The organism is Streptococcus sp. 343_SSPC, from assembly GCF_001072385.1.
GTDB lineage: Bacteria > Bacillota > Bacilli > Lactobacillales > Streptococcaceae > Streptococcus.
This window is the reverse complement of the sequence record NZ_JVKU01000010.1, coordinates 1-97,500: the sequence shown is the minus strand read 5'-3', so window position 1 is coordinate 97,500 and position 97,500 is coordinate 1. Positions and strand designations below refer to the sequence as shown.

The window sequence follows — 97,500 nt, the reverse complement described above, 5'->3', positions numbered from 1 at the left end:
TACGGGTAGAGTATGTTTAACGCTAGAAGCTTTTCTTGGCAGTGTGACATCACTAACTTCGCTACTAAACTTCGCTCCCCATCACAGCTCAATGTTATTGAACTAAGCATTTAACTCAATTCACACCTCACTGCTTAGACGTGCACTTCCAATCGCACGCTTTAGTTAGCCTACTGCGTCCCTCCATCACTACATACTCTAGTACAGGAATATCAACCTGTTGTCCATCGGATACACCTTTCGGTCTCTCCTTAGGTCCCGACTAACCCAGGGCGGACGAGCCTTCCCCTGGAAACCTTAGTCTTACGGTGGACAGGATTCTCACCTGTCTTTCGCTACTCATACCGGCATTCTCACTTCTATGCGTTCCAGCACTCCTCACGGTATACCTTCTTCACACATAGAACGCTCTCCTACCATACCATTAAAGGTATCCACAGCTTCGGTAAATTGTTTTAGCCCCGGTACATTTTCGGCGCAGGGTCACTCGACTAGTGAGCTATTACGCACTCTTTGAATGAATAGCTGCTTCTAAGCTAACATCCTAGTTGTCTGTGCAACCCCACATCCTTTTCCACTTAACAATTATTTTGGGACCTTAGCTGGTGGTCTGGGCTGTTTCCCTTTCGACTACGGATCTTAGCACTCGCAGTCTGACTGCCGACCATAATTCATTGGCATTCGGAGTTTATCTGAGATTGGTAATCCGGGATGGACCCCTCACCCAAACAGTGCTCTACCTCCAAGAATCTTAATGTCGACGCTAGCCCTAAAGCTATTTCGGAGAGAACCAGCTATCTCCAAGTTCGTTTGGAATTTCTCCGCTACCCACAAGTCATCCAAGCACTTTTCAACGTGCCCTGGTTCGGTCCTCCAGTGCGTTTTACCGCACCTTCAACCTGCTCATGGGTAGGTCACATGGTTTCGGGTCTACGACATAATACTAAGACGCCCTATTCAGACTCGGTTTCCCTACGGCTCCGTCTCTTCAACTTAACCTCGCATCATATCGTAACTCGCCGGTTCATTCTACAAAAGGCACGCTCTCACCCATTAACGGGCTCGAACTTGTTGTAGGCACACGGTTTCAGGTTCTATTTCACTCCCCTCCCGGGGTGCTTTTCACCTTTCCCTCACGGTACTGGTTCACTATCGGTCACTAGGGAGTATTTAGGGTTGGGAGATGGTCCTCCCAGATTCCGACGAGATTCCACGTGTCTCGCCGTACTCAGGATACTGCTAGGTATAAAGACTATTTAAAATACGAGGCTGTTACTCTCTTTGGCCTACCTTCCCAGGTAGTTCTTCTATAATCTTTAAGTCCACATTGCAGTCCTACAACCCCGAAGAGTAAACTCTTCGGTTTGCCCTCCTGCCGTTTCGCTCGCCGCTACTAAGGCAATCGCTTTTGCTTTCTCTTCCTGCAGCTACTTAGATGTTTCAGTTCACTGCGTCTTCCTCCTCATATCCTTAACAGATATGGGTAACAGGTATTACCTGCTGGGTTCCCCCATTCGGACACCCCCGGATCTAAGCTTACTTACAGCTCCCCGAGGCATTTCGTCGTTTGTCACGTCCTTCTTCGGCTCCTAGTGCCAAGGCATCCACCGTGCGCCCTTATTAACTTAACCTTATTAACCTAATTTCTTAAAAAATTAGAAAACTCATTAAATATTCACAGCGTTTTCGGTTTATTTTCTTGTTACTATTTGATATAGATATTCAATTTTCAATGTTCATCCTTGGTGATCTCTCACCAATGGAGCCTAGCGGGATCGAACCGCTGACCTCCTGCGTGCAAAGCAGGCGCTCTCCCAGCTGAGCTAAGGCCCCACAAGACCTCTCAAAACTAAACAAGACGAACGTGCAGGTTTCCTTATCCTTAGAAAGGAGGTGATCCAGCCGCACCTTCCGATACGGCTACCTTGTTACGACTTCACCCCAATCATCTATCCCACCTTAGGCGGCTGGCTCCTAAAAGGTTACCTCACCGACTTCGGGTGTTACAAACTCTCGTGGTGTGACGGGCGGTGTGTACAAGGCCCGGGAACGTATTCACCGCGGCGTGCTGATCCGCGATTACTAGCGATTCCGACTTCATGTAGGCGAGTTGCAGCCTACAATCCGAACTGAGACTGGCTTTAAGAGATTAGCTTGCCGTCACCGACTTGCGACTCGTTGTACCAGCCATTGTAGCACGTGTGTAGCCCAGGTCATAAGGGGCATGATGATTTGACGTCATCCCCACCTTCCTCCGGTTTATTACCGGCAGTCTCGCTAGAGTGCCCAACTGAATGATGGCAACTAACAATAGGGGTTGCGCTCGTTGCGGGACTTAACCCAACATCTCACGACACGAGCTGACGACAACCATGCACCACCTGTCACCTCTGTCCCGAAGGAAAGCTCTATCTCTAGAGCGGTCAGAGGGATGTCAAGACCTGGTAAGGTTCTTCGCGTTGCTTCGAATTAAACCACATGCTCCACCGCTTGTGCGGGCCCCCGTCAATTCCTTTGAGTTTCAACCTTGCGGTCGTACTCCCCAGGCGGAGTGCTTAATGCGTTAGCTGCGGCACTGAGTCCCGGAAAGGACCCAACACCTAGCACTCATCGTTTACGGCGTGGACTACCAGGGTATCTAATCCTGTTTGCTCCCCACGCTTTCGAGCCTCAGCGTCAGTTACAAGCCAGAGAGCCGCTTTCGCCACCGGTGTTCCTCCATATATCTACGCATTTCACCGCTACACATGGAATTCCACTCTCCCCTCTTGCACTCAAGTTAAACAGTTTCCAAAGCGTACTATGGTTAAGCCACAGCCTTTAACTTCAGACTTATCTAACCGCCTGCGCTCGCTTTACGCCCAATAAATCCGGATAACGCTCGGGACCTACGTATTACCGCGGCTGCTGGCACGTAGTTAGCCGTCCCTTTCTGGTAAGATACCGTCACAGTGTGAACTTTCCACTCTCACACTCGTTCTTCTCTTACAACAGAGCTTTACGATCCGAAAACCTTCTTCACTCACGCGGCGTTGCTCGGTCAGACTTCCGTCCATTGCCGAAGATTCCCTACTGCTGCCTCCCGTAGGAGTCTGGGCCGTGTCTCAGTCCCAGTGTGGCCGATCACCCTCTCAGGTCGGCTATGTATCGTCGCCTTGGTGAGCCGTTACCTCACCAACTAGCTAATACAACGCAGGTCCATCTGGTAGTGGAGCAATTGCCCCTTTCAAGCAGATATCATGCAATATCTACTGTTATGCGGTATTAGCTATCGTTTCCAATAGTTATCCCCCGCTACCAGGCAGGTTACCTACGCGTTACTCACCCGTTCGCAACTCATCCGGAAAGAGCAAGCTCCTTCCTTCAGCGTTCTACTTGCATGTATTAGGCACGCCGCCAGCGTTCATCCTGAGCCAGGATCAAACTCTCATTAAAATAATTGTTTGTCTAAACTCATTCTGTCACTGACAGATTTATTGTTTTTTCATTGTTCAGTTACTACAACTTCAGTTGTAGCGCCCTGCACATTGGTTCGTCTTGTTCAGTTTTCAAAGGTCTTTGTCGCTCTTGCGCGACAACTATATTAGTATATCACGACCATATAGTCTTGTCAATATCTTTTTTCTATTTTTTTAAATTTTTTATTGTTTTTTTGATTTTAGAAACTTTATCTTCTTATAATATAAGAAAGCTCCTGTATGTTCTACAGGAGCTTTCTTATTGTATTAGCTTATTTTTCTTTGACTTCAAGAAGTCCTACATCTCCATCTTCGCGACGGTAGATGACGTTTGTTGTGTTATCTTCCACATCTTTGTAGATGAAGAAGTCATGTCCCAATAGTTCCATTTGTAGGATGGCTTCATCTAGTTCCATTGGTTCAATGTCAATCGTTTTTGTGCGGACAACTTTTTCAAGAGCAACACTTTCCTCAACCAGAGCGTCTGTAAAGATTTTGCTGGTTGCAGATTTGCTACGATTTTTCTTTTCAATTTTTGTTTTATTCTTTCGAATTTGACGTTCAATCTTATCAACTACCAAGTCGATTGATCCATACATATCTTGAGAAACATCTTCTGCACGAAGTGTAATGGAACCAAGTGGAATCGTGACCTCAACTTTTGCAGTTTTTTCACGATAAACTTTTAGATTTACGCGGGCATCCAATTCTTGCTCTGCTTGAAAATATTTTTCAATTTTTTCGAGTTTAGAAACGACGTAGTCGTGAATGGCTTCTGTTACTTCTAGGTTTTCACCACGGATACTATATTTAATCATATAAGTACCTTCTTTCTAAACGTTTTTCTTTTTATATCTTTATTATAACGCTTTCATTTTGTTTTTGCAAATATATTTTTGATTATTCTATCTTGCTATTGAAAAAGATCTTATTTCTTTCACCCCATTTACAATTAACATTTCTTTGGCTCTTTCGATGGTTGCTCCTGTTGTATAGATATCATCTACTATCACTATATTCTCTGGCCAGCTTTGATTTTCTAGCTCTATGCGTTCAAAGGCTTGTTCTGCTTTCAATCTTTCCTTTTTATTTTTTTGTGATTGAGCCTTTGTATCCTTTTTTCTCAATAGGTCTTGATAGGAGATTCCCGCAGATTCTAAAATGGCTGTTACTTGATTAAAGCCCCTCTTCTCTTTTCTCTCATCGCTTAAAGGTATGGGAACTATGGTATAACCTTTATATCTTTTTAGTTCTGCCTTCATTTCTTCAGCAAAGAGACAAGCTAATAATTGGTCACCTTGAAACTTGTACCTTTGAAAATATTCCTTCATTTCTTCACTATAATAGTAAAGCGCTCTATGGTTTACCTTCTTTCCTTTTCGTTTCCACTCTTGGCAATCTTCACAAAAAGTCTCTGTGCTTTTTTTACAACAAGTCTTGCAACTAGCTTCACTAATTGGGTCAAACTTGTTTTTACAGTTGTCACACATTGTTGGATTATCCTTTTTCATTAGGATCAGGCTCTTTAAGGATTCTTGATTGGAAATCTCTTCATCACATAGCAAACAATTACTCAAAAACCTGCCTCCCGATTCATTTCTTTTATTTCTTTAATAGCTTGCGTCATCTCTTTGCTACTACCTTCTGCCAAGTATAGTAATTCCCCTGTGGGTCTTTCCATACTTCTTCCCACACGACCTGCGATTTGAACCAGAGCGCTCTTGGTAAACAATCGATGGTTGGCCTCAATCACAAACACGTCTACTTTAGGGAAGGTGACCCCCCGTTCGAGAATGGTCGTTGACACAAGTATAGTGATTTCTTGATTGCGAAATTTTTCTACCAGTTCCAACCTATTATCCGTTTTTGAGGTTACCAGTTCGATGATCTCATTCTTGAAGGCCCTTCTTAATAGACTGAGGATTTTTTCTCCTAATTCGATTTCTGATACAAATAGGATCAGGGGAAAGGAGGTTTTCCGTTGTTCTTTTATTAGCTTGAGCAACTTCGTTGGCACTTGTTTCTTTTCTATTTTTTTACGTAGATCTTTTAACCATACTTTTTTAGGGACCACAAGGGGATTACCATGAAAGCGTCTAGGTAGACTAACGCGTTTTATCTCCTGTTTTTTGACCTTTTTATCCAATTCTTCTGTGGAGGTAGCTGTCAAATAGATGAGCTTCCCATTCTTGGTTACGGCATTTGAAACGGCATGATAGAGAACGGGGTTGTCAACAAAAGGAAAGGCATCGACTTCATCGATTATGAGGAGATCGAAAGCTTGATAAAATTTGAGTAGTTGATGAGTAGTGGATATGACAAGAGGCGTTCGGAAATAAGGGTCTGAATCACCGTGCAACAAGGAGATGGGACAGGAAAAGTCCAGCGTCATCCGTTTATACAATTCAATACACACGTCAATCCTTGGTGTAGCAATGCACACACATGTCCCTTTTTTAATCGTTTCCGCCACCACTTGGTACATCATTTCCGTTTTACCTGCTCCTGTTACTGCGTGTACCATCATCGGCTTGCTTTCTGTTAAGGATTGAACCAACTCCTGGGAAACCCGACTTTGAAAAGGAGTTAAGGTTCCCTGCCATCTTAAGACTTCTTCTTGCGGAAAGGCTTGTTGGGGAAAGTAGTAGAGTGCTTGGTCACTCCTAACTCTTCCTAATTGAATGCAGGCTCTACAATAGTAGCTTCCTATCTGTAGTTTCCATCTAGTCTTATCAATCTGGGTTCCGCACCGATTACAAGTCAACGCCGTCTTTTCCTGCACTATAGCTGGTAGTTGCTGAGCCTGCTCAAGCAGGTCATCCTCCAGTTGGTCTTGGGTGAACAAGCGTCCATAACAATCTTCAAGTTTCATACTTATATATTCGTAAAAGCTCGCAGTTTTAAGAGTTTTTTTGTAAAATAAATGTATGGAATACAAGACTTTTAAAGAGGACGGTCTCGTCCAAGAAGAAATTAAAAAATCCCGCTTTCTTTGCCATGTTAAACGAGTTTATACTGAAGAGGAAGCACGCGACTTTATAGCCGCTATCAAAAAGGAACATTATAAGGCAACTCACAATTGTTCTGCTTTTGTCATTGGAGAGCAATTTGAAATTAAACGGACCAGTGACGATGGCGAACCGAGTGGGACTGCTGGCGTGCCCATGCTTGGTGTTTTAGAGAATCACGAACTGACCAATGTCTGCTGTGTCGTCACTCGTTATTTTGGAGGCATCAAGCTAGGAGCCGGTGGACTCATTCGCGCTTATGCTGGCAGTGTCGCACAAGCTGTAAAAGAAATCGGTCTCGTTGAAATAAAAGAGCAGGTTGGTCTAGGGATTAGCTTAACTTACCCCCAATACCAAGAGTTTGCGAACTTTTTATCCGCTCACCAATTAACAGAATTCCAGACAGACTTCACCGATGCTGTCTTTAGTCTGATCTATGTAGATAAAGAGCAAAAAGAGGATGTGATTGCGGAACTGATTGATTTTTACCATGGAAAAGTTGAGATTAGTGATCAGGGGTTAAAGGAAGTGGAAGTTCCTATCCCGTTATAAAAAAAGGCTATCACCTTGATAGCTTTTTTATATTTTACAAACCTTCTTACTGGCGGTATACTGGATACACTAACAAAGGAGTGTATATCGTATGCCAATCTATCAAAATATTACAGAATTAATCGGAAAAACACCTATTGTAAAATTGAATCACCTAGTACCTGAAGGGGCTGCTGAGGTCTATGTTAAATTAGAAGCCTTCAACCCTGGTTCATCTGTCAAAGACCGGATTGCTCTTAGCATGATTGAAAAAGCAGAACGAGATGGACTTCTTCAACCTGGTTCTACTATCGTTGAAGCAACCAGCGGAAATACAGGAATCGGTTTATCATGGGTCGGAGCTGCCAAAGGGTATAAAGTGGTTATCGTCATGCCTGAAACCATGAGTGTTGAACGTCGAAAAATCATTCAAGCTTATGGAGCAGAACTTGTCTTAACTCCAGGTAGTGAAGGAATGAAAGGAGCTATCGCTAAAGCAGAAGAAATCGCTGCAGAACGAAACGGTTTCCTTCCCCTCCAATTTAACAATAGCGCCAACCCAGAAGTCCATGAAGCAACAACAGGACAAGAAATTTTAGAAGCTTTCGGACCAAATGGATTGGATGCTTATGTCAGTGGTGTTGGAACTGGTGGAACTATTTCAGGTGTTTCTCATGCCTTGAAAAAAGTCAACCCAGCTGTCCAAGTCTATGCAGTTGAAGCAGATGAATCAGCGATTCTTTCTGGTGAAAAACCTGGACCACACAAAATCCAAGGATTGTCAGCAGGTTTCATTCCAGAAACGTTGGATACCAATTCTTATGATGGCGTAATCCGCGTCACTTCTGAACAAGCTTTAGAATTAGGTCGCTACATTGGTGGAAAAGAAGGATTCTTAGTTGGGATTTCATCTGCTGCCGCTATCTATGCAGCAATTGAAGTCGCTAAAGAGCTTGGAGCTGGTAAAAAAGTCTTGGCTTTGGCACCGGATAATGGGGAACGTTACCTTTCAACTACCCTTTACGATTTTGATCAAGAATAAAAAAGAGGCTACGATGTAGCCTCTTTTCTTTCTATCTGCAGAAACAAATTCTTATTTTCCCTGACTGGTGTCACTCAAAAATTCTTTACTTTCTTTAATCCAAATAGGTAATTGTTTGGCTAAAGGAGTAAAACCGATCTTATGGCGATCATTTGAAAAACGATGATGGCGAAAATGCTTTCTGTTCCCAGCTTCTAAGGCTCGAAGGGACAAGCTAGCCTTCCCAGAGTATTCATCTATATCAATAACCTGGGTACAAACTTGATCCCCAATTTTTAAGATATCATGAATGTTGTCGATATATCCACTGCGGATTTCAGAAATATGAATCAAACCGGTTACCCCTGTCTCTAATTCAACAAAGGCTCCATAAGGTTGCAAGCCTGTCACAACACCCTTGAGTTTATCCCCGATTCTCATGCCTCTCCCTCAATGTCAATCGATTCCATGACCACGTCTTCTTTAGGTTTGTCCATGGCACCTGTCTCAACAGCCGCAATTGTATCCAATACTTGATAAGAAGCTTCATCCATCAATTGCCCGAATACTGTGTGACGACGGTCCAAATGAGGAGTTCCTCCTTCTTCTGCATAAATCTCTGCAATGGCTTCAGGCCAACCACCACGGGCAATTTCCTTTTTAGAATAAGGAAGGTGTTGGTTTTGAACAATGAAGAATTGACTACCGTTGGTATTTGGACCAGCATTGGCCATGGATAGCGCACCACGGATATTGTACAACTCTTCTGAGAATTCATCTTCAAAAGACTCTCCATAGATGGATTCTCCACCCATACCTGTTCCAGTTGGGTCCCCACCTTGGATCATGAAATCTTTAATGATGCGGTGGAAAATCACTCCATTGTAGTAGCCATCTTTTGCAAGTGCAATAAAATTTGCTACTGTTTTCGGTGCTTGATCAGGGAAGAGACGAATCTTCATATCTCCATAGTTGGTATGAATCGTCGCAATTGGTCCTGTTTCTTGATCCATTTTTGTTTGTGGTAAGTGCAATTCTTTTTCAACCATTTTTAACTCCTCTAAGGCATGTAAGATGCCATCTTCTTCTAAATTTTTTGTGACATAATCTGCTTTAGCTTTTAATGCATCCTGGGCGTTTCCCATGGCAATCGCTAAACCAGCATAGTCAAATAGTTCTAAGTCGTTCAATCCATCCCCAAATGTTAAGACATTTTCTGGTTTGAATCCCAATTTTTCGACTACTTTTGAGACACCATGAGCTTTTGATTGCTGATCTAAGACAACATCTGATGAGATTGGGTGCCAGCGAACCAAACGCAATTTTTGCTCCAAATTTTCAGGTAGGTCATCAACTGTTTTACCAGTCTCGAAAGTCCACATCTGATAAATGGGATGTTTGGCAGCAAAATCAGGATCTACTGGTAGCTTTGGATAAATGGGGTCAATAGCCCGACTTATCTCTTCTGTCCGAGTCGAAAGAGCTGCTTGATGACTTCCAACCAAACCATAATGAATCCCTACCTGCTTAGCCCAAGCAATAAAGTCTTGAACAAGTGGATTTGGTACCCTTTCTTCATAAATGACATGCTCCTTACGATCAATCACGTAGGAACCATTCAGAGTGACGTAAAAGTCAGGTTGGAGAGCCTTGATTTCTTCTGGCACTCCAAAAATCCCTCTTCCACTAGCAATAGCTGTGTAAATTCCTTTTTCTCGTAATTGAGAGAATACTCGGGTGACCGAAGCCGGAACATAGCCGGTCTCAACGTTTCGTAAGGTATCGTCAATATCAAAAAATACTATTTTAATCTTTTTTGCTTTGTAGCGTGTTTTTGCATCCATGTGGGTCTCCATTCAGTATGCTGTCTATTATAGCATGTTTTTGACTAAAAATCTTCCTGAGAAACCAAGTGATGCTGGAAGGCATAGACCACTGCCTGAGTACGGTCGCTCACTTCTAATTTTGACAAAATATTCGACACATGGGTCTTGACCGTTTTTAATGAAATGAATAACTCATCGGCAATCCGTTGATTTTCATATCCCTTGGTTAGCAAAGCCAAGATATCTCGTTCACGCGCGGTCAAGTCATCATGGAGTTCCACGTGGTTCTTCCGATACTCTACTTTTTGGCTGACCTCTGTCTCAATTGCTAACTCTCCCTGTTCCACCTTGCGAATAGCCCGTAAAATTTCCTCTGCACTGGACGTTTTGAGCATGTAGCCCTTGGCACCCGCATCCAAGACAGGATAGATTTTTTCATTGTCCAAATAGGATGTTAGGATCAATATTTTTGCATCTGGCCACTCCTTTAGGATTGCAAGTGTCGCTTCAATCCCGGTCATATGGGGCATGACAATATCCATAATGATGACATCTGGTCGCTCTTGTAAGGCTAACTCTACACCTGCTTGACCATCACTGGCTTCTAGGACTTGATCAATCCCATCTTGCATACTTAAATAGCTTTTCAAGCCTAATCGGACCATTTCATGATCATCTACTAGTAATAATTTCATCATCTTCTCCTTCTACTAACGGCACTTTAATATCAATAGCCACTCCCTTTTTGGGACTGGTCAAAATCTTAATTCTTCCTGCCATGTCATCTACTCGATCCTGAATATTCTTCATACCGTAACTTAGTTCACCCAAAGATTCTGGATCAAACCCCACTCCATCATCTGCTAATTTGAGATGGAGAGATTGTTCTGTTTGCAACAGATAAACATCCAAGCGCTTCGCATGGGCATGTTTTAGTGTATTGCTCACTACTTCTTGTACAATTCGAAAAATATGCTCTTCAATAGTTTTTGGTAACTTTTGAACATCGTGTTCAAAATAAACTTCTAAATTACTCTTTTCTTGTAGTTCTCTAAAAATCACCTGAAGACCTTCTACCAAGTTTCGACCTTCTAATTCTGTCGGCCGCAGGTGTAATAAGAGAATCCGCAAATCATTTTGAGCGGTGTTTAGAATTTCTGTGACCCCCTTCAACTGTTGCCCTACTTTAGGGAGTTGAAGAACTTGATCCTGACTGGCTACACCAGACAAAATCATATTAGCTGCAAATAATTCTTGGCTCACCGTATCATGGAGATCTCGGGCAATTCGCCGCCGCTCTCTTTCCACAATCTCTTCTTCATTTTGCATGACCCGATTTTCTGTTCGTTGCAAATTTTCTGTCAGGCGTTTGAGCTTACGATCCAAGCGTTGAAACTCTTCATTAATCTCTTTGTTTTCTCCGAGTTTTAGCTTCTTGCCTTCGAGCAAGTTTCTCAGGTTTTTTTGGACGGTGTTCATGATTGTAAATTGAATCAATTTAATCAATAGAATCATCAAAATAGTCAGAGCAACCGTCAAGCCAAAACCAATAAACAGAAAAGCACGTAGTTTGGATAAATCTTCCAATAGATAAGTCCACTGAAAGTCGAAAAGACCAAAGATTGAATGGATAATAACAGCTAGAATTAAGAGCGTATAAAGGAAGATTAAAAGATAGTCTGTTCGTTTCATCCTCTGACGACCTCCACATCTCCTACAATCCCCGCAATAACAAGCTTCACTGTTCGATGGGAACTTCGATAATTTGGTGTCTCCATGCTAACTGTCTCATTTCTCAATTTCCTAGGTTTTTGAGAGAAGAGGCGCAATTCTCCATATAAGGTATTCACCTGCAAACTCAGCTCCACATCCACCGGCAAAATAATTTTCGTATTGCCAAACATCTTTCTCAAGATGATGACATTGTCATGATTCACAACAATCACTTCGTCTAAATGGATCGTATCCCGCCCCACTAAACGAGTAATCGTTAAATCACGAAAATGGCAGTTTACCTTTGAAAAATGATGCAGATCCCCAATCCAAGGTGTTTTCTCTTGTCGGATTTCTACATCTTCCTCATAATCTATCTTCACTTCTTCGTTTTCACGGTAAAAATAGGGATAAGCCACCAGCATGGCATAGACGACGGCAAACAAAAGCGCAGCAATGACATAAGGATTTAACATGACAATAAAAAACAGCAGAATGCTGGATGCCACTAAAAGAAAGTTACTCCGCTGTTTTCCGATGTAATAATACAATAGAAGCAAGCACAGAACCACGATTAGGACGATACGAGATATATTTCCCGCCAAAATAGTGATTGCAGCCATGGTGAGTAACAAAGCTTCAACAAACACAAACAATTGAATCTTCCACATAATTGAACCTCTCCATTCTATTTTATCAAAATTCCAAGGGATTCGCTTCAGACTCTAGAAGGATTCATCCAACTCTCTCTGTACTAAAAAAACCAGACTAATCGGTCTGGTTTTATAGAGTCATCACGTTACGACTCTGGTTCTGTAGAGGCTGAAGGCTCCGTATTGGAATGGGATTCCACTGTTGTAGAGCTTGAGCTTTCTGATGAACTGCTTGAAGCTTTCGTACTACTTGATGGTTCCGTCTTCGGTTCGTATACGGTTAAGACAATGCGAGTCTTTTTAATATCGATGCTCGATTGAGCTTCTGGAGTCTGACTCACAATTTGACCTGGTAATACTTCTACTCCATCCGGCAGATGCGATGTAGTCTTCCGTTCAATATTTGCTTCCTTCACCCCGTAGATCTGAACGAGATTAGAGACAGCAAATTCATAATTAGAACCAACATAACTTGGTAACTCGATCGAATTAATTTCCTTAGATACTTTCAGAACAACCTTGGTATTAGAAGTCAAATCATATTTTCGACCAGCGGTAGGAGATTGCTCAAGCACAATTCCTGGCTCCACTTCATCGGTCTCGACTTCTTCAATCGAAATCAGCTTGCTAGACAGCTTATAGTTATTTTTCAGGTCATTTTCAGCATCTTCTCTAGACATTTTTATATAGTTCGGCATGTCAAAGGTGCTTGGTCCTTTCGAGACAACCAAATCAACCTTGCTGTTTTCTTTTTTCTGAGCTCCTGCATTTGGATTGGTACGGATTACATAACCCTCCAGCACCGAATCACTGTATTCTTCTTTTTCGTCTCCCACTTGAAGATCCTGATCTTCAATGATAGCACGCGCTTCTGCTACTGTTTTTCCAGATACATCCGGCACTGTTTTGTTGGCTGGACTCATATAAAGAAGAAAGGCAAAGGCAGCTAGTACCAAAGCTAGGGCGACAAACAAGACCTTGTAGCGCGTCCGCAAACGACGACGTGGCTTATTTTTTGGAGAAACTGGAGCTGTTCGATCCTCTGAAGCCACTGGTCGGTCCTCATGAACTGTAGGACGAGCCTCTGATGTTGGAAGTGGAGCCGGTTTTGGAACCACATTCACCTTTGGTAGGGTCTTAGTATCCGCTTTTGAAGCGTCATCAAAGACTAATTTTTTCTCGTTACGGCGTTCATAAGATAGACAACTTGACAAGTCGACATACATTTCAGCTACCGACTTATAGCGATCGGATAGTTTCTTTGCTGTGGCCTTAATCACCACATTTTCCAAAGCCTGCGGAACATTTTTGTTCTCTTCAATGATGGACGGAAGTGGTTTTTGGAAATGTTGGAGCGCAATGGTCACTGCACTATCCCCATCATAAGGGATATGACCCGTCAGCATTTCGTAGAAAATGATCCCCATTGCATAGATATCACTTTGAATAGAAGCTTTCGATCCTCTGGCTTGCTCTGGTGATAAATAATGAACCGAACCCAACATAGAGTTGGTCTGGGTGAGACTGGTCTCTGCAAAGGCTACTGCAATCCCAAAGTCAGAAACCTTGGCATTTCCGTCCGATGTTAGAAGGACATTTTGAGGTTTCAAATCACGGTGAATAATGCCTTGCGTGTGCGCCAAGCGCATAGCAAGGAGGATTTGCCCCATCAAGCGAACAGCTTCTTCATTTGAGAGAGGGGCATTTTCTTTGATATAACGTTTCAAGTCCAAACCAGCGACATATTCCATCGCCAAGTATTGCTGGCCATCCTCTTCACCGATATCCGTGATCCGAACGATATTTGGATGATCCAAATCTGCCATCGCTTTGGCCTCTCGTTGAAAGCGTGCAACTGCAATTGGATCTGTTTGGTAATTGGTCCTCAGTACTTTAACTGCAACTTCTTCACCATCTAAGATTAAATCCCGAGCGAGGTAGACATCTGCCATCCCTCCACGCCCGATTTGACGGATTATCTTATATCGCCCGGCAAAAATTTTGCCGATTTGAATCATGCCACATCCTCCTCAGCAAAGTGAATCAGTACAACTGTAATATTGTCCAAACCGCCAGCATTATTCGCAAAGCGAACCAAGGTTTTTGCCTTTTCTTCAACCGATAAATCGCTGACAACGATATCACGGATTTCATCGCCAGAGATCATATTGGTTAATCCATCACTATTAATAACAATGAAATCTCCCGCTTCAACCGTAACCATACCAAAATCCGGTTGCAATTCATCTTTTTGTCCAATGGATTGGGTGATGATATTGCGTTGGGGATGATGAGCTGCCTCTTCTTCCGTAATCTGTCCGGCTTTGAGCAAGGCGTTTACTAAAGAATGGTCACTGGTTAATTGATGGTATTCCCCATTACGCACGAGTCCAATTCGGGAATCCCCTACATGCGCAAATAAGACTTGGTCATCAATAACGGCAACAGCTTCGAGAGTTGTTCCCATTCCTTTATGTTCTTCATCTTGACCAATGCGATGGATCTGCTGGTTTTCTTTTTCCAGATACTCCGCAAACCACTCTCTGACTTCGTTAATGGTGCTGATTTCAGTCGCTACCCAAGCAGCGCCGAGATCGGTAACAGCCATCTCGCTAGCAATATTACCAGCACGATGCCCCCCCATCCCGTCAGCTAGAAAAACCATGGATTTTCCCGCTTTATTTTTATATTGATTTGCATAGTCTTGGTTATTTGTCCGTCTTTGACCTACATCGGTTAAGATAGAAATTTCCATACTGTCCGTATCCTCCTGAGATTACGATATTCTTCGAAAACGACTAATAAAGAAACCGTCGCTTCCATACAATTCTGGTGTAATTAAAATACAGCCATCTTTCAGAATATCTTTTCGTTCATGATCTAATGGCACGAGTTCAAAATTTGGATGGGTTTTTAAAAACTGGTCAACCACATCAAAATTCTCTTCTCCTATAATTGTGCATGTACTGTAGACTATTATACCATCTTTCCGCACACTTTGACAAACTCCATCCAATATTTCCAATTGAATCGCCTGTAGAGACGCAAAGTCAGCATTATCTTTATTGTACTTGATATCTGGCTTACGGCGGATCAAACCAATCCCAGAGCAAGGTGCGTCTACCAAGATTTTATCAAAGGCATCCGCTCCAAAAGCTTCAAAGACCTGGCTGGCATCCAGTTTTTTTGTCTGAATTTTATCTGCAACTCCCAGACGTTCCGCGTTTTCCTGAATTAATTGGAGCTTATGATCGTACAAGTCCAAGGCTGTGATCTTCCCATCGACTAGATAAGAAGCTAGATGGGTGGTCTTGCCCCCAGGTGCTGCACAGGCATCTAATACCTGGTCTGATGGTTGGACCTCTAAAGCCGGAGCGACCAATTGACTGGTCTCATCTTGAATGGTTAATTTCCCTTGTTTGAAGTAATCAGAGCCCGCAAAATAGCCATTCTCCTTTACGAGGGCAGTTGAAGCCAATAAAGAATCCGAAGCCTGCAATTGCTCCTTGATGTCTTTTTTTTGATCCAGATCGACAACACGAACACTAGCCTTGTTGCGAACATAGAGACTCTCAAAAATCGCAATGGCCCGCTGTTCACCATACTCGTCCATCAACTTTTTCACCAACCAAACCGGAAGAGAATAGCGGATTGAAAGTCGTTTGTTGATTCGTTTAATCTGGTCAATTGATGGAAGCTCCTCTCGTAGCATTTTCCGTAAGAGAGCATTGACATATTTTTCACTCCCCTTCTTCCGTTGCTTGGCAAGCTCTACTGCTTCATGGACAACAGCATGGGGAGGAATCTTCTCCAGATAGACGAACTGATAGAGGCTCATCAATAAAAGATGATAGATCCAGGGATCTACCTGGTCCCGATCAGCGACAAAGTGCGATAGATACCATTCCAAGGTTAGTTTGCGTGAAACCGTCCCATAGACGATTTCGGTTACTAGACTTTTATCCACATCTGACAAGGTCGCCTTGCCCAAGGATTTTTTGAGGGCGATATTTGAAAAAGCACCGTCCTGGAAAATCTCTCCTAGGGTAGATAGGGCCACCCCTCGTGCAGTCTGCATCTTATTTACCAAATTGATCACCTACTTGCAGTTGTCGCCCCAAACCATTTAAGAAATCTCCGACAGCCATCTTGGGTTTACCAGCTGGCTGAACAAGGGTCAAGGCTAAGGCTCCCTCACCCGTCGCAACGACGATTTCATTTTTATGGAGAGCTAAAATTTCCCCTGGTTCTCCTTGACCTTCACACGGTTTTGCTTGGTATATCTTAAAGCGTTCACCCTTCCATAGGGTATGGGCAACTGGCCAAGGATACATGCCTCGAACTTGGTTAAAGAGTTCACGGTTGGTCCGTGTCCAATCCAGGCGTTCTTCTTCTGGCTTGATATTTGGAGAGAAGGTGACTTGTTGGGTATCCTGCGGTTGTGGCTTAAGCTCTCCCGCAAGGTAAGCTGGCAGAGTTTCTAAAAGAAGATCCCGGCCAACAAGAGCCAATTTCTCAAATAGGGTTCCCACATTGTCCTCCTCTAAAATAGGGATGGCGCGAGAAGAAATCATATCTCCAGCATCCATCTCTTTGACCATTTCCATGATGGTCACACCAGCTTCTTTATCCCCATTCATGATGGCATAATGAATAGGCGCTCCACCACGGTATTTTGGAAGAAGAGAAGCGTGCACGTTGACAGAAAACTTCATTGCCTCTAACAAACGACTCGGCAAGAATTGTCCAAAGGCTGCTGTGACAATCCCGTCTGCTCCCAAAGCCAATAAGTCTTCTAGTTCTTGGCTTCCAGATAGTTTCTCCGGCTGGTAGATTGGCAAGCCTGCTTCTAAAGCCGCTTCTTTTACTGGTGTCATTCGGATTTCTTTTTTCCGGCCAACTGCCCGATCTGGTTGGGTCACAACGGCTAGAATCTCATAGCGTTCATCAGAAATCAAGCCTTTTAAGACTGTAGCTGAGAAATCAGGCGTTCCCATAAATAGTATTTTTGTCATTTTTTCTCCTTCTACATAAAACTTTGCGGTTCATTGTCAATGCTGACTCGAAGATCTTGATTTTCCCGCTCTTGAGTATAGTCCAAAATCTGATTTAAAACCTGTGGTAAGTGGTCTTCAAACCGGTACTTCAACAGAATCTGGTAATGGAATAAATTATGCGTGCGAGCAATCGGTTTTGGCGTTGGTCCCAAGATTTGGACCTGATCGGACAGACCTGCTTTCAACAGATCCATCACCTGATAAGCTTTTTTAACCACGACCTCTTCTTGTTTGTGAGAGAGGGTCAAACCTACCGTGTAATAATAAGGTGGATAACCCAACTGATGACGCACCTTCATTTCATAGGCATAAAACCCTTCATAATCTTGACGTTTCGCATATTCAATGGCATAATGATGAGGATTATAGGTCTGGATCAGAACCTGTCCTTCTTTATCCGCACGACCAGCCCGCCCTGCCACCTGGGTTAACAGTTGGAAAGTCCGCTCTGACGAGCGAAAATCAGGCAAATTTAGAGCTGTATCAGCATTGAGGACACCGACTAGCGTTACATTAGGGAAATCCAAACCTTTGGCGATCATCTGGGTCCCCAGTAAAATATCGGCTTGTCCTTGGCCAAACTGGTCCAACAAGGTCTCGTGACTCCCTTTTTTCCGAGTAGTATCAACGTCCATCCGCAGAATACGAGCCTCGGGGAAAATTTCTTGTAGCTCATCGTAGGCCTTCTGGGTCCCCGTCCCGTAATAACGAATCGATCGACTTTGGCAATTAGGGCAGACTGTTGGGATGGCCTTGTGGTAATTACAATAATGGCAATCCATCGTCTTGGTATCCATGTGAAGGGTCAAGGAGATATCACAATTCGGACAGGTATCTACATGACCGCACTCCCGACACATAACAAAGCTGGAATAACCCCGGCGATTGAGCATAAGGACGACTTGCTCTTTTCGTTGCAGACGTTCTGCTATCGCTTCTAGCAACTTAGGTGTATAGGTTCCGGATTCTTGCTGGCCAATATAATCCCTGAAATCAATCACTTCCACCTCTGGAATACGGGCAAGAGGATTGGCTCGTTGGGTCAATTGAAGAAATTCATAGACTCCTTTTCCTGCACGGGCTCGTGTTTCTAGACTAGGTGTCGCCGACCCCAAGACCAAAACAGCCTGGTGAAACTGAGCTCGTAGCAAGGCCACTTCACGCGCATGGTAGCGAGGATTGCTATCTTGTTTATAGGTAGCCTCATGTTCTTCATCGATAATGATAGCCCCTAGGTTCTTCAGAGGTGCAAAGATAGCAGACCGCGCTCCTACGACCACTTGAGCTTCTCCACGTTCAACACGTCTCCACTCATCGTATTTTTCACCATTGGATAGACCTGAATGAAGGATGGCCACCCGATCCCCAAAGCGAGAAATGAAGCGATCCGTCACTTGAGGCGTCAAGGAAATTTCAGGAACCAACATAATAGCTGTTTTCCCCTTATCCAGCACCTCTTGGATGATTTGGAGGTAAACTTCCGTCTTTCCACTTCCTGTCACCCCTTCTAGCAAGAAGGGTTTGGAAGGTTGCCCAATTTTGCTGGTTACCGCTTGAACGGCTCGTTCTTGTTCAGCATTTAAAACCAAGGCCTCTGTCGACTCTTTGTCTTTAAAGTAGGCAGCCGCACGATTGACTTCTTTTTCAAAAATAAGCAAGGCACCCTGATCGATGAAATAGTTCACCACTGGACGAGAGAATTCCGCCAATAAATCACTCAAAGGTGCTTCTTCTTCCTGACCTTGGACAAAGTCTCGCAAGGCCAAGCGCTTTTTAGCATTCTTAGCGATTTCCAAATTTTCAAGTAGGGGTTGATTTACTCGATACCATTTTTCTGTTTTGATATGTTTACGATCCACTGCTTGGTATTCTACTTCCAACTCTCCTTTACGAGTCAGTCGCATCATTCGTGCTTGTGCATCAATATCCAAAGAAGAAAAGGCCAAGCTGGTCGCTGTTCCAAAAATGTCTTCTCGATCCTCTGGCGATAACAATTCTGTCGGATGGAGAATTTTGTCATAGGAAGAATTTAAAACACTCGGTAGCATGGCTTTCAAGAGGGTGATCTTGTAGGCAAAAACCGTCTTTCGCAACTGATCTGCCAGCCAAAATTGCTCCTCTCCTAGAACTGGTTGGTAGTCTAAGACCTCCACGATATTTTTCAATTCTTGATCTTTAACTGCTAGAGTGGTCTCTTCAAGGCCAACCACAATCCCTTGAATGAGCCGATTTCCCTTTCCAAAGGGAACATGCACCCGCATTCCTTTTTCCAAGAAAGGAGAAAACTCTTCTGGTACCTGGTAGCTATAGGGCTTGTCTGTTTGCATCAAGGGAACATCAACGATGACTTGTGCTAGCATGCTTCCACCTCCTTCCTGTCCTAGCGCTAAATAGCAAAAAATAAGATTGAGCGAACCCAACCTTAAATTTTTTCACCATCTTCTTTTTCTTTCGCGATTTGTTCTTTAATTTTACGCTCTTCTTCTTCTTTACGCAAGCGTTCTGCTTCGATTCGACGACGAACCGCTTCACGCTTAGCTTCTGGATCTGGGTGAATCACCACATTTCCTGATTCAATCTCTTCCAAGGCACGCAAGGTAGATTTTACTGATTGAAATTCTTGAGTAGGAGTTGCACCACTCTCTAACTCATGAGCTCGTTTGGCTTCAAGAATAACCAAAGAGTATTTTGACGGTACTTTATCCAACAATGTGTCAATAGATGGTTTTAACATCATAATCTTTTTACCTAATTCCTATTCTAATTATCGTACCACTTGAGTGGCTTTGGGAAGCATTTCTTGGTAGTGACCAATGACCCGATCAACACGGAAATGTTCTGCCTCAATCACACGTTTAACACGTTCTGCAGCCAAAGGTACTTGATCGTTGACAATGGCATAGTCATACTCCCGCATGAGGGCAATTTCTTCTTTTGCTTTTTCAATCCGCTGGGCAATGACTTCCGCACTATCTGTGCCGCGTCCAACCAAACGGTCTTGCAATTCATCCAAATCTGGAGGAGTTAAGAAAATGAAGACGGCATCTGGTACCTTTTTCTTGACCTGCAAAGCCCCTTGCACCTCGATTTCAAGGAAAACATCAATCCCTTTATCGAGGGTTTCGTTCACATAGGTCAAGGGAGTCCCATAGTAATTGCCAACATATTCAGCATATTCGAGCATTTGACCTTGACGAATCAATTCCTCAAATTCTTCACGTGTCCGGAAGAAATAATCTACTCCGTCCACTTCACCTGGACGTTGTGCACGTGTTGTCATCGATACTGAGTATTGAAACTGATTATCTGAGCTTTCAAAAATCTCACGTCTAACCGTTCCTTTCCCAACACCTGAGGGCCCTGAGAAAACGATTAATAATCCTCGATCCGCCATTTTGTCTCCTTCGCTGTCTTTCTATCTAGTGTAACAAAAATAGAAAGATTTTTCAACAGATTTTTCCTAGAGGCAAGGCCCTAATCACTTCTCTGCCAATGAACCATTTCATCTGTGCTATCCCATTTTTAACACGACTCAAAAAAATAGCCAACCAAGGTTGTTCCACCTTCGCTGACTATCTTTTTATATATGGCTTTTAACAAGCTCTATTTTGCATAATCAATGGCACGTAATTCACGAATAACGGTTACCTTGATGTTACCAGGGTACTCCAAGTTGGACTCAATCTTCTCACGGATATCATGAGCCAAGATGGTCAACTTATCATCCTTGACTTCTTCAGGGCTGACCATAATTCGAATTTCACGACCTGCTTGCAAGGCAAAGCTGGTCTTAACTCCCTCAAAGCCATTTGCAATTTCCTCAAGATCTTGCAGGCGTTTGATGTAGCTTTCAAGAGACTCGCTCCGGGCACCTGGACGCGCTGCACTCAAGGCATCAGCTGCTGCAACAATGACTGCGATGACACTTTCTGGTTCAACATCACCATGGTGACTAGCAATCGTATTGACAACAACTGGATGCTCTTTGTATTTACGAGCTAATTCAGTACCAATTTCTACGTGGCTACCTTCTACCTCACGGTCGATGGCTTTACCAATATCATGAAGGAAACCAGCTCGACGAGCCAAGGTAGCATTTTCACCAAGCTCACTAGCAATAATACCAGATAACTTAGCAACCTCAATGGAGTGACGCAAGACGTTCTGTCCATAAGAAGTTCTGAATTGCAAGCGTCCCATAATCTTCATCAAATCAGGATGTAGATTTGGTGCGCCAATTTCATAGGCTGCTGCTTCACCATATTCACGAATCCGTTGGTCAATTTCCAAACGGTTCTTCTCTACCAACTCTTCAATCCGAGCTGGATGGATGCGACCATCTTTCAAGAGACTTTCCATGGTCATTCGTGCGATTTCCCGACGAATCGGATCAAATGCAGACAGGGTGACTACTTCTGGAGTGTCATCAATAATCACATCCACACCTGTCAAGCTTTCGAAGGTTCGGATATTTCGACCTTCGCGACCAATAATCCGGCCCTTCATTCCATCATCTGGTAAATGAACCGTTGAGTTGGTCTGTTCTGCCACAAAATCCCCGGCCATCCGTTGCATGGCTTGAACCAGGATATCTTTTGCAACTTTATCTGAACGTTCTTTCACTTCCACTTCTGCTTCTCGAATTCGAGTCGCAATCTCTTTGGAAAGTCGTTCTTCTGTTTGCGTTAAGATAATATCACGTGCTTCCGATTGAGTCAGAGAAGCAATTTTTTCTAATTCTTCTTCCTTCTTCTTTTCTAGCTCATGTAATTGTTCTTCACGCGCATCAATGTGTTTAGTTCTATCTGAAAGACTTTGCTCTTTTTGTTCAAGAGCTTGCTCTTTGCTCGTAAGATTGTCATCTTTGCGATCAAGATTATTCGAACGTTCCGCTAAGCGAGTTTCTAATTGTTTTAATTCTTGACGCTCTGATTTAAACTCAGCATCGACTTCTTCTCGATATTTTCTGGCTTCTTCCTTTGCCTCCAAAAGTGCTTCTTTTTTAAGTGAACTAGACTCGTGCTTAGCTTCTTTCAAAATCAAATCAGCTTCGCGCTCTGCCTGTCCACGTAAATTCGTTGCTTCTTGTTCAGCATTTAAAAGAGTAAGTTCTGCAGCCTCTTTCGATGCTTTCATCTTGACTGAGATCCCTACATATCCAATGACTAAACCAATGATTGCGGCAAAAACAATTGCAATTCCAAATTCCATGTTTTTACCCCTAATCTAATGAATAGTTGAATTAAAAAATTCTTTATTATTTTATCATATTTTTACAAAATTAACAAACAAATTTTCAAGCGAAAACTAATCTATTTCTGCTATTATTCTAATGCTTCTTTCCCTTGATTCTAACGGGAAAACACCCTAAAAACAAGCTTCTGAATCTTATTTCAACGGCTACTTGCCTCTCTCTTCTCTTATGTTTTCATCCACTGACAATTGTGCTATAATCAAGAAAAAAGAAATTGAGGAAGATACATGACGAAAGAAGTTATTGTGGAAAGTTTTGAATTAGACCACACTGCTGTAAAAGCCCCTTACGTCCGCCTAATCGGAGAGGAAACTGGACCAAAAGGAGATGTCATCTCAAACTACGATATCCGCTTGGTTCAACCAAATGAAGACTCTATCCCGACTGCTGGTTTACATACAATTGAGCATCTATTAGCTATGTTGATCCGTAAACGCATTGATGGTATGATCGATTGTTCCCCATTTGGGTGTCGTACTGGATTTCATATGATTATGTGGGGACAGCACGATCCAAAAACCATTGCACAAGTCATTAAATCCTCCCTAGAGGAAATTGCTGAAGCGACTAGCTGGGAGGACGTCCCAGGAACGACGATTGAATCTTGCGGAAACTATAAAGATCACAGCCTCTTTTCTGCCAAAGAGTGGTGCAAATTGATACTTGAACAAGGTATTTCTGACGATCCATTCACACGCCATATCGTATAAAAAACAAAAGACTTCTCTTTCATAGAGAAGTCTTTTTTAATTCTTAATAATCCAATGCATCGGAATGGCCTTTTCCGTTACCGACAAAGTAGCCTGTTTTAGCATTGATACTAAACAAATAAGTTCCATCTGGCTTAAAGAGGTTGTAATAACCATTGCCGTTGATGATATTCACGCGTTCCAAGATGTATTGATCTCCAACGATATGACCACGTTCCCGAGCAATCTTCAGAACTTTCTCCAAAATACCAGGGTTAAAGGTCCATGCAGGATTGTTTACATCGTCAAGCGCTGCTTGGTTGTATGGCACCCGGCTCAAGTTTCGTTGAAGTGGCACACCAGTACTTTGAAGACCAAAGCCAGAATAGCCTGGGTTCACTCCGCCTGTCGTGTTGCCTTCAGTAGCTGGGGCTGGGGTAGGAGCAGGACTGGTTACCGTTCCTGAAGAAACTGCATTTCCACCTGTAGCACTGCCACCACCATCTGTCACGGGTGCTGGAGTCGCAACTTGTTGCGAGCGTCCTTGAGAAGCTGCATCCTTCAATAATTGGTTCAATTGTGTATTAGATGTTGACACATCTGAAAAGACTGCATCACTCTTTACCTGCGCCTTGGTATCGATGGCCCCATCCTTAATAACTGGGCTGGTAAACTGAGAGTTTACTGTTTGAATAGCAGAAACCTGCTTCACCAATTCATCGTATTTACTTTTGGCTGCATCGTATTCCTTGGTGTCTTTCAATTTATCTAAACTGGCTTTTAGTTTTTCCAAATTACCAAAAGAATCATTTTTCAACTTCGTCTGCGTGTCATCTGTAAAGAAAGCTGCATACTGATCGTTAAAATCCTTCAGCAAAGCCTCTGTATTCGTGCTCGTTGAGGAAGAAGAACTAGAGGACTTCTTGCTAGATGAGCTAGTAGAAGAGACGACTGTCGTTTCCCCTTTAGACTGGTTACGGATCCATTGATAAGACAACCAACTAGCCGTAGCAACTGCTGTCAGAGCTAAAACTGAAAACAAAATTGGTTTGACCCGGCTTTTTTTCGGTTCTTCAGGAATCTCAATTTCTTCATCCACATATGGTTCTGTTGGCTCTGGACCAAACTTAATTTTTGCAGGGCGTTCCCCAGGAATTGGATCTGGAATGCGAGTTGATGCACCCTCTTTTTGATCTGCTTCAGCCGGTGTTGCTTCTTTCACTGGCTCTTCGTTTGGAATTGCCTCCACTTCTTCCACAGTGGTTGCAGCCTCTGCCTCAGCCAACATTTCCTTTTGCATGACGATGGTATCAAACTTATGAGCTTCGATTTCCTCACGGTGCTGTTTGATGTATTTATCGAGGACATTGTCTGTTTCTTTGACCCCTGCTTCGATTTCTTCAGCTTTGCGGTTCGCTTGGCCAATCGTCATCTCTTTGGCGTCCTTAAAATCAAGAACTGACTCTGCCTCTTGGCCCAACTGCTGTTTATCTTCTTTTGTCATATGTTTCCTTTCTCACTAGTCGCTTGTCGACGTACTCGTTCCCCAAAGAACTGATACAAGTCAACCTTTAAGGTTCCGTTATATAATTTTCGTTTTTTATCTGCTTGTCGCCCAAATTTCTTCTCAAAATTTTCATCGCTGGTCAGGATAAATTTGCTCCAAGTCTTCAAGGGTTCAAAGACCTCTCCCATTTCAGCGTACAATTTTGTAACTCCTGCATCATCGGATAAGCGTTCACCATACGGTGGATTGGAGATAATGACCCCATTGATCTTCTCCGAGCGCAAATCTTGCACCCGCATTTGCTTAAAGGTGATATCGCTCGCAACTCCAGCTTTTTGAGCATTTTCTTTGGCAATCTCAACCATCCGCGCATCGATATCGGTTCCCATGATGTCTAGGACAAGGTCCCGATTGATTTTTTTACTAGCCTCTGTGCGAACTTCTTGAATCAGTCGATCATCCACCCAATTCCACTCTTCAAATGAGAAGGTCCGTCTCAAGCCTGGCGCTATCTGGCGAGCCATCATCGCTGCTTCGATACAGAAGGTCCCTGATCCACAAGTCGGATCAACCAAAGGCTTATCTGGATACCAATTGGAAAGTTGAAGAATGGCTGCCGCCATATTTTCCTTAATGGGTGCGCCCCCTTTTTCCGTCCGATAACCACGTTTGAAAAGGCTGCTACCAGTGGTATCAATTAGAATAGTCGCTTGGTCCTTCAAAATGGAAACTTCAATTTTAAATTCTGGTCCATTTTCAATCAATGGAACGCCTTCCGGGCGGGCATAGTGTTTTTGCAACTTTTTAACAACAGCCTTTTTTGAAATCGCTTGTACACTCGGTTCGTTATGCAGTTTGGATTTGACACATTTTGCTTTGGAGATGGGGAAACGTGCTCCTAAAGGGAGGTATTGGTCCCAATCCAAGGCAAAAACTCCTTGAAAGAGTTCTTCAAAGGTACGGGCAGGAAAGGATCCTACGACGATCTTGATTCGGTCTGCAGCCCGCAACCAAAGATTGGTTTCGATGATTGCACGAACATCGCCTTTGAAACGGACTCGTCCATTTTCCACTTGGCAATCGTAGCCGAGCTCTCGTAATTCACGCCCAACCACTGCTTCTAATCCAGCAGCAACTGTCGCAATTAATTCAAATTGTTTTTTCATTTGTTCCTCATTGTTTAAAAAAGGAGGTTGAGATTTCTCTCCCCCTCACCACCTATATGCAATTTTCTATAAGCCATGTTTTGTTCCAGAAATGACTAGGTACCATTTCCTTCGATAATCATCTGTCTACTGTTTCCAGTCAGAATGCTATGTTCGTTTCCATGCATCCCATGCCCCGACCAAAGTTTGGGTTGCTAGCTTGAGGGGTTTACCGCGTTCCACTTTTTAGGTTTCCCTAAAAACTACGTCACTGTGGCACTTTCAGAGCTAATAGAACTTATCCTAAGACTTAGCCCGTTCGCTCGCCGTAACTTGAAGATCAAGTCCCTAGGCTTATGGATTCACCTAGCACAAACACTACAGGCATCACAGCCTGTGCTAGCATGGACTTTCCTCATGAGAGAAAGCTCTCACGCGATTATCCAAAAATTGCACGATTCATCTTTTATGTCTTAAAAATCACGATCTACGACTTGTTTCCCGAAGACTTCTTTTTCAAGACGATTTAAGCGTTTCAAAATATCGAAGTTTGTCGTAGTAGTGACCTGAGGAAACTCATGCTTTGGAGCAGATTCAGGAACTGATGGACTCGGAGTTGCTTGACTCGTTTTCTTCGCTAATTCTTCACGGAGCCGAGCATTTTCTTCTTTCAATTCCTTCACTAAGGCAGCATAGGTTTCATAGTCTTTGATGACATCATCCAAAAACTCATTTACCTCAACTTTACTAAATCCACGAACTTCTTTTTTGAAATCTTGATCAAAAATATCTTTCGCAGTAAAAATAATACTTGCCATCATTCTCTCCGTTCTAGTTAATCATAATCATTATATAAAAAATGAGGAGCAAAAATCAAGGTAAATCACTTATTTTTCGTAAATTTTTTCCGCTACTTCATTTAAGTCATCAAAGTTTAATCTTTTGACATGATACTGATCCATTTCTAGCATCATTTTGTAAAGATATTTGAGATTTGTTTCGTGTTCTGGATCGTAAAATAAATAAGCACCATCTGTATTTTCTAACAAAAAAGTATTGTATTCTTTAAATTGGCCTGGCTGGCTATAAGAGGGATAGGCATACTTGACAAAATCAACCTGCTTAAAGCGACTAAGGAGTTCTTGATTGGCCTCATTCCAGTTCTCCCCTTGGTTTTCAAACATAAAAATCGTGGCCAACTGTATCTCGTATTCTTTTTTTAATTCCTGGGCAACCTCCAAGGCCCAGGCTTCAAAACCTAGATTACCCGTAAAAATCAGCCACTTGACGCCCTCTTCCAAAAAACGGACTAAATCCCTGCGAATCGCCTCTTTAATAGTGGGAAGTCTAGGGTCCTTTGCTGTCAGAATTCCCAATTCAAATGCCTTGTATCCTGTAATCAGTAAACTATTCATTATTTCCCCTCCCTTCTTCATTTTGTGATATAATAGAGTGATGTAATTGTACCAATAAGGAGAATTATGGTCAACTATCCTCACAAACTTAGCAAGAAATCTTCTTCGCCTATCCAGAGGAAGCAAAGTGTAAACTTTGCCAATCGGGGGATGACATTTGAAAAAATGATTAATGAGAGCAATCAGTACTACCTTTCTAGAGGGCTAGCGGTGATTCATAAAAAGCCGACACCCATCCAGATTGTAAAGGTGGACTATCCTCATCGCAGTCGGGCAAAGATTGTGGAAGCTTATTTTCGCCAGGCGTCTACCACAGACTATTCTGGTGTTTATAAAGGACACTACATTGATTTTGAAGCAAAAGAGACCCAGCAGAAACAATCCATGCCGATGAAGAACTTTCATCAGCACCAGATTGATCACATGGCTGCGGTCGTCCAACAGGGAGGAATTTGTTTTGTGCTCTTGCATTTTGCAAAGCTCAATGAGACTTATCTACTGCCCGCTCCTTCCTTAATAGACTTTTACAACATCGATCACGGCAGTAAATCTATGCCATTGACCTATATACAGGAAAATGGTTATCGTATCGAGACAGATTGCCTTCCAAGCATCCCTTATCTCGATATTATCGAACAGAATCTACTAGGCGGTAATTAAATGAACAAACAAACAGTTATCCAGTGGTTAAAATACGCAGCGATTGCGGCTATTTCCTTATTTTTCCTTTTACTTATTCTGGGTGGATTGGTATTTGGATACTATGCCTCAAAAGCACCGACTCTTTCTGAGAAAGACCTCATCGCAACGACTTCCAGTAAAATCTATGACAATCAAAACAATCTGATTGCCGACTTGGGTGCTGAAAAACGAATCAACGTAAAAACAAATGAAATCCCAACCGACTTGGTCAATGCGATTGTGGCGATTGAAGACCACCGTTTTTTCAACCACAGAGGGGTCGACTTTATTCGTATTGGAGGAGCCTTCTTCAGTAACCTCCGAGGAGGGCGCCAAGGGGGATCTACTCTTACACAGCAATTGATCAAGCTCACTTACTTCTCTACTTCTTCGTCCGACCAAACCCTATCTCGGAAAATCCAAGAAGCTTGGCTTGCGACACAATTAGAACAAAAAGCCACTAAACAAGAGATTTTGACCTACTACATCAACAAAGTCTACATGTCTAACGGAAACTACGGAATGCAAACAGCTGCTCGTAGCTACTATGCAAAAGACTTGAAGGACCTTTCTCTGCCACAAGTGGCCCTATTAGCCGGGATGCCTCAAGCCCCCAACCAATACGACCCTTATACCAATCCGGAAGCTGCACTCCAACGCCGTAATCTTGTTCTCAAAGAAATGTTGGACATGAAGTCCATTACAAACGAACAGTACGAAAGTGCCGTCAATACACCTGTTACAGATGGCTTACAAAGTCTGACAGGCTCAAGCAACTATCCTGCTTATATGGATAACTACCTTAAAGAAGTCATCCAACAAGTCGAAGAAGAGACAGGCTACAATGTCTTGACAACTGGTATGGATGTCTACACCAACGTCGATACCGCAGCTCAAAAACGTCTGTGGGATATTTACAACTCTGACGAATATGTCAATTATCCAGATAATGAGTTGCAAGTTGCTTCTACTATCATCGACGTGACAAACGGAAAAGTCATTGCTCAGTTGGGATCCCGTCATCAATCATCTAATGTATCCTTCGGTACCAACCAAGCTGTCGAAACAAACCGAGATTGGGGTTCTACAATGAAACCTATCTCAGACTATGCTCCCGCGATTGAACATGAAGAATATAGCTCCACTGGAGTAACCATTCCTGATACACCTTACAACTTCCCTGGTACAAATACGCAGATTTATAACTGGGATAGACAATACTATGGCAATATCAGCATGGTCTATGCTCTCCAACAATCCCGTAACGTTCCTGCGGTCCGGGCCCTTGAAAAAGTTGGTTTGAAGAAGGCTCAGAAATTCTTAAGCAGCATCGGAATCGATTATCCAGAAATGGTATATGCAAATGCCATCTCAAGTAATACCAGCGACTCTAGCAACAAATACGGGGCTAGTAGTGAGAAAATGGCCGCTGCTTATGCAACCTTCGCAAATGGCGGTACCTATTACAAGCCACAATATGTGAATCGGGTTGTCTTTAGCGATGGTACAACGAAGAACTTTGATACCTCTGGAACGCGAGTGATGAAAGAAGCCACAGCTTACATGATGACAGATATGTTGAAATCAGTTATCACAGCTGGTACAGGATACAATGCAAATATCTCTGGTCTTTATCACGCTGGTAAAACAGGTACCTCTAACTATGCCGACAACGAATTAAAAAAACTGACCAAAGACTACAATTACTCAAGCATTGTGACACCTGATGAATTGTTTGTGGGTTACACCACGCAATATTCTATGGCTGTATGGACAGGATATACCAATCGCTTGACTCCAGTCCTTGATGATGGAATCAAAGTCGCGACGGATGTCTACAAACAAATGATGCTGTATTTGTATGAGCAATACGGATCAGGTAGCGAAGACTGGACCCAACCAAGTGGCGTATACCGTAGCGGTTCCTACCTCTATCTCAATAATGGTAAGAACAACTACAATTACTACTATTATGAGCCAAGCTATACAGTTGAAGAAACGAGCGAATCAACAGAAGAAAGCTCAAGTTCATCTAGCTCAGAAGAGAATTCTGAACACACAGAATCATCTTCTAAAGAGAATGAGCATAATCACTAATTAGACCACACTATATTAATAAAACACGATTGTTCTAAACAATCGTGTTTTTTATATATATTATTTAGAAGCCAAGGCCCCCATCGGATCCCAAGGAGCTAGGACAATCGGTTCTGCCTCATAAGCAGCCAATTCTTCCGTTGTCAACAGTTCCTTGCGGATGACGATTTGGTAGGTGTATTCGTCCATCCAGGCGTCAGAAGCTACAAAGTAGCCATCTGTTCCGACTTTATCTCCCCAAGAATTCTCAACCTTCCATTTGAGAGAGCGTCCAGCTTCGTCCAGATCCACACCAGTCAAGACCATGGCATGGGTCATGAGACTTTCCGCATAATCCAAACGCCCTGCCTTATCTTGAGTCAGCTGGATATCCATTCCCGCTTCAAAATCGTAGACATCTGTCGCAAGGATTCCAGCTTTCCGGTTGCTAACTTGGCCGACATCCGATCCAAACCAAACAGTTTCCCCAGCTTTCATTTGGGCAATGGCCAATTCTTTCAAGCGCTCCATCGGAACGTTGAGGTAGCGGACTTCCCGGCTACCGACCACATTCCCCAGCATCTCAACTGTGTAGGACTGGCCATAAGGCTTGTCTGCCGTTGGCGCATTGATAACAGAAACGTAGTCCTCCAACTGAAGATCCACATATTTTTTGTAAAAACTTTGAGGTGTCAAGCCAGACTCTGTGTGGAAGTGATTGTCCTTATCGCGATAAGAGAAACTAAATGTACGAGGGGGCAAGCCCAGTGACATAGCTAAGAAATTAAAGATTTCTTGGAGGAGCTCTTCTTTCTTGCTTTGAACCGTTGCTTGATTTGCTCCAGTCGCAAGCAATTCGCGCAGGATCTGCGCATCTTGACGCAACAATTTGTTTAAGTAAGTATTGAGCTCCCGGCTATTGCTAGATGAGATAGATTCTGGATAGACAGACTTGGGTACGACCCCATATTTTTCAAAAAGGGAAACGACCATATCCCATTGACCACCATCTTGTTGAGGGGTTTGAAGGAGGAAGGCCACCTTGCGGCTGGTCAAGTCCTGGTCCGCTGTCGCAATGATTTGTTCCAAGAACCAGTTGGATTTTTCGTACTTGTCCCAGAAGAAGGTATGAGCTTGAGACAACTCAAAATCCTCTAATTGGAAGCTGGCAATCATTTTATGACGGAAGGTATTCAGAGCCGCAAACATCCAGCAACGACCAGAAGCTTTCTGGTCCGTCACCTTATCCTTGGTCAAATCGAGAGAAAAGACGGGCGTATTTTCAACTGCACTTTTGCGTGTCTCTAAAGCCGCATGAATCCCATTGTGGGTGATGGCATTTTCGAGAGCCGCAAATTTCACATTTGCTTGGTAATTCGCATAGAGTTGATCTGTAAACTCTTTTGTTAATTCTGACATAAGATTCTCCTTTGTAAAGCTACTTACCATTATAGACCATTGACCAAAATCTTCAAGTAAAAATTGTTTTAAAGCTCAGAAGAATGGATAGTGTAGATTATTTGATCTCCGACATAGCCTTTTCTAGCGACAGCATTTGGGAGAGTAGCTAGATATTGCATCCCAGCTTTTTCCATAACCCTTCCCGAAGCAGGGTTCAAACTGACATACTTGGCTTGAACTTCCTTGAATTTCACCTCTACCAACAAAAAGTGTAAAACAGCCTGGAGGGCTTCTGTCATCAGACCTTGACCCCAGAAGTTCTTCCCTAGAATATAGCCGACTTCACACAGTTCTTTTTGTGGATCCTGAGAAACGACACTGATATCACCTATCACTTGTGCGGGATCATCTTTCTTGCAAATCGCCCATTTGTAGGTGTTTTCCTCTTGGTAATGAAGGAGCCATCTCTCAATTGAAGCTCGAGTCAGTTGAGGATTTGGATGGGAATCCCAAGTCACATATTTAAGATTATCTGTATCAGACGCCCAATTTTCAAACATTGCCTTTGCATCCTCTACAACAAAGCGTCTTAGTAATAAACGCTTGGTCCCCAATTCAATAGTACCCAATTTTCTCATCCTCTTTCCTCCTATCCTGTTTTAAAAAAGTTGGCTCAACCGACTTTTCTTTCCTATCAACGCCAGAAGATATCAAACTTTGAATTCATCTCACAGCTATTTTTCCGCAACCAAATCATAGGGGAAATACGGAAGTCCTTCTAATTCCTTGTAATCCAATCCCTTGAGCTTGCAAATAGCACCTGATTCAAAAGACCAATAGCCATAATAATTATCAATATTCTCTTTATGCAGGTCATACCAACCTTCCTCTCTACATCCTTGATACCATTTTTTAGTCAAGTATTCTTTTAGGAGAGACACAGCTTTTTCAGAATTTTCTTGCTCAATAATCTTTCGGGTAAAGCCATAAGGTCTTGGGAAATTATAGTTTATTCGAATCTTCCACTCTGGATGACGAGATTTTATGAGGTAATCAATCAAATAATCCTCTGGATCGTCTTTTTTGACCAAATCTACCAATTTATCAAAAGTCGTTTCATCAACCTCTAACATAATACCAATGGAAAGAGCCCAGAGCATTGCATCATATCCTGAATTACTATACCAAATAGGGAGAAGGCTATCGACATATTTAAGGTACTCTTCTTTGAATCTCTCAATAGAATATCCTGCAGTGTAGGTGGCTATCATATTTTCTTTTTGGCAAACAGAGTTATCAAGCTGTATTGATCTGATAACTTTTTCTATCGGGCGCTTGTATGGATTGACACCTTGCTTTAATTTTTCCAATTCTTCAGTCCACTCATCTATGGATGATTTATTAATTTGAATTAGTTCATTAATTTTTTCTTCAATAAAAATAGTATCTCTTTTCATCATATATCCTCTTATAGCCAAATGCCACCTGGTTTACTCTATTAACGAATCATGCATCCCCTTCAAATTGTCACTTCTTCTGGGACAGAATTTAGAATCATGGCTTCTGTAGCTATCTTCGCAGACACCTCTTTGATCAAATGGTTATTCTCCGCCTCTTAACCAATTTTCCTGCTGAGCTTTTTCGGCAAAATCATGCGCCTTATCGATATCTAGGCTTGACTCCGTAGAACCTTCATTAGACCCACCATTTTCCTGGTCATCTCGACTACCCTCCTCTTCTTTCTCAACCCCTGAAGAGGATTCGTATTCTTCAGGCTCTTCTGTTCGATGCTCTAAAACTGATTCAACATCTCTGCTATCTTCGATAAGATTTGATTCCGTATCCATTTTTAAGATAGGATGGTAAAAGAAATGAAATCCAACAACTACAAGAGCCAGAGCTAAAAGGGCGATCATATTCCGTTTCCCAGCTTCTTCCTGAGGAATTTCTACTCCCTTTGTTGGTAAAGTCTTCCACTCAGGGTGTTCAAGCTCCGCCTCTTTTTTCGCATTGTAAACAGGTAAAATAAGAAACTGATTCATCAGAGAAAGAGCACCAATGCTAATCAGTACATAGACCATATAGCGAGAATGGTTGACTACCATCTGGATATAAAACACAGTAGCTATTAAAGCAATCAGTATATTCAGCATAAATCGAATCTTCAATTCTTTTTTTAGTTGAAGATATTTTTCTTTTGACATCCCTTTACCTCATTTCTTCAAAAAGACTGGCTTAACAACAACTCTAGGTCTTCTAGTGATGCTAATAGCAAATTAACTCCAGTCTCATATTTTTATAGGAGCATCCTCTTAGACTCACTCCTTTTATTCCATTCCTAAACAACAAAAATCATTACTCTTATCATACAGGATTTATTCCTCGATATCAAACTATCTACTAACTAGCGTTATTCTAATCCTCTCTCATAGCTAGACAATCCCTCTGCTAGCTTTTGAAATAAGAGTAAAGAAAAAAGAGAAGACCCACTCGATCTTCTCTAGGCTTGTTTTTTGACCTGTCTGGTCACTTTATCTGTCGACTTTTCTTACCTATCAACGCCAGAAGGTGTCAAATACCGTAATCGGTAGATGACGTTTGTGTTGGCCTTTGTGCCACCAGTTTTCAATGGTTGCTTGGGATTCCGGGCTAACTGATTTCCCTTCTAGGTAGTCATCAATTTCTGCATAGGTCACCCCAAGAGCTACTTCGTCAGCGATACCTGGCTTTTCCTCTTCCAAATCCGCAATCGGTACCTTCTCATACAAGGCTGGATCAGCTCCCAGTGCCTGAAGCAACTGCTTGCCTTGGCGCTTGTTAAGGCGGTAGAGAGGCAGAATATCGGCTCCGCCATCTCCAAACTTGGTAAAGAATCCAGTGATGTTTTCGGCTGCATGGTCTGTCCCAATGACGGCTCCACTATAGGCACCTGCCAAGGCATACTGAGCAATCATCCGGCTCCGTGCCTTGATATTGCCCTTGTTAAAGTCTGAGACATCCGTTCCTGTCGCTTCGACAGCACGCTCCATAGCATCGACCGATTCCTTGATGTTCACGACCAGGCTGACGTCTGGCTGGATGAAGGCCAAGGCCTTTTGGGCATCTGCTTCATCCGCTTGGACACCGTAGGGCAAGCGGACTGCAACAAACTGATAACTGGCATCTCCAGTCTCTGCCCGCATTTCCTCCATGGCTAATTGAGCCAGGCGACCCGCTAGGGTCGAGTCCTGACCTCCTGAAATTCCTAAGACAAAGGTCTTTAGAAAAGGATGTTTTTGCAGGTAATCCTTCAAAAAATCAATCGACCGGCGAATCTCTTCTTGAGGATCAATGACTGGCTTGACCCCTAATTGGGCAATAATGTCTTCTTGTAGGCTCATTCTTCTTCACCTCCCAAGGCTTTCTGACGCATCTGATCGATGAGGTCCATCTTATCTTGCCATACATCCTTGGCCAAGTCCACTGGGTAATGTTGTGGATTGAGGACACGTTTGTATTCGTCCCAGAGCTTGTCAAATTCCTTCCGAGCATAGGCTTGGATATCCATCAAGGTTGGCAATTCGTAGACTTGTTCACCATCTTTGAAAATATCGACCAAGAGCGGGATGGCATCAAAATCACGAACTGTCTTCTTGATATAGGTATAGGTCGGATGGAACATTTTGATTTCTGTCAGTTCATTGACATCCACTCCATCGTAAGTGATGTAATCCCCTTCTGATTTACCTTTTTCCCGACTGGTAATGCGCCAAACTTGCTTCTTCCCTGGGGTTGAAACTTTTTCAGCATTGTTAGACAGCTTGATGGTATTTCGCATTTGACTATTTTCGTCTTCGATAGCAACAATCTTATAGACTGCTCCGAGGGCTGGTTGGTCATAGGCTGTGATCAACTTGGTTCCGACACCCCAGACATCAATCTTAGCCTTTTGCATCTTCAAGTTGAGGATGGTGTTTTCATCCAAATCATTTGAAGCATAGATCTTCGCTTCTGTGAAACCAGCTTCATCCAACTGTTGGCGAACCTTTTTCGAGATGTAGGCAATATCTCCAGAGTCAATCCGCACTCCTAGGAAGTTGATACGATCGCCCATCTCACGCGCCACCTGAATCGCAGCTGGAACTCCGATGCGTAACGTATCATAGGTATCCACTAGGAAGACACAGTTGCGATGGGTCTCTGCATAGGCCTTGAAGGCTTTATAATCATCGCCATAGACCTGCACCAAGGCATGGGCATGGGTCCCAAGGACAGGGATGTCAAATAGTTTTCCTGCACGTACGTTACTGGTCCCGCTAGCGCCTCCAATAACGGCTGCACGGGTTCCCCAGATAGCCGCATCCATTTCTTGTGCTCTACGAGTTCCGAACTCCATCAAAGGTTCATCTTCGATCACAGACTTGATCCGAGCGGCTTTTGTGGCAATCAAGGTTTGGAAATTGACAATATTGAGGAGGGCCGTTTCAACCAACTGACACTGGGCAAGCGGTCCTTCTACTTGGACAATCGGCTCATTGGCAAAGACCAGGTCCCCTTCTTTGGCAGAACGAACGGTCAATTCCATTTTGAAATTTTTCAAGTAATCCAGGAAGGCTCCTTCGTAGCCTAAGGATTCTAAGTAGGCAATATCCGACTCTGAAAAACGTAGATTCTTCAAATAGTTGACAATGCGCTCAAGACCTGCAAAGACGGCATAGCCATTTTTAAAAGGTTGCTGGCGGAAATAGGCTTCGAAGACCGCCTTTTTATTGTGGATGCCTTGCTCAAAGTAAACCTGCATCATATTGATTTGATACAAATCAGTATGGAGAGTTAAACTATCATCTGGGTACATGTTTGATCCCTCTTCTTTTTTTACGTCATGGCACCAGTCACGCTCTGTCAACTGGCACAGTCCAAAATAATTTTAAACACATTATAGCACATTTTAAGCAGGACCACATGAGTTTAATCCGGGTTAAGCCTCATTTTTTATCGTAAAAAAGAAGGGATCTTCGCCTCTTTCCATCAGACGAACATCCCTTTCTTCTCTCTTATTCTTCGTGTTCAGTAATATATTTATAAGCTTCTTGACCGGCGACAGCGCCATCCCCAACAGCTGTGGTGACCTGACGAAGATCTTTTTGGCGGACATCTCCAACCGCAAAGACACCCGGCACGGAGGTCTTCATGTGATCATCAGTGATCACCCAACCTTGATCGTCTAGAATACCGAGGTCTTTGGCAAAGTCACTGACAGGATCCAAGCCCACATAGATAAAGACACCCCTAGCTGTTTGCTCGCGAACCTCACCTGTTTGAACATCTTTTAAGACCAGACTGGTCACACGGTTTTCCCCTTTGATCTCTTCGACCACTGTATTCCAAGCAAAGTGAATCTTTTCATTGGCAAAAGCTCGGTCTTGAAGAACTTTTTGGGCACGTAGGGCATCGCGGCGATGAACAATGGTAACAGACTTAGCAAACTGAGTCAGGAAGATTGCCTCTTCAACCGCAGAGTCTCCTCCACCAACAACCATGAGGTCTTCATCACGGAAGAAGGCACCATCACAGACAGCGCAATAAGAAACCCCACGACTATTTAATTCTTCTTCACCCGGAACTCCCAATAAGCGATGGTTAGAACCAGTCGCAATAATAACGGTCTTGGCTTGCAAGAGGCCATCATCTGTCGTAATTTCCTTGTAGCTTCCTTGATCCACAATGTTTTCAGCTCTACCGAACAAGTGTTCCACACCTAGGGCTTCTAGTGGCTCGAACATCTTTTCAGCCAATTCAGGTCCACTGATATTGGCATAGCCTGGGTAATTCTCGATATCGGATGTATTATTCATCTGTCCGCCAGGAATTCCAGCTTCTAACAAGGCAACTTTTAGATTGCTGCGGGCTGCATACAGGGCTGCAGTCATACCCGCAGGTCCTGCACCGATAATCAGTGTATCATACATAAGCTTCTCCTTTAGTTGTAACTATCTTGATTCTAACTCCAATTGAACCATTTTGCAATTATCTTGCTCGAAGAATAAACAGAACTCCAATGACTGCAAAGGTAAGAACTGGAATTGTCATAATATCAATTAATAAAATATCATAGAGGTGTAACTGGCGTTCCTTAGCTGTTTTATCCGTCTTACGAGCTGCTCGCAAGCCTATCCAAATAGCTGAAGCAACCAACACCCCAATTGAAGTGATGATTAGGCTCTCGATATAGAGAGATAGCAATTGCTTTAACATAAGATCTCCTTAGTATCCAAGATTGGAATGAGGGGACGAGATGCCGATTCGTTTCGTTCACCATTGGATAAACTTGAAACACCTTATTATGTGGAAAAAATGGACTACTAATAATCATTTTCTCCTGAGGCACCTACTCAAAGAAAAATCCGAGTCTGAAACATCGCGTTCCAGACTCGACCTCTTATATATTATATCAAACAAATGTTCGTTTGTAACTAGCAAAGAATTCTTTTGTCCGCTCTTCTTTAGGAGCTTTCATAATCTCTTCTGGTGTCCCAGATTCAATAATTTTCCCCTTGTCGAGGAACAAGACCTTATCTGCCACCTGGGAAACAAAGCTCATATCATGACTGACTAGAATCATGGTTTGACCTGCCTGAGCTGCTGCTGCAATGGCTTTTTCTACCTCTCCGACCAATTCCGGATCGAGGGCTGAAGTTGGCTCATCCAATAAGAGGACTTCTGGCTTCATGGCTAGGGCCCGCGCCAAGGCTACCCGTTGCTTCTGCCCTCCTGACAAATGACGAGGGTAATGGGTTTCGCGGTCCGACAGACCGACTTTTGCGAGTTCTTCTTTGGCAATCTTGGTCGCTTCCTGGTCGGATAAGCCTTTGACGACGATTAGTCCTTCCTTGACATTGTCCAAAGCAGTCTTGCGGCTGAAAAGATTAAACTGTTGAAAGACCATAGCTAGCTTTCTTCGAAGGGTCAGGATCTCGTCCTTACTGATGGTTTCAAAGTCCACCTTCTCCCCATTGATATCAATGCTGCCACTATCCGGAGCTTCCAGATAGTTCAAGCTTCTCAAGAAGGTTGATTTCCCAGCTCCAGAAGAACCGATCAAGGCAACAACTTCCCCTTTTTGAACTTCCAAATCGAGATGGTCTAGGACCACTTGACCGGAAAAAGATTTTGATAATTGTGAAATCCGAATCATGCTGCTCGTTCCTCCTCTTGCAAGGTTTGGGTAACAACTTTTGGATCTTTGATAGCGAGTACCTGTTCGATCCAACGTCCCAATTGTTCAATCAAAATATTAATGGCCCAATAGATCAATGAAACAGAGATAAAGCGCTCGAAGTAGCGACTATCATTCCCCGACATAATCTTGGCTTGGGCAAAGATTTCCAACACTCCAGCATAAAAGGCCAGAGAAGTCCCCTTGGTCAAACCAATCAAAGAGTTGATCAAGGTCGGAGTCGCAACCACGGCTGCATTTGGAATAATAATCCGACGATAAACTTGAGCATTGGTCATCCCGAGACTCTTCGCTGCTTCGATTTCACCCGCATCAACAGATAGAATCGCTGCCCGAATGGTCTCACTGGCATAGGCTGCCTCATTGAAGGCAAAGGCCACAATGACAAATAAATGGGCTGGCACATCGTTGATATTAAAGGTTGTTCCATATTGTTGGTTAATGGCCTTCAATAGGAGCGGGATTCCATAGTAGGTCAGCATCAACTGGACCAAAATTGGTGTCCCTCTTAAAAAACTCACAAACAAGGCTTGAATCGGGTAGAGGATTTTTACCCGATTGATTTTGACAATGGCAAATAATAGAGCTAGCAATAAACCAAAAAAGGCTCCTGCCAAGGTTAACAAAATCGTATTTGGAAGCTCTTTTAAAATTCCTGGAATAGCTTCAAAAACGACGCGTAGGTTAAAGATTTCTCCTTCTGGTATCCATTTTAAAAACTCTTCGTACCAGCCAGATGCCAGATAAGTAGTTGTAAACATCTTCGTTACTTCCTCCCTCGATAATGAATCATTCTATCATATTTACAGTTAAAATGCTGAGTTTTGCTACTGATCGTTCGTAAATCATGCTTCAGGTCTGATGTGATAACAAGCAAGCATCTCCCCTAAGAGCAAAAAAATAGACTATCTATAGATAGTCTATCACAAAATAAATCAGCGACCAAATAGTTAATTTTTATGGAAATCTTTAAATTTCTTTATCACTAAAAGGTTTGGCGTTTTGCCTTTCTTTCTGCCCGACCACGAGCACGATTCTCAGCTCGCTTGGCTTTGCGACGTTTCTCGTCCACAGCCCATTTGATTTTTTTCTTGTAGCCTGGTTTGATTTTTTTCTTCTTCTTCTTGACCAAGCCGATCATCTCAATGTCGAGTTTTTCTTGGCGTTTTTCACGATTAGCCCGGCGATCCCGGTCGTAGGTATCTTCGATAGCTCCAGCCTTCAAGACCTTAGGAACAAACTGGATGCCCAATTTTTCAAGCTCCCGAATGTCTGAGTCATCACTCGGTTGATAGAGGGTGATGGCTGTACCAGGAAGGCCATTCCGACCAGTCCGGCCAACGCGGTGAACAAAGAAGGATAAGTCTTGTGGAATAGCATCGTTGATGACATGACTGACCCCTTCAATATCAATCCCACGCGCTGCCAAGTCCGTCGCCACGATATATTCAAAATCCAGGTTTTTGACTTGGTTCATGATTCGCTTGCGCTCCCGTGGAGGAACCCCTCCATGGATTTTAGCGACCTTGAGCCCCTTCTCTACTAGAAAAGCATGCAGATCGTCCGCTCTGTCCTTGGTATTTACAAAGATCATAGCCAGATAAGGTTGAAGAGCCTGCGTCAGTTGATAAATCTGCTCGTTTTTGTCGCGCCCCTTTGTCGATACCAACCAGTTATCAATGGTGTCCGAGATTACCGTTTTGGTTTTGATCTGCTCCATGACAGGGTTAGACAAATATTTCTTCAAGAAGGGTTGTAACTTTTGTGGAATCGTTGCTGAGAAGACTAAAAACTGAAGCTTCTTGGGAAGACTGGATGCAATCTTGTCTACCGTCGTCAAAAAGCCCATATCGAGAGTCATATCCGCCTCATCAACCACAAAGGTGTGAGCCTTATGAATAGCCAAGTCTCCAGAAGCGACCAAATCATAGATCCGTCCAGGTGTCCCAATGACAATATGGGGTTGGGCTACTTGGAGCTTATCGATCTGGCGAGCCTTATCAGTTCCTCCAACGTAGTTGGCAATCCGAATTTCTTTTTCACAGTGGCTAGCAATCTGACGAGCCGCTTGGTAAATCTGTGTGGCCAATTCCCGACTAGGCGCAGTAATGACCACTTCGACATGGCTACTTTCCTCATTTAAGGTTTGAAAAATTGGCAAGAGGAAAGTATGGGTCTTCCCTGATCCTGTTTTAGATTCACCGACCAGATCACGGCCTGCTAAAACAATCGGTATCAGCTTTTCTTGAACTTCTGTTGCTTCGATAAAATTAATTTCTTTTAAGGCCTCTTGGATATAGTCCTTAAACTTAAAATCTGTAAATTTCATTCTCTTATCCTTTCATCATCTCCACTATTATATCAAAAAACTCCTCTTCCCGCTCTTCTTTTGGACACCAATTCTTAGCCAGCGAAAAAGGCTGAGATAGCAATCCCAACCTTTTATGATTCATGGCTTATGAATTGGTCAAATAGTAGATCAAGAGGGTCAAGGCGCTCATTCCTGCACCAACACTCCAGAGAAAGGCATCGACCTTCCACTCAGACCATTTAGGTCCATTACCAGACAGACCACCCAACTCTAAATGGTGATGGAAAGGCGTCATGCGGAAGATCCGCCGTCCTTCCCCTGTCCGTTTCTTTGTCCATTTGAAATAGGACACTTGGAGCATGACAGAGCTAGTCTCAAAGACGTAGACAATCCCAATCAAGAGCAAGGTCCACTCTACGTGGAGAGCCATGGATAGAGTCGCAAGCATCCCACCTAGGGCTAGGCTTCCAACATCTCCCATGAAAATCTTGGCCGGCTTGTGGTTGTAGACGAAGAAACCTAATAGAGCTCCAATCATACTGATGGTCACAAAAAGGATATCGATTCGTCTTTGCCAAACAGCGATAATGGAATAAGCGATCAAGCTGATGGTTACCGAAATACTTGCCAAGCCATCAATCCCGTCCGTTAAGTTGACTGCATTTGAAAAACCAACCAACCAGAACAAGGCAAAGACAATATAGAAATGTCCCAAATAGACATCCCAACCAAAGACATTGAGAAGACTACCAGCTCCATGGCGTTCAGAAAAGAGATAGAAAATAATCCCTCCCACCAATTGCAGGGCTAATTTTTGCTTGGGATTTAGCCCTTCATTGATCTTACGAAAGACCTTCAAGAAGTCATCCAAGAAACCGACGATTCCATACAAGACCAAAATAAAGAGGATCAATTGAACAGGACGCGTAAAGTTCCCGGTTAAAAAGCTAAAGACAAGGGTGACAAAGACTGAAGTGATCAAGAAGACCACTCCCCCCATAGTAGGAGTACCTGCTTTGGCTTTGTGTTGCTTCACATCTTCGTGCATTTGTTGGCCCGAAATATGGGCCCGTTGATAGAAACGGATAAAGGCAGGAATGCCAATAACCGTTAGAATAAATGATACTACTAGGGTAGCAAGTAACATATCAATCTCCTAATGTAATTGTTATTTTCTTCGTCTTCTTTAAAGCAGTTTCTACTTTGACGTTTTGTTTGCTCACACGAGAACCTTCCCCTTTATAGGTGATCTCAATGCCCGTCCATTCCGCAAATTTATCAACATTTTCCTTGGTCCAGCCATACATATCCGGAACTGAATCCAAGTCATCTGTTAGTAATAACACTTGCTCATTTGCTTTTAATTTCGTTCCTGCTGATACAGACATCTTTTTAATATTTTTTCCAGTACCTAGGACGACCGGCTGGATCAGATTGCGACGCAGTTCATCTGCGAAGCCACCTGGGCTGATGGTCTGCTTCAAGTTCAATTCTTTCGACAAGGATTCTGCCGACGGCATCTTATAGGTGTCCTCTTTCGCGACCCCATCCAAGGCTTTGGTTTCAGTTACTAGATTCAACTCATCCTTCAAAGCAACCGCATCTTCCAAGACTGGATTGACCAGTTCTTGCCAGCTCTTTGGACTAAAGCTGACTTCAGGCTGTTGAACTGTCACATACATAATAAAATCTGGGTCTTCAGCAGGTGTCATGACAACAATCGAGTTGATATTATCATTTTCACCTTCCAAGTAGCCATTAGCTGTCGCAATTTGGGCTGTCCCTGATTTAACAGCAACATTTTGTCCAGCTACTTGGATAATGGGACCATCCGATGAATAGAGGGTACCAAATTGAGGATCAGTCCCTACCGTAATCATGTAATTACGGGTCTGTTGGGCAGCCGAAGCGGATACTGGATTGCCGACAATCTCTCTTTGTGATTTACGAGCAGTTTCATGCTTGCCGTCGTAGATCGCACTGATAAATTTAGGCTCCAACATTTCCCCATCATTTGCAATGGCAGAAAATGCACGTAACATCTGCGTTTGGGTCACCGAAATCCCTTGACCGAAGGAAGACATGGCTTGAGTGACATAGTTATCACCTGGTAGGCCTCCAAAACTTTCGTCCCCCATTCCAAAACGTGTAGGAAGTCCGAACTTAAAGAGTGTGAGGTAATTCATCCAGACATTATTGCCCATCTTCTGTTCAAGCTTGGTCATCCCAATGTTACTTGAATAGGCAAAACCTTGGGCAATATTCATATAGCGACCTTCTGACAAGCCCATATTGATTTCCCAGTCTTTGATGATCGCATCTTTCACCTGTAACTCGTTATTGTAATATACCTCGTTATAGGCTGGGAAAGTCCCATGATCAATCGCCGCTGCCAAGGTCATGACCTTCATAGTCGAACCTGGTTCGTATTGATCCTGGTAAAGAATCGTGTTCCAGGTTCTCAGATTCTTAATATCCAAGCCTTCTTTGGTATCTGCATTATAGGTTGGACGTTGCGTCGTTGCAAGGATTTCCCCCGTTTTGGCACTGATCAGGGTCGCACTGACATATTTACCTTTTACCTTTTCTTGGAAAACATCCATTCGCGTTTCGAGATAGGTTTGAAGTTCCGCAGAAAGGGTTGTGTATACATCCTTCCCATCTTCTGTCTTCACGGCAACCTTATCTGATCCTGGCACAATATTTCCGTTGCGATCCTTTTCATAGGTCACCACTCCATCCTGACCACCCAGGATCCGATCCAAGGATTTTTCTATTCCCGTTGTTCCCTGCAGGGTTTTATTGCCTTCTTTATCTTCTATCAATTGAGCTTGACCGATAAATTGAGAGGCAAAGGTCCCATTTTTATAACTCCGGTTTGGACTCATCGTAAAATCAACACCTTTAATGTTGGCAGCTTCTAGTTCACTCCGGATAGCATCCATATTGCTATAGCTGATATCATTCCCCGCTGCACCAAAAGAAACTTGGTTGAGCTTCTTCTGAGACAGTTGTTGGACGACATAGTCTTTTTCCATGCCCAAATAACGATTAAAAACGTCCGCTACTTGGTTGTATTGACTTTCTTCAACGTATAAAACTTCACCTTTTGCCGATTTATAGGTTTTGTCGATGATCGCATAAACATTATAAGTCGTCGCATCCTCAGCAATAACAGCTCCATTTCGGTCATAAATTGTTCCTCGTTTGGCTGGAACAATCTCTGTTTTCTGATGGACTTGATGGGATAACTCAGATAAATTTTTTCCGAATTTGCTATCTGTGCCTATGATAACTGCAAAATTAATGAGAAATATGAAGAAAACAAGAATGGAAAGCAAACTTAAATTCTTAGCTACTTGCCGACGATTTTGGTCTGGAAGTTTCCTTTTTTTAAGGGAATAACGAATGATTTTCTTTTTTAATTTACTCATCGCTACTTGAACTCACCACTTTTCGATTTTCTTTTTGGAGGGTCATCCCCTGAGAACTAGCTAACTTAGACAAGCGTTCATATCGAGTCAACTCATTGACTTCTTGCCGGATATCTTCTAGTTCAGTCTCTTTTGTTTTTAGTTCCGTATTGAGGTTTGTCAAATCGCTTTGCACTTGTAGAATCCGCGTCTGCATAAAAATAATACTGACAGCGAGAATAATCCCTGTTAGGACAATCGAGCCATAAAAAGCTTTTTCTACTCTGGTAAAGCGACGAATACGATCTTGCAACTGACTGCCCCGAGATCGTAATGGTTGATCTGCCATGTTTATTTCCTCTTACTTATGAATTTTTCGAGCAACCCGCAATTTTGCAGAATGAGCTCGGTTGTTCTTCTCTAACTCTTCTTGGCTTGGAAGAATCGGTTTTCGAGAGACTAATTCCATTTTTGGTTTTAAGTCCTCTGGGATGAAAGGCAAGCCCTTCGGTACTTCTACTGTAGAAGCTTCTTTAAACAATTGTTTGGTCAAACGATCTTCCAAGGAATGAAAGGTAATGACTGAAATACGACCACCAACTGCCAACAAATCCATGGCCTGCTGGATTGATTCATCCGCCGCTCCCAATTCATCGTTGACTTCAATTCGAATCGCCTGGAAAATTTGTTTGGCTGGATGCCCCTTTTTCTTTAGTTCCTTAGCCGGTTTTGCCGATTTGATGATTTCAGCCAATTCTGTCGTCGTTTCAATCGGTTTTACCGCACGCGCTTGTTCGATCTTTCTAGCAATTTGCTTGGAAAACTTATCTTCCCCATACTTGAAAAAGATTCGGACTAGATCGTGGTAATCATAGTTGTTGACCACGTCATAAGCCGTCAAAGAGGCTTCTTGATTCATCCGCATGTCCAAGGGAGCATCTTTTTTATAAGAAAAACCGCGAGACCGCTCATCTAACTGGGGACTAGAAACTCCTAAATCATAACAGATTCCATCAATCTCATTGACTCCCAATTCTTGGAGACGCGCTTGAAGATTCCGGAAATTGTCTTTGATGAAGGTTACCATGCCCTTTTCAACATAAGGAGCTAATCGTTTCTCCGCATTATCAATCGCATGCTGATCCTGGTCAAAAGCATATAAATGCCCTTTTTCACTTAATTGACTTAATAAATATTCGCTATGGCCAGCTCCACCTAGAGTGGCATCCACATAGATTCCATCTGGCTTTACATCCAGCATATCAATCGTTTCATGGAGCAAGACCGTTACATGATGAAATTCTTTACTCATATCCTATCTATTTTACCACAAATCTGACCAGGATGCACTTGAGATTCTCTTCTCTATCTGCTCATCATTTTCGGATAAAAAGTTCCCATTCTTCAAAAGCTCATCCTATCAACCAATAGACCGAGAGAAGCAAATTGTGATACAATAACTCTATGAAAGATAAGAAATACCTCCTCCTTGGCCTGCTAGTGGCCGATCTAATTGCAGTCTACTTTTTCCTACGCACCCCTGTCCCTTGGATTTTTTGGACAGCAGCCTTCGTTCTTGCCATCTCTATTTGGATATTTAAAAATCAATGGAAAAACTACAAAAATAGAGATAAGGATTCAGAGTAGCCCATATAGAACAAGAAAACTCGATCAGTTCAACTTCTGATCGAGTTTTCTATTATCTATTTATGAATTGGGATCATCCAAACTGCGGCCGTGCAAACCTTTCTCTCGTTGTACTTGGCGTAGTTTCTCAGGTGTCACATCGTTACCTTCTTCGTCCACCACTTTAATTCCTTCGATATGGTGACGAACCGAACGACGATAACCTTCAATGTATTCTTCACGAAGTTTTGCTTGCTCCACTTCTTCTTCTGGAGTCAACCCTTCTGTTTTTTTCTTTTTAGCAAGCTCATTGATTCGAGCGATTTTTTCAGGTGTCATAATAAGACCTACTTTCTACCTTTTACCAGGTACTTATTTTGTGTTCAATTGGTTGAAGGCTGCAACAGCGTTAGCTTTCGCTACAAGACCTGCAAGAAGGGCCAAACGGTTGTTTTTAACAGCCTCATCTTCTGCCATCACCATAGTATTGTCAAAGAAGGCATCAATGACTGGGCTAAGAGCAAAGAGTTGAGTCAATTTGTCACTAGCTGCACCAGTCAATTCAAGCTCTTCAATTGCTTTAGCAAGAGCTTTTTCTTGATCATTTTCAAAGAGACTGGCATCGACCGCTACTGAAGCATCTGCTTTTTCTGCCAAGTTGAAAGCACGTGAGAGGGATTCAACAGCTGCCTTGTAACCATCGGTCTTCGTAGCTTCTGAGAGAGCGTCAGCTACTTCCAACATATCTGCCACGACAAAGTTTGAACCAGCAAGAACAGCGTCTTTGATATCTTTTGCTGTGCGTCCCATCATCTTGTCCACACGCGCCTTGATGAAGTTGAGCACTTCTGCTTGATTATCATAAGAAAGGCTATCAAATGAAAGAGCGTAAAGGCTGTCAATCAACTCATCCATAGGGATATGCCAGCCAAAGGCATCCAAGATACGGACAATCCCTTGTGTTGCACGACGAAGCGCATAAGGGTCATTGGAACCTGATGGAATCAAGCCTACTGAGAAGAAGGAAAGGAGGGTATCCAATTTATCTGCAAGGGCAAGGATGGCACCAACCTTAGTCTCTGGAAGGGCTCCGTCTGCTGCATCAGGAAGGTAGTGCTCACGGATAGCTGTCGCTACCGCAGCATCTTCACCAGCAAGGAGGGCGTATTTTTCACCCATGATTCCTTGCAATTCATCGAACTCTCCGACCATACCCGTCAAGAGGTCAAATTTGTAGATTTCAGCTGCACGAGCGACGGCTGCCGTTTCTTCAGCTGTCAAACCAGCTTGCTCAGCTAGTGACGCTGCAATGACACCAGCACGCGCCATGTGTTCTGAAAGAGAACCAATTTTTTCATGGAAGGTCACGTGTGCCAATTTAGCAACCAGGTCTTCAATCTTAAGTTTTTGGTCTTCACGCCAGAAGAATTCACCATCTTCGAGACGTGCCACCAAGACTTTTTCATTTCCTCGAACGACATTTTCCAAGTGCTCAGCGTTACCATTACGGACGGAGATGAAGTTTGGTTTCAGCTGACCATCAAGGTCACGTACAACAAAGTAACGTTGGTGTGTTTCCATTGATGTCACCAAAACCTCTTCTGGAACGTCCAAATATTTAGTGTCAAAACTTCCCATAAAGGCAGTTGGGTATTCGACCAAGTTCAAGACTTCATTCAAAAGGCCTTCTTCGATTTGAACTTGAACACCTTGTTCTGCTTCGATAGCCTTGATTTGCTCACGAATCATGTTTTCACGTTCTTTGCTATCCGCAATCACGTAAACGGTACGAAGGTCTTCTTCATAAGAATCCGCATTGGCAATTTCCACTTCATGTCCAAGGAAACGGTGTCCACGACTCACACGTCCTGACTGGATATCCAAGAAATCAAGGTCAAGCGCTTCATCACCCAAAAGAACGATCAAGGTGTGAACTGGGCGAATGTATTCAAAGGTGTTGTTAGCCCAGTGCATGCTAACAGGGAAGGTCATTGAAGCAAGCACTTCTGGAAGGCCAGCCAAGACTTCTTTGGCAGGTTTTCCAGCTTCGTGCTTCGTAACATAAACGTACTCTTCCCCTTTGACTTCACGGAATTCGATATCGTCAACCGTCAAACCTTTCCCACGGACGAATCCTTGAGCCGCTTTTGAGAAGTTTCCATCTGCATCCAAGGCGATTTTCTTAGAAGGTCCTTTAAAATCTTCGGTCAAATCTGTTTGTTGATCCGCCAAACCAATCACACGGACAGCCAAACGGCGGGGCGTTGAGAAGGTTTGAATGCTTTCGTATGAAAGACGGTTGTCATCCAAGAAGGCTGCCATTTTCTCACCGAGTTGTTTTTCACTTGGTGTGACAACGTAGGCTGGCAACTCTTCAAGTCCTAGTTCTACTAATAAGTTTTTTGTCATGTTTTTTCTCCGAAAAATATCTTTTTTTCCAGTTTGCCTTATGTGATTGGCACGCAAGCAACCGACTTCGTCGTTTCATTGCTAAAATTGGAGCCTAAAGTCTCTAATTTTGCCTGGTATCGTTAGTTTCTCTAACGATACCTTTATCACTGCGGCAACTGGTTCTGTAGGATTGCTCTATCAGTCAATCCCATCTAATACGCTCTCTTTATTCTTCCTCTTCTGCTAGGAGTTTTGCGCGTGTGGCTTCGTCGAGAAGTGGGTAACCAAGTTTTTTACGTTCTGCGACGAAGGTTTTGGCTACAACACGGGCCAAGTTACGGATGCGGGCAATGTAGCCAGCGCGTTCTGTAACAGAAACAGCACCACGTGCATCTAGCAAGTTAAAGGTATGTGAACATTTCAAAACATAGTCATAGGCTGGGTGAACAAGCCCCAATTCCAAAGCACGTCCTGCTTCTTTTTCAAATTTTTCGAAGTTTTCAAGAAGCATATCTTGGTCAGAAACTTCAAAGCTGTATTTTGAGTGCTCATATTCAGGTTGAAGGAAGATTTCTCCGTATTTAACCCCTGGAGCCCACTCAATATCGTAAACAGAATCGACTTCTTGGATATAAGAAGCTAAACGCTCCAACCCATAAGTGACCTCAGCGGTAACAGGACCAGTTGCCAAACCACCGACTTGTTGGAAGTAGGTGAACTGAGTGATTTCCATACCGTCAAGCCACACTTCCCAACCAAGACCAGCTGATCCAGTTGATGGGTTTTCCCAGTTATCTTCAACGAAACGAATATCGTGTTCCAAAGGATTGATCCCCAATTTTTCCAATGACTCTAGGTAGAGTTCTTGGATATTGGAAGGCGATGGTTTCATGACCACTTGGAATTGGTGGTGTTGGTAAAGACGGTTTGGGTTTTCCCCGTAACGACCGTCCGCAGGACGACGTGATGGCTCCACATAAGCCGCGTTCCATGGCTCAGGACCGATGGCACGGAGGAAGGTATAAGGACTCATGGTTCCCGCACCCTTCTCGTTATCATAAGCCTGCATGAGCATACAACCCTGGTCATTCCAGTATTGCTGCAAAGTCAAAATAATTTCTTGAAATGTTAATTTCTTAGACATTGAATACTCCTTAATTAATATAATTTCTTGCGACACGAGTCTGCCTCGTCGATCATACGAGGCAAGACGAGTAGTACTGCGTCTAGCTCAGGCAGCCTAGTGCTGAGCGTGGGGCAGTCCGACTGTAAGGAGGTCTCTGCCACTGACACAGTGAAATGTTAATTTCTTAGACATGATTACTCCTTTTTTAATTCTTGCGACTTTGGATACAAAAAAACCGTGTCTTTGCTCCTAAGTCAAGTGACCTAGGGGCGTCAAAAACGCGGTTCCACCCTAATTTATTACTTCATTTTATTCTACTGTACTCAGCTATCTACTGAGAGAAAGCGCCACTTGCTTATCTTGTTCTGCTTGGCTTTCACTATCCCAAGCTCGCTAAAAAAACGCCATAAGCCTTTCTTTCTTGACTAGTATTATAGCAGATTTCTATTCGAGTGTAAACAAAAAACAAGTCCGAAACAGGTGTTTCAGACTTGTCGCAAATCCTTTCAAAGAAAGGGTGACTGTTATGGGCGTTTTACAACCTTTAGTTTTTTCCCATTTAATTTTTTCTTAGCAGCTTTAACCTCAGCTAATACCGCCTTGACTTCCTGTTGACTGGCACCAGGATTAGCCAGTACAGCTTGAGCGCGGATAAAGGCTTGTAGGTAGTTTACCTTCACCTTATCTGCTGCATAGATAAACTTCGCATTCTTAGCTTGGAACTGGAGTTCTGCCGCAATCAATTTCTTCAGACTTGAAAAATCAGTTGTTTTACCATTTAGCTGTTGATCAGCTGCCTGATAATTTGCAAGTGCTTGGTTGATTTGCTCTTGTGTCACACCTTCACGGACGAGCAAGAGGGCCAATTCCTTAAAGCTTTGGTCAAAGGTTCGTCGAGCGGAATCCTTAGCGTTGGCATAGCGACCTGTTTTTGAGGTTACATCATAGGCAGCAATGGCTGATTTTAGCGCTGTAAAATCAGACTCTTTTCCGTCTAATTGACTGGTAACCAATCCAAGATTTGAGAAGATTTGGTTAACTTCTGCTTGTGATAACTTAGTCGCAAGAGCTTTCTGAGCTTCTTGATAAGCTGCATCATAGGCTAAACGTTTTTCACTTGTTGCATTAAAGTACTGAGGAGTGCTGGTCAAGTTCGCTTGTTGGGCCAACAATTGCAACAATTGGGTCTTAATGACTACAGAAAGTTTTGCGAGATTGTTTTGGTCTGCTAGAACGGTCACAGTCGGTGCATCCTCAAACAACTCATAACCTGTTGGTAGACTGACAGAAATCGTATAGGTTCCAACTGGGACATCTTTCCCAAAAGCGTTCTTGCCATAGCGCTGAACTGGAAGAACAAAGGTTTCACCAGCTTGATTTTTCAAGACAACTGGTGTTGTTCTTGGTACTGCTTGATCAAAGACCAGGCTCAAAGGTGCAGTGACAATCTCTTTGGCCAAGAATTCGATGGTCTTAAAGCTGTCCTCTGCAGTGATTTCAAATTTCTGAGTTCGTTGGCTGACAAGTTTCAGATCTGATTTGTCATAGGCAAAGAGTTCTGCCACGTAGCTACCAAACTTAAGGAAATTGATTTCTTTCCCTTTGTCTAAGTTGACATACTGTCCTTGATCATCCTTGATACGGTAGACAAAATCGGTATCTAATTCTTTATGTGTATCGGCATCTAGGACTGACACCTTAATCCGGCCACTATCTTCACTACCAGCAAAATCAGAAAGAGAAGCAAAGTCGCGGTTTCCAGCGTAGTCTTCTACCACATAGTAAAGTAAGTCTTTACTGATTCCTTCTGGAAGAGTATAGCCACCGTCCTCATTTGCCGTTAAATAGACACGGTTTTCAAAGCGGCTAGTCTTCCCTAGGACATCTTTCCCCTCCTTAACCAGGGTTCCTTCTTCATCAAAGGCCTTGACATAGAAGACTTGCTCTCGTAAGATTCCACCGTTGCCAATATCTTTTGTTTTACGAGCATAGAAGGTTTCTACTCCATCCTTCTTGGTCGTATAACCTGAAGTCAAGACTGGTTTTTGGGTGTCAATTTGGAGGTTAAAGCGAACAACTTGCTCCTCTGCTCCTGGAACTGCTGGCGTATAACGAACCTCATAGACATAGTGACCATCCGCCACCTTTTCACCCTTGGCATCCGTTCCTTCCCAAGCCGAGTTGTCGACTAGATAAGATCGTTTCCCACGTCCATCAAAGTAATTCTTACGAGCAGAGAAAGATCCTGTACTTGTCCAAATTGGGTTAGCAAAAGCTTGATCATCTGCCTTGTAGACAGCCGCTTTCATATTATTTAGGTTTCGCAAGACGACTGCACGATACTGCACGTAATCTTTGTTCCCATCTCCATCTGGAGAAATAGCCAGACGGACATTTCCATCAGCATCCAAGTGGAGGACGTTCAAACCTTCTGGTGTTTCCACTGTTCCAAGAACGATTGGGCTTCGTTCTGCTGTTTCCTTCTTAGCAGTCGTATAGAGCACATCATTCGCGTTTGAAACTAAAGAGGTGACGTTCGCATTGGATGGCACGTGTTTGGTTTCTGGAACATCATAGTAGAATCCTGATTTCCCTTCTCTTACCAAGTTGTAGATTGGTTTTTCAACCGCAGGGATATCTTGGAAAGAACCACGGAAGCCCATAAATGGAATGCTAACCACATCGCCATCATCTGCTGGATCCACAAAGCGAACAAATCCTTCTAGGAAGTAACCGTTCGGCATCAATTTAGTCAATTCTTCTGCAAACTTAGATGCATCGACAGTCACCGTCACTGTCTGACTACTATGGGCTTTTACAGTGACATTTGGCCATACAGTCTCTGTTAATTTCCGTGGCTTCAAGGTAAAGTGATCGTCTTTTACATCATCGGTAGTGGTATTCACAATCATCTTCAACTCTCTATCAGTATCAGAAATATTATGAACAGTCACATCAAAACTGAATCGATCTTCCACATTACCAAGAGTTACGCTTGGGTAAGCATCTTCATTCGTTACATATAAATCTGTTGAGACGGCTGCAGCAGTATCTACAATCCCTGCCCCTTGTTGACGTACCGAAGTGTAGGCTCCCGTTTCTTTGTTGAAGTGCGGTTTTGCAGTTGACATGATCAAGGCCTTAACCGTTGCAGATAGCTCCTCTGGTGAAAGTTCTGGATGATGAGCTTGGAGGTATTCCTTCACCAAAGCCGATACCCCAGCCACATGAGGAGAGGCCATACTGGTTCCGCTCATACTGCCATAGCTATTGTCATTTAGTGAAGAGAAGATTGATCCACCAGGTGCAGTGACATCTGGTTTCAATTGTCCATCCGTTGACACTCCCCAACTAGAGAATTCAGACATTTTTCCTGCGTCAGGGTTTGGACGGTTATCCAGACTGCCATCAAAGACTATCTTGTAGTCTTTGTCTTTGATCGCTTCTCCATAGCGCTTAGAAATAAATACCGCAGGAATCTTTCTCGCATCGCCTTCGAGACCCATTTTGACATTTGCACCTTCGACACTGTTATAAATGAGGGCGCCAATCGCTCCTTTTTTATAGACATTAGCGACCTTATCTGAGAAGGTGATTTCGCCACGTTTGATGAGGGCAACTTTACCAGTCAAATCGAGACCTTCTAAATCACTCTCACGCCCCAAACCAGCATCCACATAGTCATATTCTTTCCCATTTTCGAAATTGGCATCTGTTTCAGCTGCTGTATAGGTAAATTTCCCTTTATCCAAGTCGGCATTGTCTTCCAAACCACGCACTGTAAAGACTTCTTCTGTTACGAATGAATCATTTACTGAGGCAACTGAAATAGACTCTTCTACGGTTGAAGGACTACCCACGACACCGTAATCAGGGTTTTCAGCACTTGGGTTGTCATAACCGTATCCATAGGTATTGCTATTACCTGCCGCGATAACGACACTAACTCCTTTGGCGCGTGCTCGTTGGATCGCTTCTCGGACAGCAGGGCTAGCATTTACTGTAGATCCTGTCCCAGACCCTAAACTCATGTTAATGACATCGGCTCCCAATGCCACTGCGTCATCAATCGCTTTCACATAGACAACATCGCTGGTCGATCCACTACGATCAGAGAAAACCCGCATGAACATCACTTGGGCTTCTGGAGCAACTCCGTATACGTAGTTGCCATCCCCAGCTTTTTTGTCAGGGTTCCCAGTCGCAATCCCAGTTACGTGCATACCGTGTGAATCATGGTCTTTTTCTTTGATATTGTCATCTCCATCCATATAATCATAGGCAAAGACGACTTTATCATTGTACCATTTTCCGTAGTCAATTCCCGCTGCTTTTTTTGCAGCTTCTAATTCTGTTTGATTTTTGAATTTCCCTTTTGTAGGATCTGAAATCCGCAATACTTCATGGTAGACATCTAAACCAGAGTCAATGACTGCAACAACAGTCCCTTCACCCTTGTAGCCTTTTTCCCATGTTTGGGGCACATTAATAATCGTATTGCTGCTGATACTTAATGGTTTATCTTCAGCTTTCTTTTCAGTACGTACTTCCGTTACAGGTTTAGCCTCACTCTTCTCCTCTGTTGAAGAAGGTTTTGCTGCTGTTTTTTCCTGTCCTTCGGGTGCTTTTTCTACAGTTTTATCTTCGGTTTTAGTTACGACTTCCGCTTGCTTTTCAGTAGCTGGAGCCTCTGTTTTGGCTTCCTTCGCAAGGACTTGGCTATCTGATTCGACAGATGGAGTTGTTGCCCCTTTGTCTGAAGAAACTGGCTCGTCAACAACTTCACCATTTTCAACTACTGAGCCTGTAGTCTGCTCACTTACCTGATTCGTTACTGGAGACGCAGACTCACTTGGCGATACTGGATTTGCTTCTGCAGATGCAACGACTGCAGTCTCTGGCTGCTTCGCTTCATCAGCACTTACATTCCCTGCTCCAAAGACAAGGACCGATCCTAACAGCACCGATGCAACACCAAACTTATATTTTCTCAATGAGAAACGCTGTTTACTCATAAAATTCCCCCTATATACTAAATTATTCTTATTATACTCCTAATTTTTCAGAAAATTCACTCAACATTAACTTTGTTATCAAATTGTAATATTTCCGTACAATATCTTTAATTAGTTATTTTTTGTTTGCTTTTTAGTGGTTTTAGTATTCAAATAATTAGATAACTGAAACAAATTATTCGTTTTTCATCTTATTACACAAAAAAAGACAGTGAGAGCAACCTCTCACTGTCTATAAATAAACAATCTTAAAAGTCTTTAGTGTCTGGGTCTGGTGCTCCCGCCTCTACTGGGATCTTCCGAAGGAGCTCACAGTCTTCTGAGGATAATGCAATCGCAGAGCATTGCAGATTACTTGCAATGTGCTCAGGAGTCACTGACTTGGGCAAAGGTAAAAATCCTTCTGCTAAACTCCAAGCCAAGAGAAGCTGGGCTGGTGTCACGTCATACTGTTTAGCCAGTGTAAGAACTGTCTCATTTTGGAACAGCTCTCCTTGACCAAAGGGTCCCCATGCCTCCAATAAAATTCCTTTATCACGGCAATAACGGACCACTTCCTCTTGATAGACTCCAGGGGCCAAGCGAATCTGATTGACCGCCGGAAGAACGTTGGCACTCTCTAACAAAGCATCCAGGTGATGGGGCAGGAAGTTACTCACGCCAATAGAACGAATCTTTCCTTCTGCCTGCATATCTTCCATGGCTCTCCAAACCTCACGATTCCGTTCTTTCCAGGCCTCATTTTCTCGATGAGTCACAGGATTTGGCCAGTGGATGAGGTACAAATCGATATAATCTAGTCCCAATTTGTGCAAAGATTCTTCTAGGCCATTAACAGCATCCTCATAGGTGTGACGATTATTCCACAACTTGGTCGTTACAAAAAGCTCTTCTCTTGGAATACCACTATCTTTGATAGCCTTTCCGACGCTTTCTTCATTTTGATAGATGGCTGCCGTATCAATATGGCGATAGCCCGCTTCTAAGGCTGCTTTTACTGCTTGATAAGCTTCCTCGCCATCTTTCGCCTTCCATGTACCAAAACCAAGTACAGGAATGTGGTGTCCGTCATTTAGTTTGTAGCTCTTCATCTTATTTCCCGTTACTTTCCTTTGTTTTTTCACCAGACTTAGAAGTCTTCGCATTCAAGCGCAACTTTGGCTTAAAGATATTTTCTTTCGGCTGCACCATCGATTTACTAAAAAAGGCATAGAGTAAAAAGGCACTACCTGCCACTAGGATGACGGGACTACGGCGCAACATACCGTAGATAAAGAAAAACAAGCCCATCAATAAAAAACGTACGTTTATCTTATTCATAAAACTACCTCGCGATTCAATTACTTTCATTATACCATGTATCAGGGCAAAGAGACAAATGGCTAGATCAAGGAATCCTATTCAAATAAGCTGAGACTTTCATCTCAGCTTATGGGATACATTCAATTTTTAGTCTGACGAAAGCAAGCGATTCATAGTTGAACCTCTTTTTCACCATTAAGCTTCAAATCGTTTTTGGCCATCCAAGAAGGTTGCTACCAACTCTAAATCTTTATCCAGTACAATAAAGTCAGCGTCATAACCCTCACGGATTTGGCCACAGACATCATCAATATGGACAGATTTAGCAGGGTTGAGACTCGCCATCATGACCGCTTCATGAGGATTGGCAATGCCCCACTCAACAACATTCTTCAATCCATCTTTAAGCTTCAAGATCGAACCAGCCAGGTTCCCTGTCGATTTCAAACGGGCTGTTCCATTTTCTACGACAACAGGGAATTCACCCAACATATAGTCGCCATCTTCCAAGCCACCAGCTGTCATACAGTCGGTGATCAAGGCGATATTTTCCACTCCTTTTTGTTTGAGAAGGATGTCGCAGGCTTTTGGATCAACGTGATGGCCATCACAGATTAACTCTGCATAAGTATGAGGAAGTTGGTACATAGCCCCAACCATTCCCAGCTCACGGTGCGTCAAACCGCGCATTCCGTTATAGGCATGTACCCAGACACTGGCCCCAGCATCCACTGCTTTTTTGGCTTCGTCAAAGGTTGCATTGGAGTGACCAAGGGCAACCGTTACCCCTTCTCCTGTCACTGTACGGACAAAGTCTTCTACACCATCTCGCTCAGGGGCAAGGGCAATTTTATTGAGCAAGCCGTTGGCTGCTTTTTGCCATGCACGGAATTCATCCATTCGAGGATCTTTCATGTAGGCTGGATTTTGTGCCCCTTTGTACTTCTCTGTAAAGTAAGGGCCTTCAAAATAAATCCCGCGAATCTTAGCTCCTGTTGCTTCTTTGTATCGTGCACCGATATTTTCCGTTACTGCCAAAAGTTGTTCGTAAGAGGAAGTCAAGGTCGTAGGCAAAAAGCTCGTAACCCCTGTACTCAAGAGCCCTTCACTCATGGTATGGAGAGTGCCTTCGATATTGTTATCCATCACATCTACCCCACCAAATCCGTGAATATGAGTATCTACGAGGCCAGGCGCAATGCTGTAACCAGAATAATCCAGCACATCCGCACCTTCTGGTAAGCTTTCCACATGTTTTCCAAACTTGCCATCAACAAGCTCCAAATAGCCTCCGCGGCGAACCCCATGTGGATAATAAAATTGATCTGCTTTAATATATGTAGACATAGTCTTGTCCTTTCCATTGTAGGAACTGTGTTCCATTTATATTCATACATATTATAACGCTTTCACTTCCATTTGTAAATGGTCTAGACCTATTTTTGAATAGAATCCAACAAAAAACAGAGTAAGCTTCCTACTTACTCTGTTTGACGTTCCTTAAATTTGCTCGATTTGTACTTTTTCAGCGAGATTCATGGCATGGTCTGCAACACGTGTATAGTGAGAAATGATATCAATAAAGTTTACTCCGGCTTGAGGTGTACATTCGCCTTGGTTCAAACGACGAATATGGGTTTTCCGAAGTCTTTTCTCCAACTTTTCAATTGCCTCGTGACGTGCTACCAATTGGTTTGCAAGACTCACATCATTGTTCTCAACAGCTTTTAAGGCATCCTCTACAAATTGATGGGTTTGGTTGTAAATATCTTCCAATTCAGCCAAGGCCGCTTCTGAAAAGACCACTTTCTTACGAATTAAATAATCGGTCAGATTGATCAAGGCTTCCGCGTGATCTCCAATCCGCTCCAAATCCCGTGAAGAATCCAAGATATTGGTGAGAACTTCACTTTCTCTCGGACTCAAGGCTTCACTCGACAAACGAATCAAGTAGCGAGTCAAATCATCATCAATGGTATTGATGGCTTCTTCTGTCTTATGACCCTTTTCAGCTGTTTTTTCATTTTGATGAACAATATAATCATAAGAAAGATTAAAAGCTTTGTCTGCATATCCACCTAAATGAAGCAACTCTTTTTTTGCATTTCCAAGAGCAATCGAAGGTGCTTGAGTGATCAAATTTTCATCCAAGTAGAGCGGTTCATATTTGACAACCTCGTCCTCACCAGGAATCAGCTTGGTCACAAAGTATGCCAAAGCTCCAATGAATGGGAACTGGATGATGGTATTGGTTATATTAAAGGTTCCGTGAGCAAAGGCTATGGTCATTTCTGGGGATAAATGAAGAGTCGTTTCAAACCATTGAATCAAAGAGGTAAACGGAACAAGGAAGACAAGACAGATAATGGTTCCGATAACATTAAAGGCTACATGGGCACCTGCCACACGTTTGGCCGCAATATTAGCTCCCAAGGAAGCAATGATAGCTGTAATGGTCGTTCCGATATTATCACCAAAGAGAACTGGGAGGGCTCCTTTCAGGTCAATCAAATGACTAGCATAGAGATTTTGCAAGATACCAATGGTTGCAGAAGAGGCCTGAATCAAAAGTGTTAAGCCTGATCCAACAAAGACACCCAAGATAGGACTTTTACTTAACTGCACCATATAGTCACGAAAGACTTGCAAATCTTTAAGAGGTTCCATAGCCCCACTCATCAAGTTGAGGGCAAAGAAGATACCACCGACACCAAAAACGATTCGTCCAACATTATTAACCAAACGATTTTTGGTAAAGAAGAGACAAACCGCTCCGATAAAGAGCATGGGAAGAGCGTAGTCTCCTAATTTAAAACCAATGATAAAGGAGGTAATAGTCGTTCCAATATTGGCCCCCATAACAATACCAATAGCTTGACGGAGGGTTAGAAGTCCTGCACTCACCAGACCGACCGTAATCACTGTAACCCCTGAACTCGACTGAATCAAGGCAGTCATCCCAATCCCTACTAGAACCCCTAGAAAGGGATTACTCGTATATTTATCAATATAGTAGCGAAGTCGATCTCCTGCAGCCTGTTGCAAGCCTTCTCCCATGGTTTTAATACTATAGAGAAAGAGCCCCAGGCCTCCCAAAAAGTTAAATACAATTTCCTGCCAGTTAATCGACATGTTCATTCCTCCAAATTTGAGATCAGAAATAAAACTCCTCTCCTATTGTAAAGGATAATTTCCAATCACACAAGAGATTTCTGTAAATTTCTATTATTTTTTGAAACCGTTTTTTCCTTCTGTTTTATTTTCCTCGTTTTAAGAGCCAAAAAAAGAGGGTGGAAAATTTCCAACCCGAGACTGTAGACAAACTATTCTTTTTTATAAATCTAATAAATTCTATAAAAAGAAATGTTACTCGTTAGAGTGATTCAATCATCTACTGAAACTTTTCGTCGTGAGAAAAGTACCTGAAACTTAATAGTTTCAGGTACTCGGAATTATTGAGACCTTAGGCTCAATAATTAGTCATGGAACTTCGAAGAAGTTCGCTGACGTCCGTACTCACCTAAGGAAAGTTTCTAAGAAGACTTTGTCTTTCAATCTGGGCGTGGAAAATTTCCAACCTCTCTAGTCTTTGTTCAAATTGCGTAACATCTCATCGATCTTGTTACCGTATTCGATAGACTCGTCTTTGACAAAAGTAAGATCCGGAATCTTGTACAGTTTCAAATTCCGACCTAATTCACGCTTGATGGTTCCTGTTGCTTTTTCAAGGCCTGTCTGAGCCTTTTGATTGTCTGAAGCCAAATCACTCATAATTGAATAATACACTTTGGCCATAGACAAATCACCTAGCATTTGAACATCCGTAATAGTAACGCCTTGAACACGCGGGTCACGGACTTTCTTTTGTAAAATCTCATTGACTTCACGCTTGATTTCCATCCCTACTCGATCTGTCCGAAAATGACTTGCCATAGGAACTCCTTTCTGCTTTGTGTTTAAAAACTAGGAAATCAGAGAAAAGTCCTCTTTTTTCCTAGTCAGCCTCTTATTTTTTAATTTCTTCCATGATGTAGGCTTCAATGGTATCGTCTGTCTTGATATCATTGTAGCCTTCAATCATCAATCCACCTTCACGACCATTTGTCACTTCTTTGACATCATCTTTGAAGTGTTTCAAGCTTGCAAGAGCACCGTCATATATCACGACACCGTCACGAATGACACGAACCTTGGAATCACGAGTGACCTTACCACTGAGGACCATAAATCCACCGATGGTACCCACTTTAGAGACCTTAAAGGTTTCACGAATAACCGCTTCCCCGATAATTTTCTCTTCAAACTCAGGATCCAACATTCCCTTCATGGCATCTTCCATTTCTTCAATCACTTTGTAGATGATTGAGTGAAGACGGATTTCTACCTCATCAGCCTCAGCTTGTTGACGCGCTTGTGGCGTAGGGCGAACGTTAAATCCAATGATGAAGGCATTTGAAGCTTCCGCAAGGGTCACGTCTGATTCGTTGATGGCACCAACTGCTGAGTGAACGATGGTCACTTTCACACCTTCCACTTCAATCTTTTGAAGGGAAGCAGCAAGGGCTTCAACCGATCCTTGAACATCGGCCTTGATGATGACATTAACGGATTTCACTTCGCCAGCCTTCAAGGTATCAAAGAGATTTTCAAGGCTGACACGGTTGGTTGCTTGACGTTGTTTCATCAGCGCACGTTTCGCACGTTCTTCACCGGCTGCACGCGCAGATTTTTCATCTTCATAAACCGCAAAATGGTCACCCGCCATTGGTGCTTCATTCAAACCAGTGATAGAAACTGGAGTAGATGGTCCAGCTGCTTTCACACGACGGCCAAGGTCATTGGTCATGGCACGGACACGTCCGAAAGTATTACCAACAACGATTGGGTCTTGGACATTCAAGGTACCTTGTTGAACCAGAAGGGTTGCAACCGCACCTTTACCTTTATCCAAACGCGCTTCGATAACCGTACCGATGGCACGAACAGTTGGATCTGCCTTGAGTTCTTGGATTTCAGCCACAAGAAGGACCGTTTCCAAAAGTTCATCGATATTTTGGTTGAACTTGGCAGAAATTTCTACAAACTCAGAATCTCCACCCCAAGCTGTTGACATAACTCCATGCTCTGCCAATTCACCGATCACACGTTCTGGGTTGGCACCTGGTTTATCAATCTTGTTAATAGCTACGATGATTGGAACGTTCGCTGCTTTTGAATGGTTGATGGCTTCGATGGTCTGTGGCATCACCCCGTCATCTGCCGCTACAACCAAGATGGTAATATCCGTAACAGATGCTCCACGTGCCCGCATAGAAGTAAAGGCCGCGTGTCCAGGTGTATCCAAGAAGGTAATTTTCTTGCCATTTTCCACGATTTGGTAGGCACCGATATGCTGGGTGATTCCTCCCGCTTCACCTGTTGCTACACGTGAATTACGAAGGGTATCCAAAAGGGTTGTCTTCCCGTGGTCAACGTGTCCCATGATGGTGACAACTGGTGGACGCTCTACCAATTCATCTGGATTCAAATAGCCATCTTCGACGAAGAAGCGTTCGATATCCGCATTGTCCACTTCAACCTTTTTCTTGGCTTCAATTCCATAATCCACTAACAGAAGTTCAATGGTATCGCCATCCAAGGATTGGTTTTGTGTCGCCATCACTCCCATCATGAAGAGTTTCTTAACGATTTCCGCAGGCTCACGCTTAATCCGTTTTGCGATTTCCGCAACCGTCATTCCATCTGTGTACTCAAGCTCACTTGGCAACTCATGGAATTTACGCTCTGTTACTGGTTTTGGAGCTTCATTGCGGTTATTCTTTCCTTTTTTATTCTTTTTGTTGTTGTTCCAGTTACTATTTCTTTGATTTCTCACTTGGTTTTGACTACTTCGATTCTTTTGTTGTTTTCTTGGACCATCTTCTTCGCGATCAAAATCTTCACGTTTTTTGTCTGGTCTAGCTTGCTTTTTCCGACGTGTATCAACTGCTGCAGGACTTGGAGCCACTACCGGAGTTGCCTTCACTGCTTCTGCCTTTGGTTGTGGAGCAACAACTTCAGTCGTAACTGCCTCTTCGCGCTTACGACGTTGTTGACGGTCTTGCTCTACCTTGGCTGCCTGGTTTTGCTTGTAGCGTTCTTCACTACCACGTGCATATTCTGCATTTTGCTCTGCCTTTAATGCTGCTGCACGGGCTTTGAAGTCAATCTTCGGTGCGCCATTTACAGGATTTGGACGTCCTTGACCGTTTCCAGCTTGGTCACGGCGACGATCATTCCCTTGGTTCCGGCGGTCATTTCCTTGATTTTTTCGCTCATTACGATTTTGGAAACGATCCCCATCCCGACGGTCGTTTTGTTGTTTCTTAGGTCGATTCCCTTGTTGTTGACGACGTTCCGCCTGCTCTTTTGCACGGGCTTCGCGTTCCGCCTTGAAATTACGACTCTTTGGCTTCACAACAGGTGCTGCCGCTGTTTCCGTTGTCTTTTCAGGTTTGTTTGCAACAGGTTCTTTTGCAATCGGTGCAGCTTTTACTTGTTTTTCTTCCGTCACTTTAGGAGTTTGGGGCGCCTTTGATGCAAAACTATTGACCAAACGCTCAACCGCTTCACCTTCGATACTAGAAGCGTGACTCTTTACCTCCAACCCTAATTCTTTGGCCCGTGTGACGACTTCTTTACTTTCCTTGCCTAGTTCTTTGGCAATCTCATACAATCTTTTCTTAGACAATTGCTGTCCTCCTCTTCTATTCCATAAGAGACCTCATTTTCTTTGAAAATCCAGCATCTGTCACGGCCGCTACCTTTCGTGAGCGACCAATGGCAGTACTTAATTCTAGTGTTGAAAACACGGTTAATACCGGAATACCATAATAGTGGCATTTATCTGTGATTTTTTTGGTAAGATTGGGAGCTGCATCATCTGCTAGAAAGACCAAACGAGCCTTTCCTTCTTGAACAGACTTGATGACCAACTCTTCTCCAGAGATGATTTTCCCTGCTCGCTGAGCCAATCCCAATAAATTACTGACTTTTTGCTTATTCAAGGCCTAACTCTCTTCTTTTCACCTTATGATCCACATAAGCAATCAATTCGTCGTAGAAAGCTTCATCCACTTCCATGCTAAAGCTGCGATTGAAGACTTTCTTCTTCTTGGCTTGAAGTGCTTCCTCGTTATCGAGCTTGATATAAGCACCACGACCATTTGCTTTCCCAGTTGGATCGATAAAAACTTGACCTTCTTTATTTTTTACGATTCGCAAGAGATCTCGTTTATCGATGACCTCATTTGAAACGACAGACTTGCGTAAAGGGATTTTTCTTGTCTTTACCATGATTCCCTCCCTATTCGTCTACAGAATTCAAATCACTTTCTACTTCTTCAAAAGCAGGTTCTTGACTTGCTTCCATTTCTTCGTACTCACTAGCTGATTTGATATCAATCCGGTAGCCAGTTAAGTGAGCCGCCAAGCGCACGTTTTGACCACGACGACCGATCGCAAGAGATAGTTTGCTATCTGGTACTACCACAAGGGCATGCTTGCTGTCTTCTTCGTCAAAGATGACTTGATCGACCTCAGCAGGCGCGATGGCATTGTAGATAAATTCTGCTGGATCTGGTACCCACTCAATGACATCAATATTTTCTTCTGTTGGGACCATACGATCCAATTTCTGATCATAACGAGCTGGGTGGAACTTGCTAGTAATCTTTTTGATGTTCGATCCACCACGACCAACGATGGTTCCAATCGCATCTACGTTTGGATTATGGCTACGAACAGCAACCTTAGTCCGGTCTCCAGCTTCACGTGCCACGCTCATGATTTCAACGGTTCCATCATAGACTTCAGGGATTTCTTGTTCCATCAAACGTTTGATCATTTCTGGATGGCTACGACTTACGAAAACGTTGACCCCACGAGGATTGTCTTCTACTTTGTAGACAAATACTTCGATGCGATCATGAGATTGGAAGACTTCACCCGGGATTTGGTCTTGTTTAGACAATTGAGCTTCGATAGACCCTAAATTTACATAGATAAAGCGATTATCAAAACGCTCAACCGTTCCACTCATAATTTCATTTTCATGTTCTTTATAAGTGTTATAGGTAATCGCACGAGTTTGCTTGCGCATTTTTTCCATGATGGTTTGTTTAGCAGATTGGGCTGCGACACGGCCAAACTCAGCAGGTGCTTCTTCAAATTTGATTTTGTCTCCCAATTCATAGGCAGAGCTAATCGCAAGAGCATCTTTCAAGCTAATTTCTAACCGGCTATCAAATACTTCATCCACTACTTCACGAACAGTATAAACGCGGAAGTCACCAGTCTTTTCATTAAATTCGATAGCAGCACTTTCTGCTTGACCATACCGTCTCCGATAAGCCGAACGCAATGATTCTGTAACAGCTTCAATGATATCTTCTTTTTTGATTCCTTTGTCTTCTTCCAAGATGCGAAAAGCATCTAGCATTTCTTTACTCATTCTTTTCTTGCTCTTAGGCTACTAAGAGCCTTCCTTTCTTTTCTGCTATAATTTGACAGCTAGTCTTGCTTTTGAGACAAGACTATAGGGGATTTCAATGGTTTTCTTTCTGGTTTTGTCCATGTATTCCATGGTCAATTGGTCATCTTCGAACTTAAGGAGTGTTCCTTCAATGACCTTTTGTTTGTCAACTGCCTTGTACAAGCTGACATGGATATATTGACCCAGAGCTTTTTCCACTGCATCTTTGGTTTTTAAGGGACGCTCCAAACCAGGACTCGTCACTTCTAGGAAGTACTGTTCTGGGAATGGATCTGGTTGAATCTGATCCAACAGAGGACTAATCACTTCTGTTAAATCTGCTGTATCATTCAGGGTAATACCACCTGGCTTATCAACAAAGATACTTAGAACATAATCTCCTCCCATCTTTCCATATTCCACATCCACCAATTCAAATGGAGCTTGGATGGCTGGTTGAAGAATTTCTGTTACTAATTCAACAATTGTTGCGATAGGACAACACCTCCTCACAGACAAGAGGCGAAGATATGTCTTCGCCTCTCCTTTTCTATTCGTTTTAAACATTCTAACACAAGTTCCGTCGAAATGCAAGAATTTCGCCTTCCTCATTCATACAGCTACCATCCAAAAGAAAAACGCCTCCTTTTCAGGAGACGTCGATCCTTAACTAGACTTTAAAATTGTGCTTCAACCCGATAAATGACCTGACCCTTACTTGAGAATTTCTTTTCATATTCGGTCATGACATTTCCCTCAAAATCACTAGCATGAAGATCTAGCCAGACACCCTTCAAGGTCATTCCATACTGAGAAAAACTCACCAAACTGTATTCAAAGAGTCCTCGATTGTCCGTCTTGAAATGAATCTCTCCATGCTCTGGCAAAATCTGTTTGAAAGTATCTAAGAAACTCTTGTAGGTTAGACGACGTTTTTCATGGCGTTTCTTCGGCCAAGGATCTGAAAAATTGAGATACAATTGATCAATCTCACCGTCTTCAAAGTAATTAGTCAAGCTATCTCCGTCCACCCAAAGCAACTTGATATTGGGAACGTCAGCTTCCAACACCTTATCCAAAGCGTAACTTAATACTGATTTTTGAATATCAATCCCGATATAGTTAATGTCTGGATTTTGTTTTGCCATTCCAGTGATAAAGGCTCCTTTACCACTTCCCACTTCAATATGAATAGGATGGTCATTTCCAAAAATCTCATGCCACTTTCCTTTGGCTTCTTCTGGCTTCAAAATGACATATTGCGGATTGGCTTCTAATAATTCGGTTGCACCTTTACGGTTTCTAACTCTCATGCTTCCTTCCCATATTTTGACCGGAAATTACGCAAGGCATAAATTTCTCGGTTCACATTCTCTAAATCATTATTTTCATAGTATTTTACAATCTGACAAAGGAAAGAGTATTGACCAAACCAGTACAATTTACCAAATACAGTTTCATTGTACTTATAGCCGTAATAGACCAACCAATCCTGCCACTGGGAATCTGGAATGTAGTGACTTAAAACATGAGCTACATCCATCATCCGATCTGTTAAGCGGACAGAATCCCAATCTACCAAGTAGATAAATCCACTATCCGTTTCAATCCAGTTACTGTGACGGACATCTCCGTGGACAATGGTTGCATAATCTTCTCGAAAAGCTGGAACAGTCTGTCGTAAACTCTTTAATACAGATTGCAAATAATTGTTTTGACGCAAAGCAATTGGCAACTGACTGCTCAAAGAATTCAATAAATCCAATGGCGATTCAGCTGTGTAGCCCAACTTTCTCAATTGCGTCATCAAGGGGCGTGAACGGTGCAAACGAGTCAGGATATGAACCACTTGCTTTTTCCCCATCCCATTTGGAGTTAAAATTTCTCCATTTAACCATTCTTGTGCGCTCATCACATTTCCGTCAGGTAAGCGTCGGCTCCATAAGAGTTGTGGAGCAATTTGTTCTTTAGCTAACCCTGCTAATATTGGAGTCGTATTCATTTTGACAAATACTTTCCCCCCATCCGGATAAGTCCCCATAAAGGCTTTTCCGCTTTTACCAGCAATTGGGGTTAACGTTAGCTCTTTTTCGTTCGAGTCCATCTCTTCCTCCGTAAAAAGTTTCCCATCTATTTTACTAATTTTAAAGCGTTTCGTCAACTAATCGTCTCACCTTGAAAGGTGCATAACCATAGGCTAAAAAGGCTGTGAAAGCTAGCAAGGCTAGGACGAGAATTTTCTCTTCAAAGACCAGTAATCCCAGTCCTCCCTCGACAAGAACCACAAACAAAGTCACCGATTGAACTGTTTGAAGAAGCCCTCGTGTTTTAGCACTGATTTCCAAGGGGAAGAGTCGCGTTAAATATTGATAGTCAAAGGCCTTGTAGAGTCCGAGCAATTGAAAAACAAGTAAATAATTCAAGAGCCCCGCGACGGCTACTGCTACTAGCGTTTGCGGGATGAAGACAAAGACAGCGATTGCTATTCCTAATAGACGCAGACTCATGGAAAACAGATCTCCATTTCTGAGATAAGAACGGAGATACAGGTTGTTCCAAGTCTTGAAACTGACTTTCGGAACCATGCTTGTTAGTCTGTCTAAGTAGGCCCGCCGTTTCACGCTATTCGTCATTCCTTTTACTGTGGTAAAAAGGGCGAAAAATCTTAGAATCCTTTGCTTTCTCTGGTTTTCTAGCTCTACGATTCGCTTCCAATCAAGACCCGCCTGGTTATAGAATCTTTTCCCCTTCCCTTGAAAAACAAGAACCTTCAACAAGAAGAGAATAGCCAAATAAACCACTACAATGGTAAGAGACAATCCTGAAGCCAAAGCCAAAGGGATAAATAGGACAAGCACAAGGGTTTGTACAATTCCCCAGAAAATAGTCGCTCGTAAGATTTGTTGGTTCAAATAGCCTTTCAATTCCTCTTCTTTTGCCAGAAGAAAAATCATGTCTGGCTTCTCAAAATAGGTTGCGATAGAACCAATTGGAAGCAGGAGCAAAGGAGCTAGGGCAAGTACAAGGAGGAGAAGGCTCTTATCTTTTGGTAGAGAGCGCAAAAATTGACTGTACTGAACCGCTAAAAAGCCTAGAAAAATCAGGAGAAAGAGGACAAAGTGATCATTAAACACATAGCGAGAATATTTCAAGCACTGATTGCGAAAGGTCGTCTTCCTCTTTTGTAAAACTTCAATCATCGGTCCGCCTCTTTTGTTAGTGCAAGGTAAATTTCATTCAAATCGGCATCTGCCATTCCAAATTCTGTCCGCAAATCCTCTAAAGTCCCCTGAGCACGGACCTGTCCCTTATGGAGGATGACAAAGGCATCACACATTTTTTCAGCAGAATCCAGAACATGGGTACTCATTAAAATAGATTTCCCCTTCTCTTTTTCCACCTTCAATAATTGAATTAAATCTGAGATCGCAACTGGATCCAAGCCTAAGAAAGGCTCGTCGACAATAAACAAACTTGGATCAACAGCAAAGGCACAAATAATCATGACCTTTTGTTTCATCCCCTTAGAAAAATGGACAGGAAACCAATCCAATTTTTCCTCTAGTCGAAATTGCTTCAAGAGAGGAGCCACACGCGCAAAAACCGCTTCCTGATCTAAGTCATAGGCCATCGCCACTGTTTCAATATGCTCACGCAGGGTTAACTCCTCATAAAGGCTCGGTGTTTCAGGAATATAACCAATTTTTTGGCGATAAGCACTTGGAGAAGTAGCTAAAGTCAAACCATCGATCCGGATTTCGCCAGCATAGGGACGCAACAGACCTATAATTTCATTTATGGTCGTTGATTTCCCTGCTCCATTCAAGCCAATCAATCCAATTAATTGACCATCGCCAACCTCAAAACTAACATCTTTTAAGACAGGGATATTGACATAGCCTCCTGTCAGGTTTTTTATTTCTAACATATTTTCTTAGCTTTCTGGTATAATGTTCTTATATTATAACAAAATCTAGCGAAATTGAGGTACATTTATGGTTTCGGATTGTATTTTTTGTAAGATTGTTGCCGGAGAAATTCCTGCTTCTAAGGTCTACGAAGATGACCATTTTCTTGCTTTTTTAGATATCTCACAGGTCACTCCAGGCCATACCCTTGTGATTCCAAAAAAACACGCCCGTAATCTATTGGAGATGACACCAGATGAAACGGCTGCCCTTTTTAACATCGTTTCAAGAGTCACCAAAAAAGTGGAAAGTGCTACACGGCCTCAAGGAATGAATATCATTAGTAACATGGAAGAAATTGCAGGTCAGTCTGTCTTCCACACCCATGTGCATATTCTTCCACGCTACTCTCAAGAGGACGATTTAAAGATTGATTTCATTGCCCACGAGCCTGATTTTGATCGCCTTGCCCAATTATCCAAGGATATCTCAAACCATTAAAAAGGAGCTTACTATGAAATTAAGAGATCTAATTTGGTTTGCGACTGGAGCAACCATCAGCTATCAACTTGTTAAAAATCGTGAACCCCTGAAAAATGAATTCAACGAAACCAAGCAACTCACGGATGGAATCCAATCAAACCTTTCAAAAATCAAAAAGAATATTGAAATCATCCAAGAGCAAAGAGTCCTTTTAAATCAATTACTGGAAGACTTTTCCTATAAAGCAAGGGTCTTCTCTCAGCAAGCCAATGCTTCTGTAGAACAAATCCAAACTATTTGGTCTGGGAAATCTAAAACGAATGACTAACTAAAAAAGGTTTTGAGATTGCTATCTCAAAACCTTTTTATTTTTTGACTTAGTTTCCTCCGGTACCAGTTACTGTTGTATCCGTATAAGGTGGCACTGTCGGTTGGTTTGGCGTAACTGCTTCTGAGCTTACAGAAGTTTCTGGAACATAGGAAGGATCATAATAGCCTCCACCAGTATCCTGGCTCGCCTCTACTGGACTTTCACCACTTTCTGATGAAACGCTTCCCCCAGTTTCGTCGCCATCCAATAGAACGGCACTTGTTTTGAGCTTGCTTACAGGTGATAAGCCCAGACTTTTACGCAGGATATTCTGCATCTTCAACAGGTGTTCTGAAGTAACGATTTGGTAACTTCCACCATCCGCTAGGGTGGCATCTTCCCCTTTCAACTGTTCCATACGGATGTTCTTCAAGGCATCTCGATAGCCCATCAACTGCATCAAGCTATTCGTATCCAAGGAGATATTGGTCTGCATATTATCACTAACTGCTTCAATAATTCCTTGATAGTTGCTCAGACCATCCAAAGTCAATACTTTCTTGATGATCTTTTCGATGACTTCCCGTTGGCGTTTTTGACGGCCATAGTCTCCTTCTGGATCTTGGTAACGCATCCGTGAGTATACCAAGGCTTGCTCTCCATCAATCTCTTGACGACCTGGTGGAATTTTCGCTGTGTATTCCGGTTCATTTTCTTCAATCGAAATATCAAAATCAAATGGATTGTTTACCGTGATACCGCCGACCTTATCAACCAGTTGGACCAGGCCTTTCATATTGATCATCGCATAACGGTCGATATGAATATTCATCAAATCTTGGATGGTTTTAATGGCCAATTCTGCTCCACCTTGAGCATAAGCCGCATTTAGCTTAGCTTGTACAGTTTCTCCATCTTGCGTAATATTGGTCAAGATATCCCGTTCCAAACTCATAATCGTTGTTTCACGCGTCTGTGGATTCACTGTCACGAGAATCATGGTATCACTATTCCCTACCCACTGATCCTCTCTTGAGCCTGATCCAGTATCGACCCCCATGAGTAAGATGGTCATTGGTTTGTTTTCTGCGATGACATTATTTTCATCGCCAATCCCTTTATAAGTCTTACTCAACGAATTTGTCGACTGATTGAGGATCGTCAGCCCATAGGCTCCAAGCCCGATTGTCGTTACGGCCAACAAACTAAAAAACATTAATAGAATTTTTTTAATCATAGATTCTGTCCATCTATCAGTTTGCCCATTAGGTAAACATCCAGATATTCCCCTTCCTTGTATACGCCCCTCTTGCGGAGACCTTCAATTTCAAATCCTAGCGTTTGGTAGAGATGGATGGCCCGTTCATTTCGAACTTGGACACTGAGGTCTAATTTCCGAAGGAGGTTGGTACCTTCTGCCCATGCGATTCCTTCTTCTAGGAGAATACGACCCAAGCCTTTATTCCAATAGGCCTTTCGAACAACGATAAAGACATCTCCAATATGACGCAAGGCCCTATTTTGATCCGCCGCAATATTTAAGACGCCTACCAAATCCTCACCCAAGTATAACAAAAGACATAATTGGTTGTCTGTTTGTGCTTGTGTTTCAGCAAAGATTTCTAACTCTTGCTTGGTCATCCCAAGCCCTTCTGGAGCCAAGGTCATATAATCCGATTCAGTCGCCACATCTTTAAAAAAGTCAAGTAAGTGTTGCGCATCCGAGACCTCAGCCTCCTTCAAAAAGAGATCCAATACCTGTTCCATCTTCAAGCTCCTACAGAAGTTAGAAATGAGTCCTTTAATTGTTCTGCACGTTCACCGACAGCTGACAAGCGTATCTCACGTCCGTCGCCGTCCTTGAGCAGTTCAACCTTTAAATATCCAGCAGGAAGACTGGTCTCTAGCAGTTCGCCCCACTCAATAACGGTCACCCCTTCACCAAATAAAAAGTCATCCAAATCAATCGAATCTGGATCGTCTCCAATACGATAGACATCCAGGTGATACAAGGGCAAGCGACCTTCATATTCTCTCACAATGGTATAAGTGGGACTTTTAATCATCTGACGAATATCCAACCCTTGAGCTAGGCCTTTTGTAAAGGTTGTTTTCCCAGCCCCCAGATCCCCTGTCAGAATCACGACATCCTGTTTTTCTAACTGTTGACCCAACTGTTTTCCAAGTGCAATCAACTCTTGTTCATTTTGACTTTTCATTGCTCCATTATACCAAAAATAATTGATTCTTGCCCACTATTTTTAGTCGATTACCTTCAGCCTCACCTGAGACAATCAAAAAAGCTTGGACGATTTGTCCAAGCTTTCTTCTATGTTCATTCTAGTGCAAGGCCATACTGATAAAGTTCAGAATAAACAAGGCATCTAGAATCCAAATCATACTGTGAACCTCTTTGGCTTCACCTTTGACAAGTTTAGTTACTGTATAAGTAATAAAACCTGCTGCAATCCCATTTGTGATGGAATAACTGAATCCCATAAAGATAGAGGTAAAGAAGGCTGGTACAGCTTCTGTTATATCATCCCAATGGATGTTTTTCAAGCTACTCAACATCATGATCCCAACGATGATCAAAATCGGTGCTGTCGCTGCTGTCGGTACAATAGCAAGAAGGGGACTAAAAATACTTGACACTGCAAAACAGAGGGCTACGACAAGGGCTGTCAAACCAGTCCGTCCACCAGCTCCGATACCCGCAGCTGACTCAACATAAGTCGTTACATTCGAAGTACCTGCAATAGCACCAACAGATGTCGCTACGAGGTCTGAATAAAGGGCTTTATCCAATTTAGCGGATTGATGATTTTCACCATTTGTGGCAACAATACCAACTTTTTCACCAGTTCCAATCAAGGTACCAATCGTATCAAAGATATCTGTCAAGGAGAATGCCAAGATGGCCATCAAGGTTTCAGGAAGACGAGAAGTATTGGTAATCAAAGAACCTAATCCTTCTGAACCAAGTGCAGCTCCAAAAATTTTGCCAAGATCATTGACAGCTGCTCCAAGATGGGTACTACCAAAGTCAATCGTTGAAAGATCAACAATTCCAAACACAATACCGAGGATTGTTGTCGTAAGGATAGAAAGGATAATTCCTCCTTTAATGCCCTTGATGACAAAGAAAACAGTAATGGCTAAGCCAGCCAAGGCAAGGAGGACTGTCGGACTATTGAAACTAACAAGTCCTGGGACCGCTGCAGAATTTGCTGTAATCGCTGCATTCGCTTTGTCAGCCCCTTCTCCTGCCACCGTATAGGTATGCGGATCAATCGAAAACTTCAACAAGCCAGCATTTTTAATTCCGACATAGGCCAAGAAAATTCCGATACCAGCTGAGATAGCTGAACGCAAAGCATTTGGAATGGACTCAATAATCATTTTCCGAACATTGGTTAATGTGATAATCAATGAAATTAGTCCGCAAATAAAGACCATTCCCAAGGCTTCTTTCCAAGAATAGCCCATCCCAAATACCACTGTAAAGGTAAAGAAGGCGTTCAAGCCCATCCCTGGTGCTTGGGCATAAGGCAGATTCGCATAGAAAGCCATCATGAGAGTCCCAACGACTGAACCAATAATGGTTGCTAGAAATACTCCTTGAGCAGGCATTCCTGTTTGGGAAAGCATTTGAGGGTTTACAAACAAGATATAAGACATGGCAAAGAAGGTCGTTAAACCAGCTAATACCTCTGTACGAACCGTCGTTCCGTGTTCAGATAGTTTGAAAAACTTATCCATTTTTCTAATAAACTCCTTAAAAAAAATAAATCTGCTCGCGACTCAATCACGAACAATACTAATATCTTATCAAATATCATTCACTTTTACAAGAGATTCATCTGGATAATCTTTTGTGCCACATCATTTACTATTTGAAAAACTGAAATTTTCCTGTTTATCTGGTATAATGGTAGCATTCTTCTTAAAATATGGCACTTCTATACTCCTTATTTAGAGTTCGAAAAACCATACAAATGAAAGGATTCTTCCTATGAATAAAAAACTAATCGCTGTCGATTTAGATGGCACCTTATTAAATTCTGAGAGCAAATTATCATCCTATACGATTAAAACCATCCAGAAAGTCAGTGAACAAGGTCATCGGGTCATTATTACAACTGGGCGTCCCTATCGAATGGCAGAACACATCTATAAGGAATTGGGATTGGAAAGTCCCATGATTAACTTTAACGGCGCTCTCACTCATATTCCAAATAAAAAATGGTCGAAAGAACTATCCATGACCCTTGATAAAAAATACCTCCTCGATATGGTCGAGAGAGAAAATGACATCCAGGCGGACTTTATTGCAGGAGAGTATCGCAATAAGTTCTATGTCACCCATACCTACCACCATACGATTGATCCCGCCTTATTTGGGGTTTCAAAAATCTCCTCCAAAACAAAATTCGAAGCCCGTAAAGTTACCGAAAACCCAAACGCCATCCTCTTTCAAACACGCGCTGAAAATAAGTATGCTTTAGCCGAAGAAATGCGTGATTACTACCATCACGAGCTAGAAATCAATAGCTGGGGTGGTCCCCTCAACATTCTGGAATGTGCTCCAAAAGGCGTCAATAAGGCCTTTGCCCTCAACTATCTCCTCGAGACTTACGGACTTGATCGGAAAGACCTTATCGCCTTTGGAGACGAACAAAACGATACAGACATGTTGGCTTTCGCAGGAACTGGTTATGCAATGAAAAACGCCAATCCTGTCCTCCTCCCCTATGCCGATAAACAAACCGAGTATACAAACGATCAGGACGGTGTTGCTCGTCAACTAGAAAAACTCTTCCTATAAATAGAGAGAATCGCTTGAATCACCTTTTACAAGAAAGGATTCAAGCTTTTTTGTTTTCTCAAACATACGAAACTTTATAGGGACTTTCTCTGAAAATAATTTAACCAGTTAAGTTTATTTTCAGAAAATTTTCTATGTAAACGCTTGCTAACTGATGGAGTTTGTGATAAAATTAACATAACAAAAATAAAAAAGGAGCCTAGCTCGTTTCATACGATAATGATTCAAGTGATGTTACTTCTCGTTTTATTACCGTCTCTAATTCAACTAAGCTCTTGAGGAGGAAAACTATGAAAGCTGTTGTTGTAAATCCAGAAGGTACTGGTGTTGAAATTGTTGCAAACAAGGAGATGCGCCCATTAGAAACAGGGGAAGCTCTTGTTCAAATCGAATACTGTGGTGTCTGCCACACGGACTTGCACGTTGCTCACGGAGACTTCGGTAAAGTTCCAGGCCGTGTTCTTGGACACGAAGGAATCGGGATTGTTAAAGAACTTGCTCCAGATGTGACAAGTTTAAAAGTTGGTGACCGTGTCAGTGTTGCTTGGTTCTTCGAAGGATGTGGCACTTGTGAATACTGTACAACTGGTCGCGAAACTCTTTGCCGTACTGTAAAAAATGCTGGTTACTCTGTTGATGGAGGAATGGCTGAACAATGTATCGTAACTGCAGACTACGCAGTAAAAGTACCAGAGGGATTAGATCCAGCCCAAGCTTCTTCTATTACCTGTGCCGGTGTTACAACCTACAAAGCTATCAAAGAAGCCAAAGCTGAACCAGGCCAATGGATCGTTATCTATGGAGCTGGTGGCTTGGGTAACTTAGCTGTTCAATATGCCAAGAAAGTCTTCAACGCTCATGTCATCGCTGTTGATATCAACAATGATAAACTCGAATTGGCTAAAGAAGTTGGGGCAGACTTTGTCATTAATGGTCGTGAAGTCGAAGATGTCCCAGGATTGATCAAAGAAAAAACAAATGGTGGAGCTCACTCTGCTGTCGTAACAGCCGTTTCTAAAGTAGCCTTCAACCAAGCAGTAGATTCAGTTCGTGCGGGTGGTCGCGTTGTTGCAGTCGGACTTCCTTCTGAAATGATGGAGCTCAGCATTGTGAAAACAGTATTAGATGGTATCCAAGTCATCGGTTCTCTTGTAGGAACTCGTAAAGACTTGGAAGAAGCCTTCCAATTTGGAGCAGAAGGCTTGGTCGTTCCAGTTGTTCAAAAACGTCCAGTAGAAGATGCTGTCAAAGTCTTTGACGAAATGGAAGCCGGAACCATTCAAGGACGTATGGTACTTGACTTCACCAACTAATCAACTCAACCTATTAGACCAGCCCAAATGGACTGGTCTTTTTTAGTTTCTCACAAACAGGACCTGCAAGGGGTTGCTATATTTTTATTTTACCTATTAGAAGCTACTACTACTCTTTTTAGAAACTTTGGTTCCCCTTCATTCCCCTCTTGTCAAGGAATTCCAAAGGATTTTCGAATTTAATGGCTAGATATAGATATTAATAATTCAATATATTAAAACCTATCTTTTTCCTTTAATTTAGTACTGAAAAATTGACTTTATCATGAAAACGTTTTATAATAGATAAGCTTAAAGTTTTCTTAAACTGAAAGTCAAACAAATTTTATAAGGAGGAATGTCAATAATGAGTATTGGTATCATTATTGCTAGCCACGGTGAATTTGCAGCTGGAATCCACCAATCCGGCTCGATGATCTTTGGGGATCAAGAGAAAGTTCAAGTGGTTACGTTCATGCCAAGTGAAGGCCCAGATGATCTCTATGCTAAATTCAATGCTGCTGTTGCCGCATTTGATGCAGAAGATGAAGTCTTGGTTTTGGCTGACCTTTGGAGTGGTTCTCCATTTAACCAAGCGAGTCGCGTTATGGGAGAAAATCCAGAGCGTAAATTTGCGATCATCACTGGATTGAACCTGCCGATGTTGATTCAAGCTTATACAGAGCGTTTGATGGATGCAACTGCTGGCGTTGATAAAGTTGCTGCAAACATCATCAAAGAATCTAAAGATGGAATCAAAGCTCTTCCAGAAGAATTGAATCCTGTCGAAGAAGCAAGCACTGCTTCAGCTACTCCTGTTGCCCAAGCCGCTATTCCAGAAGGAACAGTGATTGGTGACGGAAAACTCAAGATTAATCTTGCCCGCTTAGATACTCGTCTACTTCACGGACAAGTCGCAACTGCTTGGACACCTGATTCAAAAGCGGATCGAATTATCGTAGCTTCAGACTCAGTTGCCAAAGATGAGCTCCGTAAAGAGTTGATCAAGCAAGCAGCACCGAATGGTGTGAAAGCAAACGTTGTCCCAATTCAAAAATTGATCGACGTTGCAAAAGATCCACGCTTTGGTGAAACACATGCTTTGATCTTGTTTGAAACACCTCAAGATGCCCTTCGTGCCATCGAGGGTGGTGTTCCGATTAAAACCTTGAACGTTGGTTCAATGGCCCACTCAACTGGTAAAACCATGGTTAACAATGTCTTGTCAATGGACAAAGAGGATGTGGCTACATTTGAAAAAATGCGTGATCTTGGAGTGGAATTTGATGTCCGTAAAGTGCCAAATGACTCTAAGAAAGATTTGTTTGACTTAATTAACAAAGCTAACGTTCAATAATCGATTACTTACGAAAGGATTTTAAACATGTCTATTATTTCTATGGTATTAGTGGTCGTTGTTGCCTTCTTAGCAGGTCTTGAAGGTATCCTTGACCAATTCCAATTCCACCAACCACTTGTTGCTTGTACCTTAATCGGTTTGGTAACAGGTAACTTGACTGCCGGTGTTATGCTTGGTGGTTCCCTTCAATTACTTGCACTTGGCTGGGCCAACATTGGTGCCGCAGTTGCACCCGACGCTGCTCTTGCATCAGTCGCCGCTGCGATTATCTTGGTTCTTGGTGGTGACTTTAGCTCTAAAGGAATCGCTGTGGCTCAAGGTGTAGCTATTCCACTTGCAGTTGCTGGTCTTTTCTTGACCATGATCGTCCGTACTCTCTCCGTTGGTTTGGTCCACACTGCCGACGCTGCTGCTAAAAAAGGTGATTTCAAAGGCGTAGAACGCGCTCACTTTGTAGCCCTTCTCCTTCAAGGTCTTCGTATCGCCATTCCTGCAGCCCTTCTTTTGATGATCCCTGCTGACACTGTTAAAGGTGCTCTTGAAGCGATGCCTGCTTGGTTGTCAGACGGTATGCAAATCGGTGGTGGTATGGTCGTAGCCGTTGGTTACGCCATGGTTATCAACATGATGGCAAGCCGTGAAGTTTGGCCATTCTTTGCCATTGGTTTTGCTCTTGCTGCCGTTAGCCAATTGACCTTGATTGCTCTTGGTGCAATTGGTGTTGCCCTTGCCTTGATCTACCTTTCTCTCTCTAAGAAAGGTGGCAATGGAGGTGGCGGAGTTGCTACTTCTAATGACCCAATCGGCGATATCCTTGAAGACTATTAAGAAAGGTGTGACACTATCATGACTGAAAAATTACAATTATCTAAATCAGATCGTCAAAAAGTTTGGTGGCGTTCAACCTTCTTGCAAGGTTCTTGGAACTATGAACGGATGCAAAACTTGGGTTGGGCTTACTCATTGATCCCAGCTATCAAAAAACTTTACACGAAGAAAGAAGACCAAGCGGCTGCTCTTGAGCGTCACATGGAGTTCTTCAACACTCACCCATACGTAGCTGCTCCAATCATCGGGGTAACTCTTGCCCTTGAAGAAGAAAAAGCAAATGGCGCTGCCATCGATGATGCCGCTATCCAAGGGGTTAAGATTGGTATGATGGGACCTTTGGCGGGTATCGGAGATCCTGTCTTCTGGTTTACAGTTCGTCCAATCCTTGGAGCACTTGGTGCATCTCTTGCCTTGACTGGTAATATCCTTGGTCCACTTATCTTCTTCTTTGCTTGGAATGCGATTCGTATGTCCTTCTTATGGTACACCCAAGAACTTGGCTACAAAGCAGGTTCTGAAATTACCAAAGATATGTCTGGTGGGATCTTGCAAGACATCACTAAAGGAGCTTCTATCCTCGGGATGTTCATCCTTGCTGTTTTGGTAGAACGTTGGGTATCTATTAAATTCATCTTTAATGTTTCTTCTGTCAAATTAGACGACAAAGCTTATATCCACTGGGATAAACTTCCTGAAGGATACAAGGGTATCCAAGAAGCCTTCGCTCAAGTTGGTTCAGGTCTATCTCAAACACCTGAAAAAGTTACGACTTTCCAACAAAACTTGGATTCATTGATTCCTGGTTTGATGGGATTGCTTCTTACTTTTGCTTGTATGTGGTTGCTTAAGAAGAAAGTATCTCCAATCACTATCATCATCGCCCTCTTTGTAATCGGTGTCTTGGCACACGTTGCTGGCTTGATGTAAGCAAAGATCAACAAAAAAGAAGGTTTCGACCTTCTTTTTATTATGGTATAATGAAATGAACATTGTTACAGGAGGATCACATGGCGCAATCACAGAATAAAACCGTTGAATTCCATACCACTGGTGTCTCTTATCTAGGTGTTGGTGGAAAGGTTGGAAAAATCCTAGTTGGGAATGTCGCTTTTGAATTTTATGCGGATGCTAATGTAGAAGACTACGTCCAAATTCCCTGGAAAGAAATCGAACAGATTGGAGCCAACGTATCCGGGCGTAAAATTAGCCGCCATTTTGAAATTTACACTAAGGAAAGCAAGTTTCTATTTGCTTCTAAAGACTCGGGGAAAATCTTAAAAATTGCCCGTCAACACCTTGGGAATGATAAAATTGTCAAGTTACCAACCTTGATCCAAACCATTAAAGCTAAAATTAAAAATCTATTTGCAAAATAGCTCCTTTTCTTGTATAATAAACGAAAACGGATAAGTAAATTAAGGAAATCTTTCAGAAAGTCTGCGGTTGCTGTGAGCAGATAGAGGACTTAATTGAAATTCTACCGTTTATCAAAAAATTGAAGATCAAATCAAGTGCACACCTGTGAAGTTGGATGGAACCGTGGCCCTGCCACTCCAACACTGTAACAGGTGTGCTTTTTGTTAAAGGAGAAGCTATGTTAGATATTAAACGAATTCGTACAGACTTTGATACAGTTGCTGAAAAATTAGCGACACGTGGCGTAGACGCTGCTATCTTAAACGAAATGAAAGAGATCGATGCCAAGCGTCGTGACATCTTGGTCAAAGTAGAAAGCCTCAAGGCTGAGCGTAACACAGTATCTGCTGAAATCGCCCAAGCCAAACGCAACAAAGAAAATGCAGATGATAAGATTGCTGCCATGCAAACTCTCTCTGCAGAAGTCAAAGCACTAGATGCAGAATTGGCAGAAATCGATGCGAAATTGACAGAATTTACTACGACTCTTCCAAACATCCCTGCTGATAGCGTACCTGTTGGGGCTGACGAAGACGATAACGTAGAAGTTCGCCGTTGGGGAACTCCTCGCGAGTTTGACTTCGAACCAAAAGCTCACTGGGACCTTGGAGAAGACTTAGACATCCTTGACTGGGAACGTGGTGGTAAAGTCACTGGCGCTCGTTTCCTCTTCTACAAGGGGCTTGGAGCTCGCTTAGAACGTGCTATCTACAATTTTATGTTGGATGAGCATGGCAAGGAAGGATACACAGAAGTCATCACCCCTTACATGGTCAACCACGATTCTATGTTTGGTACTGGTCAATATCCAAAATTCAAGGAAGATACTTTTGAACTCAGCGACACCAACTATGTCTTGATTCCAACTGCTGAAGTGCCACTGACCAACTACTACCGTGATGAAATCATTGATGGTAAAGATCTACCAATCTACTTTACTGCTATGAGTCCATCTTTCCGTTCTGAAGCTGGTTCTGCTGGTCGTGATACTCGTGGTTTGATTCGTTTGCACCAATTCCATAAGGTAGAAATGGTCAAATTTGCCAAACCGGAAGAATCATATGAAGAATTGGAAAAGATGACAGCCAACGCTGAAAACATCCTTCAAAAACTCAACCTTCCATATCGTGTCGTGGCTCTCTCAACAGGAGATATGGGCTTCTCAGCTGCTAAGACTTACGACTTGGAAGTTTGGATCCCTGCTCAAAACACCTACCGTGAAATTTCAAGTTGCTCAAACACAGAAGATTTCCAAGCACGTCGTGCTCAAATCCGTTACCGTGACGAAGCAGATGGTAAAGTCAAACTTCTTCACACCTTGAACGGTTCTGGATTGGCTGTTGGACGTACCGTCGCTGCTATTCTTGAAAATTATCAAAATGAAGATGGTTCTGTAACCATTCCTGAAGTCCTTCGTCCATACATGGGTGGCGCTGAAGTCATCGCACCAAAATAAGAAAAAACTGAGTCTTGCAAATTGCAAGCTCAGTTTTTTAATATTTACGAAAACGTTGGTAACGTTGCTCTAGAAGTTCTTCTAGAGGCAAGGCTTGTAGCTCCTTCAATTCTGCTTGGATTTCTTTCTTCACTTGAGCTAGTAATTCGCCATTGGAAAAACCATGCTCCGGAATCACCTTGTCCACAATATCCATATTCAACAACTCATGCGAAGTAATCTTCATCAATTCAGCTGCTTCCATGGCACGACTACCATCTTTCCAAAGAATAGAGGCAAAACCTTCTGGACTCAAGACCGCATAGATGGAGTTCTCAAGCATCCAGACCTTATCTGCTACAGCAAGAGCCAAGGCCCCACCAGAACCACCTTCTCCGATGATAATCGCGATAATCGGAACTTTTAAATCACTCATTTCCATGAGGTTACGGGCAATTGCTTCACCTTGTCCCCGCTCTTCAGCGCCAACACCAGGATAAGCACCCGCTGTATTGATAAAGGTCACAACTGGACGGCCAAATTTCTCCGCTTGCTTCATGAGACGCAAAGCTTTTCGATAGCCTTCTGGGTGGGGTTGGCCAAAGTTTCGACTGAGGTTGTCCTGAAGATTCTTTCCTTTTTGAATCCCGACAACCGTTACCGCTTGATCCCCTAACCAGCCAATTCCACCAATCACTGCACCATCATCTCGGAAATTTCGATCTCCATGCAATTCGATAAAGTTATCAAAAATTCCATGTGCATAATCGAGAGCTGTCAAACGTCCTTGGTCACGAGCTTCTTTAATAATTTGTGTTATTCTTGTCATTACTTCCCTCCATGAAAGGCTAACAAGTCTGCGATTGTTGAACGCATTTCACTACGCTGGACAATCACATCCACAAAGCCATGCTCTTGCAAAAATTCAGCCTTTTGGAAATTATCCGGCAACTGTTCCCGTACAGTAGACTCGATCACCCGTCGACCTGCAAATCCCACAAGGGCTTGACTCTCTGCAATGATAATATCTCCTTCCATTGCAAATGAAGCCGTTACCCCTCCTGTTGTTGGGTCTGTTAAAACCGTCAAATAAAACAAGCCTGCTTTTGAGTGTCTTTGAACAGCTGCAGAGATTTTAGCCATCTGCATCAAACTGACGATTCCTTCTTGCATCCGAGCGCCACCAGAAGCTGTAAAGAGCACGACTGGGAGCTTTTCTTCTGTCGCCAATTCAAATAGACGCGTAATCTTTTCACCGACCACAGAGCCCATAGAAGCCATGATGAAATTAGAATCCATAATACCAAGAGCCACTTGATGGCCCCCGATCTTTGCAGTTCCTGTTAGCACAGCTTCATCAAGTCCTGTCAATTCACGAACAGCCGCCAATTTCTTCTTGTAGTTTGGAAACTTAAGCGGGTCCTTGGTCTCAATACCCGTAAACAATTCAATAAAGCTTCCTGGATCAATCGTCAATTGAAGTCGCTCAACCGCAGAGATGCGGAAGGTATAACCACACTTCGGACACAGACGTTCACTTCCTAGATCCTTTTGGTAAATCGTATGTTTACAACCCGGACACTGAGAAAACAACTCATCTGGAACCTCTGGTTTTGGCTGAGGTGCTTCAATGGCCGACCGATTGGGATTAATTCGAATGTACTTATCTTTTTTAGAAAATAAAGCCATCAACTTCTCCTTACTTGGTAAAAGAACTTTGTAATTGTGCGCGTTCATTCCTTGTGAAAATGAATCTCACATTTACAAAGTTCAATGCTTATTGATTTTTCTGATAATTTGGTAAAAATGTCTCCATCAGAAAGGCGGTATCGTAGTCACCAGCAATCACGTTCGAATCTGAAATCAAATCCAATTGGAAATCACTGTTGGTCATTACACCATCAATTTCCAACTCATAGAGGGCGCGTTGCATCTTCATCAAGGCATCAAAACGATTCTCTCCATGGACAATGATTTTGGCAATCATACTATCGTAGTAAGGTGGAATCGTATAGCCAGGGTAGACAGCTGAATCCACGCGCAAGCCGACTCCTCCACTTGGAAGATAGAGATTGGTGATTTTTCCTGGGCTAGGTGCAAAGTTAAAGGCAGGATTTTCTGCATTGATCCGGCATTCAATGGCATGACCAGAAATTTGAATATCTTCTTGGCTTACAGACAATTCTTGCCCAGCAGCAATTTTAATTTGCTCTTTCACGATATCAATTCCTGTGACAAATTCTGTCACGGGATGCTCGACTTGAACCCGAGTGTTCATCTCCATGAAGTAAAATTCGCCTTTACCTTCATCGTAAAGAAACTCGATTGTCCCAGCATTTTCATAGCCAACAGATTCTGCTGCGCGGACAGCTGCAGATCCGATTTGGTCTCGAATTGTCTTACCGATTGCTACGGATGGAGATTCTTCGAGGACTTTTTGGTTGTTTCTTTGAAGGGAACAATCCCGTTCACCCAAATGAACCACATGCCCAAATTGGTCAGCCAAGATTTGAACCTCAATATGACGAGCTGGGTAGATGACGCGTTCAAGGTACATAGCTCCATTGCCAAAGGCCGCCTTAGCTTCTGTCGAAGCAGATTCAAAAGCTGGAACTAGGTCCTCTGCCCGTTCTACTTTACGGATCCCTTTACCGCCACCTCCAGCTGACGCCTTGAGCATGACAGGATAGCCAATCCGATCAGCAACTTCCAAGGCTTCTTCAGCTGTATGAACTTCACCATCTGATCCTGGAATCACAGGTACACCTGCTTTGATCATTTGTGCTCGGGCATTAATTTTATCACCCATCATATCCATGACAGATCCTGATGGTCCGATAAACTTAATCCCTACTTCTTCACACATGGTGGCAAACTTCGAATTTTCACTCAAAAATCCAAACCCTGGGTGAATCGCTTCTGATCCAGTCAAAACTGCTGCAGATAAAACAGCATTCATGTTTAAATAAGACTCAGTTGACTTGGCAGGCCCAATACAAACTGCTTCATCCGCTAGTAAGGTATGCAAGGCTTCCTTATCAGCCGTTGAATAGACAGCGACTGTTTCAATTCCTAATTCACGAGCAGCTCGAATAATCCGGACCGCAATTTCACCACGATTCGCGATTAAAATTTTTCGGAACATAGAAACCTCCCTAGTTACCAATTGCAAATGTTAGGGTCCCGCTAGCAGCTAATTTCCCATCGACTTCCGCTTTTGCTTCCACGACCGCAATCGAACCACGACGCTTGACAAAGGTAGCCGTCATCACGAGCTGATCTCCCGGAACGACTTGTTTTTTGAATTTAACCTTATCCATTCCAGCATAAAAGACTAATTTCCCTTTATTTTCTGGTTTGGATAATTCTAAGACACCGGCAGTTTGTGCCAAGGCTTCCATAATGAGGACACCTGGCATTACTGGGTAGCTTGGAAAGTGCCCATTAAAGAAGGGCTCATTGATCGTCACATTCTTAATGGCTACAATCGTATCCTCACTTGTTTCAAGGACGCGATCCACCAACAACATCGGATAGCGATGCGGAAGAGCCTCTTTAATAGCTTGAATATCGATCATTTAATCCGTACCAATCCTTTCCCAAACTCAACCATTTCTTCATTTGAAACAAGGATTTCAGTGACAATTCCATCCTTTGGTGCAGGAACTTCGTTCATAACTTTCATCGCTTCAATAATCAATAGGGTTTGGCCTTTTGAAACGCTATCTCCAACCTGAACAAAAGCTGGTTTATCTGGACCTGAAGCTAAATAAGCTACACCAACAAGAGGACTTTCAACCACTTCCCCTTCTGCTGCTACTGCTGGACTTGCTTCAGGAGCTGGTGCTGAAGGAGCAACTGGTTCTTCTGCAAGAACAACAGGGCTCTCAACAGCAGGCACCACTTCCTGAACTACAGGAGCTGGCGTAGCAGGTTGTGGGCTAGCTACACTGCCAGTATTTTTACTAAATGATAGCACATCCGTTGCATTTTGATAGCTAAATTCACGAAGACTAGATTGGTCAAATTGACTCATTAGGTCTTTAATCTCTTGAATATTCACTTTATCCCTCCCAACGTTTAAAGGCTAAGACAGCATTGTGTCCTCCAAATCCAAATGTATTGGAAATAGCATAGGAAATCGGACGTTCTTGCCCTTCACCAAAGATGACATTGGCTTCAATATAATCTGATAACTCTTGTGTTCCAGCAGTTTTTGGAACATATTGATGGCGAATTGCTTCAATCGTCGCAATAGCTTCAACTGCCCCTGCTGCCCCCAAGAGGTGACCTGTAAATGATTTTGTAGAAGATACTGGAACTTCTGTACCAAATACAGAAACGATTGCACCACTTTCTCCTTTTTCATTTGCTGGAGTAGAGGTACCATGGGCATTAACATAATCAACTTGAGCTGGTTCAATTTCTGCTTCATCCAAAGCCAACTTCATTGCTTTAATAGCACCTTGACCTTCTGGATGTGGAGAAGTCATATGGTAAGCATCACAAGTATTTCCGTAACCCACGACTTCAGCAAGAATGGTTGCACCACGTTTTTCAGCGTGTTCCAAACTTTCAAGTACCAACATTCCTGATCCTTCCCCCATCACAAAACCATTCCGATCTTTATCAAATGGAATAGAAGCACGAGTTGGATCTTCTGTTGTTGAAAGAGCTGTTAGGGCTTGGAAACCGGCGATTGCAAATGGTGTAATAGAAGCTTCAGAACCACCAACCAACATCAAATCTTGGAAACCAAACTTAATAGCGCGGAAAGCATCTCCAATCGCATCATTGGAAGAGGCACAAGCAGTGTTGATCGATTTACAAATTCCATTAGCTCCAAAACGCATAGCAACATTCCCAGAAGCCATATTTGGTAGGGCTTTTGGAAGCGTCATTGGTTTGACACGTTTTGGTCCTTTTTCATGCAAACGAATCACTTGATCTTCAATTTCTTTGATACCACCGATACCAGAAGCAACAATGACACCAAAACGGTCTTTATCAATAGCTTCTACATCTAAACCTGCATGATTCACAGCTTCTTGAGCGGCATACAAGGCATACAAAGAGTAGTTGTCAAAGCGGTTTGTATCTTTCTTGATAAAGTACTTATCAAATGGGAAATCTTGGATTTCAGCTGCATTATGAACAGCAAAGTCACTGTGGTCAAATTTTGTAATCGGACCAATTCCAATCTTTCCTTCTTTTAAGCTATTCCAAAATTCTTCTGGAGTGTTTCCGATTGGAGATGTCAAGCCATAGCCTGTTACAACAACACGATTTAATTTCATTTCAAAACCTACCTCTTTTTATTGCATGGTTAAGCCACCATCAATTGCGATGACTTGCCCTGTTAGATATTCTTGAGTCGCAAGAAAGACTGCAACATCTGCTACTTCTTCTGTATTTCCAAATCGTTTCATTGGAATTTGAGCGAGAGACATTTCTTTAATTTTTTCAGGAAGTCCTTCTGTCATATCAGACTCAATGAAGCCCGGCGCAATGACATTGACACGGACATTTCTACCAGCTACTTCACGTGCTACAGATTTAGAAAAACCAATCAAACCAGCTTTTGAGGCTGCATAGTTGGCTTGTCCAACATTTCCTGTCAGACCGACAACACTCGACATGTTAATGATAGCACCTTCACGTGCTTTGGTCATCGGTTTTAAGACTGATTGTGTCATATTAAAAGCACCGGTCAAATTCACCTTCAAGACTTGCTCGAAATCTTCTTCCGTCAATTTCAACATGAGCTTATCATTGGTAATCCCAGCATTGTTGACAAGGATATCTACTGAGCCAAGTGCTTCAATCGCTTCCGCGACCATTCGTTTCGCTTCCGCAGCTTGGGATACGTCCCCAGTAACGCCAACTACCTTCACACCGTATGAGGCAAATTCATCCACTAGGCCTGCTGGGAGCTCTCCACGACTATTTAAGACAATGTTGGCACCTTTTGACGCAAATTTATGCGCAATAGCCAATCCAATGCCTCGACTTGAGCCAGTAACAAATACATTTTTATTCTTTAGTTCCATAGTCACCTCATCTTATTCGTTCAGTAGGGCATCAAGACTGGCTTGATCCTCCACATTTTTCGTTGGAAGAGTTTTATCAATCTTTTTCAAGAAACCAGTCAAGACCTTACCTGGACCAATTTCAATCACTTCATCTACTCCAAACTCTTGAATCGTCGCAATCGAATCATAGAAACGAACGGGCTCCATCACTTGGCGAGCTAATAAAGCTTTGATTTCGTCTGATTTCATGATCTTTGCTTCTGTATTCCCAACCAAAGGCAAGCTAAAGTCCTTAAAAGTAACTTTTTCAAGTTCAGTCGCTAGTTTTTCACTAGCAGAAGCAAGTAAGGCCGTATGGAAAGGACCAGAGACATTCAGAGGAATCAACCGTTTTGCCCCTGCTTCTTGTAAGAGTTCAGCTGCATAATCCACAGCTTCAACCTCTCCACCGATCACAATTTGGGCAGGAGTATTGTAGTTAGCTGGGGTTACAACTCCCTTTTCAGAAGCCTGTTGACAGATTTCTTCAATCAAGGCAGGATCAGTATTCATAACAGCTACCATCTTCCCGCTTCCAGCAGGCGCAGCTGTTTCCATAAATTCCCCTCGCTTAGCTACCAAGGCGACCGCTTCTTCAAAGGAAAGAGCGCCTGCAGCAACCAAAGCAGAATATTCTCCTAGGGAGAGACCAGCCACAATATCCGGTGTTATGCCATTTTCTGCCAAGAGACGATAAATAGCTACAGAAGTTGTCAAAATAGCTGGTTGAGTATAGCGTGTTTGATTGAGTTTTTCTTCGTCAGAATCAATCAATTCACGCAAATCATAACCTAGAATACGACTAGCCGTATCAAATGTCTCTTTGACAACGGGATAAGTTGCATACAAGTCACTAGCCATCCCCAATTTTTGGGCACCTTGACCAGCAAATAAGAAGGCACGTTTTGTCACTGTTCTCTTCCTTTCCTTTACTTGTTAGAATTTCACATCTGCCCAGCGAGCTGCTTCTTTCTGAATGACCTTAGCAGCTCCAAGATAGATATCTTCCAAGATTTCAGCACAGGTCTCTTCTTTACTTACGAGACCTGCAATTTGTCCTGCCATCACAGATCCATTATCAACGTCTCCGTCAACAACCGCATTGCGAAGAGCACCTGCTCCTAATTCTTCAATTTCTTCTTGAGTCTTCTTACCTGCCAAGAAATCTTTTTCAGCTTGGTTATAAGCAGAAGCCAATTTATTCTTAATCGCACGAACTGGGTGGCCAACAACTGACGCAGACACCACTGTATCAATGTCCTTAGCTTTCAAAATTTTATTCTTAAAGTTTTGGTGAGCATTTGATTCTTTAGCAACGACAAATCGTGTTCCCACTTGAACAGCATCTGCTCCAAGCATGAAGACCGCAGCCGCTCCTGCACCATCTGCAACACCACCAGCACCGATAACTGGAATAGAAACCGCTTCGACCACTTGACGAACCAAGGTCATGGTCGTCAATTTACCAATATGACCTCCTGCTTCCATTCCCTCAGCAATGACAGCATCTGCACCTAGTTTTTCCATCCGTTTTGCTAAAGCAACTGAAGGTACAACCGGAATAACGGTAATGCCTGCTTCATGGAAACGATCCATGTATTTCCCAGGATTCCCTGCACCAGTGGTAACCACTTTAACCCCTTCTTCGATAACCAAGTCAACGATGTCATCTGCAAAAGGAGAAAGGAGCATGATATTGACTCCAAAAGGTTTGTCAGTAATGGATTTGACACGATCAATATTCGCTTTGACAACTTCTTTAGGTGCATTTCCTCCACCGATGATTCCAAGACCACCCGCATTGGATACAGCTCCAGCAAGATCTCCATCTGCTACCCAAGCCATACCACCTTGGAAAATTGGATATTTAATGTTTAATAATTCAGTAATTCTTGTTTGCATAGTACCTTCCTCATTTTCGCTTAAGTAATAGTTTGAAAGCGGTTCTTTGCTTTGAGCGTCAAACTATTACCTAAACAAGAGAGAATATCTTTCGATACTCTCATCCACTATTATTTAGTTTTTTCTTCTACGTAAGCAACAAGGTCACCTACAGTAGACAATCCTTCTTCAGTTTCAATTTGAATGTCGAATGCATCTTCAATTTCTGAAATCACTTGGAACAAATCCAATGAATCAGCTTCAAGATCTTCAAAAGTAGACTCAAGAGTTACTTCTGATGGTTCTTTACCAAGTTCTTCAACGATAATTTCTTGTACTTTTTCAAATACTGCCATGATTGGCCTCCTTAAAATAATAAAAATTTTTAAAATGTGTTTCCACATGTTTAACTAGATTGTAACAAGAAGTGAGCCCCATGTCAAACCTCCACCAAATCCTGACAGAAGAATTATTTGACTTCCATCCAATTTGATTAGCCCTTGGTCGACACACTCCGATAATAAAATTGGAATACTTGCAGCACTGGTGTTGCCATATTCCATCATATTTGCAGGAAGTTTTTCCCGATCAACCCCGATTTTCTTAGCCATTTTATCTAAGATACGGTCATTTGCCTGATGCAAGAGGAAATAGTCAATTTCATCAACAGCTACTGGAGCATCTGCTAACATATGTTTAATACTCTTAGCCACATCCCGAATAGCAAAATCAAAGACTGCTCTTCCATCCATTGATAAATATTTTTTATCTTCTTCCTTATTAGAATATGGTGAAGATAAACCAACAGATGATGATTGAAGAACCTCTCCGCGAGAACCATCAGAAAATAAACCTTCAGCTAAAAAAGTTTGTTGTTCGGAAGTTTCCAATAAAACACCGCCAGCACCATCCCCAAATAGGACCGCTGTGGTCCGATCTTCCCAATCAATCACTTTCGATAAGGTTTCACTTCCGATAACGATTCCTCGTTTGTACTGGCCAGAGCGAAGCAACTTTTCAGCAGTCGCAAGCGCAAAGACAAATCCACTACAAGCTGCTGTCAAATCAAAGACAAAAGCTTTAGAGGCACCAATTTTAGCTTGAACACGAGCTGCAGTTGATGGCATCATGGAATCGGGCGAAATCGTTGCAACAATGATAAAATCCAACTGATCCGCTTGTAAACCACTTTTTCCAAGCAAGCGACGAGCCACTTCCGTTGCTAAATCGCTGGTTGATTCTGATTTTGAAATATGGCGTTTGCGAATGCCTGTCCGACTAGCAATCCACTCATCACTGGTATCCATCCGTTCAGAAAGATCCTGATTAGAAATCACTTGGCTTGGCGCATAATGGGCTACCTGACTAATTTTTGCAAAAGTCATTATTTCAACTCCTCCAAGAAACGATAAAGGTTCTGCAACCCTTTTTGCATCACTTTCCGTTCATCTGGAGACATCCCATCGATAATTTGATTGACCATCCGCTTGTGAAATTGTTGGTGAAGCCGATACAAGAGCTTGCCTCTTTTGGTCAAACTCAAATGGACGACACGACGATCAACTTCAGATCTGGTTCGTTCAATATAACCTTTTCGTTCAAGATTATTTAAACTGGTAGTGACTGTACCTAACGTTACCATTAACGAACGCGAAATATCACTTGGAGTTGCGTTTGGTGTTGAGCCGATGACATCTATTGTGTGCATTTCCTTGATGGAAACATCATTAAATCGACTGCTACGTAAACTAGTTTCTTCGATGACTAATACGTTGTTAAAAATGGATGTAAGGTAATCATTGACTAGTTGAAAATTCAAAAACCACACCCCCTATTCATTACTTTGATAATCGAATTTTATCAAAAATCAAACCAAATAGCAAGCCTCAGCAACAAAAACATAAAAATTTTACGTTTTTATTTTCCTTTGAATTTTGGGCGCCGACGCTCTGAATAGGCAATAACTCCCTCTTTAAAGTCTTCCTTGAGAGAAAGATTTCTCTGCAATCGCAACTCAATTTCAGCATAACGATCCCAGTCAGTCAGCATGCTAGACCAAGCCAACTCTTTAATGGCAGCAAAAGAATTATCTGAGCTACGTCTTAACTTCATGAGTAGTTGGTTGACAGTCTTGTCTAATTTTTCTACTTCAGAAACCTTGTACACAACGCCATATTCCAGAGCCTTTTCAGCACCTAATGGTTCACCAGTCATTGCTAACTGAGTTGCTCTAGTCAAACCAATAGCTCTTCCTAAAAGGAATAGACCACCGGCATCAGGAGCCAAACCGACCCCAACAAAGGCTTGAATAAACTTCGCTTTATCAGAAGCAATACAAAAGTCCGCCGCTACTGCCATATTAGCAGTTGCTCCTGCAACCGCACCATCTGCAACCATAATCACTGGTTTTGGAATTTGCTTCATTTTTTTAGAGATTTGATTGACCAATTCCGCAATTTGCGTTAACGAATCGATATCATCAGCATCAACAGCCCGTTTCATCTCAGCTAAATCACCACCAACTGAAAAAACCTTACCGACTGCTTTAAATAAAATAAAACGAACATCTGGATTCTTCTCAGCTAATTCTAATGCTTCAAGGATTTCCTGACACATTGGAATGTTAAAACCATTTGAAACCTCTGGTCTATTTAAAATAATAGATGCGAGATCCTCTTCTACAGAATAAATAATCGTTTCGAACACCATAAGCCACCTCTTTACTAATTCGCTATTCAAATTGTTTGATAGTTGAACTTATTTATTTTTATATTATTTTAGCACAACTACTTTGAGAAGTAAATTACATTTTCATAACAAAGTGTCTCACCCGAAAGACTCGCTTGATAACAGTGCTTTTTTAGATTGTAACCAAGCTCTATCTTTGGTATAATTTAAAGAAAGTTGTGTAAAGGAGTCCACATGAAAGTAGTTAAATTTGGTGGTAGTTCATTAGCATCTGCTACCCAGTTAGAAAAAGTATTCAATATCGTTAAAGAAGATGAAGCCCGTCAATACGTGGTCGTTTCTGCTCCAGGGAAACGCAATGCGGAGGACACAAAAGTCACAGATGCCCTCATCAAGTATTTTAAAGAATATACCAACGGAAAAGATACGAACCAAAGTCAAGAATGGATTATCAATCGCTATCGATCTATTACAGAGGAGTTAGACTTAGACGAGGAAATTATCGAAGAGATTGCTAGAGATATCAAATCCCTTGCAACACTTCCCAAGTCTGACAACACTTTCTTATATGATACCTTCTTAGCAGCTGGAGAAAACAACAATGCGAAACTCATCGCAGCTTACTTTGTAAAAAAGGGGTTAGAAGCAAAATATATCCATCCAAAAGATGCAGGTATCTTTGTAACAAGTGAACCTTGCAATGCTCGCATTCTTCCTTCTAGTTACGATAAGATTGAAGAACTGAGAAACCATAATGAAATTTTAGTAATCCCTGGATTCTTTGGAATTACTAAAGAAGGCCAAGTCTGTACTTTTTCAAGAGGTGGTTCTGATATTACAGGATCAATTATCGCAGCGGGAGTTAAAGCAGATCTCTACGAGAACTTTACAGACGTCGATGGTATTTTTGCAGCTCACCCAGGCATTATCAAACAACCACATTCTATTCCTGAATTAACCTATAAGGAGATGCGGGAATTAGCCTATGCTGGCTTTAGTGTCCTCCATGATGAAGCACTTGTTCCTGCATATCGTGGAAAGATTCCAATGGTGATCAAGAACACAAACAATCCAAAACATCCAGGTACGAAGATTGTGCTGAACCACACTGATGAAAATGTTAAAGTTGTTGGAATTGCAGGAGATTCGGGATTTGTCAGCATTAATACCACCAAATACCTAATGAATAGAGAAGTCGGTTTTGGTAGAAAATTATTGCAAATTTTAGAAGATTTGAATATTAGTTGGGATCATATGCCAACAGGTATTGACGACTTATCAGTCATTCTTCGGTCAAAAGAATTGACTCCAATTAAAGAACAAGAAATTTTAAAACATCTAATCCAAGATTTACAAGTGGATTATGCCGAAATTGAACATGATCTTTCCATTATTATGATTGTCGGAGAGAATATGAAAAATCAAATTGGTGTAACAGCTACAGCCACAAAGGCTTTATCAGAAAATAACATTAATATCCAAATGATTTCACAAGGATCCAGCGAAGTTTCCATCATGTTTGTAGTCAATCAAGAACAAGAAAAACAGGCTATTAAAGCTCTATACGATGTTTTCTTTAACTAACAAAAAAAGGTTCGAAAGAACCTTTTTTTAATTTATTAATAAAAGAGAAATAAAAAAACCCTTTCGGGTACTGACTCCGCCAGTAGGACTCGAACCTACGACATCATGATTAACAGTCATGCGCTACTACCAACTGAGCTATGGCGGAAAAAAGCTAAGCGACTACCATATCTCACAGGGGGCAACCCCCAACTACTTCCGGCGTTCTAGGGCTTAACTTCTGTGTTCGGCATGGGTACAGGTGTATCTCCTAGGCTATCGTCACTTAACTCTGAATGATGAACATTCAAAATTGAATACCTATATTCTAACAAAATTTAAACCAGCTGTAAATATCCTCAGTTACTTTTTGGATAAGTCCTCGAGCTATTAGTATTAGTCCGCTCCATTGCTCACACAACTTCCACTCCTAACCTATCTACCTGATCTTCTCTCAGGGCTCTTACTAACATATAGTTATGGGAAATCTCATCTTGAGGTGGGTTTCACACTTAGATGCTTTCAGCGTTTATCCCTTCCCTACATAGCTACCCAGCGATGCCTCTGGCGAGACAACTGGTACACCAGCGGTAAGTCCACTCTGGTCCTCTCGTACTAGGAGCAGATCCTCTCAAATTTCCTACGCCCGCGACGGATAGGGACCGAACTGTCTCACGACGTTCTGAACCCAGCTCGCGTGCCGCTTTAATGGGCGAACAGCCCAACCCTTGGGACCGACTACAGCCCCAGGATGCGACGAGCCGACATCGAGGTGCCAAACCTCCCCGTCGATGTGAACTCTTGGGGGAGATAAGCCTGTTATCCCCAGGGTAGCTTTTATCCGTTGAGCGATGGCCCTTCCATACGGAACCACCGGATCACTAAGCCCGACTTTCGTCCCTGCTCGAGTTGTAGCTCTCGCAGTCAAGCTCCCTTATACCTTTACACTCTGCGAATGATTTCCAACCATTCTGAGGGAACCTTTGGGCGCCTCCGTTACCTTTTAGGAGGCGACCGCCCCAGTCAAACTGCCCGTCAGACACTGTCTCCGATAGGGATCACCTATCCGGGTTAGAGTGGCCATAACACAAGGGTAGTATCCCAACAACGCCTCCATCGAAACTGGCGTCCCGATCTCTATGGCTCCTACCTATCCTGTACATGTGGCACAGACACTCAATATCAAACTGCAGTAAAGCTCCATGGGGTCTTTCCGTCCTGTCGCGGGTAACCTGCATCTTCACAGGTACTAAAATTTCACCGAGTCTCTCGTTGAGACAGTGCCCAAATCATTACGCCTTTCGTGCGGGTCGGAACTTACCCGACAAGGAATTTCGCTACCTTAGGACCGTTATAGTTACGGCCGCCGTTTACTGGGGCTTCAATTCATACCTTCGCTTACGCTAAGCACTCCTCTTAACCTTCCAGCACCGGGCAGGCGTCACCCCCTATACATCATCTTACGATTTAGCAGAGAGCTGTGTTTTTGATAAACAGTTGCTTGGGCCTATTCACTGCGGCTGACCGAAGTCAGCACCCCTTCTCCCGAAGTTACGGGGTCATTTTGCCGAGTTCCTTAACGAGAGTTCTCTCGCTCACCTGAGGCTACTCGCCTCGACTACCTGTGTCGGTTTGCGGTACGGGTAGAGTATGTTTAACGCTAGAAGCTTTTCTTGGCAGTGTGACATCACTAACTTCGCTACTAAACTTCGCTCCCCATCACAGCTCAATGTTATTGAACTAAGCATTTAACTCAATTCACACCTCACTGCTTAGACGTGCACTTCCAATCGCACGCTTTAGTTAGCCTACTGCGTCCCTCCATCACTACATACTCTAGTACAGGAATATCAACCTGTTGTCCATCGGATACACCTTTCGGTCTCTCCTTAGGTCCCGACTAACCCAGGGCGGACGAGCCTTCCCCTGGAAACCTTAGTCTTACGGTGGACAGGATTCTCACCTGTCTTTCGCTACTCATACCGGCATTCTCACTTCTATGCGTTCCAGCACTCCTCACGGTATACCTTCTTCACACATAGAACGCTCTCCTACCATACCATTAAAGGTATCCACAGCTTCGGTAAATTGTTTTAGCCCCGGTACATTTTCGGCGCAGGGTCACTCGACTAGTGAGCTATTACGCACTCTTTGAATGAATAGCTGCTTCTAAGCTAACATCCTAGTTGTCTGTGCAACCCCACATCCTTTTCCACTTAACAATTATTTTGGGACCTTAGCTGGTGGTCTGGGCTGTTTCCCTTTCGACTACGGATCTTAGCACTCGCAGTCTGACTGCCGACCATAATTCATTGGCATTCGGAGTTTATCTGAGATTGGTAATCCGGGATGGACCCCTCACCCAAACAGTGCTCTACCTCCAAGAATCTTAATGTCGACGCTAGCCCTAAAGCTATTTCGGAGAGAACCAGCTATCTCCAAGTTCGTTTGGAATTTCTCCGCTACCCACAAGTCATCCAAGCACTTTTCAACGTGCCCTGGTTCGGTCCTCCAGTGCGTTTTACCGCACCTTCAACCTGCTCATGGGTAGGTCACATGGTTTCGGGTCTACGACATAATACTAAGACGCCCTATTCAGACTCGGTTTCCCTACGGCTCCGTCTCTTCAACTTAACCTCGCATCATATCGTAACTCGCCGGTTCATTCTACAAAAGGCACGCTCTCACCCATTAACGGGCTCGAACTTGTTGTAGGCACACGGTTTCAGGTTCTATTTCACTCCCCTCCCGGGGTGCTTTTCACCTTTCCCTCACGGTACTGGTTCACTATCGGTCACTAGGGAGTATTTAGGGTTGGGAGATGGTCCTCCCAGATTCCGACGAGATTCCACGTGTCTCGCCGTACTCAGGATACTGCTAGGTATAAAGACTATTTAAAATACGAGGCTGTTACTCTCTTTGGCCTACCTTCCCAGGTAGTTCTTCTATAATCTTTAAGTCCACATTGCAGTCCTACAACCCCGAAGAGTAAACTCTTCGGTTTGCCCTCCTGCCGTTTCGCTCGCCGCTACTAAGGCAATCGCTTTTGCTTTCTCTTCCTGCAGCTACTTAGATGTTTCAGTTCACTGCGTCTTCCTCCTCATATCCTTAACAGATATGGGTAACAGGTATTACCTGCTGGGTTCCCCCATTCGGACACCCCCGGATCTAAGCTTACTTACAGCTCCCCGAGGCATTTCGTCGTTTGTCACGTCCTTCTTCGGCTCCTAGTGCCAAGGCATCCACCGTGCGCCCTTATTAACTTAACCTTATTAACCTAATTTCTTAAAAAATTAGAAAACTCATTAAATATTCACAGCGTTTTCGGTTTATTTTCTTGTTACTATTTGATATAGATATTCAATTTTCAATGTTCATCCTTGGTGATCTCTCACCAATGGAGCCTAGCGGGATCGAACCGCTGACCTCCTGCGTGCAAAGCAGGCGCTCTCCCAGCTGAGCTAAGGCCCCACAAGACCTCTCAAAACTAAACAAGACGAACGTGCAGGTTTCCTTATCCTTAGAAAGGAGGTGATCCAGCCGCACCTTCCGATACGGCTACCTTGTTACGACTTCACCCCAATCATCTATCCCACCTTAGGCGGCTGGCTCCTAAAAGGTTACCTCACCGACTTCGGGTGTTACAAACTCTCGTGGTGTGACGGGCGGTGTGTACAAGGCCCGGGAACGTATTCACCGCGGCGTGCTGATCCGCGATTACTAGCGATTCCGACTTCATGTAGGCGAGTTGCAGCCTACAATCCGAACTGAGACTGGCTTTAAGAGATTAGCTTGCCGTCACCGACTTGCGACTCGTTGTACCAGCCATTGTAGCACGTGTGTAGCCCAGGTCATAAGGGGCATGATGATTTGACGTCATCCCCACCTTCCTCCGGTTTATTACCGGCAGTCTCGCTAGAGTGCCCAACTGAATGATGGCAACTAACAATAGGGGTTGCGCTCGTTGCGGGACTTAACCCAACATCTCACGACACGAGCTGACGACAACCATGCACCACCTGTCACCTCTGTCCCGAAGGAAAGCTCTATCTCTAGAGCGGTCAGAGGGATGTCAAGACCTGGTAAGGTTCTTCGCGTTGCTTCGAATTAAACCACATGCTCCACCGCTTGTGCGGGCCCCCGTCAATTCCTTTGAGTTTCAACCTTGCGGTCGTACTCCCCAGGCGGAGTGCTTAATGCGTTAGCTGCGGCACTGAGTCCCGGAAAGGACCCAACACCTAGCACTCATCGTTTACGGCGTGGACTACCAGGGTATCTAATCCTGTTTGCTCCCCACGCTTTCGAGCCTCAGCGTCAGTTACAAGCCAGAGAGCCGCTTTCGCCACCGGTGTTCCTCCATATATCTACGCATTTCACCGCTACACATGGAATTCCACTCTCCCCTCTTGCACTCAAGTTAAACAGTTTCCAAAGCGTACTATGGTTAAGCCACAGCCTTTAACTTCAGACTTATCTAACCGCCTGCGCTCGCTTTACGCCCAATAAATCCGGATAACGCTCGGGACCTACGTATTACCGCGGCTGCTGGCACGTAGTTAGCCGTCCCTTTCTGGTAAGATACCGTCACAGTGTGAACTTTCCACTCTCACACTCGTTCTTCTCTTACAACAGAGCTTTACGATCCGAAAACCTTCTTCACTCACGCGGCGTTGCTCGGTCAGACTTCCGTCCATTGCCGAAGATTCCCTACTGCTGCCTCCCGTAGGAGTCTGGGCCGTGTCTCAGTCCCAGTGTGGCCGATCACCCTCTCAGGTCGGCTATGTATCGTCGCCTTGGTGAGCCGTTACCTCACCAACTAGCTAATACAACGCAGGTCCATCTGGTAGTGGAGCAATTGCCCCTTTCAAGCAGATATCATGCAATATCTACTGTTATGCGGTATTAGCTATCGTTTCCAATAGTTATCCCCCGCTACCAGGCAGGTTACCTACGCGTTACTCACCCGTTCGCAACTCATCCGGAAAGAGCAAGCTCCTTCCTTCAGCGTTCTACTTGCATGTATTAGGCACGCCGCCAGCGTTCATCCTGAGCCAGGATCAAACTCTCATTAAAATAATTGTTTGTCT

At 43.0% G+C, this 97,500-nt stretch carries 85 protein-coding genes, 3 tRNA genes, 5 rRNA genes and 1 other RNA gene (1 of these 94 only partly in view); 15 read left to right on the top strand and 79 right to left on the bottom strand.

What is annotated here, in order from left to right; genetic code table 11:
* The 6 genes from ADH27_RS02155 to ADH27_RS02130 form a co-directional block, all read right to left on the bottom strand.
* Positions 1–1,631 (bottom strand): 23S ribosomal RNA (locus tag ADH27_RS02155); it reaches 1,268 nt to the left of the window's first position.
* Between the two features lie 129 nt (positions 1,632–1,760).
* Positions 1,761–1,833 (bottom strand) — tRNA-Ala (locus ADH27_RS02150).
* A gap of 53 nt (positions 1,834–1,886) precedes the next feature.
* Positions 1,887–3,435: ribosomal RNA gene (locus tag ADH27_RS02145) — 16S ribosomal RNA — on the bottom strand.
* The 16S and 23S rRNA genes sit together here with 1 tRNA gene alongside, the layout of an rRNA operon.
* A gap of 295 nt (positions 3,436–3,730) precedes the next feature.
* The gene (gene hpf, locus ADH27_RS02140) at positions 3,731–4,276 is read right to left on the bottom strand and encodes a ribosome hibernation-promoting factor, HPF/YfiA family (RefSeq protein ID WP_006596830.1); all 546 of its coding nucleotides are present in this window, start codon (positions 4,274–4,276) and stop codon (positions 3,731–3,733) included.
* 87 nt (positions 4,277–4,363) lie between these two features.
* A complete protein-coding gene (locus ADH27_RS02135; protein ID WP_082160965.1) occupies positions 4,364–4,969 on the bottom strand; it encodes a ComF family protein in 606 nt (201 codons plus the stop codon).
* 62 nt (positions 4,970–5,031) lie between these two features.
* Entirely contained in the window at positions 5,032–6,330 is a 1,299-nt protein-coding gene (locus ADH27_RS02130; protein WP_048715310.1) for a DEAD/DEAH box helicase, read from the bottom strand.
* Positions 6,331–6,385: 55 nt separating this feature from the next.
* On the opposite strand from ADH27_RS02130, the gene ADH27_RS02125 reads away from it, so the two are divergent.
* Both ADH27_RS02125 and cysK read left to right on the top strand, forming a co-directional pair.
* Entirely contained in the window at positions 6,386–7,018 is a 633-nt protein-coding gene (locus ADH27_RS02125) for a YigZ family protein (RefSeq protein WP_048715308.1), read from the top strand.
* Positions 7,019–7,109: 91 nt separating this feature from the next.
* A complete protein-coding gene (gene cysK, locus ADH27_RS02120; RefSeq protein ID WP_048715306.1) occupies positions 7,110–8,039 on the top strand; it encodes a cysteine synthase A in 930 nt (309 codons plus the stop codon).
* A 51-nt stretch (positions 8,040–8,090) separates the two neighbouring features.
* Here the strand turns inward: cysK and ADH27_RS02115 are convergent, their stop codons facing one another.
* The 13 genes from ADH27_RS02115 to ADH27_RS02055 all read right to left on the bottom strand — a co-directional run bounded on the left by ADH27_RS02115 (position 8,091) and on the right by ADH27_RS02055 (position 22,478).
* Entirely contained in the window at positions 8,091–8,459 is a 369-nt protein-coding gene (locus ADH27_RS02115) for a S1 RNA-binding domain-containing protein (protein WP_048715304.1), read from the bottom strand.
* Positions 8,456–9,862 carry a bifunctional Cof-type HAD-IIB family hydrolase/peptidylprolyl isomerase gene (locus ADH27_RS02110; protein ID WP_048715303.1) on the bottom strand — a complete coding sequence of 469 codons (1,407 nt, stop codon included), beginning with the start codon at positions 9,860–9,862 and terminating at the stop codon, positions 8,456–8,458. The genes ADH27_RS02115 and ADH27_RS02110 overlap by 4 nt, the downstream gene beginning before the upstream one ends.
* Positions 9,863–9,906: 44 nt before the next feature.
* On the bottom strand, positions 9,907–10,539 hold the full coding sequence (locus tag ADH27_RS02105; RefSeq protein ID WP_048691919.1) for a response regulator transcription factor: 633 nt from the start codon (positions 10,537–10,539) through the stop codon (positions 9,907–9,909).
* Positions 10,517–11,536, bottom strand: coding sequence for a sensor histidine kinase (locus ADH27_RS02100; RefSeq protein WP_048715301.1), 1,020 nt, complete (start codon positions 11,534–11,536; stop codon positions 10,517–10,519). Before ADH27_RS02100 ends, ADH27_RS02105 begins: the two co-directional genes overlap by 23 nt.
* The gene (liaF, locus tag ADH27_RS02095; protein ID WP_048715299.1) at positions 11,533–12,228 is read right to left on the bottom strand and encodes a cell wall-active antibiotics response protein LiaF; all 696 of its coding nucleotides are present in this window, start codon (positions 12,226–12,228) and stop codon (positions 11,533–11,535) included. The genes ADH27_RS02100 and liaF overlap by 4 nt, the downstream gene beginning before the upstream one ends.
* Before the next feature lie 128 nt (positions 12,229–12,356).
* On the bottom strand, positions 12,357–14,228 hold the full coding sequence (pknB, locus tag ADH27_RS02090; protein ID WP_048715298.1) for a Stk1 family PASTA domain-containing Ser/Thr kinase: 1,872 nt from the start codon (positions 14,226–14,228) through the stop codon (positions 12,357–12,359).
* Positions 14,225–14,965 carry a Stp1/IreP family PP2C-type Ser/Thr phosphatase gene (locus ADH27_RS02085; protein ID WP_048715296.1) on the bottom strand — a complete coding sequence of 247 codons (741 nt, stop codon included), beginning with the start codon at positions 14,963–14,965 and terminating at the stop codon, positions 14,225–14,227. The genes pknB and ADH27_RS02085 overlap by 4 nt, the downstream gene beginning before the upstream one ends.
* Before the next feature lie 21 nt (positions 14,966–14,986).
* On the bottom strand, positions 14,987–16,300 hold the full coding sequence (rsmB, locus tag ADH27_RS02080; protein ID WP_048715294.1) for a 16S rRNA (cytosine(967)-C(5))-methyltransferase RsmB: 1,314 nt from the start codon (positions 16,298–16,300) through the stop codon (positions 14,987–14,989).
* The gene (gene fmt / locus ADH27_RS02075) at positions 16,290–17,225 is read right to left on the bottom strand and encodes a methionyl-tRNA formyltransferase (RefSeq protein WP_048715292.1); all 936 of its coding nucleotides are present in this window, start codon (positions 17,223–17,225) and stop codon (positions 16,290–16,292) included. Before fmt ends, rsmB begins: the two co-directional genes overlap by 11 nt.
* A gap of 11 nt (positions 17,226–17,236) precedes the next feature.
* A complete protein-coding gene (locus ADH27_RS02070) occupies positions 17,237–19,627 on the bottom strand; it encodes a primosomal protein N' (protein ID WP_048715290.1) in 2,391 nt (796 codons plus the stop codon).
* Between the two features lie 62 nt (positions 19,628–19,689).
* Complete coding sequence (gene rpoZ / locus ADH27_RS02065) at positions 19,690–20,004, bottom strand: DNA-directed RNA polymerase subunit omega (RefSeq protein WP_006596845.1); 315 nt, start codon at positions 20,002–20,004, stop codon at positions 19,690–19,692.
* Between the two features lie 27 nt (positions 20,005–20,031).
* A complete protein-coding gene (gene gmk, locus ADH27_RS02060; RefSeq protein ID WP_006596846.1) occupies positions 20,032–20,661 on the bottom strand; it encodes a guanylate kinase in 630 nt (209 codons plus the stop codon).
* Between the two features lie 209 nt (positions 20,662–20,870).
* Positions 20,871–22,478, bottom strand: a complete 1,608-nt coding sequence (locus tag ADH27_RS02055) for a ribonuclease Y (protein WP_048715288.1) — start codon at positions 22,476–22,478, stop codon at positions 20,871–20,873.
* 270 nt (positions 22,479–22,748) lie between these two features.
* Here ADH27_RS02055 and ADH27_RS02050 point away from each other — a divergent pair, with 270 nt between their 5' ends.
* Positions 22,749–23,231, top strand: coding sequence for an S-ribosylhomocysteine lyase (locus ADH27_RS02050; RefSeq protein WP_006596848.1), 483 nt, complete (start codon positions 22,749–22,751; stop codon positions 23,229–23,231).
* Positions 23,232–23,274: 43 nt separating this feature from the next.
* Here the strand turns inward: ADH27_RS02050 and ADH27_RS02045 are convergent, their stop codons facing one another.
* From ADH27_RS02045 to ADH27_RS02030, 5 genes are all read right to left on the bottom strand, one after another.
* Positions 23,275–24,714: a cell division site-positioning protein MapZ family protein gene (locus ADH27_RS02045; protein WP_048715287.1), complete on the bottom strand. Its 1,440-nt coding sequence runs from the start codon at positions 24,712–24,714 to the stop codon at positions 23,275–23,277.
* Positions 24,711–25,883: a THUMP domain-containing class I SAM-dependent RNA methyltransferase gene (locus ADH27_RS02040; RefSeq protein ID WP_048715286.1), complete on the bottom strand. Its 1,173-nt coding sequence runs from the start codon at positions 25,881–25,883 to the stop codon at positions 24,711–24,713. Before ADH27_RS02040 ends, ADH27_RS02045 begins: the two co-directional genes overlap by 4 nt.
* Positions 25,884–25,947: 64 nt before the next feature.
* Positions 25,948–26,313: RNase P RNA component class B (gene rnpB, locus ADH27_RS09735), an RNA gene on the bottom strand.
* Positions 26,314–26,335: 22 nt separating this feature from the next.
* Positions 26,336–26,680 (bottom strand): cell division regulator GpsB, encoded by a 345-nt coding sequence (gpsB, locus tag ADH27_RS02035; protein WP_006597079.1) that lies wholly within the window; start codon positions 26,678–26,680, stop codon positions 26,336–26,338.
* A gap of 69 nt (positions 26,681–26,749) precedes the next feature.
* On the bottom strand, positions 26,750–27,277 hold the full coding sequence (locus ADH27_RS02030; RefSeq protein ID WP_048715283.1) for a DUF1273 domain-containing protein: 528 nt from the start codon (positions 27,275–27,277) through the stop codon (positions 26,750–26,752).
* Between the two features lie 66 nt (positions 27,278–27,343).
* On the opposite strand from ADH27_RS02030, the gene recU reads away from it, so the two are divergent.
* Both recU and pbp1a read left to right on the top strand, forming a co-directional pair.
* Positions 27,344–27,937, top strand: a complete 594-nt coding sequence (gene recU / locus ADH27_RS02025) for a Holliday junction resolvase RecU (protein WP_048715281.1) — start codon at positions 27,344–27,346, stop codon at positions 27,935–27,937.
* Positions 27,938–30,055 carry a penicillin-binding protein PBP1A gene (gene pbp1a / locus ADH27_RS02020; RefSeq protein ID WP_048715280.1) on the top strand — a complete coding sequence of 706 codons (2,118 nt, stop codon included), beginning with the start codon at positions 27,938–27,940 and terminating at the stop codon, positions 30,053–30,055.
* A 60-nt stretch (positions 30,056–30,115) separates the two neighbouring features.
* On the opposite strand, the gene pepC is transcribed toward pbp1a, so the two are convergent.
* The 33 genes from pepC to ADH27_RS01850 form a co-directional block, all read right to left on the bottom strand.
* Complete coding sequence (gene pepC / locus ADH27_RS02015; RefSeq protein ID WP_048715278.1) at positions 30,116–31,453, bottom strand: aminopeptidase C; 1,338 nt, start codon at positions 31,451–31,453, stop codon at positions 30,116–30,118.
* A 68-nt stretch (positions 31,454–31,521) separates the two neighbouring features.
* Positions 31,522–32,073 carry a GNAT family N-acetyltransferase gene (locus tag ADH27_RS02010; protein WP_048715276.1) on the bottom strand — a complete coding sequence of 184 codons (552 nt, stop codon included), beginning with the start codon at positions 32,071–32,073 and terminating at the stop codon, positions 31,522–31,524.
* A gap of 96 nt (positions 32,074–32,169) precedes the next feature.
* Positions 32,170–32,895 carry a PoNe immunity protein domain-containing protein gene (locus ADH27_RS02005; protein ID WP_048715274.1) on the bottom strand — a complete coding sequence of 242 codons (726 nt, stop codon included), beginning with the start codon at positions 32,893–32,895 and terminating at the stop codon, positions 32,170–32,172.
* 141 nt (positions 32,896–33,036) lie between these two features.
* Positions 33,037–33,639, bottom strand: coding sequence for a hypothetical protein (locus ADH27_RS02000; RefSeq protein WP_048715272.1), 603 nt, complete (start codon positions 33,637–33,639; stop codon positions 33,037–33,039).
* A 351-nt stretch (positions 33,640–33,990) separates the two neighbouring features.
* A complete protein-coding gene (nadE, locus tag ADH27_RS01995; RefSeq protein ID WP_048715271.1) occupies positions 33,991–34,815 on the bottom strand; it encodes an ammonia-dependent NAD(+) synthetase in 825 nt (274 codons plus the stop codon).
* On the bottom strand, positions 34,812–36,269 hold the full coding sequence (locus ADH27_RS01990) for a nicotinate phosphoribosyltransferase (RefSeq protein WP_048715268.1): 1,458 nt from the start codon (positions 36,267–36,269) through the stop codon (positions 34,812–34,814). The genes nadE and ADH27_RS01990 overlap by 4 nt, the downstream gene beginning before the upstream one ends.
* A 199-nt stretch (positions 36,270–36,468) precedes the next feature.
* Positions 36,469–37,383 (bottom strand): thioredoxin-disulfide reductase, encoded by a 915-nt coding sequence (gene trxB / locus ADH27_RS01985; protein WP_048715267.1) that lies wholly within the window; start codon positions 37,381–37,383, stop codon positions 36,469–36,471.
* A gap of 58 nt (positions 37,384–37,441) precedes the next feature.
* Positions 37,442–37,669, bottom strand: coding sequence for a DUF4059 family protein (locus ADH27_RS01980; protein ID WP_048715265.1), 228 nt, complete (start codon positions 37,667–37,669; stop codon positions 37,442–37,444).
* Between the two features lie 196 nt (positions 37,670–37,865).
* Positions 37,866–38,609: an amino acid ABC transporter ATP-binding protein gene (locus tag ADH27_RS01975; protein WP_048715264.1), complete on the bottom strand. Its 744-nt coding sequence runs from the start codon at positions 38,607–38,609 to the stop codon at positions 37,866–37,868.
* The gene (locus ADH27_RS01970) at positions 38,606–39,412 is read right to left on the bottom strand and encodes an amino acid ABC transporter permease (RefSeq protein ID WP_048715261.1); all 807 of its coding nucleotides are present in this window, start codon (positions 39,410–39,412) and stop codon (positions 38,606–38,608) included. The genes ADH27_RS01975 and ADH27_RS01970 overlap by 4 nt, the downstream gene beginning before the upstream one ends.
* A gap of 224 nt (positions 39,413–39,636) precedes the next feature.
* A complete protein-coding gene (locus ADH27_RS01965; protein ID WP_048715260.1) occupies positions 39,637–40,980 on the bottom strand; it encodes a DEAD/DEAH box helicase in 1,344 nt (447 codons plus the stop codon).
* A gap of 127 nt (positions 40,981–41,107) precedes the next feature.
* Entirely contained in the window at positions 41,108–42,109 is a 1,002-nt protein-coding gene (gene mraY / locus ADH27_RS01960) for a phospho-N-acetylmuramoyl-pentapeptide-transferase (protein ID WP_048715259.1), read from the bottom strand.
* Position 42,110: 1 nt separating this feature from the next.
* The gene (pbp2X, locus tag ADH27_RS01955) at positions 42,111–44,396 is read right to left on the bottom strand and encodes a penicillin-binding protein PBP2X (protein WP_048715257.1); all 2,286 of its coding nucleotides are present in this window, start codon (positions 44,394–44,396) and stop codon (positions 42,111–42,113) included.
* Positions 44,389–44,724 (bottom strand): cell division protein FtsL, encoded by a 336-nt coding sequence (gene ftsL, locus ADH27_RS01950; protein WP_006596866.1) that lies wholly within the window; start codon positions 44,722–44,724, stop codon positions 44,389–44,391. The genes pbp2X and ftsL overlap by 8 nt, the downstream gene beginning before the upstream one ends.
* A gap of 12 nt (positions 44,725–44,736) precedes the next feature.
* Positions 44,737–45,687 carry a 16S rRNA (cytosine(1402)-N(4))-methyltransferase RsmH gene (gene rsmH / locus ADH27_RS01945; protein WP_006596867.1) on the bottom strand — a complete coding sequence of 317 codons (951 nt, stop codon included), beginning with the start codon at positions 45,685–45,687 and terminating at the stop codon, positions 44,737–44,739.
* A 395-nt stretch (positions 45,688–46,082) separates the two neighbouring features.
* Positions 46,083–46,340: a DUF896 family protein gene (locus ADH27_RS01935; RefSeq protein ID WP_023920274.1), complete on the bottom strand. Its 258-nt coding sequence runs from the start codon at positions 46,338–46,340 to the stop codon at positions 46,083–46,085.
* Between the two features lie 33 nt (positions 46,341–46,373).
* Positions 46,374–48,410 carry a glycine--tRNA ligase subunit beta gene (gene glyS, locus ADH27_RS01930; RefSeq protein WP_048715253.1) on the bottom strand — a complete coding sequence of 679 codons (2,037 nt, stop codon included), beginning with the start codon at positions 48,408–48,410 and terminating at the stop codon, positions 46,374–46,376.
* A gap of 208 nt (positions 48,411–48,618) precedes the next feature.
* Positions 48,619–49,536 carry a glycine--tRNA ligase subunit alpha gene (gene glyQ, locus ADH27_RS01925; protein ID WP_000038760.1) on the bottom strand — a complete coding sequence of 306 codons (918 nt, stop codon included), beginning with the start codon at positions 49,534–49,536 and terminating at the stop codon, positions 48,619–48,621.
* A 506-nt stretch (positions 49,537–50,042) separates the two neighbouring features.
* Positions 50,043–54,533 carry a S8 family serine peptidase gene (locus ADH27_RS01920; protein WP_048715251.1) on the bottom strand — a complete coding sequence of 1,497 codons (4,491 nt, stop codon included), beginning with the start codon at positions 54,531–54,533 and terminating at the stop codon, positions 50,043–50,045.
* Between the two features lie 248 nt (positions 54,534–54,781).
* Positions 54,782–55,624: an aldo/keto reductase gene (locus ADH27_RS01915; RefSeq protein WP_048715250.1), complete on the bottom strand. Its 843-nt coding sequence runs from the start codon at positions 55,622–55,624 to the stop codon at positions 54,782–54,784.
* Between the two features lies 1 nt (position 55,625).
* A complete protein-coding gene (locus ADH27_RS01910; protein ID WP_048715249.1) occupies positions 55,626–55,853 on the bottom strand; it encodes a hypothetical protein in 228 nt (75 codons plus the stop codon).
* Positions 55,854–56,030: 177 nt separating this feature from the next.
* Entirely contained in the window at positions 56,031–57,182 is a 1,152-nt protein-coding gene (gene nagA / locus ADH27_RS01905; protein WP_048715316.1) for an N-acetylglucosamine-6-phosphate deacetylase, read from the bottom strand.
* A 153-nt stretch (positions 57,183–57,335) separates the two neighbouring features.
* Positions 57,336–58,967, bottom strand: coding sequence for a Na/Pi cotransporter family protein (locus ADH27_RS01900; RefSeq protein ID WP_037608308.1), 1,632 nt, complete (start codon positions 58,965–58,967; stop codon positions 57,336–57,338).
* A gap of 450 nt (positions 58,968–59,417) precedes the next feature.
* On the bottom strand, positions 59,418–59,768 hold the full coding sequence (gene rbfA / locus ADH27_RS01895; RefSeq protein WP_003003976.1) for a 30S ribosome-binding factor RbfA: 351 nt from the start codon (positions 59,766–59,768) through the stop codon (positions 59,418–59,420).
* Positions 59,769–59,841: 73 nt separating this feature from the next.
* Positions 59,842–62,565, bottom strand: coding sequence for a translation initiation factor IF-2 (gene infB, locus ADH27_RS01890; protein WP_048715248.1), 2,724 nt, complete (start codon positions 62,563–62,565; stop codon positions 59,842–59,844).
* Between the two features lie 16 nt (positions 62,566–62,581).
* Complete coding sequence (locus ADH27_RS01885; RefSeq protein ID WP_048715247.1) at positions 62,582–62,881, bottom strand: YlxQ-related RNA-binding protein; 300 nt, start codon at positions 62,879–62,881, stop codon at positions 62,582–62,584.
* A complete protein-coding gene (rnpM, locus tag ADH27_RS01880) occupies positions 62,874–63,170 on the bottom strand; it encodes an RNase P modulator RnpM (RefSeq protein WP_006596879.1) in 297 nt (98 codons plus the stop codon). The genes ADH27_RS01885 and rnpM overlap by 8 nt, the downstream gene beginning before the upstream one ends.
* A 10-nt stretch (positions 63,171–63,180) precedes the next feature.
* Positions 63,181–64,326, bottom strand: a complete 1,146-nt coding sequence (gene nusA / locus ADH27_RS01875) for a transcription termination factor NusA (protein WP_006596880.1) — start codon at positions 64,324–64,326, stop codon at positions 63,181–63,183.
* A 45-nt stretch (positions 64,327–64,371) separates the two neighbouring features.
* Positions 64,372–64,860: a ribosome maturation factor RimP gene (gene rimP / locus ADH27_RS01870; RefSeq protein WP_193389713.1), complete on the bottom strand. Its 489-nt coding sequence runs from the start codon at positions 64,858–64,860 to the stop codon at positions 64,372–64,374.
* A 164-nt stretch (positions 64,861–65,024) separates the two neighbouring features.
* Entirely contained in the window at positions 65,025–65,660 is a 636-nt protein-coding gene (gene trmB, locus ADH27_RS01865; protein WP_048688825.1) for a tRNA (guanosine(46)-N7)-methyltransferase TrmB, read from the bottom strand.
* Complete coding sequence (gene ccrZ / locus ADH27_RS01860) at positions 65,657–66,451, bottom strand: cell cycle regulator CcrZ (RefSeq protein ID WP_023022280.1); 795 nt, start codon at positions 66,449–66,451, stop codon at positions 65,657–65,659. The genes trmB and ccrZ overlap by 4 nt, the downstream gene beginning before the upstream one ends.
* Positions 66,452–66,491: 40 nt before the next feature.
* Positions 66,492–67,547, bottom strand: a complete 1,056-nt coding sequence (locus ADH27_RS01855) for an ABC transporter permease (protein WP_048715245.1) — start codon at positions 67,545–67,547, stop codon at positions 66,492–66,494.
* On the bottom strand, positions 67,544–68,275 hold the full coding sequence (locus ADH27_RS01850; RefSeq protein WP_048715243.1) for an ABC transporter ATP-binding protein: 732 nt from the start codon (positions 68,273–68,275) through the stop codon (positions 67,544–67,546). The genes ADH27_RS01855 and ADH27_RS01850 overlap by 4 nt, the downstream gene beginning before the upstream one ends.
* Positions 68,276–68,342: 67 nt before the next feature.
* On the opposite strand from ADH27_RS01850, the gene ADH27_RS01845 reads away from it, so the two are divergent.
* On the top strand, positions 68,343–68,756 hold the full coding sequence (locus tag ADH27_RS01845; protein ID WP_048715241.1) for an HIT family protein: 414 nt from the start codon (positions 68,343–68,345) through the stop codon (positions 68,754–68,756).
* 13 nt (positions 68,757–68,769) lie between these two features.
* A complete protein-coding gene (locus ADH27_RS01840) occupies positions 68,770–69,066 on the top strand; it encodes a hypothetical protein (RefSeq protein WP_048715238.1) in 297 nt (98 codons plus the stop codon).
* Positions 69,067–69,115: 49 nt separating this feature from the next.
* Here the strand turns inward: ADH27_RS01840 and brpA are convergent, their stop codons facing one another.
* The 4 genes from brpA to ADH27_RS01820 form a co-directional block, all read right to left on the bottom strand.
* Positions 69,116–70,285: a biofilm formation/cell division transcriptional regulator BrpA gene (gene brpA / locus ADH27_RS01835; RefSeq protein WP_048715236.1), complete on the bottom strand. Its 1,170-nt coding sequence runs from the start codon at positions 70,283–70,285 to the stop codon at positions 69,116–69,118.
* The gene (locus ADH27_RS01830) at positions 70,282–70,815 is read right to left on the bottom strand and encodes a GNAT family N-acetyltransferase (RefSeq protein WP_048715233.1); all 534 of its coding nucleotides are present in this window, start codon (positions 70,813–70,815) and stop codon (positions 70,282–70,284) included. Before ADH27_RS01830 ends, brpA begins: the two co-directional genes overlap by 4 nt.
* Positions 70,816–70,817: 2 nt before the next feature.
* A complete protein-coding gene (gene tsaE / locus ADH27_RS01825) occupies positions 70,818–71,267 on the bottom strand; it encodes a tRNA (adenosine(37)-N6)-threonylcarbamoyltransferase complex ATPase subunit type 1 TsaE (RefSeq protein ID WP_048715231.1) in 450 nt (149 codons plus the stop codon).
* A 121-nt stretch (positions 71,268–71,388) separates the two neighbouring features.
* Positions 71,389–72,810, bottom strand: coding sequence for an NCS2 family permease (locus ADH27_RS01820; protein ID WP_048715229.1), 1,422 nt, complete (start codon positions 72,808–72,810; stop codon positions 71,389–71,391).
* Between the two features lie 253 nt (positions 72,811–73,063).
* Here ADH27_RS01820 and ADH27_RS01815 point away from each other — a divergent pair, with 253 nt between their 5' ends.
* The 7 genes from ADH27_RS01815 (at position 73,064) to serS (ending at position 80,231) form a co-directional block, all read left to right on the top strand.
* Positions 73,064–73,876 (top strand): Cof-type HAD-IIB family hydrolase, encoded by an 813-nt coding sequence (locus ADH27_RS01815; protein WP_048715226.1) that lies wholly within the window; start codon positions 73,064–73,066, stop codon positions 73,874–73,876.
* A gap of 290 nt (positions 73,877–74,166) precedes the next feature.
* Entirely contained in the window at positions 74,167–75,189 is a 1,023-nt protein-coding gene (gene adhP, locus ADH27_RS01810; protein ID WP_048715224.1) for an alcohol dehydrogenase AdhP, read from the top strand.
* A 346-nt stretch (positions 75,190–75,535) separates the two neighbouring features.
* The gene (locus ADH27_RS01805; protein ID WP_048715222.1) at positions 75,536–76,525 is read left to right on the top strand and encodes a PTS sugar transporter subunit IIB; all 990 of its coding nucleotides are present in this window, start codon (positions 75,536–75,538) and stop codon (positions 76,523–76,525) included.
* Positions 76,526–76,552: 27 nt separating this feature from the next.
* Positions 76,553–77,356 (top strand): PTS mannose/fructose/sorbose transporter subunit IIC, encoded by an 804-nt coding sequence (locus tag ADH27_RS01800; protein WP_048715220.1) that lies wholly within the window; start codon positions 76,553–76,555, stop codon positions 77,354–77,356.
* Between the two features lie 18 nt (positions 77,357–77,374).
* On the top strand, positions 77,375–78,286 hold the full coding sequence (locus ADH27_RS01795; protein WP_006596896.1) for a PTS system mannose/fructose/sorbose family transporter subunit IID: 912 nt from the start codon (positions 77,375–77,377) through the stop codon (positions 78,284–78,286).
* 80 nt (positions 78,287–78,366) lie between these two features.
* Complete coding sequence (locus tag ADH27_RS01790) at positions 78,367–78,735, top strand: DUF956 family protein (RefSeq protein ID WP_048715218.1); 369 nt, start codon at positions 78,367–78,369, stop codon at positions 78,733–78,735.
* Between the two features lie 218 nt (positions 78,736–78,953).
* Positions 78,954–80,231 (top strand): serine--tRNA ligase, encoded by a 1,278-nt coding sequence (gene serS / locus ADH27_RS01785; protein ID WP_048688786.1) that lies wholly within the window; start codon positions 78,954–78,956, stop codon positions 80,229–80,231.
* 37 nt (positions 80,232–80,268) lie between these two features.
* Here serS and ADH27_RS01780 read toward each other — a convergent pair whose 3' ends face one another.
* From ADH27_RS01780 to ADH27_RS01720, 13 genes are all read right to left on the bottom strand, one after another.
* Complete coding sequence (locus ADH27_RS01780; RefSeq protein ID WP_048715216.1) at positions 80,269–81,039, bottom strand: acetyl-CoA carboxylase carboxyl transferase subunit alpha; 771 nt, start codon at positions 81,037–81,039, stop codon at positions 80,269–80,271.
* Positions 81,039–81,899 carry an acetyl-CoA carboxylase, carboxyltransferase subunit beta gene (accD, locus tag ADH27_RS01775; RefSeq protein ID WP_006597410.1) on the bottom strand — a complete coding sequence of 287 codons (861 nt, stop codon included), beginning with the start codon at positions 81,897–81,899 and terminating at the stop codon, positions 81,039–81,041. Before accD ends, ADH27_RS01780 begins: the two co-directional genes overlap by 1 nt.
* A gap of 88 nt (positions 81,900–81,987) precedes the next feature.
* Positions 81,988–83,355, bottom strand: a complete 1,368-nt coding sequence (locus ADH27_RS01770) for an acetyl-CoA carboxylase biotin carboxylase subunit (protein WP_048715214.1) — start codon at positions 83,353–83,355, stop codon at positions 81,988–81,990.
* 10 nt (positions 83,356–83,365) lie between these two features.
* Positions 83,366–83,788, bottom strand: coding sequence for a 3-hydroxyacyl-ACP dehydratase FabZ (fabZ, locus tag ADH27_RS01765; RefSeq protein WP_006596902.1), 423 nt, complete (start codon positions 83,786–83,788; stop codon positions 83,366–83,368).
* Positions 83,785–84,273, bottom strand: coding sequence for an acetyl-CoA carboxylase biotin carboxyl carrier protein (gene accB / locus ADH27_RS01760; protein ID WP_048715213.1), 489 nt, complete (start codon positions 84,271–84,273; stop codon positions 83,785–83,787). Before accB ends, fabZ begins: the two co-directional genes overlap by 4 nt.
* Before the next feature lies 1 nt (position 84,274).
* Entirely contained in the window at positions 84,275–85,507 is a 1,233-nt protein-coding gene (fabF, locus tag ADH27_RS01755; RefSeq protein ID WP_023022242.1) for a beta-ketoacyl-ACP synthase II, read from the bottom strand.
* Between the two features lie 18 nt (positions 85,508–85,525).
* Entirely contained in the window at positions 85,526–86,260 is a 735-nt protein-coding gene (gene fabG / locus ADH27_RS01750; RefSeq protein WP_048688768.1) for a 3-oxoacyl-[acyl-carrier-protein] reductase, read from the bottom strand.
* Positions 86,261–86,272: 12 nt separating this feature from the next.
* A complete protein-coding gene (gene fabD / locus ADH27_RS01745) occupies positions 86,273–87,193 on the bottom strand; it encodes an ACP S-malonyltransferase (RefSeq protein ID WP_048715211.1) in 921 nt (306 codons plus the stop codon).
* Positions 87,194–87,217: 24 nt separating this feature from the next.
* Positions 87,218–88,183 (bottom strand): enoyl-[acyl-carrier-protein] reductase FabK, encoded by a 966-nt coding sequence (gene fabK / locus ADH27_RS01740; protein WP_048688761.1) that lies wholly within the window; start codon positions 88,181–88,183, stop codon positions 87,218–87,220.
* Positions 88,184–88,293: 110 nt separating this feature from the next.
* Positions 88,294–88,518 (bottom strand): acyl carrier protein, encoded by a 225-nt coding sequence (locus ADH27_RS01735; protein ID WP_003003892.1) that lies wholly within the window; start codon positions 88,516–88,518, stop codon positions 88,294–88,296.
* 54 nt (positions 88,519–88,572) lie between these two features.
* Positions 88,573–89,547 (bottom strand): beta-ketoacyl-ACP synthase III, encoded by a 975-nt coding sequence (locus ADH27_RS01730; RefSeq protein WP_048715209.1) that lies wholly within the window; start codon positions 89,545–89,547, stop codon positions 88,573–88,575.
* Entirely contained in the window at positions 89,547–89,981 is a 435-nt protein-coding gene (locus ADH27_RS01725) for a MarR family winged helix-turn-helix transcriptional regulator (RefSeq protein WP_006597415.1), read from the bottom strand. Before ADH27_RS01725 ends, ADH27_RS01730 begins: the two co-directional genes overlap by 1 nt.
* A gap of 98 nt (positions 89,982–90,079) precedes the next feature.
* Positions 90,080–90,871, bottom strand: a complete 792-nt coding sequence (locus ADH27_RS01720; protein ID WP_048715207.1) for an enoyl-CoA hydratase — start codon at positions 90,869–90,871, stop codon at positions 90,080–90,082.
* A 213-nt stretch (positions 90,872–91,084) separates the two neighbouring features.
* Here ADH27_RS01720 and ADH27_RS01715 point away from each other — a divergent pair, with 213 nt between their 5' ends.
* The gene (locus ADH27_RS01715; protein WP_048715205.1) at positions 91,085–92,434 is read left to right on the top strand and encodes an aspartate kinase; all 1,350 of its coding nucleotides are present in this window, start codon (positions 91,085–91,087) and stop codon (positions 92,432–92,434) included.
* Between the two features lie 74 nt (positions 92,435–92,508).
* On the opposite strand, the gene ADH27_RS01710 is transcribed toward ADH27_RS01715, so the two are convergent.
* The 5 genes from ADH27_RS01710 to ADH27_RS01690 form a co-directional block, all read right to left on the bottom strand.
* Positions 92,509–92,582, bottom strand: a tRNA-Asn gene (locus ADH27_RS01710).
* A gap of 5 nt (positions 92,583–92,587) precedes the next feature.
* Positions 92,588–92,703 (bottom strand): 5S ribosomal RNA (rrf, locus tag ADH27_RS01705).
* Between the two features lie 80 nt (positions 92,704–92,783).
* Positions 92,784–95,682: ribosomal RNA gene (locus tag ADH27_RS01700) — 23S ribosomal RNA — on the bottom strand.
* Positions 95,683–95,811: 129 nt separating this feature from the next.
* Positions 95,812–95,884, bottom strand: a tRNA-Ala gene (locus tag ADH27_RS01695).
* 53 nt (positions 95,885–95,937) lie between these two features.
* Positions 95,938–97,486, bottom strand: a 16S ribosomal RNA gene (locus ADH27_RS01690).
* Between the last annotated feature and the right edge of the window lie 14 nt (positions 97,487–97,500).

What these genes read in the sequence shown, in the direction of transcription:
- hpf (WP_006596830.1), bottom strand. Translation starts at nt 4,276, where the DNA reads ATGATTAAATATAGTATCCGTGGTGAAAACCTAGAAGTAACAGAAGCC.
- ADH27_RS02135 (WP_082160965.1), bottom strand. Translation starts at nt 4,969, where the DNA reads ATGAAAAAGGATAATCCAACAATGTGTGACAACTGTAAAAACAAGTTT.
- ADH27_RS02130 (WP_048715310.1), bottom strand. Translation starts at nt 6,330, where the DNA reads ATGAAACTTGAAGATTGTTATGGACGCTTGTTCACCCAAGACCAACTG.
- ADH27_RS02125 (WP_048715308.1), top strand. Translation starts at nt 6,386, where the DNA reads ATGGAATACAAGACTTTTAAAGAGGACGGTCTCGTCCAAGAAGAAATT.
- cysK (WP_048715306.1), top strand. Translation starts at nt 7,110, where the DNA reads ATGCCAATCTATCAAAATATTACAGAATTAATCGGAAAAACACCTATT.
- ADH27_RS02115 (WP_048715304.1), bottom strand. Translation starts at nt 8,459, where the DNA reads ATGAGAATCGGGGATAAACTCAAGGGTGTTGTGACAGGCTTGCAACCT.
- ADH27_RS02110 (WP_048715303.1), bottom strand. Translation starts at nt 9,862, where the DNA reads ATGGATGCAAAAACACGCTACAAAGCAAAAAAGATTAAAATAGTATTT.
- ADH27_RS02105 (WP_048691919.1), bottom strand. Translation starts at nt 10,539, where the DNA reads ATGAAATTATTACTAGTAGATGATCATGAAATGGTCCGATTAGGCTTG.
- ADH27_RS02100 (WP_048715301.1), bottom strand. Translation starts at nt 11,536, where the DNA reads ATGAAACGAACAGACTATCTTTTAATCTTCCTTTATACGCTCTTAATT.
- liaF (WP_048715299.1), bottom strand. Translation starts at nt 12,228, where the DNA reads ATGTGGAAGATTCAATTGTTTGTGTTTGTTGAAGCTTTGTTACTCACC.
- pknB (WP_048715298.1), bottom strand. Translation starts at nt 14,228, where the DNA reads ATGATTCAAATCGGCAAAATTTTTGCCGGGCGATATAAGATAATCCGT.
- ADH27_RS02085 (WP_048715296.1), bottom strand. Translation starts at nt 14,965, where the DNA reads ATGGAAATTTCTATCTTAACCGATGTAGGTCAAAGACGGACAAATAAC.
- fmt (WP_048715292.1), bottom strand. Translation starts at nt 17,225, where the DNA reads ATGACAAAAATACTATTTATGGGAACGCCTGATTTCTCAGCTACAGTC.
- ADH27_RS02070 (WP_048715290.1), bottom strand. Translation starts at nt 19,627, where the DNA reads ATGCTAGCACAAGTCATCGTTGATGTTCCCTTGATGCAAACAGACAAG.
- rpoZ (WP_006596845.1), bottom strand. Translation starts at nt 20,004, where the DNA reads ATGATGTTAAAACCATCTATTGACACATTGTTGGATAAAGTACCGTCA.
- gmk (WP_006596846.1), bottom strand. Translation starts at nt 20,661, where the DNA reads ATGGCGGATCGAGGATTATTAATCGTTTTCTCAGGGCCCTCAGGTGTT.
- ADH27_RS02055 (WP_048715288.1), bottom strand. Translation starts at nt 22,478, where the DNA reads ATGGAATTTGGAATTGCAATTGTTTTTGCCGCAATCATTGGTTTAGTC.
- ADH27_RS02050 (WP_006596848.1), top strand. Translation starts at nt 22,749, where the DNA reads ATGACGAAAGAAGTTATTGTGGAAAGTTTTGAATTAGACCACACTGCT.
- ADH27_RS02045 (WP_048715287.1), bottom strand. Translation starts at nt 24,714, where the DNA reads ATGACAAAAGAAGATAAACAGCAGTTGGGCCAAGAGGCAGAGTCAGTT.
- ADH27_RS02040 (WP_048715286.1), bottom strand. Translation starts at nt 25,883, where the DNA reads ATGAAAAAACAATTTGAATTAATTGCGACAGTTGCTGCTGGATTAGAA.
- gpsB (WP_006597079.1), bottom strand. Translation starts at nt 26,680, where the DNA reads ATGGCAAGTATTATTTTTACTGCGAAAGATATTTTTGATCAAGATTTC.
- ADH27_RS02030 (WP_048715283.1), bottom strand. Translation starts at nt 27,277, where the DNA reads ATGAATAGTTTACTGATTACAGGATACAAGGCATTTGAATTGGGAATT.
- recU (WP_048715281.1), top strand. Translation starts at nt 27,344, where the DNA reads ATGGTCAACTATCCTCACAAACTTAGCAAGAAATCTTCTTCGCCTATC.
- pbp1a (WP_048715280.1), top strand. Translation starts at nt 27,938, where the DNA reads ATGAACAAACAAACAGTTATCCAGTGGTTAAAATACGCAGCGATTGCG.
- pepC (WP_048715278.1), bottom strand. Translation starts at nt 31,453, where the DNA reads ATGTCAGAATTAACAAAAGAGTTTACAGATCAACTCTATGCGAATTAC.
- ADH27_RS02010 (WP_048715276.1), bottom strand. Translation starts at nt 32,073, where the DNA reads ATGAGAAAATTGGGTACTATTGAATTGGGGACCAAGCGTTTATTACTA.
- ADH27_RS02005 (WP_048715274.1), bottom strand. Translation starts at nt 32,895, where the DNA reads ATGATGAAAAGAGATACTATTTTTATTGAAGAAAAAATTAATGAACTA.
- ADH27_RS02000 (WP_048715272.1), bottom strand. Translation starts at nt 33,639, where the DNA reads ATGTCAAAAGAAAAATATCTTCAACTAAAAAAAGAATTGAAGATTCGA.
- nadE (WP_048715271.1), bottom strand. Translation starts at nt 34,815, where the DNA reads ATGAGCCTACAAGAAGACATTATTGCCCAATTAGGGGTCAAGCCAGTC.
- ADH27_RS01990 (WP_048715268.1), bottom strand. Translation starts at nt 36,269, where the DNA reads ATGTACCCAGATGATAGTTTAACTCTCCATACTGATTTGTATCAAATC.
- trxB (WP_048715267.1), bottom strand. Translation starts at nt 37,383, where the DNA reads ATGTATGATACACTGATTATCGGTGCAGGACCTGCGGGTATGACTGCA.
- ADH27_RS01980 (WP_048715265.1), bottom strand. Translation starts at nt 37,669, where the DNA reads ATGTTAAAGCAATTGCTATCTCTCTATATCGAGAGCCTAATCATCACT.
- ADH27_RS01975 (WP_048715264.1), bottom strand. Translation starts at nt 38,609, where the DNA reads ATGATTCGGATTTCACAATTATCAAAATCTTTTTCCGGTCAAGTGGTC.
- ADH27_RS01970 (WP_048715261.1), bottom strand. Translation starts at nt 39,412, where the DNA reads ATGTTTACAACTACTTATCTGGCATCTGGCTGGTACGAAGAGTTTTTA.
- ADH27_RS01965 (WP_048715260.1), bottom strand. Translation starts at nt 40,980, where the DNA reads ATGAAATTTACAGATTTTAAGTTTAAGGACTATATCCAAGAGGCCTTA.
- mraY (WP_048715259.1), bottom strand. Translation starts at nt 42,109, where the DNA reads ATGTTACTTGCTACCCTAGTAGTATCATTTATTCTAACGGTTATTGGC.
- pbp2X (WP_048715257.1), bottom strand. Translation starts at nt 44,396, where the DNA reads ATGAGTAAATTAAAAAAGAAAATCATTCGTTATTCCCTTAAAAAAAGG.
- ftsL (WP_006596866.1), bottom strand. Translation starts at nt 44,724, where the DNA reads ATGGCAGATCAACCATTACGATCTCGGGGCAGTCAGTTGCAAGATCGT.
- rsmH (WP_006596867.1), bottom strand. Translation starts at nt 45,687, where the DNA reads ATGAGTAAAGAATTTCATCATGTAACGGTCTTGCTCCATGAAACGATT.
- ADH27_RS01935 (WP_023920274.1), bottom strand. Translation starts at nt 46,340, where the DNA reads ATGACACCTGAAAAAATCGCTCGAATCAATGAGCTTGCTAAAAAGAAA.
- glyS (WP_048715253.1), bottom strand. Translation starts at nt 48,410, where the DNA reads ATGACAAAAAACTTATTAGTAGAACTAGGACTTGAAGAGTTGCCAGCC.
- glyQ (WP_000038760.1), bottom strand. Translation starts at nt 49,536, where the DNA reads ATGTCTAAGAAATTAACATTTCAAGAAATTATTTTGACTTTGCAGCAA.
- ADH27_RS01920 (WP_048715251.1), bottom strand. Translation starts at nt 54,533, where the DNA reads ATGAGTAAACAGCGTTTCTCATTGAGAAAATATAAGTTTGGTGTTGCA.
- ADH27_RS01915 (WP_048715250.1), bottom strand. Translation starts at nt 55,624, where the DNA reads ATGAAGAGCTACAAACTAAATGACGGACACCACATTCCTGTACTTGGT.
- ADH27_RS01910 (WP_048715249.1), bottom strand. Translation starts at nt 55,853, where the DNA reads ATGAATAAGATAAACGTACGTTTTTTATTGATGGGCTTGTTTTTCTTT.
- nagA (WP_048715316.1), bottom strand. Translation starts at nt 57,182, where the DNA reads ATGTCTACATATATTAAAGCAGATCAATTTTATTATCCACATGGGGTT.
- ADH27_RS01900 (WP_037608308.1), bottom strand. Translation starts at nt 58,967, where the DNA reads ATGTCGATTAACTGGCAGGAAATTGTATTTAACTTTTTGGGAGGCCTG.
- rbfA (WP_003003976.1), bottom strand. Translation starts at nt 59,768, where the DNA reads ATGGCAAGTCATTTTCGGACAGATCGAGTAGGGATGGAAATCAAGCGT.
- rnpM (WP_006596879.1), bottom strand. Translation starts at nt 63,170, where the DNA reads ATGGTAAAGACAAGAAAAATCCCTTTACGCAAGTCTGTCGTTTCAAAT.
- nusA (WP_006596880.1), bottom strand. Translation starts at nt 64,326, where the DNA reads ATGAGTAAAGAAATGCTAGATGCTTTTCGCATCTTGGAAGAAGACAAA.
- trmB (WP_048688825.1), bottom strand. Translation starts at nt 65,660, where the DNA reads ATGAGAGTTAGAAACCGTAAAGGTGCAACCGAATTATTAGAAGCCAAT.
- ccrZ (WP_023022280.1), bottom strand. Translation starts at nt 66,451, where the DNA reads ATGGACTCGAACGAAAAAGAGCTAACGTTAACCCCAATTGCTGGTAAA.
- ADH27_RS01855 (WP_048715245.1), bottom strand. Translation starts at nt 67,547, where the DNA reads ATGATTGAAGTTTTACAAAAGAGGAAGACGACCTTTCGCAATCAGTGC.
- ADH27_RS01850 (WP_048715243.1), bottom strand. Translation starts at nt 68,275, where the DNA reads ATGTTAGAAATAAAAAACCTGACAGGAGGCTATGTCAATATCCCTGTC.
- ADH27_RS01845 (WP_048715241.1), top strand. Translation starts at nt 68,343, where the DNA reads ATGGTTTCGGATTGTATTTTTTGTAAGATTGTTGCCGGAGAAATTCCT.
- ADH27_RS01840 (WP_048715238.1), top strand. Translation starts at nt 68,770, where the DNA reads ATGAAATTAAGAGATCTAATTTGGTTTGCGACTGGAGCAACCATCAGC.
- brpA (WP_048715236.1), bottom strand. Translation starts at nt 70,285, where the DNA reads ATGATTAAAAAAATTCTATTAATGTTTTTTAGTTTGTTGGCCGTAACG.
- ADH27_RS01830 (WP_048715233.1), bottom strand. Translation starts at nt 70,815, where the DNA reads ATGGAACAGGTATTGGATCTCTTTTTGAAGGAGGCTGAGGTCTCGGAT.
- tsaE (WP_048715231.1), bottom strand. Translation starts at nt 71,267, where the DNA reads ATGAAAAGTCAAAATGAACAAGAGTTGATTGCACTTGGAAAACAGTTG.
- ADH27_RS01820 (WP_048715229.1), bottom strand. Translation starts at nt 72,810, where the DNA reads ATGGATAAGTTTTTCAAACTATCTGAACACGGAACGACGGTTCGTACA.
- ADH27_RS01815 (WP_048715226.1), top strand. Translation starts at nt 73,064, where the DNA reads ATGAATAAAAAACTAATCGCTGTCGATTTAGATGGCACCTTATTAAAT.
- adhP (WP_048715224.1), top strand. Translation starts at nt 74,167, where the DNA reads ATGAAAGCTGTTGTTGTAAATCCAGAAGGTACTGGTGTTGAAATTGTT.
- ADH27_RS01805 (WP_048715222.1), top strand. Translation starts at nt 75,536, where the DNA reads ATGAGTATTGGTATCATTATTGCTAGCCACGGTGAATTTGCAGCTGGA.
- ADH27_RS01800 (WP_048715220.1), top strand. Translation starts at nt 76,553, where the DNA reads ATGTCTATTATTTCTATGGTATTAGTGGTCGTTGTTGCCTTCTTAGCA.
- ADH27_RS01795 (WP_006596896.1), top strand. Translation starts at nt 77,375, where the DNA reads ATGACTGAAAAATTACAATTATCTAAATCAGATCGTCAAAAAGTTTGG.
- ADH27_RS01790 (WP_048715218.1), top strand. Translation starts at nt 78,367, where the DNA reads ATGGCGCAATCACAGAATAAAACCGTTGAATTCCATACCACTGGTGTC.
- serS (WP_048688786.1), top strand. Translation starts at nt 78,954, where the DNA reads ATGTTAGATATTAAACGAATTCGTACAGACTTTGATACAGTTGCTGAA.
- ADH27_RS01780 (WP_048715216.1), bottom strand. Translation starts at nt 81,039, where the DNA reads ATGACAAGAATAACACAAATTATTAAAGAAGCTCGTGACCAAGGACGT.
- accD (WP_006597410.1), bottom strand. Translation starts at nt 81,899, where the DNA reads ATGGCTTTATTTTCTAAAAAAGATAAGTACATTCGAATTAATCCCAAT.
- ADH27_RS01770 (WP_048715214.1), bottom strand. Translation starts at nt 83,355, where the DNA reads ATGTTCCGAAAAATTTTAATCGCGAATCGTGGTGAAATTGCGGTCCGG.
- fabZ (WP_006596902.1), bottom strand. Translation starts at nt 83,788, where the DNA reads ATGATCGATATTCAAGCTATTAAAGAGGCTCTTCCGCATCGCTATCCG.
- fabF (WP_023022242.1), bottom strand. Translation starts at nt 85,507, where the DNA reads ATGAAATTAAATCGTGTTGTTGTAACAGGCTATGGCTTGACATCTCCA.
- fabG (WP_048688768.1), bottom strand. Translation starts at nt 86,260, where the DNA reads ATGGAACTAAAGAATAAAAATGTATTTGTTACTGGCTCAAGTCGAGGC.
- fabK (WP_048688761.1), bottom strand. Translation starts at nt 88,183, where the DNA reads ATGCAAACAAGAATTACTGAATTATTAAACATTAAATATCCAATTTTC.
- ADH27_RS01735 (WP_003003892.1), bottom strand. Translation starts at nt 88,518, where the DNA reads ATGGCAGTATTTGAAAAAGTACAAGAAATTATCGTTGAAGAACTTGGT.
- ADH27_RS01730 (WP_048715209.1), bottom strand. Translation starts at nt 89,547, where the DNA reads ATGACTTTTGCAAAAATTAGTCAGGTAGCCCATTATGCGCCAAGCCAA.
- ADH27_RS01720 (WP_048715207.1), bottom strand. Translation starts at nt 90,871, where the DNA reads ATGGTGTTCGAAACGATTATTTATTCTGTAGAAGAGGATCTCGCATCT.
- ADH27_RS01715 (WP_048715205.1), top strand. Translation starts at nt 91,085, where the DNA reads ATGAAAGTAGTTAAATTTGGTGGTAGTTCATTAGCATCTGCTACCCAG.